Genomic DNA, 93,625 nt, shown 5'->3' on the forward strand with positions numbered 1-93,625 from the left:
CGGATCACATTGTCGTTTTCCTGGCTCACGGCATTGCGCGGCCCGGCCAGAACCGGCAGCACCGGGTCGTAGATATTGGTGGTGTAGCTGCTGCTGACCACGATGGGCAGCGCGCGCCCGCTTTGCTGCTGCAGCTCGTTGAACGAGAACACCAGTTGATGGCCCACATCGCCGGTCTTGAAGCGCCCGCGCAAACCCGCGTCCAGCGCCGTGCTGTGGGTATAGCCCTGCAGGTTGTAGGTCTGGCCCACGGCGGAGCCGTCGCCCACGGCATTGAGCACCACACGCGTGCCCGTGGGCTGGCCAGCATAGTCATGCCAGGCCTTGCCCAGAATGCCGTAGAGCTGCCAGCTGTCGCTGAGCTCGAAGCTGCCGCGCAGCGCCACCGACTTGTTCTCCACCTCGGTATTGACGCCGCGGAACAGATTGTTGCTGGCATCCGGCGCCGCAATCAGATTCTTCATCTTGCCAAAGCTCACCATCACCGGACTGCCGTTGTCCAGGTTCACCTTGTAGTGATAGGCATCCAGCCCCAGCGTGAAGCGATCACCCTGATAGTCCAGCGCCACGGCACCCAGGCGGCGGCGGCGCTTCTGGTCGTCGACCTCGGTTTCCCCGCCGGACAGCGCGCCATTGAAACGTATGCCCAGGCGGCGCCCGGGGCCGAAGCGCCGCGATACATCCACATGCTCCTGCAACTGCGAGCCCGAGGTGTAGGTAGTGGTCAGCCGTGTCAGGGCCTCGGCCAGCGGCTTCTTGCTGACGACATTCACCACACCGCCGACCGCTCCGTTGGGAGCCATGCCGCCGAGCAACGCACCCGGGCCCTTGAGCAGTTCCACGCGCTCGATCATCTCGGTCGGTACATGGCTGTCGGGCGCCAGCCCGTACAGGCCGTTGAGCGCCACTTCGCTGGCATTGACGTCAAAGCCTCGAATCAGATAGTTCTCGTTGACATGGCCGGTATTGGTGGAGAAGCGCACCGACGCGTCGTTTTCGAGCACGGCAGCCACCGTGGCCGCATTCTGGTCGCGAATCAGCTCTTCGGAGTAGGCGGTGATGTTGAAGGCGGCATCCATCACATCCACATTGCCGAGCACACCCAGGCTCGCGCCCTTGGCGACCTGGGCACCGGGGGCAAGCGCCGGCAGACCGCCGCCGTCCTGTTTGTCGGAAACCGTGACTTCGCCAAGGCGCTGTTCCTGAGGCTGCGATGCAGGAGGCTGGGTCTGGGCATGGGCTGTGGCACTCATGGCCAGCAGTGCCGCCAGACCCACGACAGCGCGCGGGCCCGAGCCTGCGGCAAAAGACCGCCCCTGCGCAATCGGTCTGAACCGCCGGGATGCGAGTGCGGAAGCCGACGGTGCAATGCCTGCGCCGCCACGAACTGGGGTTGCCATGTAGACCTCGTTGTGAATCGATCTCCTATGGCTAGAACGAAGTGCGTGGCTAAGGTTTTATGAGAATGAGTCTCAATAATTGAAATTGTACCGCAGCGGGACTTTGTCAAAAAGATAGTGGCAACTACTTTTTTGCAAAGCGATGGGAGGCTGTCAGGGTGCAGTCCCGGCGGGCTTGTCCGTTTCGCAGTCCCGCTCTGCGTTCTCGCTCATCAGCACGCGCACCACCTTGCGGGCATCGGCATCGAAGACCGCGATATCGGGGCAGTAACGGGCACCCTGGGGCGTATCGACCTTGCGGTAGCTTGCGCCATAGACCTTGAGGACCCGGGGTGGCTGTCCGGGCCTGGGCACGGCCAGCACCTGAACCTGGTTCTGGCCCATGGTGGCGGCAGGATCGGCATCACACCAGTCGGCAGAGGGCTCCTGCGCCAGGCTCAGCTCGCCGCCGCGCTCGTACAGGCCGCCAGGCCAGCGCACATGGCCTTGTGCATAGGCCGGCACCTGATAGCAGGCCATGAGCTTGCCGCCCTTGCGCACCGGCAGCATATGGCTTTCAGCCCGCTCGACCCGCTCCGGCCCCGCAGGCTTCCAGGCATAGATGTCCAGGCCATGGCTGCAGCAGCTGGCGCGCCATTCGCTGTAGATGCGCCTGGCCTTGCCATCGAAGGCGGGCGAGCTGATGTCCTGCAGCGACTGCGGCCCCAGCACCAGCTTCTGGGTTCCCGGGTCGTAAATCCAGGTGCGGTGTGCAATATTCGGCCCCGCAGGCAGATCCAGCGCCTGGGTCAGATCCGGCCAGCCGTCAAAATTCGCATCCACCCAGCGCGGCTGCACCCGCCAGCAACTGCCCACGGCGTCGGTCGGCAGGCTTTGCTTCAGGCGTCCCTGCTCGTAGACCTGGATGGCGGAAACCTGGAGGTCCGTATGTTCGCCGCAGTCGGCCAGGGAGCGCAGCTTCTGATTCATCAGCAGGCGCAGCTCGTAATGCAGCCGATGGGAGAAAGCCGGCGGCTGGCGCAGCAGTTGTACGGGCCAGCGCCTTTTGCCATCCATGGACTGCCACTGGCCCTGCAGACGCGGTGGCGCCATGCCCGGCAAAGCCGCCAGCGCCCAGCGGCCCGAAGGCCTGGGATCACCGGCTCCCGACATGGGCGTTTCCGTCAGCTGTCCGCTGGCCGAGCCTTCCAGGTCAAGCGTGGCACCGGGCCGATGACAGGGCTCGTAGCAGTAGCTACCGCCAACGGCACCGTCCAGGCGCCACAGCTCCAGCTTGACGGCCCTGCCGGCGATCTCGCCGCGATAGCTCGCCGACCAGACCACCGCTTCGTGCGAAGTGTCTGCCGTCTCCGCGCTCGCCATCGACGCCCAGCTCATGGGCGCCAGGGCGATATTGAGGCCCGCAACCCAGCCGGTCAGACATTTCAGCGTCATATCACTTCCATTCACTTCGATCCCCAGGCTCGCATCTGCATCATGCCCGCGGCAAACCTTTTAATGTGCTGCCAATATGAATGCTGCAAGATGTGACAACTCTGCGCACAAGCATGGACAGCCAAAGCGATTTATGCAATCAGACAACAACACACAACCAAGCCGCAACATGGGTCTGCTGGTCGCAGCCCAATCCCTGGGGGGAGCCTCTCCGCCCATCATCATCTCGCTGGGCGGCCTGGTCGGGCAGCAACTGTCGTCCAACCCCGCAGCGTCCACCCTGCCGGTCAGCATCTACCAGCTCGGGCTGGCGCTGTCCACCCTGCCAGCCGCCTGGATCATGAACCGCATGGGACGGCGCACGGCCTATGTGCTGGGCGCCATTCTGGGCGTGATCTCGGGTGTGGTCGCCGCACAGGGCATTGCGCACAGCGACTTCGTCACCTTCTGCATCGGCACGGCGCTGGCCGGTTTCTATGCCGCCTGCGTCCAGAGCTACCGCTTCGCTGCCACCGATCTGGTGAGCGATCCCGCGCAGCAGGCCAAGGCCATTTCGCGCGTCATGGTCGGCGGGCTGATCGCGGCCATCATCGGCCCGCAGGTGGTGATCTGGACGCGCGATGCCTTGCCTGCCACCCCGTTTGCCGGCAGCTTCTACAGTCAGGCAGGGCTGGCCCTGCTGGCACTGCCGCTGCTCATGGGCCTGCGACTGCCGCCGCCTCAGGGCAAGCAGGCCGTGGCCGGAGACGCCAGGCCGCTGGCAGAGATTGCCCGCACGCCCCGGTTCGTCGTGGCCTGCGCTGCTGGTGTGGTCAGCTACGGGCTGATGGCCTTCCTGATGACCGCAGCGCCCATGGCCATGGTGGGCTGCGGCCACAGCGTGGGCGAGGCCGCCATGGGCATCCAGTGGCATGTGCTGGCCATGTTCGTGCCCAGCTTTTTCACCGGCAAGCTGATTGCGCGTCATGGCAAGCAACCCGTGACAGCGCTCGGTCTGCTGATGATAGGCGCGGCTGGCGTTCTGGCAATCATGGGCCTGGACATCTTCCACTTCTGGGGTTCGCTGATTCTGCTGGGCGTGGGCTGGAACTTCGGCTTCATCGGTGCCACGGCCCTGCTGACCGAGTGCTACCGTCCTTCGGAGCGCGCCAAGGTCCAGGCACTCAACGACTTCCTGGTCTTCGGCACGGTGGCCGTCGCCTCGTTCGGCTCGGGTCAGCTGCTGCACAGTGCGGGCTGGAACGGCATCAACATCGGCATGCTGCCCCTGGTAGCCATCGTGCTGGTGCTGCTCGGCCTGCACCGCCAGCGCGGGCAAACGTCCTGACAATGCGCCGCTGGGATCCATTCTCAGGCGCTATCAAGGGGAGAGCATCTATCGGCTTGCGGTTGGGCAAGACGGCCTTTTCAACAGTGAAGTCCTTCAAGAAAAGCGTCAGAAGCTACTTTTGAGATAGCGCCACATTCCCTGAAAAGGCGCTTTGCGGGTGCGACCTGTGGACCGCATCCCTGCGGGCAGCAGACCGTCGCGCAGGGCGCCGCCAACAGGCCAGGCGGACATGACGGCATCGCGCCTGGCCAAGTCTCGCCGTGGATTACACCGCCCTCCTCCCTCAAAGCGGCTACTCCGTCCCAGCCCTGCCTCGGCCGGGGCCTTGACGTCGACACCCCGGTGCTTCGCTGCCGGGCTGTCGCCGGCACCAGGGTGCCCAGATCCTGGGTAACGCCCACAGCGCATGTCTGCGCTTGCCGGTCCGACGCAGGCAGCCTCCTGCAGCACTGCGCCCCCGCCTCCCTCACCGGCGTCTTCGGCGCTGACACCCTCCTGGCTCGCGCCGCGAACAGACTCACGGCGCGAGCCGCACGATCCGCCCGTCCCAACACGGTCCGGACCGCGTCCGAAAGCGCCGAGACCACTGCTTACGCAACCTACAAACGCGTCACATTTTCATCTCATGCACATTAGGCAAATTCTTACGAACACAGATATTGATAAACGATTTCTATAGGAATAGCATTTCCACAAAATTAAACAAAAGAATGAATTCGATAGGAAAATTGTATTTGGTCACAGATCGGCAGAGTCAGGCCGGGCCCCGCCAGAAGCGCTGAAAGCAACAGACAGCGCGACATCCGGGGCTGCGACAGGACTGGCGGACACAGAACTGGAGATTCACCATGACAGCTTCCGAACTCAGCGCAGCATCCGAGCTGGTGGCCGGCCTGTTCACCGAGCCGCGCTCACTCCTGTTGCTGCTGCTTCTGGCGGCCGCCAGTCTCAGCGACCTGCGCACAAGGCGCATCCCCAATCGCCTGACTTTCGGGGGCATCGCCCTGGCTCTGCTCTACGGTCTGCTGGCCCCCCACCCCCACCATGGTGGCTTTCTCTGGGCGCTGGGTGGCATGGCGCTGGGTCTGGCGCTGATGCTGCCGCTCTATCTGCTGCATGCCATGGGAGCCGGTGACGTCAAGCTGATGGCCATGGTGGGCAGCTTCATCGGACCCGAAGCCGCATGGCAGGCCGTGATCTTTGTCTTCATCACCGGGGGTCTGGCGGCCATGGTCTATGCGCTCCGGCACCGCCTGGCCGGCAAGCTGCTGCGCAACTCTGCCGAGGCCGTGCAACTGCTCTATATCAACGTAGCGGCCGGGATACGTCCCGATGCACGCTCCAGCTCGGCGCACTCGGTAGGCAAGCTGCCTTACGGCGTCAGCATCGCCCTGGGAACCCTGGCGTTCCTGGTCGCTCGCCAGTTCACCTGGGTCTAGCCACTTACACAACGGCATAGCGGGAGCCTCCCATGAAAAACCTCAAAGCTCTGGGTCTGTTTGTCCTTGCCGCACTGGCCAGTCTGGCGGCTGCGGTCTACGCGGCCAGCTGGGTCGCCCAGCGCGGCAGTCTGGACGCCGACAAGGTCGTCGTCGCAGCCACCGATATCCCGCTGGGCGGCAAGATCATGCCGAACATGCTGAACACGGTGGACTGGCCACGGGGCTCCGTTCCCGATGGCGCTTTCCATGACATGCAGCAGCTGCAGGATCGCGTGGTCAAGGTCGGCGTGCTGCGCGGCGAGGCGGTGCTTGAGGGCAAGCTCGCTCCGGTCGGTACCAAGGGCGGACTGGCAGCCGTCATCGCTCCGGGCAAGCGGGCCATGACGGTACGCGTCAACGATGTGGTCGGTGTTGCTGGCTTCGCCCTTCCCGGCAACTACGTGGATGTGGTGGTCAATGCCCAGCAGGAGCAGGCCGGCAAGATGGAGGACTCGCGCCAGATCAGCAAGACGGTGCTCGAGAACGTGCTGGTCCTGGCCGTGGCCCAGGAAGCCGACCGCGACGAAACCAAACCCAAGGTGGTGAGCGCCGTCACGCTGGAGCTGAGCCCAGAGGATGCCGAGAAGCTCGATCTGGCGCGCAGCGTGGGCAATCTTTCCCTGGTGCTGCGCAATCAGATCGACAAGGACCCGACCAGCACCGTCGGGATCACCAAGCACCAGCTGTTTGGAACCCCGGACCCGGTGCCTGCCCCCGTCAAGGTCGCAGCGCCTGCCAAACCCGTGATGCAGCGAGCCAGGCCCATACCCCAGGCTTCGACAGCCACCTGTGTCGAAGTGATCCAGGGCGGCACTCGAACGCTCAACTGCTTCTGATCTTCTACCTGCAACCACTCAGTGAGGTCGGCCGTGCAACACCATCACCTATATCTGGCAGCTAGCATGCTGCTCGCCAGCTCAGCACCTGTGCTGGCACAGTCCGGGGGCGCTCCTGCCCAGCCCGGCCCGGTGGCCGCAGCCGCTGCGGCAGCCCCCCGCACCACCCTGCCTGCCAGGAACTGCACCGCCATCCATACCGAGGACCCGACGACGGTCACCCTGGGCAAATCCGTGGTCATTCCGCTGAACTCGCCCATGGCGCGCATCCTGGTGAGCGGCCAGACACCGGGAGCCGGCCAGCCCGCTTCGGGCCAGCCACCGATGCAGGTACAGAACGGGATGGGCGATATCGAAGTGCAGCTGCTCAGCCCGCGCGACCTGTTCTTCCGCGGCCGCAAGTCAGGCTCCATGAACGTCATCCTGCAAAACGCCCAGGGCGCCTGCTTCATCAAGGACGTGATCGTCACCATGGACCCGGGACCGCTGCAGGCAAAGCTCAGCGAGCTCATGCCCGAGGAGCGCAGCATCCGCGTCCAGGGCGCCGACAATGCCTTGGTCCTGAGCGGAGAAATCAGCAATCCGCTGCGCCTGGACGATGTGGTGACGCTGGCCGGTGCCTACAGCGACAACAAGAAGATCGTCAACCTGCTGCGCACCACCTCGCCTCACCAGGTAATGCTGGAAGTGAAGATTGCCGAAGTCAGCAAGACCCTGCTCGACAAGCTGGGCTCCAGCCTCAGCGGCCAGCGCATCACCAGCAACGGCCAGAACAGCTACTCCATCCTCTCCAACTTTCTGAGTGGCGGCGGAGGCCTGCTGAACGCCATGCGCATCGGCAGGGGCTCGATCACCATCGATGGTCAGAAGGATGACGGCCTGGTGCGCATCCTGGCCGAGCCCAACATCATGGCCATCAGTGGCCAGCAAGCCAGTTTTCTCTCTGGCGGCAAGATCTTCATTCCGGTCGCTCAGACCAACACCACCGGCGTGCCAGTCATGACGCTGCAGGAAAAGGAGTTCGGCATCGGCGTCAAGTTCACGCCGACCGTGCTCGGCAACTCGCGCGTCAACCTCAAGCTGGTGTCCGAGGTGTCGGATCTGTCGCAGACCGGCTCTCCGTTCACGACCATCAACGGCATCACCTCCGTCATCCCTTCGCTCACGGTGCGGCGCGCGGACACCACGGTGCAACTCAATGACGGACAAAGCCTGGTCATTGCGGGCCTCATCAAGAACAACATCACCGAAGCCATCAAGCGCTTTCCGGGACTCGGCGAAATACCCGTGCTGGGTGCGCTGGCCCGCAGCACCGAGTTCCAGACCGACCAGACCGAGCTGATGTTCGTCATCACGCCGCGACTGGTACAGGCACTCGCCGAAGCACCCAGAGTGCCCACCGACAACCACGTGGTGCCTTCGCGCGCCGAGGTCTATCTCAACGGCGCACTGGAGAGCTCCAAGCCCGCCCCCGCAGGCAAGACGGCTCCCGCACCCGCCATGCCTGAAGGCCCAGCGGCATCGATGCCGGCACCCGCCGCAGCGCCCCTGGAACAGCAGCCGCAGGCACCGGCCGAACCCTCGATCGACCGTCCCGCACCCCAGAACCCGCCCACCTGAACCGGAGGCAAGCCATGACCAAACCCAGCTACCTGTTTCCCGTGGCACTCGCCGCCCTGCTGGCAGGGTGCGGCAGCACCACCCCGAACTACGACGCCCGCTTTGGCGAAGCCGTGCGCAGCGCACGCCTGCAGATGACCATAGACCCGCAAGCCGGCAAGACGGCCGGAGTCGGGGTGGACGCAGCGACCGGCATGGACGGGCGCACCACGCACCACAGCATGGAGAGGTACGAACAGAGCTACAAGAGCCCGCCCCAGGCTGTCAACGTCATCAATATCGGCGGCTCGCTGACCAGCAACAACTCCGGCAACAGCGGCGGCACGCCCTGATCGCACCGCCAGACACGGTTTTTCACCATCCTGCAAATCGAGTCCGAAAGGAGCCCTGATCGCACACCGGCCTTGCACGCCAGCCGTCGGCCCACCCGCCGACCTTTCGAAACGGTCTTCCATCCATTCACTCTGTGAGGTTCATCATGTCCCATATCGCTCAACAATTTGGCCATTCCCTGCTGTCTTTTGCCCGTGACGATGAAGGTGCACAAGTCGTCGAGTACGCACTGATCATCGCGGTGGTCTCCATTGCGCTGGTCGTCGCCCTCAAGGCGCTGACCTCCTCGGGTGGCGGCTTCAGCTCGTTCATCACCCGCGTCACGAACTGCCTGACAACCTCGACCTGCTCTTGAGCCGGCTCCAGGCAGTCATGGACATACCGCCTTAAAGGAGAAAGCCATGTACTCCATCAACCCATCGGGCCTGCGTCTGCAGCACCTGCTCAGGGACGACGAAGGTGCGCAGGTCGTCGAGTACGCGCTCATCATTGCCGTGGTGTCCATCGCTCTGGTCGTGGCGATTCAGGGCCTGGCCGGCGGCAAGTTTGCGGACTTCGTCACGCGAGTCACCAACTGCCTGACGGGCACCTGCACCTAGCCGCGCCGTCGACGGAGGTCGGCACGACAGCCCCGCTGCCGTGCCGACCGCCTCCGGGCCGCCTTCATTCACCGGTTCTGCAGCCTATGAGAGTCCATCATGAGCACCCGCATTCTTGCCCCGACCCTGGTGCGGCCTGCCAGAAGCCGCAGCCGGCAGCATTCACGGCGCCAGCAGCATGGGGCCATCATCGTCACGGCAGCGCTGGCTCTCCTGTTGCTGCTGGGGTTCATGGGTATCGCGCTGGATTTCGGACGCCTGTTCATCGTCAGGACGGAGCTGCAGACGGCGCTTGACAGCTGCGCGCTGGCCGCAGCGCGCGAGCTCAACAAGCAACCGGATGCCATCAGCCGCGCCGCGAGCGCAGGAGCGGCTGCCGGCAACCTCAATGGTGTGAACCTTCAGTCGGCCAATTGGAGGGGGCAGGGCCAGATCACCGCCGCTGACATCAGCTTCCGCGATGCCAGCTATCTGAGCACCACCAGCGCAACCGCTGCCGTCTATGCGCAGTGCACGCACACCCAATCCAATATCGGCCTGTGGCTGCTGAAGGCTCTGGGGGCCTTCTCCGGCAACAACGCCGGTTTTCCGGGCACCGCCAGTGTCGGCAGCTTTGCCGTGGCGACAAGAGCCAGCGCGCAAAGTGCCTGTCCGATTCCGGTCGCCCTCCAGGCCAAGACCCCGGGAGCCAGCAAACCCGACTACGGCTATGCCCCTGGCGAATGGCTCACCCTGCTGGCCAAGTCGAACGGCGGCAGCACCTTCGGATGGGCCAATCTGGACGGCTCCAACAGTGCCTCCGAGACCACCAATGAGCTCAACGGCCGCTGCGGCAGCAAGCTGGGCGACACCCTGGGCACACCCGGCGTACAGGCTTCCATCGTCGAAGTCTGGAACTACAGGTTCGGCATCTACAAGAACTCCAGCGGCCCCAGCGAGGGGCGGCCCGACTACACCGGCTACATCTACAACACCAGCACCTGGAGCGCCGGCCGCAACGCCTACAACGGCAGCTCGGGCAGCACACCCAACTTTCTCGCCCAGCGCCTGACGTTCACGCCCTGCGGCAACAACCCCTCGCAGTGCGGTCAGCAAGGCGGCGGCTTTTCGTCGGTGGCAACCTCGGCCCAGCACAAGGCCTATGGCGCGGACCGACGCATCGTGACAGTGCCCATTGTCGATGCCGGCCGCAAGGTGGTCGATTTCGCCTGCATGCTCATGCTCGAGCCCATGTCGATCCCGGTGGACGACGTCAAGCTCGAGTACCTGGGCAATGCCAGTGCCTCGGGCAGCCCCTGCACCACCAGCGGACTCGCGGGCGGCACCGCCGGCCCCCTGGTCCCCGTCCTCGTGAGGTGAACGCCATGCGCAAGCACCACAGACAACAAGGGGTGGAGCTGGTGGAGCTGGCCCTGATCCTGCCTTTCCTGCTCCTGCTGAGCATGCTGGTCGTCGAGTTCGGCCGCGCGCTGTACGAGTACAACACGGTGACCAAGTCGGTACGGGACGCAGTGCGCTATCTCTCGGCCCAGTTGCCCAACACCGGCTGCAGCCAGGCCCAGAACCTGGTGGTGTACGGCCAGACTACTGCGGGCACCACACCGCTGGCCCCCGGTCTGAACACCGCAGCCGTGAGCTGCTCCTGGCAGACCAGCGGAACCTATCCACTGATCAATACCGTCACAGTGACCGTCACCGGATACCGCTTCCGCTCCATGACGGCCAGCGTTTTCGGCCTGCGTCTGGGGGATGCCAACGGTGGCCTGACGCTGAGCAACATTGCCGCCACGATGAGGACACAGACATGAAAGCCCCAAGTCACACCCATCACGAGCGCGGTGCCACCATCGTCGAGTTTGCCCTGGCTCTGCTGGTCTTCCTGATGTTTCTGTTCGGGATCATGGATTTCAGCCGCATGCTGTTCACCTGGGTCGCGGCCAACGAGGCCGCGCGTGCCGGGGCTCGGTATGCCGCGGTCTGCGACGACACCTCCCAGCAGGCCAAGGTGCTCGCGCGCATGCAGGCCCTGCTTCCCCAGGTCAGCAGCATCAATGTCAGCTGGGCTCCCACAGGCTGCACTGCGGCAAGCTGCCAAAGCGTGACCGTCGCCATCACGGGACTGAAATTCCAATGGATCTCGCCCATCGCGGGCCAGGGCCTGCAAGCGGCCATCCCCATGCCCGGCTTCTCCAGCACGCTTCCCCGGGAGGTCATGCGCCAGGACATCAACAGCAGCACGGCCTGCTCAAGCTAACCAGGGGTGCCACACCATGAAAATCGCCATCATCTCTCCCAACACCACCCATCTCCAGGAGATGGCCCGCGTGCTGCAGGCGCAATCGCACCAGGTTCAGACCTTCGAGGGCGGCAAGACGCGCATGCCCTCGATTGCCGAGCAGCACCGTCCCGACCTGATGATCGCCGACGGCATGTGCTGCGATCCGGCAGACCTTGCGCCGGTGGAGCATGTGACCACGCATCAGCCGCACATCGCCGTCATCTTGCTGTGCGCGCAGCAGACGCCCGAGTTTCTGCTTCAGTCCATGCGTGCCGGAGTCCGGGAAGTGCTGACCTCGCCGGCTTCGCATCAGGCGCTGCTGGATGCAGTGCAGCGCATCACCGCCAAACTGCAGCACCACGCGGCAGACCGCCGCCAGGGTCAGGTCATGGCCCTGTTGCCCTGCAAGGGAGGCAGCGGAGCCACCTTCCTGACCAGCAACCTCGGATGGATGCTGGCACGCAGGCACTCGGTCCTGCTCATCGACCTCAACCTTCAGTTCGGCGACACCCTGGCCTATCTGCACGAATCCAAGCCGGTCTCCACCCTGGCCGATGTGGCGCGCGACATCCATCGCCTCGACGCCTCCTTTCTGACAGCCAGCACCGTCAAGGTCACGCCTCAGCTGCATGTGCTTGCGGCCCCCGAAAACGCCATGCATGCCATGGAGGTGGAGCCGCTGCACGTGGATGCCATCCTCCAGCTCGCAGCCGCGCACTACGACTTCGTCCTGATGGACATGGGACGTGTGCTCGATCCGCTGGCACTGCGGGTTCTCGACAGGGCGCAGCTGATCGTGCCGGTGCTGCTGCCGAATGTGCCGGCAGTGCGCAATGCGCAGAAGCTGCTTCACATGTTCCGCGATCTGGGCTATCCCGAAAGCCGGCTGCATCCGGTACTGAACCGCGTCGACCGGCGCAGCGAGATCGGCCTGCCAGAAGTGCGCAAGGCACTGGGCCTGGAGCAGCAATGGCGCAGCATTCCGGATGCCGCACCCGAAGTGCAGGCGACCATCAATGCGGGACTGCCGCTGGCCGAGACCAGCCGCAACAGCCCCGTGGTCCGAGAACTGGGAGCCTGGGCCGACGCGCTGTCGCCCCAGATCCGGGAAGACAGCAACGGCTTCTTGAACCGGCTCTTCCGCCGGGCATGAGCCATCCCTCAGCGCACAAGGAGATCGTCATGTCCCTCAGAGATTTCTTGGCCACGTCAGCGAGCCGCGCCTCCAAGCCGCCGCTGCAGGTTGTTTCGGATACAGCTGACACGCCCGAGGCAACCACCCCGCAAGCCGCTGCGGCTGCGCCGCCTGCTCCCCACTACGGGCACTCTGCGGCCTATCTGACGCTCAGGACGCGCATTCATTCCAAGCTGCTGGAGCGCTTCGATCTGGCGGCGCTGGAGTCGGTGCCCACACCGACCTTGCAGCAGGAGATTGCCGTCATGACCGAACGCCTGCTGGAGGAGGACGCCGCAGTCGTCAACGATCTGGAACGAAGGCTGCTGATCCGCGACATCCAGCACGAAATGCTGGGCTTCGGCCCCCTTGAGCTGCTGATGACCGACCCGGCGATCTCCGACATCCTGGTCAACCGCCACGACCAGATCTATGTGGAGCGCCTGGGTCGGCTGGAACTCACGCCCGTGGTCTTCACGGACGACAAGCATCTGCTGCGCATCATCGACAAGATCGTCTCTCGCATCGGCCGGCGCATCGACGAGTCCAGCCCCATGGTCGATGCCCGCCTGCCCGACGGATCGCGGGTCAATGCCGTCATCCCGCCCGTGGCCCTGGACGGCCCCATGATGTCGATCCGCCGCTTTGCGCGCATTCCGCTTCGCATGGAGAACCTGATCCAGGATCTCAAGAGCCTGACGCCGGGAATGGCCCTGACTCTGGAGGCCCTGGCCAAGGCCAAGGTGAACATGATCATCTCCGGGGGAACGGGCGCCGGCAAGACGACGCTGCTCAACATCCTATCGGGCTACATTCCTGCCGAGGAACGCGTGGTCACCATCGAGGACGCCGCCGAACTGCAGCTACAGCAGCCGCATGTGGTGCGCATGGAAACGCGCCCGCCCAATATCGAAGGACGCGGCGAGATCACCCAGCGTTCGCTGGTGCGCAACGCGCTGCGCATGCGCCCGGACCGCATCATCATCGGTGAAGTCCGGGGCGCCGAGGCTGTGGACATGCTGCAGGCCATGAATACCGGCCACGAAGGCTCTCTGACAACCATCCACGCCAACACTCCGCGCGACTCGCTGGCGCGTCTGGAGAACATGGTCGGCATGGCCGGCCTGAATCTGCCGCACCAGGCCGCGCGCCAGCAGATTGCCTCGGCCATCACGGTGATCGTGCAGGTACTTCGGCTGACGGATGGCAAGCGCAAGATCACCAGCATCCAGGAGATCACCGGGATGGAAGGCGATGTGGTCACCATGCAGGAGATCTTTGCCTTCACCCAGACCGGCGTCGGAGCCGGCGGCGAAGTGCAGGGCTATTTCCATGCCACGGGCGTCAGACCCAAGTTCGCCGACCGGCTCAAAGGCTTCGGCATTGCGCTGCCCGACAGCATCTTCTCTCCAGAGCGCCACTATCAATGAACTCGGCAAAGAGGTGCTGTCATGCTGTCCTTTTTCTCGTCCCACTCGATCCTGGTGATCGTCGCGCTGGTCTTTGCCGCCATGTTGCTGCTGCTCGAAGGCGTCCACCTGGTCTGGAAGCAATACAAGAGTCCGGAGGCAAAGCGGCTTGAACGCCGGCTCAGGGCCCTGTCTGCCGCCGACGACCAAAGCAATCCGACCAAACTCGTCAAGGAGCGCGTGCTCAGCGACTTGCCCAGGATGCAGCGTGTGCTGCAAAGCATGCCGCGAGCCCACCAGCTGGACCGCGTGATCGTCCAGTCGGGACTGGAATGGACAGTTTCCGGCCTGCTGCTGGCCATCGGGATGCTGTTCTTCCTGGGAGCACTGACGGCCAGCATGTTCCACCTGCCCATGGAGCTGGCCTTGCTCGCAGGGGGCGTGCTGGGCGGCCTGCCCTGGATCTACCTGCAGCGCAAACGCAGTCAGCGTCTGGGACAGCTGGAGCGCCAGATCCCCGAGGCGCTGGATCTGATCGCGCGGGCCCTGCGCGCCGGCCACGCTTTTTCGGCCGGCCTGCAGATGGCCGGAGAAGAGCTGTCCGAACCCATCGCCGGCGAGTTCCGCCTGGTGCACGACGAGATCAACTACGGGACATCGCTGCAGCAGGCACTGAACAATCTGGGGGAAAGAATACCGATCACCGATCTGCGCTACTTCATCGTTGCCGTGCTGATACAGCGCGAATCCGGCGGCAACCTCACGGAGATGCTGAGCAATCTGAGCCGCCTGATCCGCGAACGGCTCAAGCTCCACGCCAAGATCCGCGTTCTCTCCTCCGAAGGCCGCATGTCGGCATGGATCCTGGGTCTCATGCCATTTGCCCTGGCGGCCCTGCTCAATGTGGTGAACCCGGAGTTCATGTCCACGCTGTGGACCGATCCCATCGGCATCGTCATATTGCAATGGCTGGCCGGACTCATGGTGATCGGTTTGTTCATGCTGCGGCGCATTGTCCGCATACGGGTATGAGTGCACACGAACTTCAAGGAGTCCGCCATGTTAATCGTCGCCCTGCTCACTTTTCTTGCCGTCATGCTGGCTGCAGGGGCCTTGTTCTTCTGGGTGACGCCCACGGTCACCGAACAGCGCCTGCAAGAGCTCAGCCCGGCCCCTCTGTCCGGCGGCTGGACAGAAACGGCCGTCAAGCTGGTGGGACCGTTCGCGCAGCTGTCCTCTCCCACCGCAGACAATGACGCCAGCCCGCTGCGCCTGCGCTTTCTGAATGCAGGCATTCGCCATGAGAACGCGCCCTTGCTGTATTTCGGCACGAAGACGCTTCTGCCCCTGGTGATGATGTTCCTGGTCTATTCGCTGCTGCTGGCACAGGGTACGACAGACAATCTGCAGCTCCTGCTCTACCCTCTGGTCACCGGTCTTGCGGCCTGCTATGTGCCCAATCTGGTGTTGCGCTGGATGGCTGCGCGCCGCAAACGCGAGATCTTCGAGAACTTCCCCGATGCCGCGGACCTCATGCTGGTCTGCGTGGAAGCCGGAATGGGGCTGGATGCGGCCCTGGGCAAGGTGACGACCGAGATCCGCATCAAGAGCGAAGCCCTGGCCCAGGAGCTTCACTGGACCAATCTGGAGATGCGTGCAGGCAGCACCCGCGAGAAGTCTTTGCGCAACCTGGCCGCCCGCACCGGAGTGGACGAGATTCACGCCTTCACTGCCATGCTGACGCAGGCGGACCGCTTCGGCACCAGCATCGGCGACTCCATCCGCGTGTTCTCCGACGATCTGCGCCACAAGCGTCAGATGCGCGCCGAGGAGCTTGCCGCCAAGATCCCCACCAAGATGCTGCTGCCACTGGTGACGTGCATCTTTCCCGCCATCGTGATGGTGGTGCTGGGCCCGGCCATCATCAGACTGCTGCGCATGGTGCTGCCCATGATCGCGGGCAGCGCCTAGGGCGCCGCGCGCCCCTCGACAAACCTTGGCCGAATGGTTCAAACCGGGGAGTTTGCGATGAACTTGATGCAGGGAACCATCAGTGACCGGCAGCGGATCAGTCCCCGGAAACTCGCGCCCGTTGTCTTCCTGGCGGCCCTGGCGCTGGCAGAAGCCTTATGGCTGCGCGTCCATCCGCTGGTCTTTTCCGGCACCGAGCCGGTGTTCTGGACCACATTGGTTCTTCTGGGCATCAGCTGGATCTACGGATCTTCGGGGCGCAGCCTGGCGTTATCCGAGATGTCTTTCTACGCGGCCCTGTGGATCGTGACGGCACTGATCGGGGCGATACTGACCTATCTCTTCGCAAGCCTGAACCTGCCCCTGCTCGATGCCCGGTTCACCAGACTGGATCAGGCCCTGGGCTTCAACTGGCGCGCCTTCTATGACTTCGTCCAGCAACACCCGCTTCTCAGAGCCCTGCTCACCCTGGCCTATTACAGCGGGCTGCTGCAAGTCTTTTTCTCCATCATCTATCTCTCGCACAGCGGCAGAAGCGACAGAAACGAGGAGCTGTGGTGGGCGTCCTCCATCGCCCTGATGCTGACAGCCTTGCTTTCGGGCCTGCTGCCTGCGGGAGGCACTCTTTTCTTTCACTCCATCGGTCTGGAGAACGCCGTGCACCTTCCTCACTTCATGGCACTCAGGGATGAAAGCCTGCGCGAGTTCGCATTCGGGGATCTGAAAGGCATTGTTACCTTCCCCTCCTATCACACGACCATCGCCTTGCTGCTCATCCACGCCTACCGTCAGCTCGGGCTTTTTCGCGGGGTGCTTGCATTGAACGTCCTGATGCTGATCTCCACTCCCATCAACGGCGGGCACTATCTGGTGGACATGCTCGGCAGCGGCGTTGTTACCGTTATTTCCATCTATCTGACGAGGCGCATTCAATATCTCCTGCAGCAGTGAATTCCAACTCATCCGCACAATGGGCCAGAACAGGGAGAGTTCTGAATGAAAAACAGATCATGCAACTTCATGCTGCTGAACGAAGTGATCCGGTCGCCCCGCGAGATCGGAGCCCTGTGCCCCAGTTCAGAGCGACTGGGCAACACCATGGCCTCTCTGGTGGGGGACGCGGACGAGGGCCTGGTGGTGGAGCTGGGTGCAGGAACGGGTGTCATCACGGAGTCACTGCTGCGCAGCGGCATCGCTCCCGGCAGGCTGGTGATCATTGAAAAGTCCTCCTCGTTCGCCAGCTACCTGTCCGAGCGATTCCCGCAGATCAGCGTTTTTCATGCCGATGCCGGTGACTGGCCGTCGATTCTCGGACGCTCGGCGGTCAAGACCGTTGTCTCCGGCCTGCCACTGCGTTCCCTGCCCCATCAGGCGGTACACAGGATCACCGACACCTGGGCCCGCTCGCTGACCTGCGATGGCCGCGTGATCCAGTTCACCTATTCGCTGTTTGGAGCGTCCGCCTGGCAGAACGCCGGCCTGAAGCGCATCGACCGCGAAACCGTGTGGGGCAATCTGCCACCGGCCAGGGTGGAGGTGTTCTCACGCCCCTGAGCCCGCGCTGCCGCAGCCTGCTGTGCCTGCCGTTCCGAGGGTAACTGCTGCCTGGCTGATGCCGATCTGTCGGTATCGTTGAGACTTCTGATTCCACAAGGAGACCGGGGCCATGGTGGACATCGTTCATAGGATTGGCATCCGAGCGCCTGTCGGCGATGTGATGCAGGCGATCTCGACCGCTGCGGGCATCGCCGGCTGGTGGAGCCGGGAGACGAGCGCCGATGCCGGGTCCGAAGACGCGATCAGGGCGCGCTTCACGAACCAGGCCGGTGAGGTGCTCGGGCAGATAGGCTTCGATCTCGTCGGGCCGGAGGCGGAACACCGTGTGCGCTGGCGCTTCACGCACGGGCCCGAAGAATGGACAGGAACAGAGGCAACGTTCGAGCTGAGCACGCAGGATGGGTACACCATTCTCGTGTTCGGCCACAGGAACTGGAGCGAAACCGTGGAGTTCACCGCGCATTGCAGCATGAAATGGGCCGTCTTCCTGCTCAGTCTCAAAGCGTTTGCAGAGACCGGCAAGGGCAGCCCCTCGCCCGACGACACCAAGATCGACAACTGGAACTAGCGCTCCAGCGCCCACCGGAGCGATGCCCGTAGGCATCTGCGCCCGCCCCATCCTGCCAGCAAGGCCATGCCCGAAGCGTCCTCGCTGGGCTTTCGGCTTGGCTGCGCAAGGCGCTGTCCGGCTGCGGTCCTCATTTTTTGAAAACATCCCGTCAAAAAAGCCACAAACTGTGCGATCAGCGCGCATAAAACCCGGCGGCAATGAGCCCAGGCACGCTAGTAAACGCTACACTTTGCGCCGCAGGCCTGCGTGATCCCCAACGCAGGCCTTTTTTTCCCGCTTTCGAGGTTTTCGCGCACAGCCATGTCCACCGTCTTCAATTTCACCTTTGTTCCCTGGTTCCGGTCCGTGGCTCCCTATATCCACAAGTTCCGACACCAGACCTTTGTGGTGGGTCTGACCGGTGAAGCCATCGATGCGGGCAAGCTCAGCTCCATCGTCCAGGACCTGGCCATGATCCAGGCCATGGGCGTCAAGATCGTGCTGGTGCACGGCTTTCGTCCCCAGGTCAACGAGCAGTTGCGCCTCAAGGGCCAGGAGCCGCGTTATTACAACGGCATGCGTGTCACCGACTCCATTGCGCTGGACTGTGCCCAGGAAGCCGCCGGCCAGCTGCGCTACGAGATCGAGGCCGCCTTCAGCCAGGGACTGCCCAACACGCCGATGGCGGGTGCACGCGTGCGCGTGATTTCGGGCAACTTCCTCACCGCCCGTCCCGTGGGCATCGTCGACGGCGTGGATTTCATGCATTCCGGTCTGGTTCGCAAGGTCGATGTGGAAGGCATTCGCAGCGCGCTGGACTCCGAAGCCATGGTGCTGGTCTCGCCCTTCGGCTTCTCGCCCACGGGCGAGGCCTTCAACCTCAGCATGGAAGAAGTGGCCACCCGCGTGGCCATCGAACTCAAGGCCGACAAGCTGCTGTTCCTGACCGAAGTGCCCGGCGTGCGCATGGACCCCAACGGCCCGGCCGACGAGAACAATCCCATCGATACCGAGCTGCCGCTGGACGCCGCGCGCCGCCTGCTGGCCCAGCTCCCTCCTGCACAGCAGCCGACCGATGTGGGCTTTTATCTGCAGCACTGCGTACGAGCCTGCGAGCATGGCGTGGAGCGCAGCCATATCCTGCCCTTCTCGACCGACGGTGCGCTGCTGCTGGAGATCTATGTGCACGACGGCATCGGCACCATGGTCATCGACGAAAAGCTCGAAGAACTGCGTGAGGCCACGATCGACGATGTGGGCGGCATCATCCAGCTGATCGAACCCTTCGAGCGCGACGGCACGCTGGTCAAGCGCGACCGTACCGAGATCGAACGCGATATCGCCAGTTACACCGTGATCGAACACGATGGCGTGATCTTCGGCTGCGCCGCCCTGCACCCCTACCTGGAGGCGAAGACCGCCGAAATGGCCGCCGTCACCGTCTCTCCCAAGAGTCAGGGCACGGGCGACGGCGAAAAGCTGCTCAAACGCATCGAACAGCGCGCGCGCGCCCTGGGTTGCGAAACCATGTTTGTGCTGACCACACGAACCATGCACTGGTTCATCAAGCGCGGCTTTCAGCCCGTGGAGCCCGAATGGCTGCCGGAAGCCCGCAAGGCCAAGTACAACTGGGGTCGCAAGAGCCAGGTCCTGGTCAAGAAGCTCTGATCGGCCTCGTTCATCGACCATGGCTTCCAGCGCTGGAGGAAAAGCGCCGGAAGCTATTTTCTTGAGAAGGATGCCGGCAAGGCAGCAACCGGCTCCGGAGGATGGGGACCGGGATGCAGCCGGACTGGCTAGCGCAGCGTTGCCCCTCCTGCCGCTGCCGCAAATGCAGACGGCGGGCGGCCGAACTGCTTGCGGAAAGCGGCCGTATAGGCGCTATGGCTTTCATAGCCGCTTTCCAGCGCCACGGCGGTGATGGGCACGCCCCGAAGCAGCGCGGGAATCGACGTCATCAGCCGCAGCTGCTGATACCAGCGGCCCCAGCTCATCCCCGTGCTTCGCAGAAAGCGGCGGTGCAGCGTCTTGGGGGTCAGCGCGTGCTGCCGGGCCAAGGCTTGCGCCGTGACGCGATGTGCCGGTGCATGCAGCACGCCCTCGCAAATGCGTCGCATCAATGCATCTTCCGGCCATGGCAGGTAATACGGCAACGGCGCGAGTGCTCTCAATTCCTCCATCAGCAGATCGCCCAGCAGCAGGTCGCGCGCAGAATGCCGCCCCTGATGGGGCAACCCGACGATCGCTGCCATCAGCTCACGAACCAGGGGCGAGACGTGGATCACGCAGTCCTGAGCCGGCAGCCGTGCCGACCCGGACTGGTCGATGAACAGGCCAAGGGCCCGCACTGCCGTGGTCGCCGTGATCCGGTGCAGCATGCCCGGACGCAGCCACACCGCGGTGGTCGGCGGCACCAGCCATTGGCCGCTGGGGGACTCGACCAGCAACACGCCCTCCGAGGCATAGATGAGATGGCCGCGCGCATGGATGTGCTGCGGCACCATATGGCCAGGTGGATAGCGCTGCTCCACGCCCGTGACAGGCAGTGACGAAGCCTGTGCTGGCTGCAGATCCAGAGCGTGAGCGCCATGTTCTGGAGAGGAAAAGCCCATGGTATGTCCAAATTTCTACAACGAATGAATATTTATCGATAGAAGTCTATACCTGTGCCGACATACAGTCACCGCACTGCCCCCATCAAACACCTTGCCGTGAAACACCGTCACCCGCTTGCGCTATGCCTACTGGCTCTGACTTCAGGTCGGGGTCCGCATGCACGCGCTTGCGCATGGTCCCATCCCGGTCTCCCCGGACCCCGACCTTAGCCAGCCCCATTCGGTCAGGGAGACCCGGTGATTGCTCCAACCCACTTCAAGGTCTCTATGCTGGCTGATCCCTCTACCAAATACCGCGCATTCCCCGTGGTGAACCTTCCCCACCGTCAATGGCCTGCCCGTACATTGACGCAGGCCCCTGTCTGGCTGTCGACCGATCTGCGCGATGGCAACCAGGCGCTGTTCGAACCCATGAACCACGAGCGCAAGCTGCGGCTGTTCCACGAACTGGTCGCCATCGGTTTCAAGGAGATCGAAATCGGCTTTCCTTCGGCTTCTCAGACCGACTTCGACATCGTTCGCCACCTCATCGACGCCCGGCTGATTCCGAACGACGTCACACCTATGGTCATCTCCCAGCTGCGCGAGGACCTGATTGCCACCACGGTGTGCAGCGTGACTGGCGCACGCCGCGTGATCGTGCACCTGTACAACGCCGTGGCCCCGGCCTTCCGCGAAATTGTCTTTGGCATGGAGGTCGCGCAGATCATTGCCATGGTCGAGCACCATGTGCGCCATCTGCGCGCGCTGACCGAGCAGCACCGCGAAACCGAATGGGTGCTGCAGTACTCCCCCGAGACCTTCTGCATGGCGGAGCTGGACGTTTCCCTGGCCGTGTGCAATGCCGCGATTGCCGCCTGGGATGCCGGTCCCGCCCGCCCCATGATCATCAACCTGCCGACCACCGTGGAGGTTTCCACTGCCAATGTGTTTGCCGACCAGATCGAATGGATGGACCAGCGCCTGGCACGACGCGAACACATCACGCTGTCGGTACACCCCCACAACGACAGGGGCACGGGCGTGGCCTGCGCCGAGCAGGCCCTGCTGGCCGGCGCCCAGCGTGTGGAGGGCTGCCTGTTTGGCAACGGAGAGCGCAGCGGCAATGTGGATCTGGTGACCCTGGCCCTGAACCTCTACACCCAGGGCATTGCTCCCGGCCTCGATTTTTCCGACATCGCTGCCGTGGCCCGCATTGCCGAGGCCTCTACGGCCCTGCCCATCCACCCCCGTCACCCCTATGTAGGCGATCTGGTGTTCACGGCATTCTCCGGATCGCACCAGGATGCGATTGCCAAAGGCTTTGCGGCACAAAAGCCTGATGCTCCCTGGCGCGTTCCCTATCTGCCCATAGACCCCCAGGACCTGGGGCGCACCTACGACAGCATCGTGCGCGTCAACAGCCAGTCGGGCAAGGGCGGGATCGCCTTTCTGCTGCAAAAGGACAGGGGCATCACCATGCCAAGGCGCATGCAGATCGAGTTCAGCGCCATCGTCCAGACCTGGGCCGACAGCAGCGAAACCGAGTTGAGCAGTGCGCAGATCTGGTCATTGTTCGAAGACACCTATCTGCATGCCCATGCCCGGTCACCGGCCTTGCGCTACCGGGAACACCGCCTGTTCGACGGCGAGCAAGGCCAGGGCATCGAACTGCACTGGCGCGATGCGCACGGGCAGAACAGGCAAAGCCGCGGCATGGGCAACGGTCCTATTGCCGCCACTGCTGCTGCACTGGACCTGCCGCTGCGCATCGACAGCTACGAAGAGCGCAGCCTGGGCAACGGTGCCGATGCCTGCGCTCTCGCCATCGTCGAAGCCGCCTGGCCTGGGGTTCCCGGCTCACGGTTTGGCGCAGGCATGCATGCGGACCCCGTCACGGCCTCGGTCTTAGCGGTCGTGAATGCCGCTGTACGCTTTGAGGCCGAGGTGATTCGGGCCGACACGCCCAACCCTCGCTAGGCCCGGCTCCTTGCCGCCTGCAGCGACCTCGTGGGGGCGGCGCTGCGGGCTCCCGCGAGCCGGAACTCGCCCTGTCACCGGGCGTCGCCGCCTGCCAGCGCGTGCCCCTGCTGCCAAAGGGTCTGTCACAATTCCCCGGCGGGGCCGGTCTGCCGCTGGCAGCCCCCGGCCAGCAGGAGTCCTTTGGATGTTGCGCTGTGTCACGTCACTTTACGGCCGTCTGCGCTACAAAGTCGCATTGCATTCACGTTGCATTGAGCATGAGGCACGCCATGAAAACACCTCCTTTGCAGGCCATCAGCCAGGACGTCCTGGCCGAAAAATATCTGGCCGACGGCGAGCAGTCCGAACACGATCTGTTTGCCCGAGTGGCACGAGCCCTGGCCGCCGTCGAGAAGCCCGAGCTCCAAGCGCTATGGGAGCAGAAATTTCTGCTCAACCTGGAACTCGGCGCCATCGGCGCCGGCCGCATCATGGCCGCTGCGGGACTGGACACCAAGGCCACACTGATCAACTGCTTCGTGCAGCCTGTCGCCGATGCCACGAACGGCTTCGACTCCCAGGGCAACCCCGGCATCTACACGGCACTGTCTCAGGCGGCCGAGACCATGCGCCGCGGCGGCGGTGTGGGCTATGACTTTTCCAACCTCCGCCCGCGCGGTGCTCTGGTACGCGGCACCCACTCCAATGCGTCAGGCCCCTGCTCCTTCATCGATGTCTTCGATGCATCCTGCACCACGGTGGAGTCTGCGGGTGCCAGGCGCGGCGCCCAGATGGGCGTGCTGCGCATCGACCACCCCGATGTCATGGAGTTCATTACCGCCAAGCGCCAAAAAGGCCGCTGGAACAATTTCAATGTCTCGGTCGGCGTGAGCAATGCCTTCATGCAGGCAGTCAAGGACGATGAAGAATGGGACCTGGTCCATGTCGCCAGCCCCAGTGATGCACAGATTCAGGCTGGCGCACACCGACGCGATGACGGACTGTGGGTCTATCAAAGCCTGCGTGCACGCACGCTGTGGGATGCCATCATGCAGTCGGCCTACGACTTTGCCGAGCCCGGCATCCTGTTTCTCGACAACATCAATGCAGACAACAACCTCTGGTATGCCGAACAGATTGCCGCCACCAACCCCTGCGGCGAGCAACCGTTGCCCCCCTACGGCTGCTGCGACCTGGGCCCTGTCATCCTGCCGCGATTTGTGCGCGAACCGTTCACACCTCGGGCTTTCTTTGACCTGGAGGCCTTTCGCGCTGCCGTCGCCGTACAGGTGCGCATGCTGGACAATGTCCTGGATGCCACCGTCTGGCCCCTGCCCGAGCAGCAGCGCGAGGCACAACAGAAACGCCGCATCGGCGTGGGCTTCACGGGGCTGGGCGATGCCTTGATTCTCCTGGGCCTGCATTACGCCAGTGCTGAGGGTCTGCAGCAGGCCGAGACCATCGCCCGCACCATGCGCGATGCTGCCTATGCCGCCTCGGTCGAGCTGGCACGGGAAAAAGGGTCCTTCCCGCTGTTCAACGCCAAGCAGTATCTGAAAAGCGGCTTTGCCAAGCGCCTTCCCAAGGATCTGCGCACGGACATCAGAAAACACGGGCTGCGCAACAGCCATCTGCTGTCCATCGCTCCCACGGGCACGGTATCCCTGGCCTTTGCCGACAATGCGTCCAATGGCATCGAGCCCGCTTTTTCCTGGACCTATACACGCAGAAAGCGCAAGGCTGACGGCGGCGAGCAGCTCTACACCGTTCAGGACCATGCCTACCGGCTCTTCAAAGCCTTGCGCGGCGACGAGACACCGCTGCCCGACTTCTTTGTCAACGCGCTGGAACTGAGCGCCAGCGAGCATGTGGCAATGATGCGCTGCGTGCAGCCCTTTATCGACACCTCGATCTCCAAGACCGTCAACATCCCGGCCGACTATCCCTTCGAGGACTTCAAGCACCTCTACATGGAATGCTGGGAGGCTGGACTCAAAGGCTGTGCCACCTATCGCCCCAACGACACCCTGGGTTCGGTGCTCTCCACAGAATCAGCACCAGATACCTCTCAAGCGTCCCCCGGAAGATCGCAAGCTGCCACGCATTCAACTGGCAGCAACGGCATGACGGCCGTCATCGAACGTCGCCCCGAGGGACCGCTCAATGCCGTGGTCGACAAGATCGAATACTTCACGCATGACGGCATACGGCGTCTGTATCTGGTGGTCAGCTTCATGGTGGTCGATGGTGTGGAACGGCCCATCGAGTTCTTCATGCCCGTGGGGCAGACCGGAGAAAGCCAGCAATGGATCACGGCCACCATGCGCAGCCTGAGCCTGGCCGCGCGTGGCGGCTTTCTGGACAAGGCCCTCGCCGATCTGCGCAAGGTTGCCTGGGACCGAGGCCCTGTACGCTACGGCAGCAGAACACGCGAGGACGGCAGCCGCATCCCGCTCTGGCACGACAGCGAGGTGGCATTGCTGGCCTATGCCATCCAGAGCATCATTGCCAACCGGGGCTTGCCCCAGCCGGCCCCCAGCACGGCGGCCACGCCAGCTGCCGCCCCCGAAGACCACGGCTCGGTCCCTGGCAAGAAATGTCCCGACTGCGGAGCACATGCCATGATCAAGAAAGATGGCTGTCAGTTCTGTACCGCCTGCGGCTTTGTCGGGTCATGCGGTTGAATCATGGATCGCATCCGTGGCGACCGCGCTGAACAGCGTGCGGGATGAACGAGTACGCTGCTGCGGCGTCCGTTTCGGGGGCTAGCCGCAGCTCCAGTCCGACGCGGCGTTCGGCGCACCGCCCTGCACTCGACAATGCCATGGATGGCCATGGGGGCGGGTGGCGAGAGGCAATCTTGATTCGAGGCCATCGATCATCGCTCCTTGATCTGAAAGGCATTCCGTCATGACAGTCAAAGTCCTGTGCTTCGGCACCTCGCTGGATGGCTACTCCGCCGGCCCCAGCCAGGATCTGCAGAACCCTCTCGGCGTCGGTGGATCCGCAATCCTCGAGTGGTTCTTCCCCACCCAAGTCTTTCAGCGCATGCACGGAGGGTCTCAGGTTGGCGAGACAGGTGTTGACAATCAAATGGCCGAGCGCTCCTTCGAGAACATCGGTGCGTGGATTCTGGGTCGCAATATGTTCGGACCGGTACGCGGCCCTTGGCCCGATGGAGGCTGGAAGGGCTGGTGGGGCGATGAGCCCCCCTATCACGTGCCGGCATTTGTCCTGACCCACCACGCGCGGCCCATGCTTCGCATGCAGGGCGGCACTGATTTTCACTTCGTCACGGAGGGCATTGCATCGGCACTGGCACAAGCCAGGGCAGCCGCAGGGGCTCGCGATATCCGCATCGGTGGCGGTGTGGCCACCGTGAGACAGTTCCTGCAGGCGCGACTGGTCGACGAGCTTCACCTCGCCGTAGCGCCCCTGTTGATGGGGTCCGGCGAAAACCTGTGGCAGGGCATGGATATGCGGGCGCTGGGCTATGAGGTCGCCGAAGTGAGGCAGGGCGAACGGGCCATGCATGTGATGGTGCGCAAGCAGGCGTAGGGCCTGAAAGCTCGGTCCCTCCTGATACCGCACGCGAGCCAGCGGTAGCGCCCGCCCCCCTGCACGGTGCCTCTCTCAAGGAGCATGCCGGCGCACCCCGCTGGCTGCGCCTCCCCCTGGGTCGACCGCACTCCTGACTGCACCCATGTATCAGCACTTTCCAGCCCAATCATGTTCAATTCCATGCAGGCGGAGCTGATGAATTCAACGGATGTCCTCACCCTGACGCGCCTCATGCACGGTATCCGCTACGGAGGACTCTTCCCGCGTCGCTGACTGCGTGGACTGCGCTGGAGGCACAGCAGTCTCTGGCTCCGGCTCCTTCGGCAAGGAGGCTCTTGCCACCTGGAGCATGTGCAAAGCCAGCGACTCATAGAGCGGCCGCGCAATCATGCGCGAGATCATGCTGGCAATCATGGCGGAGGCCATGAGGCTCAACACCAGGGCATGGCCGTCCACCATCTCCATCACGATGATGAATGCCGTCAGCGGTGCCTGGGTGACGGCCGCCAGAAAAGCCGCCATGCCCATGGCGATCAGGGCCGGCGCTATCTCCGTCGTGCCGGCAAGCGATGCCACGTTATTGCCCACTCCGGCACCGATAGAGAGAGAGGGCGCAAAAATACCGCCCGGCACCCCCACCCAGGCCGACAGCCAGGTGGCGATGAACTTGAGCGTGACATAGAACTCGGGCACATCGGCCTCGCCCTGAAGCATGTGCTTGACAGCTTCCGAACCCGCGCCGAAGGTGGCACCGCCGGTGACCACGCCGATGACGGCGATCAGCAGGGCCAGCACTGCGGCAAAGCGAATCGGAAAACGTGACCTGAGCTTGTTGAGGCGCTCGGTAGACGAGGTCAGGGAATGGGTCATGAGCTTGGCGAACAGTCCGCCCAGCACGCCGCAGGTCAGCGCAACGGCCAGGCACGGCAACAGGTCGCGCCAGCTCAGCTCGGCCACGCGGATGCGGCCGAAATAGCTCAGATTGCCGAAGACCGAGACCCCCATCAGGCCGGCCAGCACAATGGCCGCGATGATGAGGCCGCTGGAGCGCGACTCCAGCTTGCGCGAGAGTTCCTCGATCGCAAACACCACGCCTGCCAGCGGGGCATTGAAGGCGGCAGCGATGCCCGCAGCGCCGCCCGCCACCAGCAAGGCATGGGTGTTGATGACCGACTTGGGGCCCAGCCAGCGCCGCGCCGAATGCATGACACCGGCAGCCACCTGCACCGACGGCCCCTCGCGCCCGATCGACAGCCCCGCGAGAAAACCGGCGCTGGAGAGCACGATCTTGGCAAACGACAGCCACAGCGACACAAAGCGCTGGCGCAGACCCGGATCGACCGAAGGCTCCAGCGTAGCAATCACCTGGGGGATGCCCGAGCCGCTGGCCCCCGGCGCCCATTTGCGCGTGGCCCAGACCGCGGCCGCCGTGATGGCCGGCATCCAGATCAGCACCAGCCAGCCGTTGACGCCGTGGTAGATGCTCTCGAAAAACCCGAAAGCCGCCTCGGCCAGCAGTGTGAAAGCCACCACGCTCAGGCCCGCTGCCGCCGCATACGCCAGCACCACCGTCCGCTCCAGCCAGCGCTTTCCGTCGCGCATCTCTTCATTGAGGTTATGGAAGAAATCTGGCTCTTGCTGCATGGGCGGGCATTCTTTTCGGAGCGGGTGCAAAAATGGGCGGATGCCCACATTCTGCGCCAGCGGCAGGGCTGCGCAGATCGGCAATAGCCACAAGGTGTGCCCACACAGGTCTTTACAACGGCCACCCTGGCGCCACCTACGTGAAGCATCAGACCGGAGAAGCCTGGGGCAGTGCCGGAACGATCAAGCCGCACAGGCCGTATCGCTCACTCCCTGAAGGCCGCCATGAGCGTCCCGGCCAAGGCCGCCAGACCGCCCATGGCCACCAGCACCGCGCCGGGCCCGGGCCAGTAGGCGAACATCCATGTGAGGGCCAGAGCGGCCACACTGAGGCCTCCCAGCCAGAAGATGCTCCCCACCGCTGCTCCCCACAAGCCCGCGCAAAGCCACAGCGCAAGCAGGATCAGGGCCGCCCCGACCAGGCGCAGCACGGCGCGCCGCATGGGGCCGGGCTCGCCGCGCGCCACGAGCTGATCACAATGCCTGTCCATGGCCTGGCTCAGCACCAGCACGCCCGCCAGACACAGCGCCAGCACGCAGACGATCACCTGCCACAGGCTCATGCCATGCCCTCCAGCGCCAGCAGAGCGCCCCCCAGCAGGACGGCCGAGACGGCCATGCGTGCCAGCGCCCTGGGCAGGCTATGTACATGGAAGACCCAGAGCGCCATTGCCGTGTAGAGCACAAAGCTGATCAAGGTGGACAACTGCACGGCAGGTGCTCGCTGCATGGCACCCACGGCCACCAGCACCTGGGCCAGCACGCTGCAGGCCAGCGCCGTGAGCACATACCCGCCCAGCACCGCCATCAGCACACGCAGCAGCACGGCCCAGCAATGACGCCTGGCCTGCGACCTGCTCGTGAAAGCCGTCTTCATGCCGGACCTCCTGTGCTCGCACCTCGACCGGCTTGCGGCTGCGCCCTGCTCCTGCCGCGCTGCGATTTTTCATGCCGCCATGCGCTCCAGGCCGCCATCAGCCCCAGCATCAGGCAGGTCAGCTCCAGCCCGGCCCGCTGACCATCGGCCTGCGCCAGATAGACCAGCAGGTGCTGGCCGGTGGTCATGGCATTGAGCAGCGGCAAGCCCAGGCACAGCAAGGCCAGTGCGCATAGCTGCTCGCGCCAGGCCTGGCGCGCCGTGCGCAGCAGCGCATGCAGCAGGCTCAGGCCCCAGACCGCGAAGAACACGCGGACTTCCCAGCTGGAACGCGCCGTCAGCACCATGGGCAGCAGACGGTTGCCATACAGATAGGCCACGGAGGCCAGTGCCGAGCCTGCCAGCGACGCCACATTGAGCGCATCGATGCAGCGGTACATGGAAGGCGTTGCCACGCCCCATTCATGACCGCTTCTGGCGCGGCGCTTGACTGCGAACAGGATCGTGCCGCTGGCAATCATGGCCGTGCCGATCAGGCCCAGCACAAAGTACAGCCACTTCATCGCCCAGCCGCCAAAGGTGACCAGATGCAGGGCGCTGATGACGGGATAGGTATCGGCTGCGAGATGGCGACCCTGGGGGTTTGCGGGTCCCTGCAGTAGCTGGCCGCTGGCGGCATCGAAGGTCACTGAGCGCGGGGCGTTGACCAGACGACCCGTCGCCGCTGTGTCCGGGTTGCTTTCGGTGAACCGCACCGTGGCTCGGACGCCATCGGGTCGCTGCAGCAACACGCCCGCCACCGGTTCCGTCAGCAAGGACTGCGCCCTCTGCGCGAGGCTGACCAGGTCTGCGCCGGCGAGGGCGGGCGCAGTCGAAAAGGCACCCATGGCAGGTCTGGCATCCAGCTCGGAGTCGTAGCGGCTGTATGCCGAGCGCTCCTGCCCGTACAGGGATTGCAGCGGCCAGGGCATATAGCTGGTGTAGAAATGCGCGAGTCCCGTATACACGATCATGAACAGAAAAGGCAGGGTGAGCACGGCCGATGCGTTGTGCGCATCCAGCCAGGAGCGCTGGCCCTTGCCGGGCCGGAAGGTGAAGAAGTCCTGAAAGATGCGCCGGTGCACGATCACGCCCGAGGCCAGCGCCACCAGCATGCACATGGACACCAGCCCCACCACCCAGAAGCCCGCGAGGCCGCCCTGCAAGGAATAGTGAAAGGACATGAAATGCCGGCCGCCCTCGGTCCGGCGCAAGGCGGCCTCGGGCAGGACTTTGCCCGTCTGTGCATGCAGGCTGGCCTGCATGTTGCCGTCCCTGCCCGAAGCGAACACCTTGACCCCATCACCCTGGCGCTGGGGCACACCGATGCGCCAGAGACTGGCCTCAGGTGCTTTCCGGCCCAGATGCTGCTCGGCCAGCTGCAGGGCGTGCAGACGCTCTTGCGCAGAGAGCGCCGGCCTGTTCCCGTCCTCCACAGGCGCTCCCTGCATCCATTGCGTGATGGGCTCACGGAAGACGCTGATCGAGCCCGTGAGGAAAATCGCACAGAGCAGCCAGCCGCATACCAGGCCGCACCAGGTATGCAGCCATGACATGGTCTGGCGAAATCCGGGTTGTGATGACAACTTGCCTCTCATGCCAGCCTGCTCAGAAAGCACCACGCACGGCCAGCAAGACCGAGCGCGGTTCACCAAAGTAGTTTCCGCGGCGCAGCTGCCCTAGCATGGCGTAGTATTTTTTGTCGGCGACGTTGGCAACAGTGACCGATACCGTCCAGTTTCTGTCGATGCGATAGACAGCGCGCAAGTCGAGCACGACACGCCCTCCTTCCCCCATGCGCACCGAGGTGTCGTCATCGGCAAAGTAGGAATAGCCGCTTTGCGCTGCAACGGCGCCGCCAAGGGTCCAGGCACTCCACTCGCCCGGCAACCGGTAGGTGGTCGATGCACGCAGCAGATGGCGCGGAGTCTCCGCGCTGATGCTTTTTCCTTCGTCGTCGTGGCTGCGCACAAAGGTATAGCCCGCCGCGACCTGCCAGCCGGGAAGCAACTCCCCACTGGCCTCCAGCTCAAAGCCCTTGCTTCGCAGATTGCCGCCGCTGCGATAGCAGTCCGGCGATGCCAGAGAGCTGGGACACAGACCTGCGTGCGCAGCATCCGGCACCGCGAGACCTTTCTTGCGGATGCCGAACACGGCGGCGGACACATTCAATCGCCCACCATGAAGCTCCCCTTTGAGTCCGGCCTCATAGTTGGCTCCGACTGCAGGACTCAGAGGTGTGCCGGATGCGGTCAGATAGGCGCTTTGCGGCTGGAAGCTGTCGGCATAGCTGATATAGGCAGACCACTGCCTGTTCAGGTCATAGACCAGGCCCGCATACGGCGTCAGCTCCCTGCTTTGGCGATAATTGCCCGACACCTGGCCACTGAGGCTGTCAAAGGCGTTGTACTTCAGCCAGCTCAGCCGTCCGCCCAGGCTCAGGTGCAAAGGATCGCTCAGTTGCAGACGCGCGCTCACATAGATGCCGTACTTTTCGTCGCGTGAGCGGCCCTGGCTCTCCCACTCAGGACGCACCGGCTCGGGTATGGCGCCGTGATCCGGGTTCGAAATATCAATCGCCGAGCCGTCACCCAGGCCTGCCGATTGGTCCACCACCCGCTGACGCGAACCATTGGCCCCCATCAGCATCTGATGCCTGCGACCGAAGGCTTCGAAGCTTCCGGAGGCATTCACGTCCAGCCCATGGCTGACGATATGCGTGTCCTTGAAGTACAGAGTGTAGAAACGCGAACCGATGCCCGTATGGCGGTCTACCGCACCGCGCGCAATGGCAGCCTTCTGGTCCAGCTGGCCCTCGGTGCGATTCAGCGAAAGCTTGACGCGCCAGTCCCCCTGCAAACGATGCTCCACATCGGAAAACAGCTCGGTCACCGAACCCTTCTGGCGATTCCAGTTCTGCACCAGTGATGTCGTGCGTGATAGGTCCAGCGCCCCTCCATCGGAGTAGCGAGGCAGACCGAACAGCCAGAAGCCGTCGATGGCCTTTTCCTGACGACGCGCACCGATGGCCAGCGTAGTGTCGCGGCCCAGATCCGCTTCGACGACCCCGTAGAGCATCGGAGCCCGCGACCTGGAAACGTCGTAGAAGTAGCCGCGATCCTGATAGGCCGCCACCACCCGTCCGCGCACCGAACCCTCCTGGTTCAGCGGCCCCCCGGCATCGACTTCCGTGCGCAGATTGCCCCAGGAACCCGCACTGAGCGCCAGCTCCAGGTGCCTTTCCGTACGCGGGCGTTTACGTACCAGGTTGACAGCCCCGCTGGGATCCGCCGCACCAACCTGCAGCCCTGCCGCACCGCGGAGAACCTCCACGCGGTCGTAGATCGCCGTATCCAGGGGAAGCCATCCTACCGAGGAGTAGACCGTGCCCGGCACGCCATCGACCAGGTAGTTGTCGTTGTCCAGCACGAAGCCGCGAATGGCGAACTTGTGATCACCAAAATTACGCTGCGTTTTTGTCACGCCCGTCGCCTGCGCCAGGACCTCGTCCAGGGAGTGGAGGTTCTTGTCGTCCATCTGCTGGCGGGTGATGACGCTGACAGACTGGGGAGTCTCGCGAATCGACAGCTCCGTCTTGCCGATGCTGATCTGCCGGGTGGTGTATGAGCCCGTGCCCTCGGTCATCGGGTTCAGTTCGCCCTGAGCGGTCACCGTCACTTCGCCAAGGGTCACCGCGGCCTGTGCTTTCGGCCGTATCTGGACGACTGCCCCCATCGAGACGGCCTCCAGCCCGCTACCCGCAAGCGATTTGGCCAGCGCCTCGTTCAAGGTCTGAACGCCTTGCAGCGCCGGTGCCGTGCGGCCTTCCACCAAGGCAGCGTCGACCGAAACAGACACTCCCCAGGTTCGGGCCAGTGCATTCAACGCCTGCCCCAGAGGCTGGGCGGACAGGCTCAGATTGCGCGAGGTGGTCATGGCGGCCTGACTGCCGGCGTTCTGGGCATGGGCCATCGGTAGCACCGCAAGGGCAGACCAGACCAGACAGCGCATGGCAATGGTCAGTGCCATGCTGCCCAGGCTGCCGCAATGCGGAACCGTCCCCGTACTCTCCTCCTGATCAGAAGATCCATGAGAGTGATTTGTTTTCATCCGATACATCCTGTGAATGGCTTGTCAAAGTGCTTTCACAGTGAAGACGGATGAAATGGCGTTTCCCGGACAAAAATTTTCAGCCGGCCTTGCCTGTCTTCAGCGCCGACGGATCGAGACTCTGCCATCGGGCAACGACTGCACACGCACCGGCAGTGAGCGCGGCAGGCTGGCGATGAAAACGGCAGGCTCGTGAAGCTTGAAGCTGCCGGTCAGCCTGAGGGAGTGCAAAGAGGGGCCTCCGTTCAGTACCAGTGGCCGGGCGAGATAGTCATTCCACCGTGCCACGACTTCGGACAACGGCGTGTGGTCGAACACCAGCCAGCCTTCGCGCCAGGCCCCTACCTCCGAGACATCGAGCGAGTAGCGCGCAAGCGCGCCGCCTGCATCGATGCGCAGGCCCTGGCCCGGCCCCAGCACGGCATCGGGGTGCTGATCCGCCATACGGGCTTGCTGCCATACGGCCACACGGCCCCGGGCCACGCTGACCTGCAGGCCGGCAGGCCGCAGGGCCACGGAGAAAACCGTGCCCAGCACACGCACCCGGCCCAAGGCTGAGTACACCTCGAGCGGACGCTCTGCATCACGCGCCACATCGAGCCGGATTTCTCCCTGCCGCAAATGGATCCTGCGCCGCTGTCGGTGGAACTCCACCGAGGCATTGGTGCCCGGCGCCAGATCGAGCTGGCTGCCGTCGGACAGTTGACGGCTCAGGTGCTGTCCATGGCCGGTATGCAGCGACATCTGCTCCAGCGGCTGCATCCAGTGCCAGCGGCCGAGCAGGCCTGCCAGGCCTGACACACCGGCCAGCCCGAGCACCGACAGTGCACGTCGGCGGTTCTGTTGCAGGCGCGCCGAATGAGTCGCGGGCAAGGGCACCTCACACTGCAGGGCACTGCCGTCGGTCTGCGCCCAGCCCGCCAGGGCAGCCCGGGCGGCCAGTTCGTTGGCGGGTTCGCTGGCACGCCAGCGGGCCAGCGCGCGGGTCGCGGCCTGGGCCGTTTCGGGACTGGCACCATGCTGGCGAGCAATCAGCAACAAGGCGTATTCCAGCCGCTTGCGCCCGGGCGTCTCCACCGTCATGACTTGAGCCCCATGCAATCGCACACGGCACGCACCACATGCTTTTCGATGGCGGCTTCGCTGATATGCATGTGCGCAGCAGCCTCGGCATGGCTGAAACCATAGATGCGCACCAGCACAAACACCTCGCGACGCTTGCGCGGCATGGCCTGCAAACGGCGGGCGAGCACCGCCAGTTGCTGTCGCGCCTGCACCTGACGCTCGGCCGATGGCGCGTCGTCGACCCCCACCACGGCCAGGGTCTGCAGCATGCGGGCTTCCGCGGCGCGCCGTCGTGCATCGTCGATCACGATGTTCTTGCCGGTGCGAAACAACAGTGCCCGCAAGTCCCGTACTGCAAGATCTTGCGACTGCATGGCAAAGACGCGGGCATAGCTTTCCTGCACCACGTCGGCGGCCGCATCCCGGCTATTGAGCGAGCGGGCAAAGAAACTGACGAGTTCTGCGTAATAGTGCGCAACCACGGGGACACCTCGACCTCTTGCGAGGCATGCAGCGACGAAGCGGAAAAGCGCAGACTCTATCAGAAAATGAGAATCAATCTCATTGATTGCGTATCCCGAAACCTCCTCGCATGGGCCCTGGGCCGGCCTGCCGCCAGGCGCAACCAACGCAGGCGGGTCACCGATCGTTCTCATGCCCCGGGTTCAGACGCAAGCGGATCCTGTCCCTGCAGCTTTCACGCCGAGGGGTATAGCCAGGGCCGCAGAAACGAGGCCCCGGTGCGCATGACGGGCCTCCATCGGATGGACCATCAGCTTCTTGCGACAAGGTTTGGCCTCGACCCGAAGGCATGCGGGATCCTCGCCCACAACCGACGCGCCTGCCGATGCTTCAGATCGCGTAATACCAGCGCTTGATCGCTTCGCCAGCCCTGGCCATCACGGCCTCACGCCCCGCTCCGTCGAGGGCACTGCCGGTCAGATAGGCCGTCACCAGAAGCGGGGCCGATTGCTCGGTCGGCCAGACGATGAGGGTGTCGCAGGCCGTGCCCCGCTCGCCGCTGCCGGTCTTGCCGCCCGCCTTCCAGTCGCCGGGCATTCCGGCGCGCACGCGCCTGTCGCCGGTGCGGCTGTCCACCAGCCATTGCTGCAGCAGGGCACGGGCATAGCCTTCCAGCACATCGCCCAGCAGTAGCTTCTGCAGGCTTTGCACCATGGCCTGTGGCGTCGTGGTATCGCGTTCATCGCCGGGCAAAGCGGAGTTCAGCGACGGTTCATTGCGGTCAAGCCTCGTCGTGCCATCACCCAGTTCGCGCAGCCATTGCGTCAGCGCTGCCGGCCCGCCACTGGCATCCAGCAACACGTTGGCTGCCGTGTTGTCGCTCACCAGCACCATCGCTTCGCACAGCTGCTGCACCGTCATTCCGCCGTCGGCGCCGGCCCGTTTTTCGGAAACCGGCGACCAGGCCACGACCTCGGACGGCGCATAGTAAAGCTTGCGCCACAGGCGAATCTCGTCTTTTTGCGCCAGATACAGCACACGCGCGGCCAGCAGGGTCTTGAAGGTGCTGCACATGGGAAAGCGCTCTTCGCTGCGCCAGCCTGCCTCGGCACCGCTGACGGTATCCAGCACATGCAGGCCGAGGCGCCCTTGTGCCTGGACTTCCAGCGCCGCAAGTTCCTCGCCCAATGTTTTCGCCGCCGCAGCCTGCTGCCTGGAGATAAAAGCACAGCCGCTCAGTCCCCAGGCCCCCAGACCCACGGCCAGTCCTGTTGTCAGCATGCTGCGTCGTTGCATAAGATCCTCTTTTGGTTAACTGCCATGGTGTGCAGCATAAATCGGTAGATTTGTCCAAACCAGCAGTAATAATTGACGCCACCCATTAGAAAAACTTTTATCTTGATCCCCCTATGCAGCTCCCACTGAACGCCTTGCGCATGTTTGACGCGGCGGCACGCCATCTGAGCCTGACCCGCGCCGCACAGGAGCTGCACGTGACGCAGGCCGCCGTCAGCCAGCACATCCGCAATCTCGAGGAACGCCTGGGCAAGCCCTTGTTTCGCCGCCTGCCGCGCGGTCTGGCCCTGACCGACGAAGGCCGGGCCCTGTGGCCCGTGGTGGCGCAGAGCTTCGAGCGCATAGAGCAATCGCTGCAGCAGGTGGCAGAACCCCGGCCACGCGAAATTCTGACCGTGGGCGTGGTCGGCACTTTTGCCATTGGCTGGCTCATTCCCAGGCTGAGCCAGTTCCAGCAGTTGCATCCCTACATCGACCTGCGGCTGCTGACCAACAACAACCGCGTGGATCTGGCCGGCGAAGGACTGGACGCCGCCGTGCGCTTTGGCGACGGTGCCTGGCATGGCACCCACGCACAGATGCTGCTGCGCGCCCCGCTCTCTCCCATGTGCACCCCCATGCTGGCACAGCAGCTGCGCGAACCCGCCGATCTGGCACGGCAGACCCTGCTGCGCTCCTATCGCATGCAGGAGTGGGAAGGCTGGTTTGCCGGCCTGGACCAGAGCGCCCCGCTGGCACGCGGAGCCATGTTCGACTCTTCGCTGACACTGGCCGAGGCGGCAGCCCAGGGCGCAGGCATTGCCTTGCTGCCCGCGCGCATGTTCGAGCACATGCTGCAGCAGGGGCGGCTGGTACGCCCTTTTGTCCACGAGGTCGATACGGGTGCCTACTGGCTGACCTATCTCAAGTCACGTCAGGCCAGCGCCGCCCTGCAGACCTTCAGGCAATGGCTGATGACCCAGCTGCAAGCGGAATGAAGCCCTCGCCTGGACGGTGAAATCGCTCGGACCATTCCAGGCAAGGCGCTCCAGGCGATCAATCCAGAAGCCCGCTGCAGCATCTAAGCCGCACAGGTCTGCATGGCTTCAGGGCAACGGGTACAGTACACGCCCAGCAAGCGCCACAGCGCTTTGGTTTTATTCATCTCATCAGACACCTGCCTTGACTGCTGCCGCCACCCTGCCCGTCCTGTACTCCTTCCGCCGCTGCCCCTATGCCATTCGCGCCCGTCTGGCGCTGGCCCATGCGGGCCTAGCCTGCGAACTGCGTGAAATCAATCTGCGCAACAAGCCGCAGGCACTGCTCGACGCATCGCCCAAGGGCACGGTGCCCGTCCTCGTGCTGCAGGATGGAAAAGTCATCGATCAGAGCCTGGAGGTGATGCTGCATGCGCTGCGCGGCAACGACCCCGATGGCTGGCTGCAACCCACGCATGGCGCCCTGGAGGACATGCTGTCCCTGATCGAGCGCAATGACGGCTTCTTCAAGCAGGCTCTGGACCGCTGCAAATACCCCGAGCGGCACGACGCGGAGGCCGTGAACCAGGCCCAGGCCGATGCGCTGACCTGGCTGTCGGCCCTCAACGATCAGCTGGAGGAAACCGGCTATCTGTTCGGCCTCAACCCCAGCCTGGCCGATATGGCACTGCGCCCCTTTGTAAGGCAGTACGCACGCATCGACGAAGCACAGTGGAACGAGCAACCCTGGCCACACCTGCAGCACTGGCTGCAGCGCTGGATTGACTCGGCCCTGTTCGCCGAAGTCATGGAAACCTATCCGGGCTGGGTTCCGGGCAGCAAGGGACCGACTTTTGTGGGCGAGCGCGTGGAAAGCCTCTGATGCCTGCAGCCATGGCTGCGAACGCTTGAATGACAGCGGCAGCCAGCATTTGACCTGAATCAAAAAACCCCGGCAGCTTTCGCTTGCCGGGGTTTTTGCTTCATTGCCGTCAACAAGCGTCAGCGCCTAGCGCCCTGGAACAGCAGCACCGCCAACGTCACGAAAAACACCACAAAGCAGACAAACGACCAATTGGCAATGGAGCCGCCCAGCAAAGTCCAGTCAATCGCGGCACAGTCGCCCGAGCCCTGGAAGATCATGGGAATGGAGCGGCTGAAGGAGTAGTGCTCGATCATTCCGTAGAAGTCACGGCCGCAGGTCGCAAACTCGGGGGGATACCACTGCAGCCAGCTCTGGCGTGCTGCCACGAACGCACCGAAGCCGCTGGTCAGCAGCGCCAGAACACCGAAGCTCATCCACCAGCCTCTTTGGCCTCTCAAGCTTGCCAGGCCTGTGAATACAGCGACCAGAACCAGTGCATAGCGCTGCACGATGCACATGGGGCAAGGCTCTAGCCCCACCACATGCTGCAGGTAAAGTCCAAACGCCAGCATGGCCACACAGGCGACGCTGATCAGCGCCAGGATGCGCCGAGGCGCGGTTTCAAACCATTGAAGCATCATTCTCTTTCTGCGAAGTTTACGGGTCATGCCTGAGCCAAGGATAACGCCCACTGTACCTGCACCGTTCCTATCGCAGCAAACACCGACGCAGCGCCGTCGCGCATCGAAGGTGTCGTCCCCCTGCCGCAAAGCGAGAGGGGGAAGGCGCATAGCGCCTCAGAGGGTGTCAGATCCCGGCGGCCTCATCGAGGAACACCTTGGCCCGGCGCGGCGTCACCACCAGGGTTTCACCCTCGCGCAGGCCCATGTCCTTGAATTGCTGTGCGGGAATCTGGGCTTCGATCAGCCCGTCCTCACCGGCATGGCTGGCGTTTGGTGTAGTCTCTGAGGGAATAAGTTCCAGCCTTGCGATGGGGCCCACCACAATGGCGCGCGAAAGCTGGGCCACGATGCCTGTGGGGCGCCCCTGGGCATCGAGGTTCTGGCCCGGAGAGTAGCGCTCCACTTCCAGATCATGGGGGCGCACATAGGCAAAAGCCTGGCTGTCCTGAGCACCCCGCGCGTCGCTGCTGTCGAGCTGCATGCCCTCGTCCAGATAGACCCGGCCATCGCTGGCACGGCCCTTGAACAGATTCACGTCGCCCAGGAAGCCATAGACAAACGGCGTGGCCGGATTGTCCCAGACCTGCTGGGGCGTGCCCTCCTGCTCGATCTTGCCCTGGTTGATGACCACCACACGATCCGCCACTTCCAGGGCCTCTTCCTGGTCATGCGTCACGAAGATGGAGGTCACATGCAACTCGTCGTGCAACTGACGCAGCCAGCGCCGCAGTTCCTTGCGCACCTTGGCATCCAGCGCACCAAAAGGCTCGTCCAGCAGCAGCACCTTGGGCTCGACGGCCAGGGCGCGGGCCAGCGCGATACGCTGACGCTGGCCGCCCGAGAGCTGCGAAGGATAGCGCTCGGCAATCCAGTCCAGCTGCACCAGCTTGAGCAGCTTCATGACCTTTTCCTTGATGACGGCCTCGCTGGGCCGTTCCTTGCGCGGCTTGACACGCAGGCCGAACGCCACGTTCTCGAACACGGTCATATGGCGGAACAGCGCATAGTGCTGGAACACAAAGCCCACGTTGCGATCGCGCACGTGGACATCGGTGGTGTCTTCGCCGCTGAAGTGAATGCTCCCCACATCGGCTGTTTCCAGACCCGCGATGATGCGCAGCAGCGTGGTCTTGCCGCAGCCCGAGGGGCCCAGCAAGGCGATCAGCTCGCCGGACTTGATATCCAGACTCACATCGCGCAGGGCCTGAAAATCGCCAAACTGCTTGCTGACATTACGAATTTCGATACTCATGATGAATCTCTTGTTCTGATCCGGGCAGCTCAGGCTGCCTTGGCGGTTTTGTTCTTTGCGAGGCTGATCTGGCCTGGGCGCTCGGGCGGTGCTTCGGCTGCGGCCCTGGCCTGCTGCTCGGCACGCCACTCGGCGAAGGACTTGATCACCAGGGTCACCAAGGCCAGCAGCGCCAGCAGGGATGCCACGGCGAAGGCGGCCGCCGCCTGGTAGTCGGCATACAGCACTTCCACGTGCAAGGGCATGGTGTTGGTCTGGCCCCGGATATGGCCGGAGACCACGGACACGGCACCGAACTCACCCATGGCACGGGCATTGCACAGGATCACGCCATAGACCAGACCCCATTTGATATTGGGAAGAGTGACATTCCAGAAGGTCTGCCAGCCCGAGGCACCTAGCACGATGGCGGCCTGCTCCTCGTCGCTGCCCTGGGCCTGCATCAGCGGGATCAGTTCGCGGGCGATGAAAGGGAAGGTCACGAACACCGTGGCCAGCACAATGCCTGGCACGGCAAAGATGACCTGGATCTGATGCTGGGCCAGCCAGGGCCCCAGCCAGCCATTGGCGCCGAACACCAGCACGTACATCAGACCCGCAACCACGGGCGAGATGGAGAACGGCAGATCGATCAAGGTCGTCAAAAAGGCCTTGCCCTTGAACTCATACTTGGCAATGCACCACGCGGCTGCCACGCCGAAGACCAGGTTCAGGGGCACGGCAATCAGCGCCGTCAACAGCGTGAGCTTGATGGAAGAGATCGCATCGGGCTCACCCAGCGCCGTGACATAGACCTCCCAGCCCTTGCGCAGTGCTTCGCCAAACACGGAAAGCAGCGGCAGGATCAGGAAGACCAGCATGAAAAGCAAGGCCACCGAGGTCAGGACCCAGCGCACCCATCGTGGCTCGGTCGTGGTCATCTTCTCCAGCCTGGCGGCCTGGGGCGGAGCCGTGATCTTGTACAGCGCGACCAGAACCACAAGCGCAATGCCGACGACGGTGAACAGATGCGCCCAGATGGGCAGCAGATTGGGAAACAGCGCCTGAATCGCTGCATGGATCGAAGACATCTCAGCGGCCCCCCTGCGCCTTGCGCTGCCATGCCTGCAGTGCGTTGATCAGCAGCAGCAATACAAAAGAGATCAGCAGCATCACCACGGCAACGGCCGTGGCGCCTGCCACATCGTGTTGATCCAGCTTGGCCATGATGATCAGCGGAGTGATTTCCGAGACCATGGGAATGTTGCCGGCAATGAAGATCACCGAGCCATATTCACCCACGGCGCGCGCAAAGGCCATGGCGAAACCGGTCAGCAGTGCGGGGCCGATATGGGGCAGGATGACCTTGTAGAAAATCTGCCAGCGCGAAGCCCCCAGACTGGTCGCCGCCTCCTCCAGCTCCTTCTCGAAGTCCTCCAGCACCGGTTGCACGGTACGCACCACAAAAGGCAGACCGATGAAGATCAGCGCAATGGCGATGCCCTTGGGGTTGTAGGCCATCTGAATGCCCAGCGACTCGAAGTACTGTCCGATCCAGCCGTTGCCCGCATACAGGGCAGACAGTGCGATACCGGCAACGGCCGTAGGCAGCGCAAACGGCAGATCGACCAGGGCATCCACCACCTTCTTGCCGGGGAACTGGTAGCGCACTAGCACCCAGGCAATCAGCATGCCGAACACCACATTCACCGCCGCAGCGACAAAGGACATGGTGAAGGACAGTTCGTAGGAAGCGACCACGGCGGGTGCAGCAACCGCGGACCAGAACTGCTCCCAGGTCAATGAGAAGCTCTTGAACAGCAGGGCGACCAGGGGGATGAGCACGATGATGCTCAGATAGAAAATGGTGTAGCCCAGCGTCAGCCCGAAACCGGGCAACACTCGCTTGGCACTACGCGCCTTGCGGGGGGCTAGGACAGCAGAGGACATATTCAGAGACAGAACGGGGGGAAGATCTCGCTGACGGTCAATCAGGCACGACCCAGCTCAAAAAACGCGGAGCAAGGGCCGACCGACAGCGAGGATGTTGCCCTGCTCCCGCGCAGCGAGAGAGGGGGCAGCCGCAAGGCGACTCGGAAGAAGTCGGTTATTTGCCGGGGGTATACAGCTTGTCGAACTGGCCGCCATCGTTGAAGTGCACCTTCTGCGCTTCGCTCAGAGAGCCGAAGTACTTGGCCACGGTGAACTGCTTGATGGGCTTGAACTGGTCGGCATGCTTCTTCAACACCGCTTCGGAGCGAGGGCGTATCGCATGCTTGGCAGCGATTTCCTGTGCTTCGTCGGAGTACAGCCACTGCAGATAGTCCGTGGCCAGCTGGGTCGTTCCCTTCTTGGCCACGGTCCGCTCGACCACGGCCACGGGGTTCTCGGCCACGATGCTCACCGAGGGGTAGACCGCGTCGACCTTGCCCTGGCCGAACTCACGGTCCACGGAGACGACTTCGGATTCAAAGGTGATGAGCACATCGCCGATGTTGCGCTGCAGGAAGATGCTGGTCGCGTCGCGGCCGCCCTTGCCGAGCACGGGCACGTTCTTGTAGAGCTTCTGCACGAATTCGGCGGCTTGCGCGTCAGTGCCGCCCTTTTCACGCACCGAGCCCCAGGCGGCCAGATAGGCATAACGGCCATTGCCGCCAGTCTTGGGGTTGACCACCACAACCTTCACGTCGGGACGCACCAGATCGGACCAGTCCTTGATGTTCTTGGGATTACCGTTGCGCACCAGAAACAGCATGGTCGATGTGGTGGGCGATGCATCGTGCGGGAACTTCTTGTTCCAGTCCTTGGCGACCACGCCGTTCTGGGCCAGGAAATCCACATCGGTCGTCGTGTTGAAAGTCACCACATCGGCAGCCAGCCCGTCGTTGACGGCACGCGCCTGGGCACTGGAGCCGCCATGCGACTGGTCCACCTTGATGTCCACGCCCTTGGTCTTCTTGTAATGGGCGATGAAGGCAGCGTTGTAATCCTTGTAGAACTCGCGCGCCACGTCATAGGAGACATTGAGCAGCTGGGTTTGCGCCGAGGCAGCGCCTGCCGCTGCCAGTGCGAGGGATGCCAACAGTGTCTTGAGCTTCGCGGAATGCATGGTTCGCAGCCTTTTCTTGAGCAATGTATATAGATGTACACATTGTGCGAACGACTCCTTAAAACTCAAAAGAATATATTTTTCTTTGTTTTTCTGGAAATCAATATAAAGAATAAAACAGCGCATATTATTGCGCTTAGAACCGCCTCAAACGCTTATCTATAAAGCATATGACGCTATCAAAAATGAATCCAGAAAGTGTCTGAGACCGGCTCTCGTCAGGCCGCAAGTGCTGTTGCCGGTACGGGCCGCACCGCGGCAGGCGGAGTCTGTGCATTCCAGCCGCCCTGCTCTGTCAGCGACTGCAGCAGCGCCAGCCCCAGGGGCCAGGCTCCAAAGCCCGACTCGATATTGATATGTCCGGCATTCTGCAAACGTACCAGCTCGCTGCCCCAGGCCCTGGCATAGGCACCTGCACGACGGATGGGGCAGAACGGATCGTTGCTGCTGGCCACCAGCACGCTGCGATAGGGTAGCGGCGCATAAGGCACGGGCGCAAAGTCCGCCAGCTGGGCACGTCGCTCAGGATCGGCAGGCGCCACCAGCAAGGCACCATGCACGCGCGCTGCCGCAGCCTCGCCCAAATGCGCGGTGGTGATGCAGCCCAGGCTGTGGGCCACGATGACGGCAGGACGCTCGTCGCTGAGCAAGACTCTTTCCAGCTCCCCTACCCAGGCATCGCGGTGCGGCACCAGCCAGTCCTGCTGCTGAACGCGCACGGCGCCCTCCAGCTGCTCGGCCCACAGGCTTTGCCAATGACCGGGTCCGGAGTTACGCCAGCCTGGCACGATCACGATGCGAAATGGGGATGTCATGCTGCCTCCTGTAATCTAGGAGCGGCGGCCCTGGCGTGGGAAAAAGCCCGGCGCGCTCCTGATCTGATAACAAGGCAGTCATTGTGGGCACGGCCTTCGCAAATCCCAACGAATGTTTTGTTGTTATCTTATGGGCAGAAGCTAATGCGCCACGGAGGCCGATGCCGCCTTTTGCGCGGCTGAGATGCTGCTGCCCGGCATGCGCTCTCCGAGAAAGTCCAGGAAATGCCGTACCGCCGGTGCCAGCCCGCGCCGCGAGGGAAACACCGCATGCACGATGCCGCGCGGAGGTGCCCATTGCGGCAGCAGCTGCACCAGCGTGCCCTGGTTCAACGCGTCCTGACACATATAGTCAGGCAGCCAGCACATGCCGCTGCCGGCCAGAGCCGCAAATTTCAGCGTCAGCAAGTCATCGACCACATAGCGCGGCTGCAGCTGCAACCGGTGCTCCTTGCCTTCGGGCCCGACGAGCAGCAGGCTGGAATGGCCGTCAACGGCCGTCATGGCCATGCTGTCCAGCAGTTGCAGGTCCTCCAGCGTGCGGGGCGTGCCCTGTCGCTGCAGCAGATCGGGGCTGGCCACCAGGATCTGACGCGAGCTGTCGAGCCGCTTGACGACCATGGAGCCGCTGTCCTCCAGCGTGGCTCGCACTCGCAATGCGACATCCACCCCCTCCTCGACCAGATTGACAGGGCGGTTGGTGACCTGCATCTCCACCTGCACCAGCGGACAGCGCTTGAGGAATTCAGGCATCAGCTCGCCCAATACTGTCTGGGCCAGCGTCACCGGACAGGTCACGCGGATGGTGCCGCGCGGCTCGGTCTGTACCTCGGCCACGGCATCCGAGGCCGCCAGGGCCGCATCTCGCATGGCCTGTCCATGGCGCAAAAAGGTCTCTCCGACCTGCGTCAGAGACAGCTTGCGGGTGGTGCGCTGCAGCAAGCGCACCCCGAGATGGGCCTCGAGTTCGGCGACACGGCGCGAGAGGCGCGACTTGGGAATGCCCAGTGCCCGCCCGGCAGCCGCAAAGCCGCCGCGCTCGACCACTTCGACGAAGTACAGCATGTCGTTGAGATCCACCATGCACATTTCCTTGGAATCGATTGAATTGATATTTGGAACGATCTATCGCATTTTTGCAGACTTACCGCCAAATCTAAACAAATCTACAATCTATTCCATTGCGATTCACCACCTATCACTGTTTTGCCGCAACGCAGCATCCAGGCGAGGCAAGAAGTGTTCCCTGACTGATTTTTAGAGGTATAGATACCAATATGCAAATCCTGCACATCGACTCGTCCATCACGGGCTCCAATTCCGTGACCCGCGCACTGACTGCCGACATCGTTGCGAGCCTCAAGCAGGCCCAGCCCGAAGCCAAGGTGGACTACCTGGATCTGGCCGTAAACGCCCCCAGCCACCTGAGCGCACAGTCTCTGGGGTTTCGTACCGGCCAGGCGGCTGCCACCGAAATCGAACGCCAGGAAAACGCCGTCTCCGAAGCCCTGGTCAGCCAGTTCCTGGCCGCTGATGTGATCGTCGTAGGCGCCCCCTTCTACAACTTCACGATTCCCACGCAACTCAAGGCCTGGCTGGATCGCATTGCACAGGCCGGCCGTACGTTCAAGTACACCGCGACAGGCCCGGTGGGACTGGCCGGCGACAAGAAGGTCATCGTGGCGTCGGCGCGCGGTGGTGCCTATTCCACCAGCGAAGCGGGCCAGGCCATGGAGCACCAGGAAAGCTATCTGAAGGTGATCTTCGGCTTCATGGGCGTGACCGACGTGACCATTGTTCGCGCTGAAGGCGTGGCCATGGGCCCCGACGCCAAGGCTGCCGCCCTGGAAGCAGCCAAGGCCCAGATCGAGCAGGCACAAGCCGTCGCTGCCTGATCGCCGAGATGCAGACAAGAGCCGGTAACGCCCCAGGGCGTACCGGTTTTTTGCACAAGAAAGCACCCAACTTCAGATTGGCGGACATTTCCGACTGAAGTTCTCGCTGAAAATGCCGATCTGACTCCCTGAACCCGCTGTTTTTGATACGCTGAAAACAGTTCGAACCCTTTCAGGTCCGAGTCCCCTTTGGCTCGGATGTGTTTGCTCAGATGCCAGCTTCCATTCCCAAGTCCTCAGCCGTCCGTCAGGCGCCCCAGCGCTCCGACGAAAATCTCGTCCTCACCGCCATTGCCGCATTTCTGGTGGCAGCGCTGGTTCTGGGCACGGTCGCCTATCGATATTTCAAGCATTCGCAGCAGCAGCAGGAACAGACTCGCAGCGAGCGTCAGGCCTACAAGCGCTACAACGACTATCTGGACTCCACCGAGCAGGCCGCAGCCAAGCCTGCCGCCAGCCAATCCGTACCCGCAACGGCCAGCTCGCCAGCGCCTGCTGCGCCGCCGAGCATGGCCGAGAAGCTGCTCAGCCACCCGGCCGTCACGCCCGGTCCCGGCTTCAGCGCTCCCGGCGTCCAGCAGACTGGCGTGGCCATCATCGATGCGATCGATCACGCCCAGGCAACCGCCAGACAGTAAGGCCAGACGGGCAGCACGTCCTGCAGCCCCCTTCTCAGCGCATCACCAGACCGCCGTCGACCAGCAACAGCTGCCCGGTCATGAAGCCGCTGAGTTCCGACGCCAGAAACAACACCGGCCCAGCCACATCCTCGGGCCGCGCCAGCCGGCGCAGCGGGGTGGCCGCCATCAATGATTCCCGAAAAGACTCCTTGCTGCCCTGCGTGCCCTGGGTGGGATAGACCAGTCCGGGCGCCACGCAGTTGACGCGGATGCCCACCGGCCCCAGCTCGCTGGCCAGATTCCGGCTGAAGGCCAGCAAAGCCCCCTTGGATGTCGTGTAGTCGTGATAGGCGACGACAGGCTGCTCCACCAGGTTGCTGACGATATTGACAATGCTGCCGCGCGCACGCTGGCGCATCAGTGGCAGCACCGCACGACAGACATTGAAGCTTGCCCCCACGGCACCGTCGAACTGGGCCTGATAGTCTGACCATTGCAGATCGTCAAACCGGCTGCGGCGCTCCGGGTCGAAAACATAGGGTCTGAAGGCGTTGTTGACCACGATGTCGATGCCACCGGCATCGCGCACGATGCTGTCCACCATGCTCTGCACCGCATAGGGTGAACCCACGTCGGCCTTGACCGCCCATGCATCGCCGCCCGAGTCCTTGCCCGCAGCCAGGCAGGCATCCACGGTGCCGGCTGCCGCCTCGTCGTTGGACAGGTAGTTGACGGCCACCGTCGCGCCCTCGCGCGCAAACGCCAGGGCGATCGCCGCGCCGATGCCGCGGCCGGCACCCGTCACCAGCACCACCTTGCCGCGCAGGCCCATGGAAGAAGACTGATTCATATTCACGATTTTCCGCTCAGGCAATGGGAGGGCCCCTGCGAGAGACAGCAGACAAGACCTTGGCGGACCGGCAGCGTGCAGTCGTCACCCTCTCGCAGGAAGTGGGGGATGGCGCGGGGCCACCTGGGCAGCGCGCCTCAGGGGAAGATTTAAAGCGCAACCACCACATCCGACACCTTGATCTGACGCTGCACCATGCCCAGCGCCCGGTAGGCATCGGCACCCTTTTGCAGCGCGACCATATCGAAACTGCCCAGCGGCTGACCCTGGACTGCCGGCATGGAGGCGGCATTGCGCAGGCGTATCACGTCCAGATTGATGTCGCGGCGCGTGCCATCGATGGCATATTTGCTGGCCAGCACCGAGGCCTCCTCGGGGTTCGCCATCATCCAGGCGGCGCTTTCGCGATAGCCCTTGACGAAAGCCTTGAGCAAGTCCTTCTTCTGCAGGAATACCTCCTCGCGCACCACAAACATGTCGCTGGACATATTGAGGTGGTCGCTGACCTGCATCACATTGACTTCACCCATGCCCTTGCGCAGCCCCACGGCCAGGCCGGTATCCGTGGCGGCCGTGGCGTCCACCTGCCCCTGCATCAAGGGAGCAAAGTTGAGCAGACCGGTCACGACAATGCTCACATCGGTCTCCTTGAGGCCGGCCTGATGCAGCATCACCAGCAGGTTCTGGCGCGTTCCGCTGGCGAGGCTGTAGACGCCGATCTTCTTGCCCTTGAGGTCAGCGGGCTTGCGAATGCCCGAAGACTTGAGCGAGACCACGTTGAACACGTTCTGCGGATAGATATCGTAGATCGCCACCAGCTTCTCGCCCTTGTCCAGCGCCATGAAGAAGGAGCCGGGGTCGGTGAATGCCACATCCGCCTGGCCGCTGAGGATATTGCGGATCGCATCGCCGCCCCCCGCGCCGGGCAGATAGGCCAGCTCCACGCCATTCGACTTGAAAAAGCCCTTCTCGGGTTCGACCAGGAGATTGGTGATCTCGCTGATGGGCTTGCTCCAGCCCGCCAGGCGGATCTTGCCCTGCAGAGGCACCGCCATGCTGGTGCCGGTCATGGCAAGGCCGCTCAGGCCGGCACAGGCGCCGAGCAGGCTGCGGCGGGAGATGAACGAAGTCTGGTTGCTGAGGTGCATGACAAATGGTGTGAAGAGGCAGTCAGGACCGGGTGCCCGGCTGCGAGGTTGAAAAGTGATGGTGGCGAAGCAAGCGGCGCTCCAGAACAAGGCAGGCTTGATACAGCACCAGGCCCAAGGCGGCAATCAGCACCAGCGCCGCAAACATCAGCGTGGTATCCATCATTCCCTGGGCCGCAATGACCACCGCACCCAGGCCCTGGCTGGCTCCCATGAACTCGGCCACCACGGCACCGACCAGCGCCAGCACAGAAGCCACGCGCAGCCCGGCCAGAATCGTGGGCAGCCCCGCCGGCAGCTTCAGGCGCATCAAGGTCTGCAGACGTGTGGCTCCCAGCATGCGAAACAGCTGCAGGCGCTGGGTATCGACCTGCCTCAGGCCGGTCAGCGTGTTCTCCATCAAAGGAAAAAAGCAGATCAGCGCCGTGATCAGCACCGTCGGCAGCATGCCGAAGCCGAACCACAGGACAAACAATGGGGCCAGGGCCAGCTTGGGCACGACCTGACTGACCACGACATAGGGTTTGAGCACGCGCTCCAGCAACTCGGACTCGGCCAGCACCATGCCGGCCAGCAGCCCCACGACGCTGCCGACGAAAAGCCCCAGCAGCAAGGCCTGCAAGGTCGCCCAGAGATGCGGCCAGAAGTAGCCGGATGCCAGACCTGACCACAGCGACAGCGCCACCCCCGACGGCGCAGGCAGCACCAGAGCCGACAAGCCGAACTGCTTCGCAGCCAGCTCCCATATCGCGAGCACGGCGATCAACAGCGAGGCAGACAGCCAATGTGTCTTGTTCGACCAGCAGCTCATGCGCGACCCCGGTCCATGGAAGTGCGCACCCGGGCGCAATAGTCGTTGAATGCCGCACCGTGGCGCATGCTCTGCTGGCGCGGCTCTGGCAGCTCGATCGACCAGTCGTCCACGATGCGGCCGCCATGCATGAGTGCGATGCGGTCGCCCAGATAGACGGCCTCGTTGATATCGTGGGTAACGAACAGCACCGTCGTGCCATGCCGATGGCAGGTATGAAGCAGATCGTCCTGCAGCTCGGCACGCGTGATGGCATCCAGTGCTGCAAAAGGCTCGTCGAGCAACAGCAGCGGTGGCTCCAGAATCAGGGCGCGCGCCAGCGCCACGCGACTTTGCTGTCCGCCGGACAGCTGACCCGGGTAAAGCAGGGCATGGGCGGCAAGACCCAGTTGCGCCAGCAACTGCATGGCCGCCTGCTGATCCTGCTGCGTGGGTTTGCGCTGCAGCGACACGGGCAGCAGCACATTGTCGATCACCGTATGCCAGTCAAGCAGGGTCGGTGCCTGAAACATAAAGCCCAGCTGCGGCCCCGGCGCCGCCAGTTCGCTGCCGCGCAGCAGGACATGCCCCGCCTGAGGGCGGAGCAGGCCTGCCGCCAGCTTGAGCAGCGTGGTCTTGCCGCAGCCGCTGCGACCCAGCAGGCAGTGAAACTCCCCGGCCCCGATCTGCCAGTCCACGCCATCCACCACGGGCGCTCGATCCGGGTAGCTGAAGCGGGCCTGCTTGAACTCCATGAATGCCACGGCTGTGTCCACTCCCTCAGTCCGCATAAGCGGCCAGCGACTGGGCCGCCAGCTCAGCCGATTGTTCGATCTCCGTCATACGCACTAGGTCCAGCAGGTTGAAGCGTCCGTCATGGTGCCAGCCCGCCTCGGGCGTGCTCATGGAGCCAATGGCGCTGATGCGCGTGACGCCAGCCGCGCCCAGCAGCCCGGCAAGGCGGTACAGCTCCTCGGGGCCGGCCGCCAGACCGGCGGTCTGCAGATAGTCACGCTGAGCAGCCACCACCGGCAGCACGGCATCGAGCCGGTCCACCGCCACCACCGCAATCGTGCGGTACAGCGCGGTCGGTGCCAGTGGCTGGAGACTCTCGCTGTAGGCCACACTCCAGGGCGCGTCCACAGGCCCCAGCAGTTGATGGGAGTCCCCCCCCCACTCCATGCCTTGCTGCCAGCGGGCCAGCGCGGCCCCCTCATCCAGATCCAGTGCGCGGCGCGGGAATCGTCGCTGCAGATTGCTCAGCTCGGCCGCCAGATAGTCGGCAAACGCACGCGGCGAGACGGCCCCGCCCCGCTGAACATAGAACACATGGGGCGAATAACAACCCTGCTGGTCGTAGCGCATCACGTCCCAGGCAGCGAGCCTGGCCATGGCCGGGGCCTTGAGGGTATCCAGCGCCTGGGCACCGATGAGGCCGAAGCCCAGCTTGTGTCCATGGGCCAGAAAGCGCGTCGTCACGGGCAGCCGGCCGCGCAGCGCCTCCAGCGTCTGGTTGCCGCCATAGGCCAGCACCGTATCGGCCCGGGCATAGAGCGCGTCGGCCGCCTCGCCGCCACCACCGCGCCACCAGACCACAGCCAGGCAATCGGCCAGCGGCGGGTGAACCTCCGCCAGCAGGCGTGCAAACCATCCCGCGAACAGGGGCTCGGCACTGGCCAGCTTGCCGATCGCAGGGGCCTTGACCAGCAAGCCGCAGACCAGGCTCCACAGCGACAGCGCGGGCACGTTGCCAGCCCAGCTATGCACGAGCAGATCCGGGCCGAAAGCCCGCACCGCTCCGCCTTTGGCCGCCGGTTGGAAGCCGTCGAGCACGCCCGGGTTGGCAAAATCCTCAGCCACAAAGCGCTTGAGCTGAGCCGCCCGAAAGGTCTTGAAAAATCCCGTCAGCCCCAGCCTCACCATATCCGCGTCATAACCGCTGACCACGGGCAGCCAGGCTTCGGCCTGCTGGCGATAGATGTCCTGGCGATCCAGCAGGCGGGACACGGCCCGATCAATGGCATCGATGATCTCGGCCACCGGCATGGGACGCAGATGGGTGGCCGCTGCATCGCGCACGCGAATGGCCAGTGCCTGCATCTGCGGTGCCGTCAGCACGGGAACGCTGACTTCCAGCACCTGGCCGACCCGGGACTCGAAGTCCAGCGTCTGCCACTGCACTTCGTCGTCGCCCAGGCCCGGCAGATAGCCGGCCTTGATGCGGTGTGCCTTGGACTTTCCGCTCATGCGCCGGCAGCTTTCACAAACTCTTCCACCGCCAGCGAGCATCCCTTGGCGGCGGCGCCCTCGGCCCGCCCGAGCAGCAAGAAGCCGTCTTTTTCCTGCGCGCCGGCCCACAGGCCCACATCCTCGGTCAGTATGGTGGTCACCGCGTTGTAGTTGGCCAGGTCGCAATGCACCAGAATGCCGCGTTCGCCGGCCGCCACATCCCGGCCGGTGATCGGCTCGACCAGACGCGAGCGAATCCAGTGCGGACCGGACTTGACCGAAGGCAACACCGCATTGCCATCGTCGTAGAACTGGGTACTCAGCTCCGTCATGCCATACATATTGATGCACAGGCTGCGCGGCACGCCCAGCAGTTGCGAGAGCTCGGCATAGAACTGCTCAAGAGGAAGCTCGCGCGACTGACCCTTGTAGCCGCCCGTATCCAGTACGCGGCTGCCTGCAGGCAGGCGGAAGCTGCGGCCCTGTTCACGCAGGGCATCCATCACATGGACCAGGCTGAAGCTCGCGCCCAGCAGGGCAAACGGCTGGCCGCTGCGCTCGGACTCCTCCAGCGCTGCACACAGGGCCGGCATGTCCAGCCCTTCCGAGTTCAGGTAGTAGCGGCTGCCGGCCGAGCCAAATTCGGACCGGGCCAGTGCCAGATAGTGGGCCAGCGAGGAATGGGGCATGGCCTGCTCATCGGGAAACAGAATGCCCATGGGCATGCGCTCCATCCCTTGCATGAAACGTCGGGCGAAATAGCGCTTCATGGACAGGTCGTAGACATCGAGCTGCGGATGGAAATGCCGTCCACGTGCCGCCCGGCCCGTGGTGCCGCTGGTCATGAATACGCGCTCTGCGGGCGACGGCGGCTCGCTGCGCAGCTCCATCGCCTTGAAGGCATCGATGGGCACCGCCGGAACATCGCGCCAGCTCCTGACATTGCGCAGCGTGGCGCCGCGTCGCTGGCAAAAGCTGCGAAACGGTGCATTGCATTCATACTGGTAGGCGAAAAGGCGCAGGGCGAGTTGGTTGAACTGATCGTCGGTGCAGTCTTCCATTGCAATGAAAGCAAGCAGATCGGCGACGAGCGAAGCGGCCTTGTCCATGAAATTCCTTCGAGAGCGGGGACATCGTGCTCCGAAGGCTTGCTGACCATGCGAGAACGCACTGCCCTGGGGTCAGCTTGCAAGCTCTTCTTCCGCCGGTATGAACCGGGTCAAGTTCGCGGGTGTAGATCTCAGCACTGGCGTGCACCCCGGAGCGCGGCGCCATCTTACCCCAACGGCATCGCTGCAAGGGGCGTGAGCTGCCGCATGAAAGTCGCGTCACTTGTAACCTGGGGTAATGCGCCGGCACCTGCCAGAAGGTCATCCGTCACCGGCATCCGCAAAGACAGGGCCGCCCAAATACAATCGTCCCTGCACCGCAGGCTGCCTGATGTGCACGCTGACGTGGCACACGCAAAGTCCTGGCAGCGCAATGTCCGGAATAGCGTCGTGTCCCGGCAATGGGCAGCGTCGGCAGACGCCTGCAAGTCAACCAGGGCATCGTATGCCCACCCCGTGCTCCAGAGAGATTCACATGCTTTTTTCGCGCCTTTGTCATCTGGCAGGCTGGCCGGTGGCCGCCGCCGGCCTGCTGCTGACAACCCCGTCGGCAATGGCCCAGCAGCCCCCGGCCGAGCCCGCCACCCCGCAGCTGTCCGAAGTCACCGTGCGCAGCACCTTGCAGCCGTCTGCACTGGAGCAGACCCCGGCCTCGGTCACGGTGATCGACGGCGAGCGCATGCGCAGCCGCAATCTGCAGGTCAATCTCTCGGAGTCCCTGAGTGCAGTCCCGGGTCTGCAGCTGCAGAACCGCCAGAACTACGCGCAAGACCTGCAACTGTCGATTCGCGGCTTCGGCGCACGCTCCACATTCGGCGTGCGCGGCATACAGATCTATGTGGACGGCATCCCCTCCACCATGCCCGATGGCCAGGGCCAGACCAACAATATCGATATCGCCTCGCTGGAGCGCGTGGAAGTGCTGCGCGGCCCCTACTCTGCGCTTTATGGCAACGCCTCTGGCGGCGTGATCAACGCCTATACCGAACGCGGCGAGGGGGCGCCCTCGGTGGAAAGCAGCTTTGCACTAGGCAGCGACGGCCAGAAGCGCCTGGGCCTCAAGGCCAAGGGCGAAACCAATGGGATTGGCTATGTGCTCAGCGCCAGCCGTTTTCTGACCGACGGCTACCGGGCCCAGAGCGCAGCGGACAAAAACCTGTTCAACGCCCGTATTGATGTCAAGCCCGACGAATACAGCCAGCTGACCCTGGTCGCCAACCATGTGGATATCGACGCCAGGGACCCCGGCGGCATCACGCCCAAGGACTGGGCCACTGATCCGAAGGCTGTGGCGTCCAATCCATTGCTCTACGACTCGCGCAAAAGCGTGAAGCAGACCCAGGCCGGCCTGACCTATGAGCGCGAGCTGGGCGGCGGCCAGGCGCTGCGCCTCATGGCCTATGCCGGTCAGCGTGAAATGATGCAGTTTCAGTCCACACCCAAAGTCTCGCAGACCGGCTACAGAGGCGGGGTGATCGGGCTCAAGCGCGACTATGGTGGCATCGATGCACGCTGGAGCGGCAAGTACGAGCTGGGCAGCGGCAGCCTGGGCCTGATTGCCGGCCTGTCCGCCAACACCGTCAGGGAAGACCGCCAGGGCTACAAGAACTTTGTGGGCAACCAGCTGGGCGTGGTCGGCGAGCTGGTGCGCGACGAGCGCAACACCCTCACCAGCATCGACCCCTATCTGCAAGCCTCCTGGGCCTTTGCGCCGCGCTGGAAGCTCGATGCCGGCCTGCGCTGGAGCAATGTGCAGTTCCAGTCGCGCGACCATTTCCTGGCCGACAAGGACGATAGCGGCAATGCCGGATTCCATAAGCTGCTACCGGTGGTTTCACTGCAGCACGAGCTCAATCAGGACACCCATGTCTATGCCTCGCTGGGTCGCGGCATGGAAACACCGACCTTCAACGAGATCTCCTACCGCCCTGGCCCCAACCCGCTTCCCGGCCTGAACTTCGGCCTCAAGCCTGCGGTATCGACCAGTGCCGAGCTGGGCATCAAGCAACGCTTCAATGTGGCCGGCCTGCGCGGCGACTGGTCTGCAGCGCTGTTCCAGACCCAGACCGACGATGAAATCGTGGTGGCCAGCAACGACAATGGCCGCGCCTCTTATCAGAACGCCGGCAAGACCCGCCGCCGCGGCATGGAGCTGAGCGGCAGCACCTGGCTGGTGCCCCAGCTGCGCCTGAACGGCGCGCTGACGCTGCTCGACGCCCGCCTGCGCAGCGGCTATTGCGACAGCAAGGGCCAGGACTGCATTCCCGCCGGCAAGCGGATTGCCGGCACTGCCAGGCATCTGGGCTACCTGGGGCTGGAATGGCTTGCCGCCACCGACTGGCGCGTGGGTCTGGACTGGCGTCACGTGGGCCGTATTGCCGCAGACGATCTGAACACCGTTTACGCCCCCAGCTACAACGTGGCCAGCCTGAGCGTGGGCTACACCCGGCGCCTGGGCGCCTGGAAGCTCAGTGCTTTTGCCCGCGTCGACAATCTGACCGACAAGAACTATGTGGGCTCGGTCATCGTCAACGAAGGCAACGGACGCTATTACGAGCCGGCCCCGGGGCGCCAATGGATGGCAGGAACCAGCCTCAGCTACCAGTTCTAGGCAGGTCGTCATCCGCATAGTCTGACAGCAGCAAGCGGGCCTGGTGCCCGCTTTTTTCATGTCCGGACAGATCAAGGACAGAAATATTTGCTGCGTGCAAACTACCTGTTCCGGTCCGAAATTCGCCCATCCCGTGCCGGCTCACCGGCCTGAAGGCCCACGCCTGCGGCAAGCTTGCGCCCGCCAGCCTGCAAGCCGCGTCAAAACAGGGCGATCGACGGCCAATTTCGGAAAACTTCAGACTGTTGCTCCTGCAGATTGGGCGAAGTTGCCCTCTGATGCCAGCAAGAACGGCACACGAAAATTCTTCACCTGTCAACACGCGGCCATCCCGCTTGCAACTACCCCGAAATGCGGGGCCTACGACAACAGACAGCCCATCCTGGTAAGAAAACCATTTCTTATGGGAAATTCACATAAAAAGCGCTCAGATGGCCATCTTTTGAAAGCAAATTCACAGCGCTAGAATCCGCCACCAACGCTGCTCCGCATGTTTGAAGCCGGGGCAGGTTTCAGATTCCCCCGTATGTCAGCTCTTTTCGTTTTTTGCCACCCACATCCTAGCCCGGCGCCTGGCAGCCCTGCCGTTCCAACAGCAGGAGCCGGCGCATGAGCGATGGAGAGCAAAGCCCGCCCCCGCACGGTGCTCAACTGGTCGACATCCGGTTGCAGCGTGGCCAGACACAGGTGTTTGACGGCCTGAACCTGAGCCTGACGCAAAAGCGCATCGGCGTGATCGGCAACAACGGCGCGGGCAAGTCCAGCCTCTTCCGACTGCTGTGCGGGCTGGAGCTGCCTCAAGCCGGACAGGTACTGGTGGATGGCATGCCCTTGCTGCAGGCGCGCCAGAACCGGCCGGGCCTCGTTGGCCTGATGTTCCAGAACCCGGACGATCAGATCATCTTCCCCACCGTGGAGGAAGAGCTGGCGCTCGGGCTGCGTCCCCAGGGCCTGGACAAGCAGCAGGCCAGAGCCCGGGCGCGCGAGCTGCTGGCCGCACGCGGTCTGGCCCACTGGGCCGAGCGAGCCGTCAGCAGCCTGAGCCAGGGCCAGCGCCAGCTCGTATGCTGGCTCTCGCTGCTGATTGCCGCCCCCGAGCTGCTGCTGCTGGACGAGCCCTTTGCCAGCCTGGACCTGCCCGGTCAGGCCCGCCTGGCCCAGGATATCGCCGCCGCACCGCAACAGGTGCTGGTCTCCACCCATGTGCTCGATCATGTGCGCGACTTCGAACGCGTGATCTGGCTGGAGCAGGGCCGGCTGCGCGGCGACGGCCCGGGCCGCGACATCTGCAGCGCCTACGAGACTTCCGTGCGGGAGCAGCTGATGCAGAAAACCTCCCACGGAGACCTGCATGGGTAGCCTCTACAGCGAAGTGGCGACCTGGCTGCATCGCTGGTCGGCCGGCCTCAAGCTCCTGCTGCTGGCCGCTTCGGGCACGGCGCTGTTCCTGATAGCCAGCCCCTGGGCGCTGGCAGGCTGCGGTGCGGCCTGCCTGATGCTCTGGATATCGCTGGGCCGAGCCACCCAGGTGGCAGGCCGCCTGATGCGTTCGGTCATCGTTGCGGCGCTGCTGGTGGCGGGCTTTCATGTGCTGATGGGCAATCCGGTGCTGGCGGCCGTCAGCAGCCTGAGGCTGATCTGCGCCTCCACCCTGGGCATTGCGCTGACCGTGTCCACCCGCCCCAGCGATCTGGTCGAGGTGCTGGAATGGCTGCTGGCCCCGCTGGCCCGCCTGGGCGTCCCCACCGAGCGCGTGGCCATGCAGCTTGCGCTGATGCTGCGCTTTACCGAGCATTTCTTTGTGCAATGGAAAAAGCTGGACGAAGCATACCGGCTGCGCACCGGCAAAAGCGGCGGCCTGCGCCTGATTGCACCGCTGACGATTCATATGCTGCAGGCCACGCGCCGTGTAGCCGATGCCCTCTGGGCAAGACTGGGCTTCTAGGAGACTGTTGATGACCACCACTCCCTCTCATACTGTATCGCGCGGCGGCGCACGCTCCATGGCCCAGGTATCGCTGTTCGCGGCGCTGATGGCCGTGATGGGCCTGATTCCCAAGATCGACCTGCCGTTCGGCGTGCCCATCACCATCCAGTCGCTGGGCGTGATGCTGGCTGGCGTCATGCTCGGTCCCTGGCGTGGCCTGCAGTCGATGGCACTGTTCCTCGCGGCCGTGGCCGTGGGCCTGCCCCTGCTGTCCGGCGGGCGCGGCGGCATCGGCGTCTTCATGGCCCCCTCTGCCGGCTATCTGATCGGCTATATGCTGGCGGCAGGCATTACCGGCGCCATCATGGCCGCCCTGCCGCAAGGCACGCCGCGCCGCACGGCGCTGAGCGCCTTCATCGCCTCGGTGGTCGGAGGCCTGCTGTGCCTGCATGCCTTCGGCGTGCTGGGCCTGATGCTCGTCGCCAAGATGAGCCTGAGCCAGGCCTTTGCCGTGACACTGGCCTTTGTGCCCGGCGACTTCATCAAGTGCATTCTCTGCGCCCTGATTGTTCATACCGTGGCACGCGGTCTGCCTGACTGGCGCTTTGGCGGTCGCCGATGAACGCGCTGTCCGCTGCCGCGCCGCTGCAAGGCTTCTGGCAACTGGTGCATGGCCCGCTCGCCCATTGGGCGCAGCACCGGCCCGATGCCGTGGCCTTTCAGAGCGAGGCCGGCTTCTGGACCTTCGGCCGGCTGCACGCGGAAGTCGAGCAGCGCTCGGCACGCCTGGCTACGCAACACGCACCGCAGATGCTGCTGCTGGATGCCAGCCGCTCCACGCTGGAGCAACTGGTGGACTTTCTGGCCGTAATCCACAGCGGCCGCTGCGCGGCGGTTGCCAACCCGGACTGGCAACCGGCCGTGCGCCAGCGCATTGAAAGCTGGCTGCCCGGACAGCCCTGCGAACCGGAATCTGCCGCACCGACGACCGCCTTCTACACCGGCTTCACCTCGGGCAGCACCGGCCTGCCCAAGGGCTTCAAGCGCCACCATCTGTCGTGGACGGAGAGCTTTCGCGTCGGACTGCAGGATTTCGGCCCCGTCGTCGCCCAGCGCACGCTGGCACCGGGGCGCATCTCGCACTCGCTGTTCCTGTTCGGGGCCATGCAAGGCATCTGGTATGGCTGCGGCGCCGTCATGCAGGAAAAGTTCTCGGCCTCGCGCTGCCTCGCAACCCTGGCGGGCGGCGATACGCCCTGCCTTGTTGCCGTGCCCAGCCAGTTGCTGCTGATGCTGCAATGGGCGGAGCATCGGCAGCTCGCACCGATTCCCGAGGTCGAGCTGATCACCATCAGCGGCGCGCGCTGGATGCGCGCTCACACGCCGGCGCTGCGCGCCCTGTTCCCCAAGGCCCGCATCATCGAGTTCTACGGCGCCTCCGAGGCCAGTTTTGTGGCCTGGATGGATGCCGACGAAGCCAGCGGCCCGCAGGCCGTAGGCAGGCCGTTCAGCAATGTCGAGCTATCCATTCGCCCCACCGGCAATGATGCCGTCGAGAATGCACTGGCCGAGCCTGGCACCAGCCATGCCGGCGACGGTCTGATCTATATCCGCAGCCCCATGCTGTTCATGGACTATGTGGGCGATGCCCATGACGCCACGGCCGTGCTGCGCGACGGCGACTGGCTGTCCGTGCGCGACATGGGCCATATCGACGAACGCGGCATGCTGTGCCTGGCAGGCCGCCAGAGCCGCATGATCGTCACCCAAGGCAAGAACCTGTTTCCCGAGGAAGTGGAGAACCTGCTGGCCAGCCACCCGGCGATCGCCCAGGTCTCGCTGCACGGCCTGCCCGATACGCTGCGCGGTCTGCAGGTGCACGCGGTGCTGCAATGGAGGCCCCAGATCGAGGCGCCGTCGGCCCTGGAGCTGAACCAGTGGCTGCGCGAGCGCACGGAAGCCTTCAAGGTTCCGCGCCAGTGGTGGATCTGCGAGCACTGGCCGCAGACAGCCAGCGGCAAGACCGACCACGGCCAGCTGGCCCAGGCCCTGCGCGCCCGGATGACAGCGCCTGCTGATGCGGGCATATCCCCTGCCCTGCTCCCCGCATTGCAGCCGTGGCAGAGTTGAGGCCCATGCCAAGCAAGACCCCCATCATTGCCTGGGCCCGCAGCCCGGTGGCTCCGATCGGCTCGGCCCTGGCGCGGCTCAGTCCCCATGAACTGGGCCGGCCGCTGCTGCGATCACTGCTGCAGCAAAGCGGCGTGCCGGCCCACGCCGTGGACGCGGTCGTCATCGGCAACGCCCTGGGCGCGGGCGGTAACCCGGCGCGCATGCTGGCACTGGCCGCCGGCCTGTCCGACGGCTGCGCAGCGCATACCATCGATACGCAGTGCTGCTCGGGCCTGGATGCGGTGGCCATGGCCGTGGGTCTGCTGCAATCGGGTCAGGCCGAGGTGGTGATTGCCGGCGGCGTCGAGGCCTGGAGCCGCGCCCCCATTCGCCAGACCCGCCCGCTGGTCCCCGGCGAGCTGCCCCAACGCTACGAGCGCCCGCCCTTTGCCCCCGATCCCGAGCGCGACCCCGACATGCTGCAATCGGCTGCAGACTATGCGCTCGCGCAGCGCTTCAGCCGCCGCCAGCAGGAAGAGTATGCGCTGCTGAGCCACAGCCGAGCCCTGACCGCCAAGGCGCAGCTCTCCCGGGAAATCGTGCCAGTGGCAGGACTCTCGGCCGACGCCTATCCGCGCGCCCTCCAGGCCCAGCGCGCCGCGCGCATGCCGTCGGTGGCTCGGGCCGGTAGCCAGACCGCCAGTCCAGACGATATCGCTGCCCATGCGCTCAGCCCCCTGACCATCTCGGCCAGGGCCGATGGCGCGGCCCTGCTTTTGCTGGCGACTCCCGAGGCGTGCGCACGCTGGAACCTGCAACCCCGCGCACTATGGCTGGCCAGCGCCAGTGCGGGCGGCGCGCCGGAGACACCGCTGCTGGCCGCGATTGCGGCAGCGCAGCTGGCACTGGAACGAGGCAGCCATGTGCTGGGCAGGCCGTACCAGTCGCCGCTGACGGCCCGCGAGCTGTCTGCCATCGAACTGCACGACGCCTTTGCCGTTCAGGGCCTGGCCTTTTGTGCCGCCATGGGTCTTGCGCCCGGGCAGATCAACAGTGCTGGCGGCGGCCTGGCCCGCGGCCACCCGATCGGCGCATCGGGCGCGATTGCGCTGGTGCGCTGCCTGGCCCAGCTCCAGACTCAGGCGTGCTCGACGCCTCACGGCAGCGCACTCGGACTGGCAGCCATTGCCGGGGCCGGCGGCATCGGTGCGGCAACCCTGGTGCAATCGGTGCCGGCGGCCCCCCTGAATTCAATTGGATAGCTACTACCCCATGCCCAGCGAAGTTTCATCGGCAAACGTGCCTGAAATCCCCGACCTCCCGGCAGGCATGGCGCTGATGCTGCAGCGCCGCTCCACACGTGCATTCCTGCCGAACGCCGTACCCGATGCCCTGCTGGAGCAGTTGCTGCTGACGGCGCGCCAGGCCCCCAGCGGAGGCAATCTGCAACCCGGCCAGCTGATCGCCGTGCGCGGCAAGATGCGCGAGCAGCTGACTGCGGCCCTGCTGCAGGACGTTGAAAGCCATGTGCCCGAATGCGAGGACTATGCCTACTTTCCACGCCCCATGCCCATGCAGCTGCGCAAACGCCAGGTGGCTTCGGCCCAGGCGCTTTATGGCGCCCTGGGCGTGGCGCGCGACGACCGCGCGGGGCGCGAAGCACAGTTTGCGCGCAACTATCGCTTCTTCGATGCGCCCTTGGCGCTGGTCGTCACCATCGACGCCCATTACGGTCCCGGTGGCTATATGGATCTGGGCATGATGCTCTACGGCCTGCAGCTGGCTGCCGCCGCCATGGGCCTGGGCAGCTGCGCCATCGGAGCCCTGGCCTCGTACCCGGCCACCGTGCGCCGCGTGCTGGGCCTGCCCGAAAGCAGGCACATCGTCTGCGGCCTGGCCCTTGGCTGGGCCGACGAGGCAGCCCCTGTCAACCAGACGCGCACGAGCCGCGCCCCTATCACAGAGTGGTTTGAAACTCTTGAATAAATGAGCTGCCTGCGCCATCCCGCAATGGAACTCAGATCATTTTTGATGTGAAATCCAATAACAACAAGCGCTAGCAGCTAGTGCATGAAGAGCAGTAAAAAGCGCTGCAGGTGCAGCGCTTCGTTCGATACCCGTCAAACAGACCCCGTCACAGAGACAGCCAGCAAGCGCCGCCGCGCAACGCGACTGCGTCCCCCTTGGGGATGCCCGGCCTGGGAAAGGCGCAAAGCGCCTCAGGGGTTATCAGAATGCCGGGAAGACCGATCCCTTGAATTCCTTGTCGATGAACTGGCGCACCTCGTCGGAGTGGTAGGACTTGATCAGCTGGGCGACCCAGGGCTGATTCTTGTCGGCATCGCGCACCACCATGATGTTCACATAGGGATTCCTGGCCGACTCCAGTGCGATCGCATCCTTCTTGGGATTCAGACCGGCCGAGATCGCGAAATTGGTGTTGACGGTAGAGGCCTCCAGGTCGTCCAGTGAACGCGGCAGCTGGGCCGCATCCAGCTCGACGAACTTGAGCTTCCTGGGGTTGGAGACCACATCCAGGGGGGTGGCCTTCAGGCCGGCACCTTCCTTGAGCTTGATCAGGCCCTGGGTCTGCAACAGCAGCAGCGCACGGCCACCATTGGTGGGATCGTTGGGAAGACCGAACTTGGCACCCGTGGGCAGCTCGGACAGCGCCTTGACCTTCTTGGAGTAGATGCCGATGGGGAAATTCACCGTGTCGGCCACCCAGCTGAGCTTGTAGCCTCGATCCTTGATCTGGGCATCCAGATAGGGACGGTGCTGGTAGCTGTTCGCATCCAGATCCCCGGCAGCCAGTGCCGCATTGGGCTGGACATAGTCGCCGAACTCGATGACCTTGAGGTTCAGGCCGTTCTTGGCGGCGACCTTCTTCACCACTTCCATGATCTGCGCGTGAGGACCGGCGGTCACGCCGATCTTGATGGTCTTGTCCTGGGCCTGGGCGGCAAAGCCCAGCGAGGCCGCAGCAGCCACGGCCAATGTGGTGCGCAAAAGCGAGCGCTTGTTCAACATGCAGATTCCTTGTACGGAAGATTGAGAGTGGCTAAGACTGTAGCGCCACTTTCAGGTGCCCGAGCGCTGTTTCTTAGACAGTTTGCTCAGATGCAAACTACGGATTGCCATGCAAGCCCGGATGCGCTGAATGCAGCGCGCTGAGCGCCCACAAAAAAGCCCGCTCCTTCACGGTAGCGGGCTTGTGTGGCGCGGGGCAGGCCCTCAGAGATCGGACATGGAAGGCGCAGCCAGCACCTGCTGGGCCACCACATCGAGCACGGCGTGGGACTCGTCTTGCCGGTCGATCCAGACCTTGGGCGTGAAGCTGCCGCGCAGGGCAATCGCGTCGCCTTCGGAGAGACTGCGCAGCACGGCGCAGGGCGCATTGTCGAAAGCGACGATATTCACGGGAATCGAGGAGCCATCGCCTGCGTTGGCCCGCATGCGGGCCACCATGTAGGGGCGGCGGTTGCGATCCACGCGACTCTCGGGAACGCCGGTGAGTCGACCGGTAATCAAACCATCCATCATTTGCTGTTGTCTACCCAGAAAAAAACATGGCCACCCTCAATGCCGAGCGGCCTTTCGAAAAAATTTTGAATCTGCATTCTAGAGGGGGGGCCTGGTGCCGGGCTGCCCCCTTGCCTTAAATTTTGGTAAGGTGCCGTCCGGCTCAGCGATGGCTCAGGCGTCGCACGGCCCAGTCGCCCAGGCTCTGAATGGCCTGCACGAAGAAGATCAGAATGATCACCACCACCAGCATCACGTCGGGCAGAAAGCGCTGGTAGCCATAGCGGATGCCGAGATCTCCGAGTCCGCCGCCGCCGATGGCACCGGCCATGGCCGAGTAGCCGGTCAGGCTGACGAAGCTGATCGTCAGGCCCGCGACGATGCCGGGCAGCGCCTCGGGCAGCAGCACCTTCCAGACGATCTGGCCGGTGGTCGCTCCCATGGACTGGGCCGCCTCGATCAGGCCGCCATCGACCTCGCGCAAGGCAGTCTCCACCAGACGCGCGACAAACGGTGCCGCGGCGATCGTCAGCGGCACCACAGCCGCCCAGGTACCGATGGAGGAGCCCGTGATCAGACGCGTCAGCGGAATGATGGCCACCAGCAAGATGATGAAGGGGGTGGAGCGCAGGGCATTGACGATCCAGCCTACGACCTTGTTGGCCGGGCCGTTCTGCAGAATGCCGCCATGGTCGGTCAGGCGCAGGAAGACGCCCAGCGGAATACCGATCAGACCGCCGATCAGGCCGGAGATGCCGACCATGATCAGCGTCTCCCAGAAGGAATCCAGCAGCAGCTGGAGCATCATTTCCGAAAAATTCTCAAACATCGCTCTCAATCCTTGCTGGACACGATCTGCACTTGCACACCGCCGGCACGCAGGTGCTCCACGGCTGCGTCAATCTTGCGGGCCTCGCCGCTGGCATAGACCGCCAGCGATCCGAAAGTCTGCTCCTGGATCTCGTCGATCTGGCCATGCAGGATCGACAGGTCCAGACCCAGCTCGCGAATCAGGTGCGAGAGAATCGGCTGGTAGGCACTCTCGCCCGCATAGGACAGCCGCAGCAGCTGGCCTTGCTGGCCGGGCTGCAGCTGGGCGGCCAGCTGGTTCACCCGCGTCATCACCGACTCGGGCAGCTGCTGAGGCACGATTTCATCGATCAGACTCTTGGTGATCGCCTTCTGGGGGCGGGTGAAGACATCGATCACGGGCCCCAGCTCGGCAATCTCGCCACCGTCGATCACCGCCACGCGGTCGGCGATCTGCTTGATCACCAGCATCTGGTGGGTGATCAGCACCACCGTCACGCCCAGCTCGCGGTTGACCTTGCGCAGCAGATCCAGAATGGAGCGCGTGGTCTCGGGGTCCAGCGCCGAAGTGGCTTCGTCGCTGAGCAGCACCTTGGGATTGCTGGCCAGTGCCCGGGCAATGCCCACGCGCTGTTTCTGGCCGCCGGAAATCTGGGCCGGATAGCGGTCGGCCAGATGGTCCAGGCCCACCAGTTCCAGCAGCGGCGTCACGCGTTGGTAGATCTCGTCCTTGGAGACACCGGCCAGCTCCAGCGGCAGGGCCACGTTGTCATAGACCGTGCGCGAGGACAGCAGATTGAAGTGCTGGAACACCATGCCGATGTCGCGGCGCGCGGCGCGCAGCTCGCCGTCGGACAGCTGCATGAGGTCGCGTCCGTTGACGATGACCTTGCCATCCGTGGGGCGGTTGAGCAGATTCAGGCAACGCACCAGCGAGCTTTTGCCCGCACCGGAGCGACCGATGATGCCGAACACTTCGCCCGAAGCGATTTCCAGATTGATGCCGCGCAAGGCGTGCACCGGGCCCTTGGGGCCTTGGTATGTCAGGGATAAATCCCGAATTTCTATCATGAAAAATATCGCGAATCACGCATGAATAATGCGCTTACCGCTATGAAAAGTGATTGTTCCCATCCCGGCTGCTGCGCTGCCGGGCAGCGGGCAATGCAGGCCTTCGTTCTGGTAGAAGCCGGCAGATCAGGCCAGCCTACTTTTAGTAGTAACCCTCAATAATGCCTGAGTCTAGGCAAACCTGAGAACAACTGGGACAAGTGAATTCACTTATGGCGCCGCCGGGATGCCCCCAACCCGGGCCCTGTGCGGGCGTCCCCCACTGGCGGGACGATCTGGCAGGGCTTAGCATGAATGCATCTGACCCTGGTTTCCTCAGCCGCCTCATGCAGCCGCTCTCCGTCCCGATCCGCGTTGAATGCCCGCCCGGCGCCTGCGACTGCCGGCGCGAGCAGTTGCTGAGCACGCCGGATGCGGATATGCGCATTCTGCAGCTCACGCGCGAGGAAGAGAAAAAGCTGCTGCTGCGCCTGGAGAGCATCAGCAGTCTGGTCGATCTGGAACATATGCAGCAGCGCATCCATGCACTCCTGGGCCTGGAGATCCGCATCACCCCCGGCAGCAACGAGGTACGCACCATGCGCGGCATCCAGATCGATCTCGGCGACATGCCGGGCCTGTGCCGCAAAACCCGCCAGAGCATTCCTGCCGCGATCCGCAAGGGTCTGGAGCGCAAGCCCGAGATTGCCTGGGCCCTGCTGGATGCCCATGACCTGTTCGGCATGCCCGGCAGCTGATTCCAGCACCGGCAAGGCCTGACAGCAAAGCAGGCACTTCGCCACCTGGACCTTCGGACCGCGCTAGTCCTTGCGGCCTAGGTCGCCCGGCCCATGGCGGCCTTTCGCATTCCAAAGCAACACGCCCGATCTCCCTCAAGCGCATTTTCATCTTGGTTTTCCCGAGGTCGGATGCCACAGGTTTTCCCTTGCCCTAGCGATTCAGCAAAGGGCTGGAGTGGCAGTCTGTCTCTGAGGTGACTTCGCTAGGCCTTACGGGCTAGTCCAAACGAGCGATGGTGGGCCGTAGAGCTCGCTTGAACATTGAATTCATCGACCGGCGTCAAGTCAGCGACTAGCTGACCTGGACTAGACCTGGGCCCGATTCGCGGGCAGATCGATAGTGCAAATGCTGCACACATACATCTTTGAGGAATCGTGATGGAAAGCAACCTGAGCTACCGCGCCCTGATCGCATTGGCCGTGACCACCGTCATGGCTGGTGCCGCCGCTGCCAAAGGCAGCCCCGAGGAAATTGAAAAGCTGGGCAAGTCATTGACCTGTATCGGAGCCGAAAAGGCCGGCACCGCCAGCGGCGTGCCCGAATACACGGGCAAATGGCTGGGAACGCCGCCTGGCATTCAGTACACGCCGCATGCGGGCCAGCACCCGGTGGACCCCTATGCCAATGAAAAGCCCCTGTTCTCCATCACGGCCGAGAATGTTGCCAAGTACGCCGCCAATCTGACCGAAGGCCAGAAGGCCATGTTTGCGCGCTACCCCAAGACTTTCAGCATTCCCGTCTATCCGGGCCACCGCGACTTCCGTTATCCGGACTTTGCCTGTGCCTCGGCCAAAGCCAATGCGCAGAACGCCGTGATCAGCGCCGACGGAATGGGCGCCGACAACGCGGTCAAGGGGGCCATACCGTTCCCCTTCCCCAAGACCGGCATGGAGCTGGCCTTCAACAACCTGTTTCCGCTGCGCTCGTTCACCGAACACACACTGCGTGACAACGCCTACGTGATGCAGGATGGCTCCACCGTCTTCGGCCGCGCCGACAACCGCAGCATGAGCTTGCTGAACTCCCCCGAGCAGGCCGGCAAGCCGCTGGAAGGCACCATGGCCCAGGGCATGAATGCGGTCAAGCTGCCCGAGCGCGAAAAAGGCGGGGTCAGCGTCAGCCGTGAGCCGGTCAACTTCGGCAAGGACAAGCGTCTGGGCTGGAGCTATGACCCGGGTACACGCCGGGTGCGCCAGATCCCCGAGTACGGCTTTGACCAGCCCATGGGCGGCGGCGTGGGCGCCAAGATGACGATTGACTCCGACCGTCTCTTCAATGGCTCGCCCGAGCGCTACAACTGGAAGAATCTGGGCAAGAAGGAAATCTACATTCCCGCCAATGCGTACAAGATTCACGCCAATACCGTGAAGTACGCCGATCTGCTCAAGCCCGGCCATGCCAACCCCGACTACATGCGCTATGAACTGCGCCGCGTCTGGGTGCTGGAAGCCACGCTCAAGGAAGGCTATCGCCATCTCTATGGCAAGCGCGTGCTTTTCCTTGACGAAGACACCGGCCACGCCGTGATGAGCGACTTCTACGATGCACGCGGCAATCTGTGGCAGCAAGGCCTCATCAATTACTACTACGCGTTTGATGCCAACGCCTGGCATGCAGGCACGGCTTTCTACCACGACCTGATCGGCGGCGGCTATGTGGCCTACAACCTGTTCCAGGAGCGCCCCAAGGGCCCCGTGCTCAACAAGGGAGACATGAATCCCTCCATGTTCACCCCTGAGGCCACGCGCAACGCCGGCACCTGAGCGCCGGCCTCTTTGATGAACCTCCGGCACACGCCTCATGGCGCACCGCCGCAGACAGGTTCCGGCCGGGCCGGGCTGCAGAGAGCCTCCGGCCCGGCCATCACCACCAGATCACCTTCTCAATCACATGTCAAAGTCGAATCGCACCGGGCTGCATGCCGCGGCAGCTGCTGCATTGAGCCTTTGCCTGGGCGCAGCCCATGCACAGACATCCGTCGCCACCGAGGAACAGGCGCTGGACAGCCTGATCCGCGAGGCCATGCTCTACGCCTACCCTTATCAGGAATTCATGAAAATGCGGCATGAAGCCCTCGAGGTCAAAGACTCGCCCACGGCCACCACACTCAACCATTTCCGCCACTCGCGCCACCTGGCCACGCCCCGGGACCGCTGGGCCAACGGCCCGATTCGGGACACGTTCTACTCCACCGCCTGGCTGGATCTCGAAAAGTCTCCCATGCTGCTGTCCCTGCCCGAAACCCATGGCCGCTATTACGTGGTCGCCATGATCGGCGCAGACCTCAACACCTTCTCCTATGCAGGCCGACGCCTTGGCGGCACCCAGGCACGCACCGTGGCCCTGGTCGGCCCTCGCTGGAGCGGCAAGGTCCCCCAGGTTGACCAGATCGTGCGTGCGCCTACGCGCGATGTCTATCTGAATCTGCGGGTGCTGGTCACCGGCGAAGACGACCTCGAGGCCGCCCATGCTGTGCAGGACGGCTTTCACATCGCGCCATTGCTCCCAACGGCCGAAGACAGCCCGCGTCTCAGGCCCCGAGCGCAGGACTGGGGCCGCTTTGTCGATGTGGCCAACGAGGCACTGGTGCGCAACCCTCCCCCCGGCACGGAGCAAAAGCTGCTTGAGCGCTTTGCCAGCGTCGGCATCTGCGGCAAGCCCTGCCGCTGGGACAAGCTGCCCGATTCCGTGCAGCAACGCTGGCGGACCCTGGCCCCCGAAATCGAGAAGAACGAGCTCAAGAATCGCCTGAATGCCGACCGCAGGACGGCAGACCCTGGACGCAGAAACGGCTGGACACCTTACCGCCTGCCGGATGGCTTTGGTACAGACTACGCCATGCGTGCCCAGTCGGCAGCCATGTCGGGTGGCATTCTTGGGCTGACCGCGGCAGAAGCCACCTATTTCGCTGCCAGTGTGGATACCAACAATCAGGCTCTCGGCAAAGGACAGGCTTACCGCCTGCATCTGCCCCAGGGCCGCTTGCCCGCCGATGCATTCTGGTCTGTCTCTCTGTATGAATTCGTGACCGGAGGCCAGTACATGGTGGACAACCCCATCAACCGCTACGCCATCGGCGACCGCACCAAGGGCCTGAAGTTCAACGCCGACGGCAGCCTCGACATCTGGTTGCAACCCACGGATCCAGGCCCGGAAAAGCGTGCCAACTGGCTGCCCACGCCCGCAAAAAACCTGTTCTATCTGATGGCCCGTGCCTACCAGCCATGGCCCGAGGTGCTGGACCCTTCGTGGACTCCCGAACCGGTTCAACCAATCCACGCCCAATGAATGCAGCGATGGCAAACATGAAAAAAACATTTAGGCTTTCCCGACACACCTTCGTCACGGCCCTCGCACTGTGCCAGCTCGGTGCGGGCACGGCCAACGCCCACGATCAGGATGACCGCGGGGGCTCGGGAGCGAAAAGCCCCGCCGTGCTTGCTGCCCGCGCCCAGGTGTTCAAGGCCAATCCGCAGATGGTCAGGTCCATCATGGAAGGCGGTGGCTTTGGCACCGAGCTGTCGTATGCGGTGGCCAACAGCATGTACAGCCGAACCGACCAGAACGCCATCGCAGAGGCCCGAGCCAGACTCAAGGTAGAGGCCGTGGCTCCGCGTACCTGGCTGCTGCGCTTTCCCATCGTCAATGTGGTGGTCTTCGAGACCGATGAAGGCCTGGTTCTGGTCGATAGCGGCTACGCCCCCGCAGGCCCAGCCTTGGCCGAGACGCTGAAGCAGCTCAGCAACAAGCCGCTGCACACCGTCATCCTGACCCACTTTCATGCCGACCACGCCTTTGGCGCCTGGGCATTGATGGACCAGAAGCCGCGTGTGGTGACCGAGCAGCGCTTCATCGCCCAGATGGAGCTGGACATGCGCAGCAACGGCCTGATCGCGCGCAACAACCAGCAAAGCGTGGCCGACGTGCCGCGCACCTGGGCCGATGCAGTGCGCCCCACAGAGACCTTCCAGGACAAGACCACGCTCACCATAGGCGGCGAAGACTTTGTGCTGACCCATGCACGCGGCGAGACCGAAGACCAGATCTGGGTTGCCGTGCCGGGCCGCAAGATCGTGGCCAGCGCGGATTACTTCCAGGGCTTTCTGCCCAATGCGGGCAATGGCAAACGCCGTCAGCGCTACCCCGAGGAGTGGGCGCAGGCCCTGCGGGACATGGCTGCACTCAACCCCCGATTGCTGCTGCCCGCACACGGCCCCGCCCTCGCCAGTCCGGAGGAAATCCAGGATCGCCTGCCGGCGCAAGCCCAGATGCTGGACAGCATTGCCAGGCAGGTGGTGAGCGGCCTGAACAGCGGCGAGCGCCGTGATCTGGTGATTGACAAGATCGCGCTGCCGCCGGCTCTGGCCGGGCGCAGCGATGCACGCGAGCTCTATGTGTCGGCCAAGGACATCGGCCGCATGGTGGTCAGCGAGTACAGCGGCTGGTGGGACGATATCCCCTCGCACTGGCGCCCGGCGCCGCTGGCCCATGAAGCCAAGGAACTGGTGCAGCTTGCAGGCGGTGCCAGGCCGATGATTCGGCGGGCCACGGCATTGGCCGACCGCAACCCGGAACTGGCCTCGCACCTGGCCGACTGGGCCTGGTACGCGGACAGCGACGACCCCGAGGTGGCACAAGGGGCGCTCGACGTCTATGCCCGACGGGTCGCCAGACCGCTGCCCACACAGGAAGCGCTGGTCTACGCCGAGCACATGGTACGCCTGCAGCTCAGACTCAACGAACTGGCCCGCCGGAGCACTGCGGGCGATGCGCGGCCCGCCCCGGAGAAGTAATCACTGCGACAGGCCCTGCGGCAGCTTTCCGTCACCGGCAAAGGCATTGATCGGCAGCTGAATATAGGTGCGGCCATCATCCTGTGCAGGCGGCAACTTGCCTGCCCGCACGTTGACCTGCACAGAGGGCAGGATCAGCGTGGGCATTTCCAGCGTGGCGTCGCGTGCGTTGCGCATCTGCACGAACTCCGCCTCGCCAATGCCATCGTGCACATGGATGTTGCCGCTGCGCTGGGCCTGCACGGTGGTCTGCCATTGCGGCTTGCGCCCTGCAGGCGGGTAGTCGTGGCAGACAAAGATGCGGGTCTGCTCGGGCAGCGCCAGAATGCGACGGATCGACCGGTAGAGCGTCGCCGCATCGCCGCCGGGAAAATCGGCGCGTGCCGTGCCCACATCGGGCATGAAAAGGGTGTCGCCCACAAACACGGCATCCTCGACACGATAGGCCATATCGGCCGGAGTGTGGCCGGGCACATGCATGGCCAGCAGTTGCAGCTGCCCCAGCGGCAGACGCTCGCCATGCTGCACCAGATGATCGAACTGGCTGCCGTCTGGCATGAAGCTGCGCTCGAAATGATAGATCTTGCGAAACACAGCCTGCACATCGCGGATATGGGCACCGATTGCCACCTTGCCGCCCAGGTGGTGGCGGATATGCTGGGCCGCCGAGAGGTGATCGGCATGCGCATGGGTTTCCAGGATCCACTCCAGCCGCCAGCCTCTGCCACGCACAAAATCGGTCAATGCATCCGCTGAGCGGGTGCTCAGGGTTCCGGATTTCGGCTCGAAATCCAGCACCGGGTCGATCACGGCAGCCTGACCACTGACCGTATCGGCAACGACATAGCTCAGGGTGCCGGTAGCGGCATCAAAAAACGGCTCGATATGCATCAGGCTGGCGGACATGGCAACTCCTTGAATGGTGCAACTGAAATGCTGAGGCTCGGCAATCAGTTTACTTTTTTATATAATATATGAAAATATTTTAATGAAAGAAACCATGTCTCCTTCAACCTTTGACAACGCTCAAGCCGCCCTGGATCTGCAGGCCATGCGTGCCCATGCGGGCGAAGCCGTGGCCATGCTCAAGCTGCTGGGCAACGAAGACCGGCTTCTGCTGCTGTGCCAGCTCGCCCAGCAGGAGCGCACGGTCAGCGAGCTGGAATCGTTGACCGGCGTGTCCCAGCCCACCCTGTCCCAGCAACTGGGCATTCTGCGGCGCGAGGGTCTGGTCAGCACGCGACGCGAAGGCAAGTTCATCTGGTATCAGCTGGCCGACGCCCGGGCCCTGCAGCTGATGCAAGCCCTGTATCAATTGTTCTGCCAACCTGGAGAGGCTGCATGAATATCTTGTGGAGTGATTTCACGCCCTGGGCATCGCTGGCCGGAGGCCTGCTGATCGGCCTGTCGGCCGCCCTGCTCATTGCCTTGCTGGGGCGGGTCGCCGGCATCAGCGGCATCGCGGCAGCGCTGCTGCAGTTGCCGACCTGGTCGAGCGTCCAGCAGTGGGGATGGCGTCTGGCATTCATCCTGGGCATGGTCTCAGCGCCGTTGCTCTGGTCGCTGTTTGCCCCCCTGCCGCCCATGGCGCTTCCGTCCAGCCCGGCGCTCGTCATCGTCGCCGGCCTGCTGGTGGGCTTTGGCACGCGCATGGGCTCGGGCTGCACCAGCGGTCACGGGGTGTGCGGGCTATCGCGCCTGTCACTGCGCTCGCTGGCCGCCACGCTGTGCTTTATCGCCACGGGTGCCATCACCGTGTTCGTGATGCGCCATGTCATCGCTTGAGTCGCCACAAAGGAACATCATGATCCCCAATATTGCAGCCTTGCTTTGCGGGCTTGTGTTCGGTCTGGGCCTGATTCTCTCGGGCATGGGCAACCCCGCCAAGGTGCAGAACTTTCTCGATTTTTTCGGCCGCTGGGATCCCTCACTGGGCTTCGTCATGGGCGGCGCCATCACGGTCGGCATGATTGCCTTCACCTGGGCCAAACGCCGCAAGACGGCGCTGCTGGGCGAGCCCATGCAACTGCCGACCAGCACCGTCATTGATCGCACGCTGCTGACGGGCTCCGCCCTGTTTGGCATCGGCTGGGGACTGGCAGGCTTTTGCCCCGGCCCGGCACTGATGAATCTGGCGACGCTCACACCACAGGTCTGGCTGTTTGTCGCCGCGATGCTACTGGGCATGCGGGCACACCATCGGTGGACATCGAGGAAAAACTGAAACTCGCAGCGAGCAGCTCGTGCGTTCCCCCGATGGGCTGCCTGGGGCAGGCACGCCGCCTGCGCCGTCGGCCTTCAGTCTTGCGGCATCAAGGCCTGGGCAAAATGCCGGGCCGGAGCCGGCAGCTCTGCAAAGCTGATGGCATACAGCTGAAGGCTGCGCTCCGCCCAGGCATCGGTCAGCGGCACGGCATGCAGAGCGCGTGCCTCGCCCAGGCGCTGGTAGGCGCCTTCGGGCATGACCCCCACGCCCAGTCCGCACTCGATCATCCGGCACATGGCACTCAGGCTGTCGACCTCGATGCGCTGGCGCAGCATGCGCCTGCCCGCGCGGGCCTGCCGATCAAGCATCTCCTGCACGATGCTGCTGTCGCGCAAGCCGATCTGGGCATAGTCCAGCGCTTCTTCATAGGCCAGCTCCTGATGGCGGGCCAGAGCATGATCGCTGGGCATGATCAGCACCATGCGCTCGCGCCGGTAGGGCATGGACTCCAGCCCCTCGACTTCATCGCTGGGGCTGCAGACGCCAAGATCAGCCATGTGATCGCGCACGGCGCGTGCGACCGAGCGGCTGGTCGCCTGGCGCAGATCAATGCGGATGTCGGGATGATGTTTCACGAAGATCGCAATATCCTCGGGCAGAAACTGCTCCACAGCCGAAGCATTGGCACTGAGACGCACCAGCCCGCGTATGCCGCGCGCATATTCGCCCAGGTCGTCGCGCAAATGCTCGACCCCCAGAAGAATCGTGCGCGCATGCGCCAGCAGCAACTCTCCGGCAGGAGTCGGACGCACTCCGCGGGCATGGCGCAACAGCAAGGGCGTGCGCGCCAGGGATTCCAGTTCGGCAACACGCTTGCTCACGGCCGACGCGACCATGCCGCCCTGTTCGGCCGCACGCGCAATGCTGCCGCATTCGCAGATCAGCACGAACAGATCCAGCGATGAAAGGTCGATCTGGCGCAGAAAGCTGCGCGGCGAAGTGAAGTCGGACATGGTCAATGGCCGGCGGGCACTTGAAGGCGCAGCCGGGGATTTCGGCAAAAGGTACCCGGTCACGCCCAGGCACAAAGCACGAGCCATCTCGTTTTGGAACGGCTCGAGGAATTTTAGCCACTTCTTGCCGCAGGCCTGGCTACTTAACATGCCCGCTTTGCAAACACACACTCACATGCTTCTTTCCGCTTCCGACGCGCCACGCGTTGCCCAGGCCCTGGTCGGCCTCGGCGCTGTACGCATTGCTTCGCATCAACCGTTTATCTATACCTCGGGCTGGGCCAGCCCGGTCTATGTGGATGCGCAAGTCCTGATGTCCGATGTCGCACTGCGCGGTGAAATCATGGACATCGCGGCCCGCTGCATGCGCCCTCTGATTGCTGCACGCGGCATCAATGCCATCGTGGGAACCGAAAGCTCGGGCATTGCTTTTGCCGCATGGCTGGCCGAGCGACTGGCGCTGCCCATGCTGTACCTGCGCAAGCGCCCGGTCGGCTGGGACATCACGGCCCAGCTCGAAGGTCGACTGCCCGACAACGCCAAGGTCCTACTGGTGGATGACGTCACCACCGACGGCCGCTCCAAGGCCGGCACGGTTGCCGCCTTGCGCCGCGCCGGCCCCGTGGTAGAGGACGTGCTGGTTCTGCTCGACTATGCGCTCTATGCCTCCCAGGCCGGCACACTTGCCGATCACGCCTTGTCCCTGCACGCCCTGGCAACCTGGAATCAGCTGCACGAAGCACTGCTGGCGAGCGGACAGCTCAGTGCGGAGCAAAAAGCCACTTTGGCGGACTTCTCGGCCTCGCCTGTGGACTGGTCCATCCGCCACGGAGGCAGCGGAGCATGATGGCCTGCAACACCCTGACGGATACCAGCGCACTGGCGCAAGCCTTGCTCTCGGAAATTCGCGAAGCCACCCGTGACGGCCTTGGCGTCACCCGCGAAAGCTATGGCGAGGGCGAGACTGCCGCGCTGCGCATACTTGAGGATCGGGCCGAAAATCTGGGTCTGAGCCATGAATGGGATCGGGCCGGCAATCTGTGGCTGAGCCTGCCTGAAGAAAACCGTGCCGAGCCTTTTGTCGTAGTTGGCTCGCATGCCGACTCCGTGCCGCAGGGCGGAAACTTCGACGGGCTGGCTGGCATTGTCGCCGGCATGCTGATGCTGCTGCAGCTGCGCGGCCGCCACGAACAGGCACCGCCGCTGCGCGTGCTGGCCCTGCGTGGCGAGGAAAGCGCTTGGTACGGCAAGGCCTATCTGGGCTCTCTGTCCCTGCTGGGCAAGCTACCTGCCGCCACATTGAAGCGGCCTCACCGCGATGGCGTCGGCATCCTGAGCGAAGCCATGTCGCGCTGCGGAGCCGATGTCGATGCCATTGAGCGCGCCGAGCCGCTGCTCGATCTCGCGAACGTCTCAGCCTATCTGGAACTGCATATCGAGCAGGGTCCGGTCATGGTCAATCGCGGCTGGCCGGTGGCCCTGGTCACCGGTATCCGCGGCAATGTCCGCCACAACCTGATCCGCTGCATCGGTGAAACGGGCCACTCGGGCGCCGTGCCGCGCTGGTTGCGCAAGGATGCATTGCTGGCGGTTGCCGAACTGCTGTCGCGCATGGACGAACACTGGCGCGTGCTGCTGCAGATGGGCATGGACATGGTGATGACCACGGGCATCTGCTCCACCTCGGCACAATCGCATGCTGTTTCCGTCATTCCCGGCGAAGTGGCATTCAGCTTTGAGGTGCGCAGCCAGGACACCCAGACCCTGGAGCGCTTCTACACCCTGATGCGCGAAGAGTGCCAGGTCATAGAGCGCGCCCGCGGCGTGCGTTTCGAGTTCGACGAGCGCCTGTTCACCGAGCCAGCCACCATGGACGCTGCCTGGCTGAACCGTCTGGAAGCGGCCGCCGGGCAAGGCGTGAAGCTGGAGCGCATGGCAAGCGGTGCCGGCCATGACGCAGCGGTGTTCGCCAATGCCGGCGTACCGTCGGCCATGGTCTTCATCCGCAACGAACATGGCTCTCACAACCCCCATGAGGCCATGGAAATCAGTGACTTCCTCGCAGGAGTCGATCTGCTGACCCGCGCGCTGATGGACTGAAGCTGGCCGGCCTCGGCGGAGAACGTCCGCGCGTTGAGAGCCGTACGGCCGCCTGCTGCCGGGACCGCAGTTCCGGTTGCAGGCGGTCTCGCCCACCACCGCAGGCGGACGTGGCGAAGCGCATCGCGCTGTTCGCGATGTTCAGATCACTGACTCGAGCACGGTTTCCACCTCCTCGCTCGAAAGGAACTTCGCGTTGGTTGTCCAGGCCACAAATGCGTCCGGGCGAACCAGGATCACATCCGATTCATAGCGCGCGAACTCATCCGTTCTGGTGGTTTCGACAATGGTCAGGGGCAGCTGCTTGATGTCGGCCATATAACGAAACGTCTCAAGCGTTTGCGCGGGCGTATCGGCTGCCACCAGCGTGTAGCCCTGCCCCAGATGCTCGAATATATTCCGACCATCACCGAGCGCGGCCGGAGCCAGGTGGTGACCGGCACGTGCCGTGAATATATGCGAGCCCTTGGCGCTGCAATTGCCTACGGCCGACGCCTGAGCGCTGCGCACAATGGGAGAGCCCTCATAGTTGGGCTCGAAAGCATGCACCTCGCCTGCGGCCCCACTCGCCCTCTGATTCCAGGCAGCTTCAAAGGCGCTCCTATCCTTTTCCGGATCAAAGCTGTCCAGAAACTGGTGATCGGTCTCTATGGACTTGGCAATAAAGTCGTCAATGGTGGATCTGAATACCGGGCGGCGTTCCCGGTCATAGGAGTCCAGCAATGTTTCGCTGCCCCAGCCTTTCAGCACGGCTGCCAGCTTCCACCCGAGATTGCGTGCATCTTCCAGGCCCGAGTTCACGCCATAGCCGCCATAGGGAGGATGGCTGTGCGCGGCATCGCCGGCGATGAAGACCCGGCCTGAGCGATAGCTGTCGGCAAGCATGAAGCGCAGATCCCAGAAGCCCATATGCTCGAACTCGACATCGAAAGGCGCTCCGACAGCATCTTCCAGATAGGCCTGGAAGTCGAAGTTGTCTGCCGTGGTTCCCGGTGGCACTGGCGCATGGAAGAACCAGGTATTACCCAGATCGACGCGACCGAAGAATTTCCAGTAGCCCTTGAGCTCAGGCTGGAGCACGTTGTAGTAGGACTTGCCGGGAAAGCGCTCGAGCAACTTGTGCAGTCCCTGTGAGCGAAACACGAGCAGTACCATGAGGCGGTCATGGTCGGTCTTGGTCTGGGTGATGCCTGCTTGCTGGCGCACGCCCGAGCGTGCTCCGTCACAGCCGACGACATAGCTTGCGCGCAGGGTCTTGCCAGCCGATCCGTTCTTCTCGGACAGCGTGACACTGACGCCCTCTTCGTCCTGCTGCAGGGTGTCGAAGTTCCAGCCGTACAAGGTCTGTATGGCGGGCAGCTCGGCAGCCCTGTCGCGCAGAACCGCTTCCGTCGCATACTGGGGCAGACGCTCGTTCGCCTTGAAATAGAACGGCTTGACGAGATCGCGCTGCAGCCAGTCGTAGGCATATGGGCCCAGCAAACTGCCATACGCCGTCAGACCGCCGATGCCGTATTCGGGCGGAATGGTGCGAGCTGCGCGAAGCTGCTTTTCCGCACCCCAGGCGTGGAAATGCTCCATGGTGCGCTGGGTCAGGTTCTGCCCCTTGGGAATCGGTTGCGGCTTGGCGTAGCGCTCCACGACGATACAGCGAATGCCGCGCTGACCCAGCTCTATCGCCAGCCCCATGCCCACGGGGCCGCCGCCCACGATGACTACATCTGCATCCTTGCCTGACGCTGGTGTCTGATTGACTTGCATATTCATATTCATTTGATCTTCTTGTTATGGCTGGCTTATTCGGCAGTAATGCCTTGGGTCTTGATGAGATTGCCCCAGCGCCTGGCATCGGCTTCGATCAAGGCCTGAAAGGCTTGGGGAGTGCTGTGTTGGGGCGTCATGCCCTGGGACTCGAATGCTTTGGCAACTTCAGGCTGAGCAAGAATGCCCTTCAGGGCTTCGTTGATGCTGCGCACAAACTCTGGGGGCAGACCCTTGGGACCCAGCAGGCCATACCACATGTCCACGTTCATATCGCCCAGGTTCAGACTCCTCAGCGAGGGCACCTGAGGCAAGAGCGGGGATGGCGTGTCTGAACTGATCGCAAGCGCACGGAGCTTGCCTGCCTTGATGTGCTGCAAAGCAACGTGGATAGGGAGAAACATCAGATCAATCTGCCCACCCAGCAAGTCCGTCAAGGCCGGGGCCGTGCCGCGATAGCTGACATGTGTGAGCGATATCCTGGCTTTGCTCTTGAGCAGCTCTGTTGCCAGGTGGTGAGGGGTTCCCGCACCGGGCGAGCCATAGTTCAGAACGCCAGGATTTTTCTGTGCATAGCCGATGAGTTCCTTCAGATCCGTGATCCTGGATTGAGAGCCCGTGACAAGCACCAATTGACCTACGCTGGTCTGGCTGATGGCGCTGAGATCGCGAACCGGGCTATAGCCCATCTTGGGGTAGAGCTCGGTATTCATCACCAACGTATTCACGGTAACAAGCAAAGTCGCGCCGTCGGGAGTGGACCGGACTACCTCCAGGGTACCGATATTGCCCGAGGCCCCTGGCTTGTTGTCCACGATGAAGGGGCGCTGAAAGCGCTCCGAGAGCTTGGGACCGATGACCCGGGCAATCAGATCGATGCCTGTGCCTGGCGTGAACGGCACAACCAGCCGCACGGGAGCTTGCGTATTCGCGAATGCCGAACGTCCGGGTGAACCCGTGGCGGCAGCGGCTGCCAGGGCAAGAAGTGCTTTGCGGCGGCTGAAGGCCGGCCGTCCTTCCCAAGAGGTGTGCATGATGTCTCCTTGTTTTCTGTGCTGCAATTGCACTGCGTTCATTGATCTGAATCAAACGGGAATTTCTGGTGAATTCATCATCAAAGCTGATTAATGTGGGAAGCCGTCAACTGCAGGCGTTTCTCGAGATATGCCGGTGCGGCAGCTTTGCGGCAGCGGCTGAGCGCATTCATCTGTCGCCGTCGGGGGTCAGCATGCTGGTCAAGGAACTGGAGCGCCAGCTCGGAGTCCGACTGTTCGAGCGCACCACACGTGCAGTGACATTGACGGACGCTGGCCGGCTGCTGCAACCCCATGCCGAAAGGGTCGTGGCGGAACTGCGGCAACTGGGTGTGGCCCTGCAGGGCAGCTCCTCGGCGGCTCGCTCGACCCTGACCATCGCCGCAACGCCTGTGATTGCCACCTGTCTGCTACCGAAGGTGGTGGCTGAGTTTGCACGCAGGCACCCCGAGGTGCGAATCCAGGTCATGGACGGGAGCCTGGACTCGGTTCGGCAAGCGGTGCTCGAAGGACATGCCAACATGGGGATTGCCTTTTTTGTGAAGCCTGCCGCCGGCCTGCTCAGAGAATCCGTGTGCAGTTTCCGGCTCATGAGCATCGGTCCCGGCGAGAGGCGTCGCAACCCGGCGATCCAGACCCGCAACTGGAAATCTCTGGACGGCCTGCCCATGATTGCGCTGCCGATCTCCAACCCGATTCAGGCGCTGATTGACAAGCATCTGCCGAACGCCAAGACCAGCCAGCAGGAGCGGGCAGAGATGAATTTTCTGGGCACCATGATTGCCATGGTGAAAGCGGGGCTGGGCAACGCCGTCATACCGTCCTTCATGACGGAAGAATGCCGTCAGCAAGGCTTGAAGATTGCGATGCTGACCGAACCTGCCGTTCACCTGAACATGTATGTCGCACTGCGACGCGGAGCAGATCGGCAAGCTGCCGAGACCCAATTCATAGCAACCTTGAAAACGCAGATCGCCAAGTCCGATGAGCTGGAGTGATCTCGCGCCAGCGTTTCCAACCGCCCTACGTGCCCAGCTCTTTCTCTGCGGAGTCTTGCGCCTGCGCAGCAGCGCCGCAACAGGGGTCAGGCAGTTTCGATGGACCACTCCTTGTCTGCGGGGGGATTCGCAGGCTCCGGTCCCGACCCTGCGCTCGTGCCGGGGCATGCATGCAGCAAGAACCACGCCAACGAATGAGAATAGGTATCATTTGTGTAGAATCCGGGGATTCCCAATCACCAGAAGACTCTCCGTGTCATCCCCAGCCAACAGCATCGCCAGTGACGCACTTGGCAGCATGTACACACTGCACAACCGCTGGCTGACCGGCTGGCTGCAGCGCAAACTGGGTGACCGCCATGATGCGGCGGACCTCGCGCAGGACACTTTCACACGCATCTGGGCAACCGCAAGATCGCAGCCCATCGAGGACATCCGGGAGCCGAGAGCCTATCTCACCACCGTCGCGAGACGCCTGATGATCAACCACCTGGAGCGCAGGTCGCTGGAGCAGGCCTATCTGGCCTCGCTGCATCTGCTGCCCGAGGAGACGGCACTGTCTGCCGAGGCTCGCGCCATCCTGCTGGAGACGCTGGAGGAGCTGGATCGATTGCTCGCCGAACTCCCGGCCCAAGTGCGCAGGACATTTCTGCTTTCCCAGCTCGAAGGGCTGTCCTACGACGAGATTGCAGCGCAGATGCAGCTGAGTGTCCGCACGGTCACGCGTTATATGGCGCAGGGCTTTCGGCAATGCCTGCGCGTGATGCTGGATGCCTGACATGCGCATTGCAAATGCCCGCCTGCTCGATGAAGCCGCGCTCTGGATGGCTCGCCAGTATGCACCCGACTTCAGCGAAGCCGAGCTGGCCGAGCTCCTCCGATGGCGCAAGCGCAGTGCCGATCACGAGGAAATCTGGCAACACATGGAACAGCTGAAGTTCCGCATGGACGGCGTACCTGCCAAAGTCGGCATGGCCGTACTGGATCGTGCGCGGGCGGACAACCATCGCCGGCGCATGCTGCGTACCACAGCGCTTGCCTTGGCGACGCCCATGCTGGGCTGGTTCTCCTATCGTCAGCTGCCTTGGCAGATCTGGAATGCGGACTTCAGAACGGCCACCGGCGAAACACGCGAGGTGATGCTGGCCGACTCCAGCCAAGTGCTGCTGAACACCGCCTCGGCCATCAGCGCCCGCTTCGACAGTGCGGCGCGGCGGGTGCGCCATCTTGCTGGCGAGATTCTCGTGCAGACCTCTCATGCAAGCCGCTATCAGTCCTTGCCGTTCATCGTCGAGACCGGCGACGGCGAGCTAAGGGCCCTGGGCACCAGATTCATCGTGCGCAAGCATGCGCAAAGCACGGCGCTGTCAGTACTGCAAGGAGCGGTTCAGGTGATGCCCAGCCAGGCCACGCAGACACTGGTCGTACAGGCCGGCGAACAAGTGAGCTTCGATGCCTTCCAGACAGGCTCGGCCACCCCGCTGCCGCCCCAGGCCGACGCCTGGGTCCGAGGCGTGCTGCATGCGCACAGCATGCGTCTGGTCGACTTCCTGGCAGAGTTGCAACGCTACCGCCAGGGCGTGCTGCGATGCGACCCCGAAGTGGCCGAGCTGCGCGTTTCAGGGGTATTCCAGCTTCGCGACACCGATCGCATTCTGCAGTTGCTGACACAGACCCTCCCGGTACGCGCGCAGGAGCGCACGCGCTACTGGGTGACGCTCACTCGCTCCTGAAGCACCCCGGCCCCACGCCGGCATGCCGAAACCCAGCCCGACTCACCATTTTTGTCCATTGCTGTCCGGTTTTTCATTCTCGCCTGTCAAGCACATCAAGACCCATTCATTGATAGCCAACGAGGACTGACAACCATGCCTGCAAAGCGCTCACCGAACTCCGACACACATTCCCCTGCCAAGCCGGCACACACGGTCACCCTCGCCGTCAATGGCGCACTGGCCGCTGCCCTGGGTACCGCGACACTGGGCCTGTACACGCCTGCGGCCCACGCCGCAGAGCCGGTAGCCCGCACCGCAGAGCAGACCTATCGGATCCCTGCGGGTCCGCTCGGTCCCGCACTGATGGAGTTTGCCACTGAGGCAGGCGTCAACCTCAACCTTGACCTGAACGCGCTCAAGAATCTGCGGACCCCCGGTCTGTCGGGTTACCACACCATCGAGGGCGGCTTTGAGCGCTTGCTGGAAAGCGCAGCGGGACTGCATGTCCGCCGGGTGGGCACGGGCAACTACGCACTGGAAGCCGCACCGGCTGCCAAGGCAGCGGCTGCTGCTTCCAATCTTCAGGCCGATATCTCCGCATCTGCGGACACATCCGGTGCACCGGAACTCGCAGCCGTGACGGTGACGGCTCGCACCCAGAACAATCTCGTGGCCCCTGCTCGGCAGATCAGTCTTCTCGAAGGCGAAGAGGTACAGCAGCTCAGACAGGGCTCGGACAGCCTCGCGACCGTGCTCAGCAAGGTGGTTCCGGGCATGGCGGACTCCAGCCACACCATCACGGACTATGGACAGACGCTGCGCGGCCGGAACATGCTGATCCTGGTCGACGGCATTCCGCTGAACACCAACCGCGACTCCTCGAGAAACCTCGCCAACATCAATCCTGCCGACATCGAACAGATCGAGGTGCTGCGAGGCAGCAGTGCCATCTACGGCAGCGGGGCGGCAGGCGGTATCGTCTCCGTGCGCACCAAGCGCCCGTCGGGCGAGACCAGGGCCGAGACGGTGGTGACCGGATCGTCGCCGCTGTTCAGGCCCAAGGGTGCAGGGCTCGGTGCCGAAGTCCAGCATTACCTGTCGGGCGGTGGCGAGGTCGTCGACTATTCGGTCAGCCTAGGTGCCAAGCATCTTGGCGGCTCATTCGACGCCAAGGGAAACCGTATCGCCCCCGAGCCCAGCCAGGGAGACTTGTTCGACTCCGGCATCTACAACGCATCGGCCAAGATAGGCTTCAAGCTGGATGCAAACCAACGGCTGCAGCTTTCCGCCAGCCACTACAACGCCAGCCAGAACACGGACTATGCGTCCGACCCCTCGGTGGCTCGCCTGCCCGCAGGCAGCGCTGCCGCCAGGCCGGTCAAGGGCCTGGTGCTTGCGGATCAGAACCAGATCAGGAACACCATGCTGGGACTTGACTACGAGAACCGCGATCTCGCAGGCAGCACCCTCGCGGCTCAGCTCTACTACCGGGATTTCTACACGCGCTTTGCACCCTTCGACGCCCGAGCCGTCGCGGTCCGGGGTGCCAACGTCGATCAATCGATGCAGAACTCCGATGTCTTCGGCGGACGCCTGACCATCAAGACGCCGCTGGGACAGGAGAAAAATTCCCTGCTGATCTGGGGTGCGGACTTCCATCACGAGCGCACCGACATGCCGATCGATATCTTTGACCCCCAAGCCTACGACGCCAGCAAAGGCCTGGTGTTCCACAAGATCGGACGCCTGACCTACATGCCGCCGGTCACCACGCGCAGCATCGGAGCCTTTGCGCAGCTGCAGCACAAATTCACCGACCAATGGTCGCTGGAAGGCGGCGCCCGCTACGACCGCGCCCATGCCAGCTTCAGCGACTTCACCCCCTTGTCGCAATCGAAGTTGCCCAATCCCCAGTCGGTGGCGGGCGGCACCGTCAAATATGGTTCGTGGACCTATAACCTGGGCACGGTTTTCGCGCCCACCAAAGGACACGAGCTCTATGCCTCATACAGCCAGGGCTTCGAGCTGCCCGATATCGGGGTCGTGGTGCGCAATGCCACGGCAGGCTTCGATATCGGCAACTCCAATCTGCAGGCCGTCAAGACCAATACTGTGGACATCGGCTGGCGCGGGAAATTCTCGAACGTCATCGCCAGCCTCGGGGCCTTCCAATCACGGTCCGACCTCGGTGCCGTGCAGAGCTTCAACAACGGGCTCACCCTCCTGCGAACGAAGGAAAAAATCCACGGACTCGAAGCCAGCCTGGACTATTTCAGCGACGATGACCGCTGGCTCGGCGGCGGCAGCCTGACCTGGATGAAAGGACGCGAGCTGCCACAGGGCTCGGGCCTTTATCAAAGCATGACGGGCTATCGCATTCCACCTCTGAAGCTGACTGCCTATCTGGAATATCGCCCCAGCGCCCGCTGGAGCCATCGAGTCCAGGCGACTTCCTATGCTTCCAAGGATTACCGCCTGGACGGCAGGACCAGCTTCGGCCGCTACGACACCAAGGGCTACACCACGGTGGACCTGATCAGCCAATGGAAGATCGACCCGAGGAACCGCGTCTCACTGGGCGTGGAAAACTTGTTCAACCGCCACTATTTCCCGCTGTACAGCCAGCTGCTGCGCAGCAACAACAACACCAGCCGCCTTCCTGCAGCTGGCACCGTCATTCGAATCAGCTATGCGCATACCTGGTAGCAGTGCCTGAGCAGTCCGAGCGGCCTGCAGCCACAGCGTTTGATCTGCAGGCATTGCCGCAGATGCGGCCACCGGCCTCGTCACTGACGTTCCGTCGATATTTCAGCCAGCCGCCTCTGGAGTTCTGCGGCCGGCCTGAAGCAGACAAGCAGCGCTTTCCGCTGCTGCCGGGCGTGGGTCTGGGGCCTCTCGGCGAGCGCCTCGGATCACGCAGCAGTTGATGAGGTCAGGCAGGAGACACTGTGACGCGGATGTGCAGATAAGGTCTCTGTCAGGCAGATACAAACCTTTTCGCGCAAAAGAGCAGCCTCAGAAACACCGATGACCAGTCGATACGACACAAGCGCTCGAACCCCAAAAACAAAAAATCCCGCATGGAGCGGGATGTTTTTGCTGCAGACTCTGGTTTTGTCTGCACGTTGGTAGGCGCGATTGGACTCGAACCAACGACCCCCACCATGTCAAGGTGGTGCTCTAACCAGCTGAGCTACGCGCCTGTTGTTCTGTTCGATGAAGCAATTGTAGCACGGGTTTCCCACTCATTTTTTGAGAGCTAACATTTTCTTGTCATCACGCACCGACAGCTGCAATCGGAACTGATGTCAGCGCCTTCTGGCCGAGCGAACGCCGGAGACACCGGCGACGATGCCGAGCACCTTGTTGAGACGCCCAGAGTCCGCCACTTCCACGGTGAAGGTCATCCATGCCGTTCCCTTGACGGACTGGGTCTGCACACCGATGACATTGGTTTTCTCGCGTGCAAACACGTCCGAGATGTCACGCAGCAAGCCCTGGCGGTCGGCCGCCTCCACTGCGACGTCCACGGGATACACCGGTCCGCCCTTTTCCACATGCTTGGGAGTGCCCCAGTCGACCTCGATGACGCGCTCGGGGCTCTTGGCCTTCATCTCGCGGAAATTCGAGCAATCGCAGCGGTGCACGCTCACGCCCTTGCCACGTGTCACAAAGCCGCCGATCTCGTCCGGCGGAGCGGGCTTGCAGCATTTGGCCAGCTGCGTCATGAGCGAATCGACGCCCACCACCAGCACGCCCCCCCGCGAGGAGTCATGACCACGTGCCTTGCGCACCGGGCTGAACGCATCTTCCTCGGATGGCTCTTCGCTGGGTCGCAGCACGACTTCGATATTGCGCAGCGAATACTCGTCCTTGCCTACGACCTCAAACAGCGCATCGGCAGACTTGAAGCCCAATTGTGCCGCCAGCTCCTCGAGCTTGACCGCCGTCTTGCCCTCACGCTGCAGCAGCTTTTCGACGGCCTCGCGCCCGCGCGACACGGTTTCATGCGTGGCCTGGGCATTGAACCAGGCCCGCACCTTGGCCTTGGCCCGGTTGCTGACCAGGTAACCGAGCTCGGCATTGAGCCAGTCGCGGGAGGGGCGGTCCTCCTTGGCCGTGTTGATCTCCACCGTCTGGCCGCTTTCCAGCGGCGTGTTCAGCGGCACCATGGCTCCGTCCACACGCGCACCACGGCATCGATGGCCCAGGCTGGTGTGCACCGAGTAGGCAAAGTCCACCGGCGTGGCTCCCTGCGGCAACTCGATCACTGCCGCATCGGGCGTCAGCACATAGATGCGATCCTCGAACAGTCCACGCTGAGCCGATCCCGTCAGATCGCTGCCCCATGCCAGCAACTGACGCAGCACGGCAATCTTGGCGTCATATTCGCTGGAGGCCGACACGCCCGCATAGCCCTTGGTGCCAGCCTCCTTGTAGGCCCAGTGCGCGGCCACGCCATGTTCGGCATGATCATGCATGGCCTGGGTACGGATCTGGATCTCGATGGTGCGACCGGTTTCATCGCGCACCACAGTGTGCAGCGACTGATAGCCGTTGGGCTTGGGTTTGGCGATATAGTCGTCAAACTCCTTTTCCAGGGGCGTGAACTGCTCATGCACCCAGGACAGGGCGGCATAGCAGTCCTTGACCGTGGGCACGATGACGCGCATGGCTCGGATATCGAAGAGCTGGTCAAAGCTCAGCGACTTGCCGCGCATCTTCTTGACGATGCTGTAGATGTGCTTGGGACGCCCCTGAACGGAGGCGCTGATGCTGTGCGCACGCAAGTCGGCCTCGAGGCGCGCGCGCATCTGCTCCATATAGGCTTCGCGCTCGACCCGCTTTTCGTCGAGCAGACGTGCGATCTGGCGGTAGGTGTCGGGCTCCAGAAACCGGAAGGCCAGATCTTCCAGCTCCCATTTGATCTGCCAGATGCCCAGACGGTTGGCCAGCGGCGCAAACACATACAGCGCTTCGCGCGCGATACTGGGCGAGACCGGACTCTTCTCGGCCGCATAGTAGCGCAGCGTCTGCAGGCGCGACGCCAGGCGCAACAGCACCACGCGCAGATCCCGCGAGAATCCCAGCAGCATCTTGCGCACATTCTCGGTCTGCGTTGCCACGCCATCGACATGCTGGCTGCTCAACTCGGCATCCCGGGCCTGCTGCTGCACACGGATGAGCTTGATGGTCTCGACCGCCAGGGTCGCAAAATTATCGCCAAACGCCTTGGCAATCACTTCCTGCGGCTTGTTCAGGTGTACGCTGGCGTGCACCAGATAAATGGCTGCCTGCATGGTTTCCGAGCCACCAATCTTCTTGAGGATGGCGGCAACGGCGTCGGCGTGGGTCAGGGTGTTCTCGCCGGTTTCCATGACTTCGCCGGCGATCAGCGGTTCTGCGAAGGCACGGGCGCGTGCCAGCGCATTGACCTGATCGGGCAGAACCTCGGAGGTGGCGGTTATCAGATGCGGCGTGGGCTCCGTGAGCTTGGGTGCGGCGTCAGAGACGGTGGTTACGGTATCGCTGGTCTTCATGCAGCTTCCTCTTGGGCCTGCTGCGCGAGACTGATGCTCGCTGGCAGGCCCTTATCCCCTTGTAAAAACTTTTGTATCAAAGCCACTTGTCCCGGCACGACCAGCGTTGGAGCATGTCCCACGCCCTCCAGTTCCGCGCAGTGCGCTCTGGGGCCACGCTCGGTCATGGCTTGGGCGGTACGTCTGGAAAGCAGATCGGACTCGGCCCCTCTGACAAGCAGGACCTGTGCCGTGATCTGGTCGTAAAGCTGCCAGAGCAAGGCCTCACCGGCCTGGGCGGTCTCACGCGTCATCTGGGCCATGGGCACCGCAATACGGGGGTCGTAATGCAGCACCACGCCCCCTTGGGGATCTGGCTTGATCATGGCCTGCGAGAGCCGGCACCACTGCTCATCGCTATGTGGGCCGAATCCCTCGGAAATCAAGCGCATGGCGGCGGCAGCGCTCTCGAAGTTGGGAAATTGCAAGCTTTTTCCGACATAGGAGCCAATGCGCTCCAGCGACTCCCACTCAATCGCAGGGCCGACATCGTTGAGCACCAGCCGTCGCACCGGCACCGGCAGCGGCAGACCGGGCTGGCCCACGATGCCCATGCCGATCAGGCCGCCCATGCTGGTGCCGACCCAGTCCAGGGTTTCAATCGGCGCCTGAGCATGCAACCGGGCCAGCAGCGCCAACATATCGGCCGCGTACAGCGGCAGCTGATAACCCATGGGGTCGGCCAGCCAGTCGCTTTCGCCGCGTCCCACCACATCGGGGCAGATCACGCGGGCAAAGCGGCTGAGCTCGGCGGCCAGCACATCAAAGTCCCGCCCCTGGCGCGAAAGGCCATGCACGCAGACGATGACATGAGGATGTCTTGGATTGCCGGTACGGTTCCACTCCCAGTACGCCATGCGGTGGGTGCCCTCGGGTTGAGCCCCAAGCTGCTCCCGGCGCTGAGCGCTGGCCCAGGTGGGAGCCATTGCAGAGGCTCCGGGACACGATACGTAATTCAGCGTAGGTTGATTCATGGAGAACGTGTTTTCAGGACCGGGGCCGATAATGGCTGTGTCGCATCGTAATTCATTCGGAGACCTTGTATGTCCATGTTGAAAGGCAAAACCGCTCTCGTGACAGGATCGACCAGCGGAATCGGCCTGGGTATCGCCATCGCGCTCGCACGTCAGGGGGCCAACATCGTGCTCAACGGCTTTGGCGATGTCGAAACACCCCGCAATCAGGTACTGGATGCCGGCAAGTCGGCCGGCATCCAGGTCGGCTACCACGGCGCGGACATGAGCAAGACCGCCGAGATCGAGGCCATGATGAAGTACGCCAGCGCCGAGTTCGGCCGCGTCGACATCCTGGTCAACAACGCCGGCATCCAGCATGTGGCCAAGGTGCAGGACTTCCCCGTGGAGAAGTGGGATGCCATCCTTGCCATCAATCTCAGCAGCGCCTTCCACACCACGCGCCTGGCACTGCCCGCCATGCAGCAGGCCAACTGGGGCCGCATCATCAATGTGGCTTCGGTGCACGGTCTGGTCGGCTCGGCCGAAAAATCGGCCTATGTCGCCGCCAAGCACGGCATCGTCGGCCTGACCAAGGTGACGGCGCTGGAAAACGCCACCACCGGCGTGACCTGCAACGCCATCTGCCCCGGCTGGGTTCTGACGCCACTGGTGCAGAAACAGGTGGATGCCAAGGCCGCCGCCCAGCACATCAGCAATGAAGACGCCACCCGAAAGTTGCTGGGCGAGAAAGAGCCGTCGATGCAATTCACCACGCCCGAAGAGCTCGGCGAGCTGGCCGTCTTCTTCTGCTCGGCTGCGGCCAACAATGTACGCGGCGTGGCATGGAATATGGACGGCGGCTGGGCTGCTCAGTAGCCACCGAGAGGCCTGCGCCCATGCTTCTACTAATTAGATAGCATCTGGCGCTTCCCTCAAGCCATATTCATCATTAAATCATGATGAAAATCAAAGAGGAGCAACGCAGGTTGCTCCTTTTCAAATGAACCCGGCGCAGATTCGATCACTGCATCTGAATCGAGCCGCCGACAGTGACTGTCACCTCAGCGCGGTCCGCCTCCACGGGCACGGGTGCGGCGTCGGAATAGCTGGCCTTGGCCATGCTCATCATGCGCGGGCGCGGCATGGGGCGCACGCTGCCGCCGTTGCTGTTCACACTGACCTCTCGCAGGCTGTAGCCCGCAAAGCCGAAGCTCTTGGAGATGGCCGCTGCACGCTGGCGGAAGTTCTCGATGGCCTTGGCCTGCGCCTCGCCCTCCACCTTCTCCCGCGCCTCGCGCGAGAGGCCGAAACCCATGCCGGCCAGCGTCATGTCCTGCACCTTGGCCGCCGCCTGGGTGATGCGCACAAAGTCACGCCCCTGCAGCACGATTTCGGCCTGACCCTGCCAGCCTTCGATTTTGCCGTTGTTGCCATAGCGCGGCGAGATAGAGAAATTGCCCGTGCTCAGCTCCATCTGCCCGCCTTGCGCATCATGGCGCAGCATGGTCATGGCGGACTCCACGATCTTCTGCAATTGGGACTGCACCGAAGCGGCATCGCGACCATCCTTGGTGGCAGACAGCGTCGCCGTCATCCAGTCCTGCTTGACCCCCACCGTACCCTCGGCCGACAGCTGCACCACATTGGCAGGTCTTTGCGCGTCACGCGCTGCGGCCTGCGCCCAGACATTGCCACCGGCACAGGCCGCAGCCAGCGCGAGCGCGGCAGCCGCAGTGCGAGAGGAAGAGGAAGACTTGGAAAATTGATTCATGCGGTTCACCTTGTAAGTAAATCAGGCCATGCAGATACATATGCATTTCACCATTGCGCAAAGTCGCTGCGGTGCTGTCTGTCAGCCCAGAGTGTGACTTTATGTACGAATAGCCAACATTAGACACACCAATAGAACAAACACTGAAACAATAGGGCAAAATACTCGTGAAAAGTTCCTCAAGAAACATTTATTGTTCTATATACAAACGCAACAATCGTAACAAGTAGCAAGACTTGGGCTTGTTTTGCTGGATTTTTCGGATCTAGCGATAACAATGGGCCAGTTACAAATAAATCGACAAGGACGATCATGGCAACGACGAACAACCGTACTGACAAGATCCTCGTGGTGGATGACGATGCACGCATCCGCGACCTGCTGCGCCGCTATCTGACGCAGGAAGGCTTCGAGATCATGATTGCCGAGGACGGCAAGGCGCTCAACCGCATCCTGCTGCGCGAGACTGTCGACCTGATCGTGCTGGATCTGATGATGCCCGGCGAGGACGGCCTGTCCATCTGCCGTCGCCTGCGCTCGGCCAACGACCGCACGCCCATCATCATGCTGACCGCCAAGGGCGAGGACGTGGACCGCATCGTGGGTCTGGAAGTAGGTGCCGACGACTATCTGGGCAAGCCCTTCAACCCGCGCGAGCTGCTGGCCCGCATCCATGCCGTGCTGCGTCGCCGCCCGCCTCAGGAAGCGCCGGGCGCGCCCTCGGGCGACAACGAAGTGGTCACCTTCGGCCCCTTCACCTTCGACCTGGGCACCCGCGTGCTGCAGAAGAATGGCGAGGAGCTGCCGCTGACCACGGGCGAATTCGCCATGCTCAAGGCCTTGGTGCGCCACCCGCGCCAGCCGCTGTCGCGAGAAAAGCTGGCCCTGCTGGCCCGTGGCCGCGAGTTCGAGCCCTTCGACCGCAGCCTGGACGTGCAGGTCTCGCGCCTGCGCAAGCTGATCGAAGAGGACGCTGCCGCACCACGCTATATCCAGACCGTCTGGGGCGTGGGCTATGTGTTCGTACCCGATGGCATGAACTGATACTGCCCGCCTCCATTGCAACAAGCCGCCCCCTGCGCGGCTTGTTGCGCTTGGATGCCGGCCGTAAGTCAAGCTCTTTCGACAATCACCACCAGATAGACACTTTTTGGACAAACCGTAACCCGAGTTCCCCATATTGGGCGTACCCTCGGGTTCAGTTGTTTCCGCATTGCTGTTCATGAGCGCTTTTCACCATCCGCCGCCCGACGCCACCAGCCCCGTACCCCTGGAGTACGAGCGGCGCAGCACGGCGCGCTCCCCTGTGGGGCTGAACCTGTTCTGGCGCACTTTCTGCCTGCTGGCCCTGCTGCTGGTGGGAAGCATCCTGGCCTGGCTGCAGACATTGCGGGCGCTGGATTTCGAGCCGCGCACGCTGCAGACGGCCAAGCAAGTGGCCTCACTGGTCAACCTGAGCCGCGCTGCACTCGAGCATTCGGACGCGATCAACCGTGTCTCCCTGATCAAGACCATGGCCGACCAGGAAGGCGTGCGCATTCTGCCCCGCGAGCCTGGAGATTCTTTCGAGCTGCTGGAACAGAACGCCCTGGGGCAGAAGCTGACCGAGGAGCTGACCACGCGGCTGGGCTACGGCACCGTGGTGGCGCGCAGCGTCAACGGGGAGCCCGGCCTGTGGGTGGGCTTCACCATCAACGGCGACCGCAACTGGATGCTGATGGATCAGTCGCGCTTCACTCCCGCCAGCGGCCAGACCTGGCTGATCTGGCTGATCACCGCCGCCCTGCTGTCGCTGATCGGTGCAGCCGCCATTGCCCGCCTGATCAACCGGCCGCTCAAGCAGCTGTCTTATGCGGCCAACCGCGTGCGCGAGGGCGACTTCGACGCCAGCCAGCTCGACGAGGAAGCCGTGACCAGTGAAATCCGCGAGGTCAACATCGGCTTCAACCGCATGGCGCAGAAGCTGGCCAAGCTGGAGCAGGACCGCGCCGTGATGCTGGCCGGCATCTCCCACGACCTGCGCACGCCGCTGGCACGGCTGCGCCTGGAGACCGAGATGAGCGTCTATGACGATGTGGCGCGCGAGCACATGGTGGCCGACATCGTGCAGCTGGACGCCACCATCGACAAATTCCTGGACTACGCCCGCCCCGATCATCGCGTCATGCTCAGCCCCGTGGACCTGCATGCCGTGGTCGCCTCCTGCGTCTATGCCGTGCAGGACCACCGCGAACTGCAGATCACCATGAACGTGCCGGAGGATCTCTATGTCATGGCCGACGAGGTGGAGCTGGCACGCGTGATCTCCAATCTCTTTGAGAATGCACGCCGCTACGGCAAGACCCCGTCCACCGACACGACCGAGGTGGACGTGGTGGCCAAGGAAAGCGAGAAATGGGTGGTCATCCGCATCCGCGACCATGGTAAGGGCGTGCCTGCCGAGCAGCTGGCCAGCCTGACGCAGCCCTTCTTCCGCGGCGACACTGCGCGCACGGCTGCCGCAGGTGCGGGCCTGGGGCTGTCCATCGTGGACAAGACGGTTCAGCGCATGGGCGGCATGTTTGCCCTGTCCAACTCATCGACCGGCGGTCTGGTCGCGCATCTGCAGCTGCAGCGCGCCATGGGCGTGACGGCCGGTGCGGCACCCGAGCAGCGCCTTCAGCGTCCCCAGGTCAAGCGCAATCTGCCACGCGACAAGAAAGACGAGGAAGCTGGGGAAGATTGAATCGGCCCGCCTCCATGCACAATCGGCATCGCCTTTTCAACCATCTGCCGGAGAGTTCAACATGCAAGCCCGATGCTTGTGCAAAGCCGTTCTCGTCACCGCACCCGACACCCACGAAGTTCATGTCTGCCACTGCAGCATGTGCCGACGCTGGGGAGAAGGCCCCGCCTTCACCCTGCATGGCGGCACGGCAGTGCAGACCAGCGGCCCGGTCACGCGCTATGCATCCTCGCCCTGGGCCGAGCGGGTTTTTTGCAGCAGTTGCGGCACCCACCTCTTCTACCGCCTGCTGGCCAGCAACGAGCATTTTCTGTCCGCCGGACTGTTCCAGGACGCCCGGGACCTGAAACTGGCGCAGCAGATCTATATCGACGAAAAGCCCGACTATTACGCGCTGGCCAATGACACCCCGACCCTGACCGGGGCCGAAGTGCAAGCCCTCTACGGCGATTCATGAGCGGCATTCGCCGCGGCCATGCTGCCAAGCAGGGTCAGCCAGCCCGAACCAGCAAGGCCACTGCACGGGCCTCCATGGCCTGCTGCTGGCCCACGGGCCCCAGCTTCTCGGCCGTCTTGGCCTTGACGTTGACCTGCTCCACATCCAGGCCCAGCACCTGGGCAATGCGCTCGCGCATTTTCTCGATATGGGGTGCCAGCTTGGGTGCCTGGGCCACGATGGTGCTGTCGATATTGCCGATCTCGAAGCCCTTGGCGCGCACGCGCCGTGCCGCTTCGGCCAGCAGCACGGCGGAGTCCGCCCCCTTGAACTGCGCGTCGGTATCCGAGAAATGGCGGCCGATATCGCCCAGCGCCGCAGCGCCGAACAGCGCATCGGTGATCGCGTGCAGCAGCACGTCGGCATCAGAGTGGCCGAGCAGCCCCAGGGTATGAGGCACTTCGACACCGCCGAGAATCAGCTTGCGCCCTGGAACCAGGGCATGCACATCCCAGCCTTCACCAATACGAAAATTCATAAAAATCCTTGTCAAACCCTTGCCCATAAATTACAAGGCGCTATCAAATTAAATACTATCTGTGCCGTTCCGGGTCGGGCACGGCATTCTGCCGATGGCGATGCCCACCGTGCGCTCCGGTACGCGCGAGCCCTGCCGATGCCAAACCGTCTAGCCACGCGCCTTGCGCTGCAGCAGCACGGCCTCGGCCAGCGCGAAGTCGTCGGGATATGTCACCTTGAAGTTCTGCGCACCACCCGGCACCAGTCTCGGTGAGTGACCGGCCAGCTCCATGGCGCTGGCTTCGTCGGTAACCGCAGCACCCGCCGCCTGCAGCGCCGCCAGCAAGGCCGCGATACGGAACATCTGCGGCGTCTGAGCCAGCCATTTGTCGCTGCGCTCCACCGTCTGGGCCACGCGCGCCGGACCCGCGTCGGCGGACTGCTGCTTGAGGGTGTCGGGCAGCTTCAGCGCCAGCAGCCCTCCCACCGCATCGGGCAGGCAGGCATCGATCAAGGCATCGATCTGGGCCGGCGTGACCAGGCAGCGCGCCGCATCATGCACCAGCACCCAGTCCTCGCCGCTGGCCCCCATGCGCAGCAACTCCTGCAGGCCGTTGCTCACGGTCTGGGCACGGGTGGCTCCGCCACAGGCAGCAATGCCGAGCCGGGTGTCCATGGCGCGCCCCTGCCAGAACCCATCGGAATCAGAGACCACCAGCAGAACCCGGTGCATGCGCTCCACCGCCAACAGGGCGGACAGCGTGTGCATGACCATGGGCTGGCCCGCAACGTTCTGGTATTGCTTGGGCAGCTCGGGGGCCGGGGAATCTGCGGCAATGGCGCGCAGACCGACGCCCGCGCAGGGAACCAGCCCCCAGCAGCGGGGTTCAGTGGCTGGCGACGCCGCCGAAGCGCTTGCCTGGTCGTCCGTGATGGACTCCGGCGAGAAAAACCGATCTGTCATGCACAGTATTTTAGAATCAGCATTCCATCCGAAAGCCCGCGAAACCCATCGACGACCTGCTTTGGGCTTGCATCGCCTTGAGGTGTCCCCATTTTGAGTGAATGCGCCGCCAACCCTCAGCTCCGCGCTGATTGGGCTGTGAGCCCTGCCTTCGATGGCCGGACTCGTCCGCATTCAATCTGTCCCCATTTTTTGCACCCAGCCCGCTCCTGCGCGTCGCTGCCTGCGTTTGTCTGTGAAAATCCATGCAACTGCCCAAGCTCACCCCCGGTAAACGCTTTCACCTGCCCCGCCCTGTTGGCAGCGCCGACGCGCTGCTGCTGGCCAGGCTGGGCGAGCG

The 93,625-nt window shown here is 63.5% G+C and carries 86 protein-coding genes, 1 tRNA gene and 1 riboswitch (1 of these 88 running past the window's edge); of the genes, 49 read left to right on the forward strand and 38 right to left on the reverse strand.

Annotated elements, in window-relative coordinates:
• Both E2583_RS01340 and E2583_RS01345 read right to left on the reverse strand, forming a co-directional pair.
• Nucleotides 1-1,400, reverse strand: the 5' portion of a protein-coding gene (locus E2583_RS01340; RefSeq protein WP_291592465.1) for a TonB-dependent siderophore receptor. It extends 832 nt beyond the left edge of the window; only the first 1,400 of its 2,232 coding nucleotides appear in the window; its start codon is at nt 1,398-1,400; its stop codon lies beyond the left edge, outside the window.
• A gap of 153 nt (nt 1,401-1,553) precedes the next feature.
• Nucleotides 1,554-2,834 carry a hypothetical protein gene (locus E2583_RS01345; RefSeq protein ID WP_291592466.1) on the reverse strand — a complete coding sequence of 427 codons (1,281 nt, stop codon included), beginning with the start codon at nt 2,832-2,834 and terminating at the stop codon, nt 1,554-1,556.
• A gap of 133 nt (nt 2,835-2,967) precedes the next feature.
• Between E2583_RS01345 and E2583_RS01350 the strand changes: the two genes are divergently transcribed.
• The 18 genes from E2583_RS01350 (at nt 2,968) to argA (ending at nt 19,640) form a co-directional block, all read left to right on the forward strand.
• Entirely contained in the window at nt 2,968-4,161 is a 1,194-nt protein-coding gene (locus E2583_RS01350; protein WP_291592467.1) for an MFS transporter, read from the forward strand.
• Between the two features lie 851 nt (nt 4,162-5,012).
• The gene (locus E2583_RS01355) at nt 5,013-5,603 is read left to right on the forward strand and encodes a prepilin peptidase (protein WP_291592469.1); all 591 of its coding nucleotides are present in this window, start codon (nt 5,013-5,015) and stop codon (nt 5,601-5,603) included.
• A gap of 32 nt (nt 5,604-5,635) precedes the next feature.
• Nucleotides 5,636-6,481 (forward strand): Flp pilus assembly protein CpaB, encoded by an 846-nt coding sequence (cpaB, locus tag E2583_RS01360; protein WP_046462064.1) that lies wholly within the window; start codon nt 5,636-5,638, stop codon nt 6,479-6,481.
• Between the two features lie 66 nt (nt 6,482-6,547).
• Nucleotides 6,548-8,101 (forward strand): type II and III secretion system protein family protein, encoded by a 1,554-nt coding sequence (locus E2583_RS01365; protein ID WP_046462063.1) that lies wholly within the window; start codon nt 6,548-6,550, stop codon nt 8,099-8,101.
• A gap of 14 nt (nt 8,102-8,115) precedes the next feature.
• Nucleotides 8,116-8,433 carry a hypothetical protein gene (locus E2583_RS01370; protein WP_046462062.1) on the forward strand — a complete coding sequence of 106 codons (318 nt, stop codon included), beginning with the start codon at nt 8,116-8,118 and terminating at the stop codon, nt 8,431-8,433.
• 146 nt (nt 8,434-8,579) lie between these two features.
• On the forward strand, nt 8,580-8,789 hold the full coding sequence (locus E2583_RS01375; protein WP_046462061.1) for a Flp family type IVb pilin: 210 nt from the start codon (nt 8,580-8,582) through the stop codon (nt 8,787-8,789).
• Nucleotides 8,790-8,835: 46 nt separating this feature from the next.
• On the forward strand, nt 8,836-9,033 hold the full coding sequence (locus E2583_RS01380) for a Flp family type IVb pilin (protein WP_046462060.1): 198 nt from the start codon (nt 8,836-8,838) through the stop codon (nt 9,031-9,033).
• 99 nt (nt 9,034-9,132) lie between these two features.
• Nucleotides 9,133-10,392, forward strand: a complete 1,260-nt coding sequence (locus E2583_RS01385; RefSeq protein ID WP_046462059.1) for a Tad domain-containing protein — start codon at nt 9,133-9,135, stop codon at nt 10,390-10,392.
• Between the two features lie 5 nt (nt 10,393-10,397).
• Nucleotides 10,398-10,841 carry a TadE/TadG family type IV pilus assembly protein gene (locus tag E2583_RS01390; RefSeq protein ID WP_291592475.1) on the forward strand — a complete coding sequence of 148 codons (444 nt, stop codon included), beginning with the start codon at nt 10,398-10,400 and terminating at the stop codon, nt 10,839-10,841.
• Entirely contained in the window at nt 10,838-11,287 is a 450-nt protein-coding gene (locus tag E2583_RS01395) for a TadE/TadG family type IV pilus assembly protein (RefSeq protein ID WP_046462058.1), read from the forward strand. Before E2583_RS01390 ends, E2583_RS01395 begins: the two co-directional genes overlap by 4 nt.
• Nucleotides 11,288-11,303: 16 nt before the next feature.
• Complete coding sequence (locus tag E2583_RS01400) at nt 11,304-12,464, forward strand: AAA family ATPase (protein WP_046462057.1); 1,161 nt, start codon at nt 11,304-11,306, stop codon at nt 12,462-12,464.
• A gap of 29 nt (nt 12,465-12,493) precedes the next feature.
• On the forward strand, nt 12,494-13,915 hold the full coding sequence (locus tag E2583_RS01405; protein WP_291592476.1) for a CpaF family protein: 1,422 nt from the start codon (nt 12,494-12,496) through the stop codon (nt 13,913-13,915).
• A 21-nt stretch (nt 13,916-13,936) separates the two neighbouring features.
• The gene (locus tag E2583_RS01410; RefSeq protein ID WP_291592478.1) at nt 13,937-14,926 is read left to right on the forward strand and encodes a type II secretion system F family protein; all 990 of its coding nucleotides are present in this window, start codon (nt 13,937-13,939) and stop codon (nt 14,924-14,926) included.
• A gap of 27 nt (nt 14,927-14,953) precedes the next feature.
• Nucleotides 14,954-15,865 (forward strand): type II secretion system F family protein, encoded by a 912-nt coding sequence (locus tag E2583_RS01415; RefSeq protein ID WP_046462056.1) that lies wholly within the window; start codon nt 14,954-14,956, stop codon nt 15,863-15,865.
• 57 nt (nt 15,866-15,922) lie between these two features.
• The gene (locus tag E2583_RS01420; RefSeq protein ID WP_046462055.1) at nt 15,923-16,816 is read left to right on the forward strand and encodes a phosphatase PAP2 family protein; all 894 of its coding nucleotides are present in this window, start codon (nt 15,923-15,925) and stop codon (nt 16,814-16,816) included.
• 45 nt (nt 16,817-16,861) lie between these two features.
• The gene (locus E2583_RS01425) at nt 16,862-17,419 is read left to right on the forward strand and encodes a methyltransferase domain-containing protein (RefSeq protein WP_291592480.1); all 558 of its coding nucleotides are present in this window, start codon (nt 16,862-16,864) and stop codon (nt 17,417-17,419) included.
• Between the two features lie 112 nt (nt 17,420-17,531).
• Entirely contained in the window at nt 17,532-17,990 is a 459-nt protein-coding gene (locus E2583_RS01430; RefSeq protein ID WP_046462053.1) for an SRPBCC domain-containing protein, read from the forward strand.
• A 303-nt stretch (nt 17,991-18,293) separates the two neighbouring features.
• Nucleotides 18,294-19,640 carry an amino-acid N-acetyltransferase gene (gene argA / locus E2583_RS01435; protein ID WP_034393853.1) on the forward strand — a complete coding sequence of 449 codons (1,347 nt, stop codon included), beginning with the start codon at nt 18,294-18,296 and terminating at the stop codon, nt 19,638-19,640.
• 128 nt (nt 19,641-19,768) lie between these two features.
• Here the strand turns inward: argA and E2583_RS01440 are convergent, their stop codons facing one another.
• Nucleotides 19,769-20,584: a helix-turn-helix transcriptional regulator gene (locus E2583_RS01440; RefSeq protein ID WP_291592486.1), complete on the reverse strand. Its 816-nt coding sequence runs from the start codon at nt 20,582-20,584 to the stop codon at nt 19,769-19,771.
• Between the two features lie 270 nt (nt 20,585-20,854).
• Here E2583_RS01440 and E2583_RS01445 point away from each other — a divergent pair, with 270 nt between their 5' ends.
• From E2583_RS01445 to E2583_RS01455, 3 genes are all read left to right on the forward strand, one after another.
• Nucleotides 20,855-22,546 (forward strand): 2-isopropylmalate synthase, encoded by a 1,692-nt coding sequence (locus E2583_RS01445; RefSeq protein WP_291592612.1) that lies wholly within the window; start codon nt 20,855-20,857, stop codon nt 22,544-22,546.
• Nucleotides 22,547-22,818: 272 nt separating this feature from the next.
• Nucleotides 22,819-25,212 (forward strand): adenosylcobalamin-dependent ribonucleoside-diphosphate reductase, encoded by a 2,394-nt coding sequence (locus E2583_RS01450; protein WP_291592487.1) that lies wholly within the window; start codon nt 22,819-22,821, stop codon nt 25,210-25,212.
• A 226-nt stretch (nt 25,213-25,438) separates the two neighbouring features.
• Entirely contained in the window at nt 25,439-26,086 is a 648-nt protein-coding gene (locus E2583_RS01455) for a dihydrofolate reductase family protein (protein ID WP_291592489.1), read from the forward strand.
• 204 nt (nt 26,087-26,290) lie between these two features.
• On the opposite strand, the gene E2583_RS01460 is transcribed toward E2583_RS01455, so the two are convergent.
• From E2583_RS01460 to bla, 8 genes are all read right to left on the reverse strand, one after another.
• Nucleotides 26,291-27,733 (reverse strand): chloride channel protein, encoded by a 1,443-nt coding sequence (locus E2583_RS01460; RefSeq protein ID WP_291592491.1) that lies wholly within the window; start codon nt 27,731-27,733, stop codon nt 26,291-26,293.
• Between the two features lie 206 nt (nt 27,734-27,939).
• Nucleotides 27,940-28,296: a DUF3325 domain-containing protein gene (locus tag E2583_RS01465; protein WP_291592493.1), complete on the reverse strand. Its 357-nt coding sequence runs from the start codon at nt 28,294-28,296 to the stop codon at nt 27,940-27,942.
• Nucleotides 28,293-28,610 carry a hypothetical protein gene (locus tag E2583_RS01470; protein ID WP_291592494.1) on the reverse strand — a complete coding sequence of 106 codons (318 nt, stop codon included), beginning with the start codon at nt 28,608-28,610 and terminating at the stop codon, nt 28,293-28,295. Before E2583_RS01470 ends, E2583_RS01465 begins: the two co-directional genes overlap by 4 nt.
• Entirely contained in the window at nt 28,607-30,205 is a 1,599-nt protein-coding gene (locus E2583_RS01475; RefSeq protein ID WP_291592495.1) for a PepSY domain-containing protein, read from the reverse strand. Before E2583_RS01475 ends, E2583_RS01470 begins: the two co-directional genes overlap by 4 nt.
• 52 nt (nt 30,206-30,257) lie before the next feature.
• Entirely contained in the window at nt 30,258-32,759 is a 2,502-nt protein-coding gene (locus E2583_RS01480; protein WP_291592497.1) for a TonB-dependent receptor, read from the reverse strand.
• 99 nt (nt 32,760-32,858) lie between these two features.
• Nucleotides 32,859-33,842: a FecR family protein gene (locus E2583_RS01485; protein WP_291592499.1), complete on the reverse strand. Its 984-nt coding sequence runs from the start codon at nt 33,840-33,842 to the stop codon at nt 32,859-32,861.
• The gene (locus E2583_RS01490) at nt 33,839-34,306 is read right to left on the reverse strand and encodes a sigma-70 family RNA polymerase sigma factor (RefSeq protein ID WP_291592501.1); all 468 of its coding nucleotides are present in this window, start codon (nt 34,304-34,306) and stop codon (nt 33,839-33,841) included. The genes E2583_RS01485 and E2583_RS01490 overlap by 4 nt, the downstream gene beginning before the upstream one ends.
• A gap of 370 nt (nt 34,307-34,676) precedes the next feature.
• Nucleotides 34,677-35,582 (reverse strand): class A beta-lactamase, encoded by a 906-nt coding sequence (gene bla / locus E2583_RS01495; protein ID WP_291592503.1) that lies wholly within the window; start codon nt 35,580-35,582, stop codon nt 34,677-34,679.
• A gap of 113 nt (nt 35,583-35,695) precedes the next feature.
• On the opposite strand from bla, the gene E2583_RS01500 reads away from it, so the two are divergent.
• Both E2583_RS01500 and E2583_RS01505 read left to right on the forward strand, forming a co-directional pair.
• Complete coding sequence (locus E2583_RS01500; RefSeq protein WP_291592505.1) at nt 35,696-36,559, forward strand: LysR family transcriptional regulator; 864 nt, start codon at nt 35,696-35,698, stop codon at nt 36,557-36,559.
• A gap of 184 nt (nt 36,560-36,743) precedes the next feature.
• Complete coding sequence (locus E2583_RS01505) at nt 36,744-37,421, forward strand: glutathione S-transferase (RefSeq protein WP_291592507.1); 678 nt, start codon at nt 36,744-36,746, stop codon at nt 37,419-37,421.
• A 119-nt stretch (nt 37,422-37,540) separates the two neighbouring features.
• Here E2583_RS01505 and E2583_RS01510 read toward each other — a convergent pair whose 3' ends face one another.
• The 7 genes from E2583_RS01510 to E2583_RS01540 form a co-directional block, all read right to left on the reverse strand.
• Nucleotides 37,541-38,044, reverse strand: coding sequence for a disulfide bond formation protein B (locus E2583_RS01510; protein WP_291592509.1), 504 nt, complete (start codon nt 38,042-38,044; stop codon nt 37,541-37,543).
• 166 nt (nt 38,045-38,210) lie between these two features.
• A complete protein-coding gene (locus E2583_RS01515; RefSeq protein WP_003055644.1) occupies nt 38,211-39,338 on the reverse strand; it encodes a sulfate ABC transporter ATP-binding protein in 1,128 nt (375 codons plus the stop codon).
• A gap of 29 nt (nt 39,339-39,367) precedes the next feature.
• Nucleotides 39,368-40,408 carry a sulfate ABC transporter permease subunit CysW gene (cysW, locus tag E2583_RS01520; RefSeq protein WP_291592526.1) on the reverse strand — a complete coding sequence of 347 codons (1,041 nt, stop codon included), beginning with the start codon at nt 40,406-40,408 and terminating at the stop codon, nt 39,368-39,370.
• A 1-nt stretch (nt 40,409) separates the two neighbouring features.
• Entirely contained in the window at nt 40,410-41,267 is an 858-nt protein-coding gene (gene cysT, locus E2583_RS01525; protein WP_291592528.1) for a sulfate ABC transporter permease subunit CysT, read from the reverse strand.
• 157 nt (nt 41,268-41,424) lie between these two features.
• Nucleotides 41,425-42,426, reverse strand: coding sequence for a sulfate ABC transporter substrate-binding protein (locus E2583_RS01530; protein ID WP_291592530.1), 1,002 nt, complete (start codon nt 42,424-42,426; stop codon nt 41,425-41,427).
• A 218-nt stretch (nt 42,427-42,644) separates the two neighbouring features.
• Nucleotides 42,645-43,241 (reverse strand): alpha/beta hydrolase, encoded by a 597-nt coding sequence (locus E2583_RS01535; protein WP_291592531.1) that lies wholly within the window; start codon nt 43,239-43,241, stop codon nt 42,645-42,647.
• 141 nt (nt 43,242-43,382) lie between these two features.
• On the reverse strand, nt 43,383-44,324 hold the full coding sequence (locus E2583_RS01540; RefSeq protein WP_291592533.1) for a LysR family transcriptional regulator: 942 nt from the start codon (nt 44,322-44,324) through the stop codon (nt 43,383-43,385).
• A 194-nt stretch (nt 44,325-44,518) separates the two neighbouring features.
• Here E2583_RS01540 and E2583_RS01545 point away from each other — a divergent pair, with 194 nt between their 5' ends.
• Entirely contained in the window at nt 44,519-45,136 is a 618-nt protein-coding gene (locus tag E2583_RS01545) for an FMN-dependent NADH-azoreductase (protein WP_291592534.1), read from the forward strand.
• A 212-nt stretch (nt 45,137-45,348) separates the two neighbouring features.
• Nucleotides 45,349-45,774, forward strand: a complete 426-nt coding sequence (locus tag E2583_RS01550) for a hypothetical protein (RefSeq protein ID WP_291592536.1) — start codon at nt 45,349-45,351, stop codon at nt 45,772-45,774.
• A gap of 34 nt (nt 45,775-45,808) precedes the next feature.
• Here the strand turns inward: E2583_RS01550 and E2583_RS01555 are convergent, their stop codons facing one another.
• From E2583_RS01555 to E2583_RS01580, 6 genes are all read right to left on the reverse strand, one after another.
• On the reverse strand, nt 45,809-46,606 hold the full coding sequence (locus E2583_RS01555; protein WP_291592538.1) for an SDR family oxidoreductase: 798 nt from the start codon (nt 46,604-46,606) through the stop codon (nt 45,809-45,811).
• Nucleotides 46,607-46,755: 149 nt separating this feature from the next.
• On the reverse strand, nt 46,756-47,754 hold the full coding sequence (locus E2583_RS01560) for an ABC transporter substrate-binding protein (protein ID WP_291592540.1): 999 nt from the start codon (nt 47,752-47,754) through the stop codon (nt 46,756-46,758).
• 22 nt (nt 47,755-47,776) lie between these two features.
• Entirely contained in the window at nt 47,777-48,565 is a 789-nt protein-coding gene (locus tag E2583_RS01565; RefSeq protein WP_291592542.1) for an ABC transporter permease, read from the reverse strand.
• Nucleotides 48,562-49,299, reverse strand: coding sequence for an ABC transporter ATP-binding protein (locus tag E2583_RS01570; protein ID WP_291592613.1), 738 nt, complete (start codon nt 49,297-49,299; stop codon nt 48,562-48,564). The genes E2583_RS01565 and E2583_RS01570 overlap by 4 nt, the downstream gene beginning before the upstream one ends.
• 25 nt (nt 49,300-49,324) lie before the next feature.
• Nucleotides 49,325-50,791 (reverse strand): acyl-CoA reductase, encoded by a 1,467-nt coding sequence (locus tag E2583_RS01575; protein ID WP_291592544.1) that lies wholly within the window; start codon nt 50,789-50,791, stop codon nt 49,325-49,327.
• The gene (locus tag E2583_RS01580; RefSeq protein ID WP_291592546.1) at nt 50,788-51,882 is read right to left on the reverse strand and encodes a long-chain fatty acid--CoA ligase; all 1,095 of its coding nucleotides are present in this window, start codon (nt 51,880-51,882) and stop codon (nt 50,788-50,790) included. The genes E2583_RS01575 and E2583_RS01580 overlap by 4 nt, the downstream gene beginning before the upstream one ends.
• 70 nt (nt 51,883-51,952) lie before the next feature.
• Nucleotides 51,953-52,044: riboswitch (TPP riboswitch) on the reverse strand.
• 313 nt (nt 52,045-52,357) lie between these two features.
• Here E2583_RS01580 and E2583_RS01585 point away from each other — a divergent pair.
• The 7 genes from E2583_RS01585 (at nt 52,358) to E2583_RS01615 (ending at nt 60,518) form a co-directional block, all read left to right on the forward strand.
• Nucleotides 52,358-54,493 (forward strand): TonB-dependent receptor, encoded by a 2,136-nt coding sequence (locus E2583_RS01585; protein ID WP_291592548.1) that lies wholly within the window; start codon nt 52,358-52,360, stop codon nt 54,491-54,493.
• A gap of 609 nt (nt 54,494-55,102) precedes the next feature.
• On the forward strand, nt 55,103-55,852 hold the full coding sequence (locus E2583_RS01590; protein ID WP_291592550.1) for an energy-coupling factor ABC transporter ATP-binding protein: 750 nt from the start codon (nt 55,103-55,105) through the stop codon (nt 55,850-55,852).
• Nucleotides 55,845-56,438 (forward strand): CbiQ family ECF transporter T component, encoded by a 594-nt coding sequence (locus E2583_RS01595; RefSeq protein WP_291592552.1) that lies wholly within the window; start codon nt 55,845-55,847, stop codon nt 56,436-56,438. The genes E2583_RS01590 and E2583_RS01595 overlap by 8 nt, the downstream gene beginning before the upstream one ends.
• Before the next feature lie 10 nt (nt 56,439-56,448).
• Entirely contained in the window at nt 56,449-57,042 is a 594-nt protein-coding gene (locus E2583_RS01600; protein ID WP_291592553.1) for a biotin transporter BioY, read from the forward strand.
• Nucleotides 57,039-58,550, forward strand: a complete 1,512-nt coding sequence (locus tag E2583_RS01605; protein ID WP_291592555.1) for an AMP-binding protein — start codon at nt 57,039-57,041, stop codon at nt 58,548-58,550. The genes E2583_RS01600 and E2583_RS01605 overlap by 4 nt, the downstream gene beginning before the upstream one ends.
• A 5-nt stretch (nt 58,551-58,555) precedes the next feature.
• Entirely contained in the window at nt 58,556-59,794 is a 1,239-nt protein-coding gene (locus tag E2583_RS01610) for an acetyl-CoA C-acyltransferase (protein ID WP_291592557.1), read from the forward strand.
• 67 nt (nt 59,795-59,861) lie between these two features.
• On the forward strand, nt 59,862-60,518 hold the full coding sequence (locus E2583_RS01615) for a nitroreductase (RefSeq protein WP_291592614.1): 657 nt from the start codon (nt 59,862-59,864) through the stop codon (nt 60,516-60,518).
• A 243-nt stretch (nt 60,519-60,761) separates the two neighbouring features.
• Here the strand turns inward: E2583_RS01615 and E2583_RS01620 are convergent, their stop codons facing one another.
• The 4 genes from E2583_RS01620 to E2583_RS01635 form a co-directional block, all read right to left on the reverse strand.
• Entirely contained in the window at nt 60,762-61,562 is an 801-nt protein-coding gene (locus E2583_RS01620; RefSeq protein ID WP_291592559.1) for a MetQ/NlpA family ABC transporter substrate-binding protein, read from the reverse strand.
• 204 nt (nt 61,563-61,766) lie between these two features.
• Nucleotides 61,767-62,072 (reverse strand): single-stranded DNA-binding protein, encoded by a 306-nt coding sequence (locus tag E2583_RS01625; RefSeq protein ID WP_230629988.1) that lies wholly within the window; start codon nt 62,070-62,072, stop codon nt 61,767-61,769.
• A gap of 145 nt (nt 62,073-62,217) precedes the next feature.
• Nucleotides 62,218-62,883 (reverse strand): methionine ABC transporter permease, encoded by a 666-nt coding sequence (locus tag E2583_RS01630; RefSeq protein WP_003055731.1) that lies wholly within the window; start codon nt 62,881-62,883, stop codon nt 62,218-62,220.
• 5 nt (nt 62,884-62,888) lie between these two features.
• The gene (locus E2583_RS01635) at nt 62,889-63,935 is read right to left on the reverse strand and encodes a methionine ABC transporter ATP-binding protein (RefSeq protein WP_291592567.1); all 1,047 of its coding nucleotides are present in this window, start codon (nt 63,933-63,935) and stop codon (nt 62,889-62,891) included.
• 326 nt (nt 63,936-64,261) lie between these two features.
• On the opposite strand from E2583_RS01635, the gene E2583_RS01640 reads away from it, so the two are divergent.
• From E2583_RS01640 to E2583_RS01655, 4 genes are all read left to right on the forward strand, one after another.
• Nucleotides 64,262-64,672, forward strand: a complete 411-nt coding sequence (locus E2583_RS01640; RefSeq protein WP_291592616.1) for a hypothetical protein — start codon at nt 64,262-64,264, stop codon at nt 64,670-64,672.
• A gap of 420 nt (nt 64,673-65,092) precedes the next feature.
• On the forward strand, nt 65,093-66,478 hold the full coding sequence (locus tag E2583_RS01645) for a DUF1329 domain-containing protein (protein ID WP_291592568.1): 1,386 nt from the start codon (nt 65,093-65,095) through the stop codon (nt 66,476-66,478).
• 127 nt (nt 66,479-66,605) lie between these two features.
• Nucleotides 66,606-68,003: a DUF1254 domain-containing protein gene (locus E2583_RS01650; RefSeq protein WP_291592569.1), complete on the forward strand. Its 1,398-nt coding sequence runs from the start codon at nt 66,606-66,608 to the stop codon at nt 68,001-68,003.
• A gap of 17 nt (nt 68,004-68,020) precedes the next feature.
• The gene (locus E2583_RS01655; protein ID WP_291592571.1) at nt 68,021-69,508 is read left to right on the forward strand and encodes an MBL fold metallo-hydrolase; all 1,488 of its coding nucleotides are present in this window, start codon (nt 68,021-68,023) and stop codon (nt 69,506-69,508) included.
• Here E2583_RS01655 and E2583_RS01660 read toward each other — a convergent pair whose 3' ends face one another.
• Nucleotides 69,509-70,414 (reverse strand): MBL fold metallo-hydrolase, encoded by a 906-nt coding sequence (locus E2583_RS01660; RefSeq protein ID WP_291592573.1) that lies wholly within the window; start codon nt 70,412-70,414, stop codon nt 69,509-69,511.
• Between the two features lie 94 nt (nt 70,415-70,508).
• On the opposite strand from E2583_RS01660, the gene E2583_RS01665 reads away from it, so the two are divergent.
• Genes E2583_RS01665 through E2583_RS01675 form a run of 3 tightly spaced genes read left to right on the forward strand, consistent with a single transcriptional unit; the run spans nt 70,509 to nt 71,732 of the window.
• Nucleotides 70,509-70,853, forward strand: a complete 345-nt coding sequence (locus E2583_RS01665) for a helix-turn-helix transcriptional regulator (protein ID WP_291592575.1) — start codon at nt 70,509-70,511, stop codon at nt 70,851-70,853.
• Complete coding sequence (locus E2583_RS01670) at nt 70,850-71,293, forward strand: YeeE/YedE family protein (RefSeq protein ID WP_291592577.1); 444 nt, start codon at nt 70,850-70,852, stop codon at nt 71,291-71,293. Before E2583_RS01665 ends, E2583_RS01670 begins: the two co-directional genes overlap by 4 nt.
• A 19-nt stretch (nt 71,294-71,312) precedes the next feature.
• Nucleotides 71,313-71,732: a YeeE/YedE family protein gene (locus E2583_RS01675; protein WP_291592579.1), complete on the forward strand. Its 420-nt coding sequence runs from the start codon at nt 71,313-71,315 to the stop codon at nt 71,730-71,732.
• A gap of 74 nt (nt 71,733-71,806) precedes the next feature.
• Here the strand turns inward: E2583_RS01675 and E2583_RS01680 are convergent, their stop codons facing one another.
• Entirely contained in the window at nt 71,807-72,727 is a 921-nt protein-coding gene (locus E2583_RS01680; RefSeq protein WP_291592581.1) for a LysR family transcriptional regulator, read from the reverse strand.
• Nucleotides 72,728-72,902: 175 nt separating this feature from the next.
• Between E2583_RS01680 and E2583_RS01685 the strand changes: the two genes are divergently transcribed.
• Both E2583_RS01685 and E2583_RS01690 read left to right on the forward strand, forming a co-directional pair.
• Nucleotides 72,903-73,574: an orotate phosphoribosyltransferase gene (locus E2583_RS01685; protein WP_291592583.1), complete on the forward strand. Its 672-nt coding sequence runs from the start codon at nt 72,903-72,905 to the stop codon at nt 73,572-73,574.
• Nucleotides 73,571-74,827 (forward strand): hydantoinase/carbamoylase family amidase, encoded by a 1,257-nt coding sequence (locus E2583_RS01690; RefSeq protein ID WP_291592585.1) that lies wholly within the window; start codon nt 73,571-73,573, stop codon nt 74,825-74,827. The genes E2583_RS01685 and E2583_RS01690 overlap by 4 nt, the downstream gene beginning before the upstream one ends.
• A gap of 141 nt (nt 74,828-74,968) precedes the next feature.
• Here E2583_RS01690 and E2583_RS01695 read toward each other — a convergent pair whose 3' ends face one another.
• Nucleotides 74,969-76,594 (reverse strand): FAD-dependent monooxygenase, encoded by a 1,626-nt coding sequence (locus E2583_RS01695; protein ID WP_291592586.1) that lies wholly within the window; start codon nt 76,592-76,594, stop codon nt 74,969-74,971.
• 29 nt (nt 76,595-76,623) lie between these two features.
• A complete protein-coding gene (locus E2583_RS01700; protein ID WP_291592587.1) occupies nt 76,624-77,622 on the reverse strand; it encodes a tripartite tricarboxylate transporter substrate binding protein in 999 nt (332 codons plus the stop codon).
• Between the two features lie 89 nt (nt 77,623-77,711).
• On the opposite strand from E2583_RS01700, the gene E2583_RS01705 reads away from it, so the two are divergent.
• The 4 genes from E2583_RS01705 (at nt 77,712) to E2583_RS01720 (ending at nt 83,041) form a co-directional block, all read left to right on the forward strand.
• Complete coding sequence (locus E2583_RS01705) at nt 77,712-78,620, forward strand: LysR family transcriptional regulator (protein WP_309467466.1); 909 nt, start codon at nt 77,712-77,714, stop codon at nt 78,618-78,620.
• A gap of 298 nt (nt 78,621-78,918) precedes the next feature.
• Nucleotides 78,919-79,398, forward strand: coding sequence for a sigma-70 family RNA polymerase sigma factor (locus E2583_RS01710; protein WP_291592617.1), 480 nt, complete (start codon nt 78,919-78,921; stop codon nt 79,396-79,398).
• Between the two features lies 1 nt (nt 79,399).
• Nucleotides 79,400-80,353, forward strand: a complete 954-nt coding sequence (locus tag E2583_RS01715) for a FecR domain-containing protein (RefSeq protein WP_291592589.1) — start codon at nt 79,400-79,402, stop codon at nt 80,351-80,353.
• A gap of 135 nt (nt 80,354-80,488) precedes the next feature.
• Nucleotides 80,489-83,041, forward strand: coding sequence for a TonB-dependent siderophore receptor (locus E2583_RS01720; RefSeq protein ID WP_291592591.1), 2,553 nt, complete (start codon nt 80,489-80,491; stop codon nt 83,039-83,041).
• A 420-nt stretch (nt 83,042-83,461) separates the two neighbouring features.
• Here E2583_RS01720 and E2583_RS01725 read toward each other — a convergent pair.
• The 3 genes from E2583_RS01725 to E2583_RS01735 form a co-directional block, all read right to left on the reverse strand.
• Nucleotides 83,462-83,538, reverse strand: a tRNA-Val gene (locus E2583_RS01725).
• A 105-nt stretch (nt 83,539-83,643) separates the two neighbouring features.
• Entirely contained in the window at nt 83,644-85,875 is a 2,232-nt protein-coding gene (locus E2583_RS01730; protein ID WP_291592593.1) for a bifunctional (p)ppGpp synthetase/guanosine-3',5'-bis(diphosphate) 3'-pyrophosphohydrolase, read from the reverse strand.
• Nucleotides 85,872-86,888: an alpha/beta hydrolase gene (locus E2583_RS01735; RefSeq protein ID WP_291592595.1), complete on the reverse strand. Its 1,017-nt coding sequence runs from the start codon at nt 86,886-86,888 to the stop codon at nt 85,872-85,874. Before E2583_RS01735 ends, E2583_RS01730 begins: the two co-directional genes overlap by 4 nt.
• A gap of 75 nt (nt 86,889-86,963) precedes the next feature.
• Between E2583_RS01735 and E2583_RS01740 the strand changes: the two genes are divergently transcribed.
• Nucleotides 86,964-87,746, forward strand: a complete 783-nt coding sequence (locus tag E2583_RS01740; RefSeq protein ID WP_291592619.1) for a 3-hydroxybutyrate dehydrogenase — start codon at nt 86,964-86,966, stop codon at nt 87,744-87,746.
• Between the two features lie 145 nt (nt 87,747-87,891).
• On the opposite strand, the gene E2583_RS01745 is transcribed toward E2583_RS01740, so the two are convergent.
• The gene (locus tag E2583_RS01745; protein WP_291592597.1) at nt 87,892-88,641 is read right to left on the reverse strand and encodes an SIMPL domain-containing protein; all 750 of its coding nucleotides are present in this window, start codon (nt 88,639-88,641) and stop codon (nt 87,892-87,894) included.
• A 312-nt stretch (nt 88,642-88,953) separates the two neighbouring features.
• Here E2583_RS01745 and ompR point away from each other — a divergent pair, with 312 nt between their 5' ends.
• The 3 genes from ompR to E2583_RS01760 all read left to right on the forward strand — a co-directional run bounded on the left by ompR (nt 88,954) and on the right by E2583_RS01760 (nt 91,823).
• Entirely contained in the window at nt 88,954-89,685 is a 732-nt protein-coding gene (ompR, locus tag E2583_RS01750; RefSeq protein ID WP_003055820.1) for a two-component system response regulator OmpR, read from the forward strand.
• A gap of 178 nt (nt 89,686-89,863) precedes the next feature.
• Nucleotides 89,864-91,366, forward strand: coding sequence for a sensor histidine kinase (locus tag E2583_RS01755; RefSeq protein WP_291592606.1), 1,503 nt, complete (start codon nt 89,864-89,866; stop codon nt 91,364-91,366).
• 61 nt (nt 91,367-91,427) lie between these two features.
• On the forward strand, nt 91,428-91,823 hold the full coding sequence (locus E2583_RS01760; RefSeq protein WP_291592607.1) for a GFA family protein: 396 nt from the start codon (nt 91,428-91,430) through the stop codon (nt 91,821-91,823).
• A gap of 34 nt (nt 91,824-91,857) precedes the next feature.
• Here E2583_RS01760 and ispF read toward each other — a convergent pair whose 3' ends face one another.
• Entirely contained in the window at nt 91,858-92,340 is a 483-nt protein-coding gene (gene ispF, locus E2583_RS01765) for a 2-C-methyl-D-erythritol 2,4-cyclodiphosphate synthase (RefSeq protein WP_291592608.1), read from the reverse strand.
• A gap of 150 nt (nt 92,341-92,490) precedes the next feature.
• A complete protein-coding gene (gene ispD, locus E2583_RS01770) occupies nt 92,491-93,255 on the reverse strand; it encodes a 2-C-methyl-D-erythritol 4-phosphate cytidylyltransferase (protein ID WP_291592621.1) in 765 nt (254 codons plus the stop codon).
• Between the last annotated feature and the right edge of the window lie 370 nt (nt 93,256-93,625).

Source organism: Comamonas sp. (assembly GCF_009360615.1).
Classification (GTDB): domain Bacteria; phylum Pseudomonadota; class Gammaproteobacteria; order Burkholderiales; family Burkholderiaceae_C; genus Comamonas.

Coding starts and splice junctions, on each gene's coding strand:
- E2583_RS01345 (WP_291592466.1), bottom strand. CDS start 2,834: ATGACGCTGAAATGTCTGACCGGCTGGGTTGCGGGCCTCAATATCGCC.
- E2583_RS01350 (WP_291592467.1), top strand. CDS start 2,968: ATGCAATCAGACAACAACACACAACCAAGCCGCAACATGGGTCTGCTG.
- E2583_RS01355 (WP_291592469.1), top strand. CDS start 5,013: ATGACAGCTTCCGAACTCAGCGCAGCATCCGAGCTGGTGGCCGGCCTG.
- cpaB (WP_046462064.1), top strand. CDS start 5,636: ATGAAAAACCTCAAAGCTCTGGGTCTGTTTGTCCTTGCCGCACTGGCC.
- E2583_RS01365 (WP_046462063.1), top strand. CDS start 6,548: ATGCTGCTCGCCAGCTCAGCACCTGTGCTGGCACAGTCCGGGGGCGCT.
- E2583_RS01370 (WP_046462062.1), top strand. CDS start 8,116: ATGACCAAACCCAGCTACCTGTTTCCCGTGGCACTCGCCGCCCTGCTG.
- E2583_RS01375 (WP_046462061.1), top strand. CDS start 8,580: ATGTCCCATATCGCTCAACAATTTGGCCATTCCCTGCTGTCTTTTGCC.
- E2583_RS01380 (WP_046462060.1), top strand. CDS start 8,836: ATGTACTCCATCAACCCATCGGGCCTGCGTCTGCAGCACCTGCTCAGG.
- E2583_RS01385 (WP_046462059.1), top strand. CDS start 9,133: ATGAGCACCCGCATTCTTGCCCCGACCCTGGTGCGGCCTGCCAGAAGC.
- E2583_RS01390 (WP_291592475.1), top strand. CDS start 10,398: ATGCGCAAGCACCACAGACAACAAGGGGTGGAGCTGGTGGAGCTGGCC.
- E2583_RS01395 (WP_046462058.1), top strand. CDS start 10,838: ATGAAAGCCCCAAGTCACACCCATCACGAGCGCGGTGCCACCATCGTC.
- E2583_RS01400 (WP_046462057.1), top strand. CDS start 11,304: ATGAAAATCGCCATCATCTCTCCCAACACCACCCATCTCCAGGAGATG.
- E2583_RS01405 (WP_291592476.1), top strand. CDS start 12,494: ATGTCCCTCAGAGATTTCTTGGCCACGTCAGCGAGCCGCGCCTCCAAG.
- E2583_RS01410 (WP_291592478.1), top strand. CDS start 13,937: ATGCTGTCCTTTTTCTCGTCCCACTCGATCCTGGTGATCGTCGCGCTG.
- E2583_RS01415 (WP_046462056.1), top strand. CDS start 14,954: ATGTTAATCGTCGCCCTGCTCACTTTTCTTGCCGTCATGCTGGCTGCA.
- E2583_RS01420 (WP_046462055.1), top strand. CDS start 15,923: ATGAACTTGATGCAGGGAACCATCAGTGACCGGCAGCGGATCAGTCCC.
- E2583_RS01425 (WP_291592480.1), top strand. CDS start 16,862: ATGAAAAACAGATCATGCAACTTCATGCTGCTGAACGAAGTGATCCGG.
- E2583_RS01430 (WP_046462053.1), top strand. CDS start 17,532: ATGGTGGACATCGTTCATAGGATTGGCATCCGAGCGCCTGTCGGCGAT.
- argA (WP_034393853.1), top strand. CDS start 18,294: ATGTCCACCGTCTTCAATTTCACCTTTGTTCCCTGGTTCCGGTCCGTG.
- E2583_RS01440 (WP_291592486.1), bottom strand. CDS start 20,584: ATGGGCTTTTCCTCTCCAGAACATGGCGCTCACGCTCTGGATCTGCAG.
- E2583_RS01445 (WP_291592612.1), top strand. CDS start 20,855: ATGCTGGCTGATCCCTCTACCAAATACCGCGCATTCCCCGTGGTGAAC.
- E2583_RS01450 (WP_291592487.1), top strand. CDS start 22,819: ATGAAAACACCTCCTTTGCAGGCCATCAGCCAGGACGTCCTGGCCGAA.
- E2583_RS01455 (WP_291592489.1), top strand. CDS start 25,439: ATGACAGTCAAAGTCCTGTGCTTCGGCACCTCGCTGGATGGCTACTCC.
- E2583_RS01460 (WP_291592491.1), bottom strand. CDS start 27,733: ATGCAGCAAGAGCCAGATTTCTTCCATAACCTCAATGAAGAGATGCGC.
- E2583_RS01465 (WP_291592493.1), bottom strand. CDS start 28,296: ATGAGCCTGTGGCAGGTGATCGTCTGCGTGCTGGCGCTGTGTCTGGCG.
- E2583_RS01470 (WP_291592494.1), bottom strand. CDS start 28,610: ATGAAGACGGCTTTCACGAGCAGGTCGCAGGCCAGGCGTCATTGCTGG.
- E2583_RS01475 (WP_291592495.1), bottom strand. CDS start 30,205: ATGTCATGGCTGCATACCTGGTGCGGCCTGGTATGCGGCTGGCTGCTC.
- E2583_RS01480 (WP_291592497.1), bottom strand. CDS start 32,759: ATGAAAACAAATCACTCTCATGGATCTTCTGATCAGGAGGAGAGTACG.
- E2583_RS01485 (WP_291592499.1), bottom strand. CDS start 33,842: ATGACGGTGGAGACGCCCGGGCGCAAGCGGCTGGAATACGCCTTGTTG.
- bla (WP_291592503.1), bottom strand. CDS start 35,582: ATGCAACGACGCAGCATGCTGACAACAGGACTGGCCGTGGGTCTGGGG.
- E2583_RS01500 (WP_291592505.1), top strand. CDS start 35,696: ATGCAGCTCCCACTGAACGCCTTGCGCATGTTTGACGCGGCGGCACGC.
- E2583_RS01510 (WP_291592509.1), bottom strand. CDS start 38,044: ATGATGCTTCAATGGTTTGAAACCGCGCCTCGGCGCATCCTGGCGCTG.
- E2583_RS01515 (WP_003055644.1), bottom strand. CDS start 39,338: ATGAGTATCGAAATTCGTAATGTCAGCAAGCAGTTTGGCGATTTTCAG.
- cysW (WP_291592526.1), bottom strand. CDS start 40,408: ATGTCTTCGATCCATGCAGCGATTCAGGCGCTGTTTCCCAATCTGCTG.
- cysT (WP_291592528.1), bottom strand. CDS start 41,267: ATGTCCTCTGCTGTCCTAGCCCCCCGCAAGGCGCGTAGTGCCAAGCGA.
- E2583_RS01530 (WP_291592530.1), bottom strand. CDS start 42,426: ATGCATTCCGCGAAGCTCAAGACACTGTTGGCATCCCTCGCACTGGCA.
- E2583_RS01535 (WP_291592531.1), bottom strand. CDS start 43,241: ATGACATCCCCATTTCGCATCGTGATCGTGCCAGGCTGGCGTAACTCC.
- E2583_RS01540 (WP_291592533.1), bottom strand. CDS start 44,324: ATGGTGGATCTCAACGACATGCTGTACTTCGTCGAAGTGGTCGAGCGC.
- E2583_RS01545 (WP_291592534.1), top strand. CDS start 44,519: ATGCAAATCCTGCACATCGACTCGTCCATCACGGGCTCCAATTCCGTG.
- E2583_RS01550 (WP_291592536.1), top strand. CDS start 45,349: ATGCCAGCTTCCATTCCCAAGTCCTCAGCCGTCCGTCAGGCGCCCCAG.
- E2583_RS01555 (WP_291592538.1), bottom strand. CDS start 46,606: ATGAATCAGTCTTCTTCCATGGGCCTGCGCGGCAAGGTGGTGCTGGTG.
- E2583_RS01560 (WP_291592540.1), bottom strand. CDS start 47,754: ATGCACCTCAGCAACCAGACTTCGTTCATCTCCCGCCGCAGCCTGCTC.
- E2583_RS01565 (WP_291592542.1), bottom strand. CDS start 48,565: ATGAGCTGCTGGTCGAACAAGACACATTGGCTGTCTGCCTCGCTGTTG.
- E2583_RS01570 (WP_291592613.1), bottom strand. CDS start 49,299: ATGGAGTTCAAGCAGGCCCGCTTCAGCTACCCGGATCGAGCGCCCGTG.
- E2583_RS01575 (WP_291592544.1), bottom strand. CDS start 50,791: ATGAGCGGAAAGTCCAAGGCACACCGCATCAAGGCCGGCTATCTGCCG.
- E2583_RS01580 (WP_291592546.1), bottom strand. CDS start 51,882: ATGGACAAGGCCGCTTCGCTCGTCGCCGATCTGCTTGCTTTCATTGCA.
- E2583_RS01585 (WP_291592548.1), top strand. CDS start 52,358: ATGCTTTTTTCGCGCCTTTGTCATCTGGCAGGCTGGCCGGTGGCCGCC.
- E2583_RS01590 (WP_291592550.1), top strand. CDS start 55,103: ATGAGCGATGGAGAGCAAAGCCCGCCCCCGCACGGTGCTCAACTGGTC.
- E2583_RS01595 (WP_291592552.1), top strand. CDS start 55,845: ATGGGTAGCCTCTACAGCGAAGTGGCGACCTGGCTGCATCGCTGGTCG.
- E2583_RS01600 (WP_291592553.1), top strand. CDS start 56,449: ATGACCACCACTCCCTCTCATACTGTATCGCGCGGCGGCGCACGCTCC.
- E2583_RS01605 (WP_291592555.1), top strand. CDS start 57,039: ATGAACGCGCTGTCCGCTGCCGCGCCGCTGCAAGGCTTCTGGCAACTG.
- E2583_RS01610 (WP_291592557.1), top strand. CDS start 58,556: ATGCCAAGCAAGACCCCCATCATTGCCTGGGCCCGCAGCCCGGTGGCT.
- E2583_RS01615 (WP_291592614.1), top strand. CDS start 59,862: ATGGCGCTGATGCTGCAGCGCCGCTCCACACGTGCATTCCTGCCGAAC.
- E2583_RS01620 (WP_291592559.1), bottom strand. CDS start 61,562: ATGTTGAACAAGCGCTCGCTTTTGCGCACCACATTGGCCGTGGCTGCT.
- E2583_RS01625 (WP_230629988.1), bottom strand. CDS start 62,072: ATGGATGGTTTGATTACCGGTCGACTCACCGGCGTTCCCGAGAGTCGC.
- E2583_RS01630 (WP_003055731.1), bottom strand. CDS start 62,883: ATGTTTGAGAATTTTTCGGAAATGATGCTCCAGCTGCTGCTGGATTCC.
- E2583_RS01635 (WP_291592567.1), bottom strand. CDS start 63,935: ATGATAGAAATTCGGGATTTATCCCTGACATACCAAGGCCCCAAGGGC.
- E2583_RS01640 (WP_291592616.1), top strand. CDS start 64,262: ATGCAGCCGCTCTCCGTCCCGATCCGCGTTGAATGCCCGCCCGGCGCC.
- E2583_RS01645 (WP_291592568.1), top strand. CDS start 65,093: ATGGAAAGCAACCTGAGCTACCGCGCCCTGATCGCATTGGCCGTGACC.
- E2583_RS01650 (WP_291592569.1), top strand. CDS start 66,606: ATGTCAAAGTCGAATCGCACCGGGCTGCATGCCGCGGCAGCTGCTGCA.
- E2583_RS01655 (WP_291592571.1), top strand. CDS start 68,021: ATGAAAAAAACATTTAGGCTTTCCCGACACACCTTCGTCACGGCCCTC.
- E2583_RS01660 (WP_291592573.1), bottom strand. CDS start 70,414: ATGTCCGCCAGCCTGATGCATATCGAGCCGTTTTTTGATGCCGCTACC.
- E2583_RS01665 (WP_291592575.1), top strand. CDS start 70,509: ATGTCTCCTTCAACCTTTGACAACGCTCAAGCCGCCCTGGATCTGCAG.
- E2583_RS01670 (WP_291592577.1), top strand. CDS start 70,850: ATGAATATCTTGTGGAGTGATTTCACGCCCTGGGCATCGCTGGCCGGA.
- E2583_RS01675 (WP_291592579.1), top strand. CDS start 71,313: ATGATCCCCAATATTGCAGCCTTGCTTTGCGGGCTTGTGTTCGGTCTG.
- E2583_RS01680 (WP_291592581.1), bottom strand. CDS start 72,727: ATGTCCGACTTCACTTCGCCGCGCAGCTTTCTGCGCCAGATCGACCTT.
- E2583_RS01685 (WP_291592583.1), top strand. CDS start 72,903: ATGCTTCTTTCCGCTTCCGACGCGCCACGCGTTGCCCAGGCCCTGGTC.
- E2583_RS01690 (WP_291592585.1), top strand. CDS start 73,571: ATGATGGCCTGCAACACCCTGACGGATACCAGCGCACTGGCGCAAGCC.
- E2583_RS01695 (WP_291592586.1), bottom strand. CDS start 76,594: ATGAATATGCAAGTCAATCAGACACCAGCGTCAGGCAAGGATGCAGAT.
- E2583_RS01700 (WP_291592587.1), bottom strand. CDS start 77,622: ATGCACACCTCTTGGGAAGGACGGCCGGCCTTCAGCCGCCGCAAAGCA.
- E2583_RS01710 (WP_291592617.1), top strand. CDS start 78,919: ATGTACACACTGCACAACCGCTGGCTGACCGGCTGGCTGCAGCGCAAA.
- E2583_RS01715 (WP_291592589.1), top strand. CDS start 79,400: ATGCGCATTGCAAATGCCCGCCTGCTCGATGAAGCCGCGCTCTGGATG.
- E2583_RS01720 (WP_291592591.1), top strand. CDS start 80,489: ATGCCTGCAAAGCGCTCACCGAACTCCGACACACATTCCCCTGCCAAG.
- E2583_RS01730 (WP_291592593.1), bottom strand. CDS start 85,875: ATGAAGACCAGCGATACCGTAACCACCGTCTCTGACGCCGCACCCAAG.
- E2583_RS01735 (WP_291592595.1), bottom strand. CDS start 86,888: ATGAATCAACCTACGCTGAATTACGTATCGTGTCCCGGAGCCTCTGCA.
- E2583_RS01740 (WP_291592619.1), top strand. CDS start 86,964: ATGTTGAAAGGCAAAACCGCTCTCGTGACAGGATCGACCAGCGGAATC.
- E2583_RS01745 (WP_291592597.1), bottom strand. CDS start 88,641: ATGAATCAATTTTCCAAGTCTTCCTCTTCCTCTCGCACTGCGGCTGCC.
- ompR (WP_003055820.1), top strand. CDS start 88,954: ATGGCAACGACGAACAACCGTACTGACAAGATCCTCGTGGTGGATGAC.
- E2583_RS01755 (WP_291592606.1), top strand. CDS start 89,864: ATGAGCGCTTTTCACCATCCGCCGCCCGACGCCACCAGCCCCGTACCC.
- E2583_RS01760 (WP_291592607.1), top strand. CDS start 91,428: ATGCAAGCCCGATGCTTGTGCAAAGCCGTTCTCGTCACCGCACCCGAC.
- ispF (WP_291592608.1), bottom strand. CDS start 92,340: ATGAATTTTCGTATTGGTGAAGGCTGGGATGTGCATGCCCTGGTTCCA.